This is a genomic window from Trichocoleus desertorum AS-A10 (assembly GCF_039962155.1).
Lineage (GTDB): Bacteria > Cyanobacteriota > Cyanobacteriia > FACHB-46 > FACHB-46 > Trichocoleus.
The window spans coordinates 7,501-122,843 of sequence record NZ_JAMPKN010000005.1; the positions used below are offsets into that span (position 1 = coordinate 7,501).

The 115,343-nt window shown below is 48.6% G+C and carries 103 protein-coding genes and 2 tRNA genes (1 of these 105 running past the window's edge); 56 read left to right on the plus strand and 49 right to left on the minus strand.

The genetic code is table 11. The features are described from left to right. Positions 1 to 220 precede the first annotated feature (220 nt). The gene (locus tag NDA01_RS09670) at positions 221 to 697 is read left to right on the plus strand and encodes a hypothetical protein (protein ID WP_348227789.1); all 477 of its coding nucleotides are present in this window, start codon (positions 221 to 223) and stop codon (positions 695 to 697) included. 40 nt (positions 698 to 737) lie between these two features. Here the strand turns inward: NDA01_RS09670 and NDA01_RS09675 are convergent, their stop codons facing one another. Continuing rightward, entirely contained in the window at positions 738 to 1,634 is an 897-nt protein-coding gene (locus NDA01_RS09675; protein ID WP_348227790.1) for an alpha/beta fold hydrolase, read from the minus strand. Positions 1,635 to 1,754: 120 nt separating this feature from the next. Here NDA01_RS09675 and NDA01_RS09680 point away from each other — a divergent pair, with 120 nt between their 5' ends. Both NDA01_RS09680 and NDA01_RS09685 read left to right on the plus strand, forming a co-directional pair. Next, entirely contained in the window at positions 1,755 to 1,955 is a 201-nt protein-coding gene (locus NDA01_RS09680; protein WP_348227791.1) for a hypothetical protein, read from the plus strand. Between the two features lie 247 nt (positions 1,956 to 2,202). After that, complete coding sequence (locus NDA01_RS09685; RefSeq protein WP_348227792.1) at positions 2,203 to 3,456, plus strand: MFS transporter; 1,254 nt, start codon at positions 2,203 to 2,205, stop codon at positions 3,454 to 3,456. Between the two features lie 29 nt (positions 3,457 to 3,485). Here the strand turns inward: NDA01_RS09685 and NDA01_RS09690 are convergent. Further along, a tRNA-Arg gene (locus tag NDA01_RS09690) sits at positions 3,486 to 3,559 on the minus strand. 34 nt (positions 3,560 to 3,593) lie between these two features. Here NDA01_RS09690 and moaC point away from each other — a divergent pair. Both moaC and NDA01_RS09700 read left to right on the plus strand, forming a co-directional pair. Continuing rightward, complete coding sequence (gene moaC / locus NDA01_RS09695) at positions 3,594 to 4,127, plus strand: cyclic pyranopterin monophosphate synthase MoaC (RefSeq protein ID WP_348227793.1); 534 nt, start codon at positions 3,594 to 3,596, stop codon at positions 4,125 to 4,127. A gap of 103 nt (positions 4,128 to 4,230) precedes the next feature. Then, positions 4,231 to 4,644: a response regulator gene (locus tag NDA01_RS09700; RefSeq protein ID WP_348227794.1), complete on the plus strand. Its 414-nt coding sequence runs from the start codon at positions 4,231 to 4,233 to the stop codon at positions 4,642 to 4,644. Positions 4,645 to 4,680: 36 nt separating this feature from the next. Here NDA01_RS09700 and NDA01_RS09705 read toward each other — a convergent pair whose 3' ends face one another. Next, positions 4,681 to 5,208 (minus strand): hypothetical protein, encoded by a 528-nt coding sequence (locus tag NDA01_RS09705; protein ID WP_348227795.1) that lies wholly within the window; start codon positions 5,206 to 5,208, stop codon positions 4,681 to 4,683. A gap of 159 nt (positions 5,209 to 5,367) precedes the next feature. Between NDA01_RS09705 and NDA01_RS09710 the strand changes: the two genes are divergently transcribed. From NDA01_RS09710 to NDA01_RS09740, 7 genes are all read left to right on the plus strand, one after another. Further along, complete coding sequence (locus NDA01_RS09710) at positions 5,368 to 5,754, plus strand: nuclear transport factor 2 family protein (RefSeq protein WP_348227796.1); 387 nt, start codon at positions 5,368 to 5,370, stop codon at positions 5,752 to 5,754. A 360-nt stretch (positions 5,755 to 6,114) separates the two neighbouring features. Beyond that, complete coding sequence (locus tag NDA01_RS09715; protein WP_190438564.1) at positions 6,115 to 6,888, plus strand: PspA/IM30 family protein; 774 nt, start codon at positions 6,115 to 6,117, stop codon at positions 6,886 to 6,888. A gap of 251 nt (positions 6,889 to 7,139) precedes the next feature. Continuing rightward, positions 7,140 to 7,475: a thioredoxin family protein gene (locus tag NDA01_RS09720; RefSeq protein ID WP_190438561.1), complete on the plus strand. Its 336-nt coding sequence runs from the start codon at positions 7,140 to 7,142 to the stop codon at positions 7,473 to 7,475. Positions 7,476 to 7,598: 123 nt separating this feature from the next. Then, on the plus strand, positions 7,599 to 8,771 hold the full coding sequence (locus tag NDA01_RS09725; protein ID WP_348227797.1) for an LL-diaminopimelate aminotransferase: 1,173 nt from the start codon (positions 7,599 to 7,601) through the stop codon (positions 8,769 to 8,771). Between the two features lie 265 nt (positions 8,772 to 9,036). Further along, entirely contained in the window at positions 9,037 to 11,103 is a 2,067-nt protein-coding gene (locus NDA01_RS09730) for an Ig-like domain-containing protein (RefSeq protein ID WP_348227798.1), read from the plus strand. 490 nt (positions 11,104 to 11,593) lie between these two features. Further along, entirely contained in the window at positions 11,594 to 12,565 is a 972-nt protein-coding gene (locus NDA01_RS09735) for an NF038130 family PEP-CTERM protein (protein ID WP_348227799.1), read from the plus strand. Between the two features lie 330 nt (positions 12,566 to 12,895). After that, complete coding sequence (locus NDA01_RS09740) at positions 12,896 to 13,303, plus strand: response regulator (RefSeq protein WP_348227800.1); 408 nt, start codon at positions 12,896 to 12,898, stop codon at positions 13,301 to 13,303. A 23-nt stretch (positions 13,304 to 13,326) separates the two neighbouring features. Here NDA01_RS09740 and NDA01_RS09745 read toward each other — a convergent pair whose 3' ends face one another. Beyond that, positions 13,327 to 13,506: a hypothetical protein gene (locus tag NDA01_RS09745; protein WP_190438544.1), complete on the minus strand. Its 180-nt coding sequence runs from the start codon at positions 13,504 to 13,506 to the stop codon at positions 13,327 to 13,329. Between the two features lie 199 nt (positions 13,507 to 13,705). Between NDA01_RS09745 and uvrC the strand changes: the two genes are divergently transcribed. Then, positions 13,706 to 15,589 carry an excinuclease ABC subunit UvrC gene (gene uvrC, locus NDA01_RS09750; protein ID WP_348227801.1) on the plus strand — a complete coding sequence of 628 codons (1,884 nt, stop codon included), beginning with the start codon at positions 13,706 to 13,708 and terminating at the stop codon, positions 15,587 to 15,589. 925 nt (positions 15,590 to 16,514) lie between these two features. Continuing rightward, complete coding sequence (locus tag NDA01_RS09755) at positions 16,515 to 16,703, plus strand: replication restart DNA helicase PriA (RefSeq protein ID WP_190438540.1); 189 nt, start codon at positions 16,515 to 16,517, stop codon at positions 16,701 to 16,703. Between the two features lie 53 nt (positions 16,704 to 16,756). Here the strand turns inward: NDA01_RS09755 and rlmN are convergent, their stop codons facing one another. Then, complete coding sequence (rlmN, locus tag NDA01_RS09760; protein WP_431193360.1) at positions 16,757 to 17,869, minus strand: dual-specificity RNA methyltransferase RlmN; 1,113 nt, start codon at positions 17,867 to 17,869, stop codon at positions 16,757 to 16,759. A gap of 307 nt (positions 17,870 to 18,176) precedes the next feature. On the opposite strand from rlmN, the gene lgt reads away from it, so the two are divergent. The 4 genes from lgt to NDA01_RS09780 all read left to right on the plus strand — a co-directional run bounded on the left by lgt (position 18,177) and on the right by NDA01_RS09780 (position 21,238). Then, positions 18,177 to 19,097: a prolipoprotein diacylglyceryl transferase gene (lgt, locus tag NDA01_RS09765; protein ID WP_348227802.1), complete on the plus strand. Its 921-nt coding sequence runs from the start codon at positions 18,177 to 18,179 to the stop codon at positions 19,095 to 19,097. A gap of 297 nt (positions 19,098 to 19,394) precedes the next feature. Next, on the plus strand, positions 19,395 to 20,210 hold the full coding sequence (cobM, locus tag NDA01_RS09770) for a precorrin-4 C(11)-methyltransferase (RefSeq protein WP_348227803.1): 816 nt from the start codon (positions 19,395 to 19,397) through the stop codon (positions 20,208 to 20,210). Positions 20,211 to 20,299: 89 nt separating this feature from the next. After that, positions 20,300 to 20,779 (plus strand): flavin reductase family protein, encoded by a 480-nt coding sequence (locus NDA01_RS09775; protein WP_190438536.1) that lies wholly within the window; start codon positions 20,300 to 20,302, stop codon positions 20,777 to 20,779. A 105-nt stretch (positions 20,780 to 20,884) separates the two neighbouring features. Then, entirely contained in the window at positions 20,885 to 21,238 is a 354-nt protein-coding gene (locus NDA01_RS09780) for a phenylpyruvate tautomerase MIF-related protein (protein WP_348227804.1), read from the plus strand. A 24-nt stretch (positions 21,239 to 21,262) separates the two neighbouring features. Here the strand turns inward: NDA01_RS09780 and NDA01_RS09785 are convergent, their stop codons facing one another. The 4 genes from NDA01_RS09785 to NDA01_RS09800 all read right to left on the minus strand — a co-directional run bounded on the left by NDA01_RS09785 (position 21,263) and on the right by NDA01_RS09800 (position 23,973). Next, positions 21,263 to 21,727: a hypothetical protein gene (locus NDA01_RS09785; RefSeq protein WP_348227805.1), complete on the minus strand. Its 465-nt coding sequence runs from the start codon at positions 21,725 to 21,727 to the stop codon at positions 21,263 to 21,265. Positions 21,728 to 21,824: 97 nt separating this feature from the next. Continuing rightward, the gene (locus NDA01_RS09790; RefSeq protein ID WP_348227806.1) at positions 21,825 to 22,193 is read right to left on the minus strand and encodes a hypothetical protein; all 369 of its coding nucleotides are present in this window, start codon (positions 22,191 to 22,193) and stop codon (positions 21,825 to 21,827) included. A gap of 153 nt (positions 22,194 to 22,346) precedes the next feature. Further along, the gene (locus NDA01_RS09795) at positions 22,347 to 23,306 is read right to left on the minus strand and encodes a type II secretion system F family protein (protein ID WP_348227930.1); all 960 of its coding nucleotides are present in this window, start codon (positions 23,304 to 23,306) and stop codon (positions 22,347 to 22,349) included. Between the two features lie 85 nt (positions 23,307 to 23,391). After that, a complete protein-coding gene (locus NDA01_RS09800) occupies positions 23,392 to 23,973 on the minus strand; it encodes a DUF2808 domain-containing protein (protein ID WP_348227807.1) in 582 nt (193 codons plus the stop codon). Between the two features lie 871 nt (positions 23,974 to 24,844). Between NDA01_RS09800 and NDA01_RS09805 the strand changes: the two genes are divergently transcribed. Continuing rightward, entirely contained in the window at positions 24,845 to 25,363 is a 519-nt protein-coding gene (locus tag NDA01_RS09805) for a DUF4149 domain-containing protein (protein ID WP_348227808.1), read from the plus strand. Positions 25,364 to 25,480: 117 nt separating this feature from the next. On the opposite strand, the gene NDA01_RS09810 is transcribed toward NDA01_RS09805, so the two are convergent. From NDA01_RS09810 to NDA01_RS09820, 3 genes are all read right to left on the minus strand, one after another. Further along, entirely contained in the window at positions 25,481 to 25,783 is a 303-nt protein-coding gene (locus tag NDA01_RS09810; protein WP_348227809.1) for a TMEM165/GDT1 family protein, read from the minus strand. A gap of 78 nt (positions 25,784 to 25,861) precedes the next feature. After that, a complete protein-coding gene (locus NDA01_RS09815) occupies positions 25,862 to 26,317 on the minus strand; it encodes a TMEM165/GDT1 family protein (protein ID WP_348227810.1) in 456 nt (151 codons plus the stop codon). Between the two features lie 56 nt (positions 26,318 to 26,373). Next, positions 26,374 to 26,730 (minus strand): YkgJ family cysteine cluster protein, encoded by a 357-nt coding sequence (locus NDA01_RS09820; protein ID WP_190438502.1) that lies wholly within the window; start codon positions 26,728 to 26,730, stop codon positions 26,374 to 26,376. 235 nt (positions 26,731 to 26,965) lie between these two features. Here NDA01_RS09820 and psb30 point away from each other — a divergent pair, with 235 nt between their 5' ends. Then, on the plus strand, positions 26,966 to 27,097 hold the full coding sequence (gene psb30 / locus NDA01_RS09825) for a photosystem II reaction center protein Ycf12/Psb30 (RefSeq protein WP_190438500.1): 132 nt from the start codon (positions 26,966 to 26,968) through the stop codon (positions 27,095 to 27,097). 137 nt (positions 27,098 to 27,234) lie between these two features. Here psb30 and recJ read toward each other — a convergent pair whose 3' ends face one another. The 3 genes from recJ to sbcD all read right to left on the minus strand — a co-directional run bounded on the left by recJ (position 27,235) and on the right by sbcD (position 31,296). After that, on the minus strand, positions 27,235 to 29,295 hold the full coding sequence (recJ, locus tag NDA01_RS09830) for a single-stranded-DNA-specific exonuclease RecJ (protein ID WP_348227811.1): 2,061 nt from the start codon (positions 29,293 to 29,295) through the stop codon (positions 27,235 to 27,237). A gap of 39 nt (positions 29,296 to 29,334) precedes the next feature. Next, entirely contained in the window at positions 29,335 to 29,787 is a 453-nt protein-coding gene (locus tag NDA01_RS09835) for a hypothetical protein (RefSeq protein WP_348227812.1), read from the minus strand. Between the two features lie 201 nt (positions 29,788 to 29,988). After that, positions 29,989 to 31,296 carry an exonuclease subunit SbcD gene (sbcD, locus tag NDA01_RS09840; RefSeq protein ID WP_348227813.1) on the minus strand — a complete coding sequence of 436 codons (1,308 nt, stop codon included), beginning with the start codon at positions 31,294 to 31,296 and terminating at the stop codon, positions 29,989 to 29,991. A gap of 345 nt (positions 31,297 to 31,641) precedes the next feature. On the opposite strand from sbcD, the gene NDA01_RS09845 reads away from it, so the two are divergent. From NDA01_RS09845 to NDA01_RS09855, 3 genes are all read left to right on the plus strand, one after another. Then, on the plus strand, positions 31,642 to 31,926 hold the full coding sequence (locus NDA01_RS09845; RefSeq protein ID WP_348227814.1) for a glutaredoxin family protein: 285 nt from the start codon (positions 31,642 to 31,644) through the stop codon (positions 31,924 to 31,926). 31 nt (positions 31,927 to 31,957) lie between these two features. Beyond that, positions 31,958 to 33,448: a UDP-N-acetylmuramoyl-L-alanyl-D-glutamate--2,6-diaminopimelate ligase gene (locus tag NDA01_RS09850; RefSeq protein ID WP_348227815.1), complete on the plus strand. Its 1,491-nt coding sequence runs from the start codon at positions 31,958 to 31,960 to the stop codon at positions 33,446 to 33,448. A 268-nt stretch (positions 33,449 to 33,716) separates the two neighbouring features. Beyond that, positions 33,717 to 35,339 (plus strand): DICT sensory domain-containing protein, encoded by a 1,623-nt coding sequence (locus tag NDA01_RS09855; RefSeq protein ID WP_348227816.1) that lies wholly within the window; start codon positions 33,717 to 33,719, stop codon positions 35,337 to 35,339. Between the two features lie 190 nt (positions 35,340 to 35,529). On the opposite strand, the gene NDA01_RS09860 is transcribed toward NDA01_RS09855, so the two are convergent. Beyond that, a complete protein-coding gene (locus NDA01_RS09860; RefSeq protein ID WP_348227817.1) occupies positions 35,530 to 37,200 on the minus strand; it encodes a sensor histidine kinase in 1,671 nt (556 codons plus the stop codon). 261 nt (positions 37,201 to 37,461) lie between these two features. Here NDA01_RS09860 and NDA01_RS09865 point away from each other — a divergent pair, with 261 nt between their 5' ends. Continuing rightward, positions 37,462 to 38,895 carry a TldD/PmbA family protein gene (locus tag NDA01_RS09865; RefSeq protein WP_431193361.1) on the plus strand — a complete coding sequence of 478 codons (1,434 nt, stop codon included), beginning with the start codon at positions 37,462 to 37,464 and terminating at the stop codon, positions 38,893 to 38,895. 70 nt (positions 38,896 to 38,965) lie between these two features. Here the strand turns inward: NDA01_RS09865 and coaE are convergent, their stop codons facing one another. From coaE to NDA01_RS09895, 6 genes are all read right to left on the minus strand, one after another. Next, on the minus strand, positions 38,966 to 39,751 hold the full coding sequence (gene coaE, locus NDA01_RS09870) for a dephospho-CoA kinase (protein ID WP_348227818.1): 786 nt from the start codon (positions 39,749 to 39,751) through the stop codon (positions 38,966 to 38,968). A gap of 119 nt (positions 39,752 to 39,870) precedes the next feature. Beyond that, entirely contained in the window at positions 39,871 to 40,965 is a 1,095-nt protein-coding gene (gene hrcA / locus NDA01_RS09875; protein ID WP_348227819.1) for a heat-inducible transcriptional repressor HrcA, read from the minus strand. A gap of 418 nt (positions 40,966 to 41,383) precedes the next feature. Further along, a complete protein-coding gene (locus NDA01_RS09880; RefSeq protein ID WP_348227820.1) occupies positions 41,384 to 41,740 on the minus strand; it encodes a rhodanese-like domain-containing protein in 357 nt (118 codons plus the stop codon). A gap of 111 nt (positions 41,741 to 41,851) precedes the next feature. Next, complete coding sequence (locus NDA01_RS09885; RefSeq protein ID WP_348227821.1) at positions 41,852 to 42,991, minus strand: hypothetical protein; 1,140 nt, start codon at positions 42,989 to 42,991, stop codon at positions 41,852 to 41,854. 204 nt (positions 42,992 to 43,195) lie between these two features. Further along, the gene (locus NDA01_RS09890; protein ID WP_348227822.1) at positions 43,196 to 44,878 is read right to left on the minus strand and encodes a GspE/PulE family protein; all 1,683 of its coding nucleotides are present in this window, start codon (positions 44,876 to 44,878) and stop codon (positions 43,196 to 43,198) included. A gap of 162 nt (positions 44,879 to 45,040) precedes the next feature. Then, a complete protein-coding gene (locus NDA01_RS09895; protein WP_348227823.1) occupies positions 45,041 to 45,340 on the minus strand; it encodes a hypothetical protein in 300 nt (99 codons plus the stop codon). Between the two features lie 222 nt (positions 45,341 to 45,562). Between NDA01_RS09895 and NDA01_RS09900 the strand changes: the two genes are divergently transcribed. Then, on the plus strand, positions 45,563 to 47,362 hold the full coding sequence (locus NDA01_RS09900; RefSeq protein ID WP_348227824.1) for a DUF3352 domain-containing protein: 1,800 nt from the start codon (positions 45,563 to 45,565) through the stop codon (positions 47,360 to 47,362). A gap of 114 nt (positions 47,363 to 47,476) precedes the next feature. Further along, complete coding sequence (locus NDA01_RS09905; RefSeq protein WP_348227825.1) at positions 47,477 to 48,208, plus strand: alternative oxidase; 732 nt, start codon at positions 47,477 to 47,479, stop codon at positions 48,206 to 48,208. 146 nt (positions 48,209 to 48,354) lie between these two features. On the opposite strand, the gene mrdA is transcribed toward NDA01_RS09905, so the two are convergent. Then, positions 48,355 to 50,148: a penicillin-binding protein 2 gene (mrdA, locus tag NDA01_RS09910; RefSeq protein WP_348227826.1), complete on the minus strand. Its 1,794-nt coding sequence runs from the start codon at positions 50,146 to 50,148 to the stop codon at positions 48,355 to 48,357. Positions 50,149 to 50,181: 33 nt separating this feature from the next. On the opposite strand from mrdA, the gene NDA01_RS09915 reads away from it, so the two are divergent. Together NDA01_RS09915 and NDA01_RS09920 are read left to right on the plus strand one after the other, a co-directional pair. Next, complete coding sequence (locus NDA01_RS09915) at positions 50,182 to 50,316, plus strand: hypothetical protein (RefSeq protein ID WP_277876153.1); 135 nt, start codon at positions 50,182 to 50,184, stop codon at positions 50,314 to 50,316. Positions 50,317 to 50,630: 314 nt separating this feature from the next. After that, positions 50,631 to 50,957 carry an STAS domain-containing protein gene (locus NDA01_RS09920; protein ID WP_190438459.1) on the plus strand — a complete coding sequence of 109 codons (327 nt, stop codon included), beginning with the start codon at positions 50,631 to 50,633 and terminating at the stop codon, positions 50,955 to 50,957. Between the two features lie 24 nt (positions 50,958 to 50,981). On the opposite strand, the gene NDA01_RS09925 is transcribed toward NDA01_RS09920, so the two are convergent. Continuing rightward, complete coding sequence (locus NDA01_RS09925) at positions 50,982 to 52,130, minus strand: SpoIIE family protein phosphatase (protein ID WP_348227827.1); 1,149 nt, start codon at positions 52,128 to 52,130, stop codon at positions 50,982 to 50,984. A gap of 208 nt (positions 52,131 to 52,338) precedes the next feature. Between NDA01_RS09925 and NDA01_RS09930 the strand changes: the two genes are divergently transcribed. Continuing rightward, a complete protein-coding gene (locus NDA01_RS09930) occupies positions 52,339 to 52,767 on the plus strand; it encodes an ATP-binding protein (RefSeq protein WP_348227828.1) in 429 nt (142 codons plus the stop codon). Between the two features lie 156 nt (positions 52,768 to 52,923). On the opposite strand, the gene NDA01_RS09935 is transcribed toward NDA01_RS09930, so the two are convergent. Further along, complete coding sequence (locus NDA01_RS09935) at positions 52,924 to 53,739, minus strand: response regulator (protein ID WP_348227829.1); 816 nt, start codon at positions 53,737 to 53,739, stop codon at positions 52,924 to 52,926. A gap of 537 nt (positions 53,740 to 54,276) precedes the next feature. Between NDA01_RS09935 and NDA01_RS09940 the strand changes: the two genes are divergently transcribed. Continuing rightward, entirely contained in the window at positions 54,277 to 54,759 is a 483-nt protein-coding gene (locus tag NDA01_RS09940; protein ID WP_348227830.1) for a hypothetical protein, read from the plus strand. Positions 54,760 to 54,876: 117 nt separating this feature from the next. Beyond that, complete coding sequence (gene cysE, locus NDA01_RS09945) at positions 54,877 to 55,704, plus strand: serine O-acetyltransferase (RefSeq protein ID WP_348227831.1); 828 nt, start codon at positions 54,877 to 54,879, stop codon at positions 55,702 to 55,704. 12 nt (positions 55,705 to 55,716) lie between these two features. Here the strand turns inward: cysE and NDA01_RS09950 are convergent, their stop codons facing one another. Then, positions 55,717 to 56,298 carry an Npun_F5749 family FMN-dependent PPOX-type flavoprotein gene (locus tag NDA01_RS09950; RefSeq protein WP_348227832.1) on the minus strand — a complete coding sequence of 194 codons (582 nt, stop codon included), beginning with the start codon at positions 56,296 to 56,298 and terminating at the stop codon, positions 55,717 to 55,719. Between the two features lie 380 nt (positions 56,299 to 56,678). On the opposite strand from NDA01_RS09950, the gene NDA01_RS09955 reads away from it, so the two are divergent. The 3 genes from NDA01_RS09955 (at position 56,679) to NDA01_RS09965 (ending at position 60,314) form a co-directional block, all read left to right on the plus strand. Beyond that, positions 56,679 to 57,593 (plus strand): hypothetical protein, encoded by a 915-nt coding sequence (locus NDA01_RS09955; RefSeq protein ID WP_348227833.1) that lies wholly within the window; start codon positions 56,679 to 56,681, stop codon positions 57,591 to 57,593. Positions 57,594 to 57,707: 114 nt separating this feature from the next. After that, positions 57,708 to 59,993, plus strand: coding sequence for a ribonucleoside-triphosphate reductase, adenosylcobalamin-dependent (nrdJ, locus tag NDA01_RS09960; protein ID WP_348227834.1), 2,286 nt, complete (start codon positions 57,708 to 57,710; stop codon positions 59,991 to 59,993). A 102-nt stretch (positions 59,994 to 60,095) separates the two neighbouring features. After that, positions 60,096 to 60,314, plus strand: a complete 219-nt coding sequence (locus NDA01_RS09965) for a ssl0294 family protein (RefSeq protein ID WP_190438435.1) — start codon at positions 60,096 to 60,098, stop codon at positions 60,312 to 60,314. Positions 60,315 to 60,392: 78 nt separating this feature from the next. On the opposite strand, the gene NDA01_RS09970 is transcribed toward NDA01_RS09965, so the two are convergent. From NDA01_RS09970 to argC, 3 genes are all read right to left on the minus strand, one after another. Continuing rightward, entirely contained in the window at positions 60,393 to 60,662 is a 270-nt protein-coding gene (locus NDA01_RS09970) for a GlsB/YeaQ/YmgE family stress response membrane protein (protein ID WP_348227835.1), read from the minus strand. 32 nt (positions 60,663 to 60,694) lie between these two features. After that, on the minus strand, positions 60,695 to 60,964 hold the full coding sequence (locus NDA01_RS09975) for a GlsB/YeaQ/YmgE family stress response membrane protein (RefSeq protein WP_190438433.1): 270 nt from the start codon (positions 60,962 to 60,964) through the stop codon (positions 60,695 to 60,697). A 193-nt stretch (positions 60,965 to 61,157) separates the two neighbouring features. Continuing rightward, entirely contained in the window at positions 61,158 to 62,216 is a 1,059-nt protein-coding gene (gene argC, locus NDA01_RS09980) for an N-acetyl-gamma-glutamyl-phosphate reductase (protein ID WP_348227836.1), read from the minus strand. 368 nt (positions 62,217 to 62,584) lie between these two features. On the opposite strand from argC, the gene ribBA reads away from it, so the two are divergent. The 3 genes from ribBA to NDA01_RS09995 all read left to right on the plus strand — a co-directional run bounded on the left by ribBA (position 62,585) and on the right by NDA01_RS09995 (position 67,136). Continuing rightward, positions 62,585 to 64,285 (plus strand): bifunctional 3,4-dihydroxy-2-butanone-4-phosphate synthase/GTP cyclohydrolase II, encoded by a 1,701-nt coding sequence (gene ribBA, locus NDA01_RS09985; protein WP_190562737.1) that lies wholly within the window; start codon positions 62,585 to 62,587, stop codon positions 64,283 to 64,285. A 35-nt stretch (positions 64,286 to 64,320) separates the two neighbouring features. Continuing rightward, positions 64,321 to 65,724 (plus strand): FADH(2)-oxidizing methylenetetrahydrofolate--tRNA-(uracil(54)-C(5))-methyltransferase TrmFO, encoded by a 1,404-nt coding sequence (trmFO, locus tag NDA01_RS09990; protein WP_313930220.1) that lies wholly within the window; start codon positions 64,321 to 64,323, stop codon positions 65,722 to 65,724. A 296-nt stretch (positions 65,725 to 66,020) separates the two neighbouring features. Next, positions 66,021 to 67,136 carry a murein hydrolase activator EnvC family protein gene (locus NDA01_RS09995; protein WP_348227837.1) on the plus strand — a complete coding sequence of 372 codons (1,116 nt, stop codon included), beginning with the start codon at positions 66,021 to 66,023 and terminating at the stop codon, positions 67,134 to 67,136. A gap of 84 nt (positions 67,137 to 67,220) precedes the next feature. Here the strand turns inward: NDA01_RS09995 and NDA01_RS10000 are convergent, their stop codons facing one another. Next, positions 67,221 to 68,840, minus strand: a complete 1,620-nt coding sequence (locus NDA01_RS10000) for a DEAD/DEAH box helicase (RefSeq protein WP_348227838.1) — start codon at positions 68,838 to 68,840, stop codon at positions 67,221 to 67,223. A gap of 392 nt (positions 68,841 to 69,232) precedes the next feature. Here NDA01_RS10000 and NDA01_RS10005 point away from each other — a divergent pair. Further along, positions 69,233 to 69,305, plus strand: a tRNA-Arg gene (locus NDA01_RS10005). A gap of 150 nt (positions 69,306 to 69,455) precedes the next feature. On the opposite strand, the gene kaiC is transcribed toward NDA01_RS10005, so the two are convergent. The 3 genes from kaiC to NDA01_RS10020 form a co-directional block, all read right to left on the minus strand. After that, the gene (gene kaiC, locus NDA01_RS10010; RefSeq protein ID WP_190438417.1) at positions 69,456 to 71,024 is read right to left on the minus strand and encodes a circadian clock protein KaiC; all 1,569 of its coding nucleotides are present in this window, start codon (positions 71,022 to 71,024) and stop codon (positions 69,456 to 69,458) included. Between the two features lie 88 nt (positions 71,025 to 71,112). Then, positions 71,113 to 71,430: a circadian clock protein KaiB gene (gene kaiB / locus NDA01_RS10015; RefSeq protein WP_190438414.1), complete on the minus strand. Its 318-nt coding sequence runs from the start codon at positions 71,428 to 71,430 to the stop codon at positions 71,113 to 71,115. Positions 71,431 to 71,499: 69 nt separating this feature from the next. After that, positions 71,500 to 72,435: a circadian clock protein KaiA gene (locus tag NDA01_RS10020; RefSeq protein ID WP_348227839.1), complete on the minus strand. Its 936-nt coding sequence runs from the start codon at positions 72,433 to 72,435 to the stop codon at positions 71,500 to 71,502. A gap of 593 nt (positions 72,436 to 73,028) precedes the next feature. On the opposite strand from NDA01_RS10020, the gene NDA01_RS10025 reads away from it, so the two are divergent. Beyond that, positions 73,029 to 76,637: an ATP-binding response regulator gene (locus tag NDA01_RS10025; RefSeq protein WP_348227840.1), complete on the plus strand. Its 3,609-nt coding sequence runs from the start codon at positions 73,029 to 73,031 to the stop codon at positions 76,635 to 76,637. Between the two features lie 3 nt (positions 76,638 to 76,640). Here the strand turns inward: NDA01_RS10025 and NDA01_RS10030 are convergent, their stop codons facing one another. The 4 genes from NDA01_RS10030 to NDA01_RS10045 form a co-directional block, all read right to left on the minus strand. Continuing rightward, positions 76,641 to 77,750, minus strand: a complete 1,110-nt coding sequence (locus NDA01_RS10030) for an LptF/LptG family permease (RefSeq protein ID WP_199300257.1) — start codon at positions 77,748 to 77,750, stop codon at positions 76,641 to 76,643. 81 nt (positions 77,751 to 77,831) lie between these two features. Next, positions 77,832 to 79,445 carry an ArnT family glycosyltransferase gene (locus tag NDA01_RS10035; RefSeq protein ID WP_242065623.1) on the minus strand — a complete coding sequence of 538 codons (1,614 nt, stop codon included), beginning with the start codon at positions 79,443 to 79,445 and terminating at the stop codon, positions 77,832 to 77,834. Continuing rightward, positions 79,442 to 81,304 carry an ArnT family glycosyltransferase gene (locus NDA01_RS10040; protein WP_348227841.1) on the minus strand — a complete coding sequence of 621 codons (1,863 nt, stop codon included), beginning with the start codon at positions 81,302 to 81,304 and terminating at the stop codon, positions 79,442 to 79,444. Before NDA01_RS10040 ends, NDA01_RS10035 begins: the two co-directional genes overlap by 4 nt. A gap of 142 nt (positions 81,305 to 81,446) precedes the next feature. Continuing rightward, positions 81,447 to 82,106 (minus strand): hypothetical protein, encoded by a 660-nt coding sequence (locus NDA01_RS10045; protein ID WP_348227842.1) that lies wholly within the window; start codon positions 82,104 to 82,106, stop codon positions 81,447 to 81,449. Positions 82,107 to 82,328: 222 nt separating this feature from the next. Here NDA01_RS10045 and NDA01_RS10050 point away from each other — a divergent pair, with 222 nt between their 5' ends. Both NDA01_RS10050 and NDA01_RS10055 read left to right on the plus strand, forming a co-directional pair. Then, on the plus strand, positions 82,329 to 82,661 hold the full coding sequence (locus NDA01_RS10050; protein ID WP_190555393.1) for a DUF565 domain-containing protein: 333 nt from the start codon (positions 82,329 to 82,331) through the stop codon (positions 82,659 to 82,661). Positions 82,662 to 82,685: 24 nt separating this feature from the next. Further along, positions 82,686 to 83,789 carry a glycerate kinase gene (locus tag NDA01_RS10055; RefSeq protein WP_348227843.1) on the plus strand — a complete coding sequence of 368 codons (1,104 nt, stop codon included), beginning with the start codon at positions 82,686 to 82,688 and terminating at the stop codon, positions 83,787 to 83,789. 579 nt (positions 83,790 to 84,368) lie between these two features. Here NDA01_RS10055 and NDA01_RS10065 read toward each other — a convergent pair. Continuing rightward, on the minus strand, positions 84,369 to 85,064 hold the full coding sequence (locus tag NDA01_RS10065; RefSeq protein ID WP_348227845.1) for a hypothetical protein: 696 nt from the start codon (positions 85,062 to 85,064) through the stop codon (positions 84,369 to 84,371). A 178-nt stretch (positions 85,065 to 85,242) separates the two neighbouring features. Between NDA01_RS10065 and ispG the strand changes: the two genes are divergently transcribed. Next, a complete protein-coding gene (gene ispG / locus NDA01_RS10070; RefSeq protein ID WP_190562722.1) occupies positions 85,243 to 86,469 on the plus strand; it encodes a (E)-4-hydroxy-3-methylbut-2-enyl-diphosphate synthase in 1,227 nt (408 codons plus the stop codon). A 219-nt stretch (positions 86,470 to 86,688) separates the two neighbouring features. Then, positions 86,689 to 87,975: a carboxyl-terminal processing protease CtpC gene (gene ctpC / locus NDA01_RS10075; protein WP_431193362.1), complete on the plus strand. Its 1,287-nt coding sequence runs from the start codon at positions 86,689 to 86,691 to the stop codon at positions 87,973 to 87,975. A 50-nt stretch (positions 87,976 to 88,025) separates the two neighbouring features. Here the strand turns inward: ctpC and NDA01_RS10080 are convergent, their stop codons facing one another. From NDA01_RS10080 to tig, 5 genes are all read right to left on the minus strand, one after another. Continuing rightward, positions 88,026 to 88,226 carry a hypothetical protein gene (locus NDA01_RS10080; protein ID WP_190555390.1) on the minus strand — a complete coding sequence of 67 codons (201 nt, stop codon included), beginning with the start codon at positions 88,224 to 88,226 and terminating at the stop codon, positions 88,026 to 88,028. Between the two features lie 55 nt (positions 88,227 to 88,281). Then, positions 88,282 to 89,235 (minus strand): alpha/beta fold hydrolase, encoded by a 954-nt coding sequence (locus tag NDA01_RS10085; protein WP_348227846.1) that lies wholly within the window; start codon positions 89,233 to 89,235, stop codon positions 88,282 to 88,284. Between the two features lie 91 nt (positions 89,236 to 89,326). Then, the gene (clpX, locus tag NDA01_RS10090; RefSeq protein ID WP_190562716.1) at positions 89,327 to 90,667 is read right to left on the minus strand and encodes an ATP-dependent protease ATP-binding subunit ClpX; all 1,341 of its coding nucleotides are present in this window, start codon (positions 90,665 to 90,667) and stop codon (positions 89,327 to 89,329) included. 7 nt (positions 90,668 to 90,674) lie between these two features. Continuing rightward, positions 90,675 to 91,370: an ATP-dependent Clp endopeptidase proteolytic subunit ClpP gene (gene clpP / locus NDA01_RS10095; protein WP_190438383.1), complete on the minus strand. Its 696-nt coding sequence runs from the start codon at positions 91,368 to 91,370 to the stop codon at positions 90,675 to 90,677. Between the two features lie 279 nt (positions 91,371 to 91,649). Beyond that, on the minus strand, positions 91,650 to 93,068 hold the full coding sequence (tig, locus tag NDA01_RS10100) for a trigger factor (protein ID WP_348227847.1): 1,419 nt from the start codon (positions 93,066 to 93,068) through the stop codon (positions 91,650 to 91,652). An 841-nt stretch (positions 93,069 to 93,909) separates the two neighbouring features. On the opposite strand from tig, the gene NDA01_RS10105 reads away from it, so the two are divergent. The 8 genes from NDA01_RS10105 to NDA01_RS10140 all read left to right on the plus strand — a co-directional run bounded on the left by NDA01_RS10105 (position 93,910) and on the right by NDA01_RS10140 (position 104,096). Continuing rightward, on the plus strand, positions 93,910 to 94,953 hold the full coding sequence (locus tag NDA01_RS10105; RefSeq protein WP_348227848.1) for an aspartate-semialdehyde dehydrogenase: 1,044 nt from the start codon (positions 93,910 to 93,912) through the stop codon (positions 94,951 to 94,953). A 68-nt stretch (positions 94,954 to 95,021) separates the two neighbouring features. Further along, complete coding sequence (gene dapA, locus NDA01_RS10110) at positions 95,022 to 95,906, plus strand: 4-hydroxy-tetrahydrodipicolinate synthase (RefSeq protein ID WP_348227849.1); 885 nt, start codon at positions 95,022 to 95,024, stop codon at positions 95,904 to 95,906. 290 nt (positions 95,907 to 96,196) lie between these two features. Beyond that, positions 96,197 to 97,954: a ribonuclease J gene (locus NDA01_RS10115; RefSeq protein WP_348227850.1), complete on the plus strand. Its 1,758-nt coding sequence runs from the start codon at positions 96,197 to 96,199 to the stop codon at positions 97,952 to 97,954. Positions 97,955 to 98,353: 399 nt separating this feature from the next. Next, positions 98,354 to 98,728 carry a Mo-dependent nitrogenase C-terminal domain-containing protein gene (locus NDA01_RS10120; protein WP_190438362.1) on the plus strand — a complete coding sequence of 125 codons (375 nt, stop codon included), beginning with the start codon at positions 98,354 to 98,356 and terminating at the stop codon, positions 98,726 to 98,728. Between the two features lie 894 nt (positions 98,729 to 99,622). Continuing rightward, positions 99,623 to 100,390 carry a hypothetical protein gene (locus NDA01_RS10125; protein WP_190555382.1) on the plus strand — a complete coding sequence of 256 codons (768 nt, stop codon included), beginning with the start codon at positions 99,623 to 99,625 and terminating at the stop codon, positions 100,388 to 100,390. A 95-nt stretch (positions 100,391 to 100,485) separates the two neighbouring features. Then, on the plus strand, positions 100,486 to 100,737 hold the full coding sequence (locus NDA01_RS10130) for a hypothetical protein (RefSeq protein WP_190438355.1): 252 nt from the start codon (positions 100,486 to 100,488) through the stop codon (positions 100,735 to 100,737). Positions 100,738 to 100,771: 34 nt separating this feature from the next. After that, the gene (mltA, locus tag NDA01_RS10135; RefSeq protein WP_348227851.1) at positions 100,772 to 101,959 is read left to right on the plus strand and encodes a murein transglycosylase A; all 1,188 of its coding nucleotides are present in this window, start codon (positions 100,772 to 100,774) and stop codon (positions 101,957 to 101,959) included. Positions 101,960 to 102,128: 169 nt separating this feature from the next. Then, positions 102,129 to 104,096, plus strand: a complete 1,968-nt coding sequence (locus tag NDA01_RS10140) for a cation:proton antiporter (protein ID WP_348227852.1) — start codon at positions 102,129 to 102,131, stop codon at positions 104,094 to 104,096. A gap of 26 nt (positions 104,097 to 104,122) precedes the next feature. Here the strand turns inward: NDA01_RS10140 and NDA01_RS10145 are convergent, their stop codons facing one another. After that, entirely contained in the window at positions 104,123 to 104,749 is a 627-nt protein-coding gene (locus NDA01_RS10145; protein WP_348227853.1) for a cytochrome b N-terminal domain-containing protein, read from the minus strand. A 204-nt stretch (positions 104,750 to 104,953) separates the two neighbouring features. On the opposite strand from NDA01_RS10145, the gene NDA01_RS10150 reads away from it, so the two are divergent. From NDA01_RS10150 to rfbB, 4 genes are all read left to right on the plus strand, one after another. Further along, positions 104,954 to 105,721 carry a precorrin-2 C(20)-methyltransferase gene (locus NDA01_RS10150; protein WP_348227854.1) on the plus strand — a complete coding sequence of 256 codons (768 nt, stop codon included), beginning with the start codon at positions 104,954 to 104,956 and terminating at the stop codon, positions 105,719 to 105,721. Positions 105,722 to 105,940: 219 nt separating this feature from the next. Then, a complete protein-coding gene (locus NDA01_RS10155; RefSeq protein WP_348227855.1) occupies positions 105,941 to 107,146 on the plus strand; it encodes an energy transducer TonB in 1,206 nt (401 codons plus the stop codon). 69 nt (positions 107,147 to 107,215) lie between these two features. Further along, positions 107,216 to 108,238: a D-glycero-beta-D-manno-heptose-7-phosphate kinase gene (gene rfaE1 / locus NDA01_RS10160; protein ID WP_348227856.1), complete on the plus strand. Its 1,023-nt coding sequence runs from the start codon at positions 107,216 to 107,218 to the stop codon at positions 108,236 to 108,238. Between the two features lie 23 nt (positions 108,239 to 108,261). Continuing rightward, positions 108,262 to 109,371: a dTDP-glucose 4,6-dehydratase gene (gene rfbB / locus NDA01_RS10165; protein WP_348227857.1), complete on the plus strand. Its 1,110-nt coding sequence runs from the start codon at positions 108,262 to 108,264 to the stop codon at positions 109,369 to 109,371. Between the two features lie 139 nt (positions 109,372 to 109,510). Here the strand turns inward: rfbB and NDA01_RS10170 are convergent, their stop codons facing one another. After that, positions 109,511 to 110,026, minus strand: a complete 516-nt coding sequence (locus NDA01_RS10170) for a DUF456 domain-containing protein (RefSeq protein WP_348227858.1) — start codon at positions 110,024 to 110,026, stop codon at positions 109,511 to 109,513. 26 nt (positions 110,027 to 110,052) lie between these two features. Beyond that, positions 110,053 to 110,709 carry a cofactor assembly of complex C subunit B gene (locus NDA01_RS10175; RefSeq protein ID WP_348227859.1) on the minus strand — a complete coding sequence of 219 codons (657 nt, stop codon included), beginning with the start codon at positions 110,707 to 110,709 and terminating at the stop codon, positions 110,053 to 110,055. Positions 110,710 to 110,801: 92 nt separating this feature from the next. Here NDA01_RS10175 and NDA01_RS10180 point away from each other — a divergent pair, with 92 nt between their 5' ends. Continuing rightward, on the plus strand, positions 110,802 to 112,229 hold the full coding sequence (locus NDA01_RS10180; RefSeq protein ID WP_348227860.1) for a D-alanyl-D-alanine carboxypeptidase: 1,428 nt from the start codon (positions 110,802 to 110,804) through the stop codon (positions 112,227 to 112,229). A gap of 9 nt (positions 112,230 to 112,238) precedes the next feature. Here the strand turns inward: NDA01_RS10180 and lptC are convergent, their stop codons facing one another. The 3 genes from lptC to metG form a co-directional block, all read right to left on the minus strand. After that, positions 112,239 to 113,408 (minus strand): LPS export ABC transporter periplasmic protein LptC, encoded by a 1,170-nt coding sequence (gene lptC, locus NDA01_RS10185; RefSeq protein WP_348227861.1) that lies wholly within the window; start codon positions 113,406 to 113,408, stop codon positions 112,239 to 112,241. A 171-nt stretch (positions 113,409 to 113,579) separates the two neighbouring features. Next, entirely contained in the window at positions 113,580 to 114,185 is a 606-nt protein-coding gene (locus tag NDA01_RS10190; protein ID WP_190438321.1) for a LabA-like NYN domain-containing protein, read from the minus strand. Between the two features lie 103 nt (positions 114,186 to 114,288). Next, a protein-coding gene (metG, locus tag NDA01_RS10195) for a methionine--tRNA ligase (RefSeq protein WP_348227862.1) crosses the window boundary here: on the minus strand, positions 114,289 to 115,343 show its 3' portion. 547 nt of this gene lie beyond the right edge of the window; 1,055 of the gene's 1,602 nt are visible here — the last part of the coding sequence; the start codon falls outside the window, past its right edge — the gene reads right to left on this strand; the stop codon is at positions 114,289 to 114,291.

Here is a 115,343-nt window from a genome sequence, read left to right on the forward strand (position 1 = left end):
TAATCATGGTGTAACTTGACACTGACAAAAATCTACGGTTGTCTTAAGACTACGGTGCACCATCTCAGGTAAGTTTCAATTGCCTGATTATTGATTGCTTGGGTTTGACAGACTAGCTCATCAGCTAATGCTTAAATCCTTCGGAGATTGAGCTAGATACCTGCAACTGAATCGGTTTTGAATGCAATGTTTTGTTCACCAGCTTGTGAGGAGAGTGTTGATGCGCCGTCTTTTTCGATTGGCAGTTATGGTTTTAAGCACTACTGCAATTGCCCTCTTGGCGACTAGTTGTGGAGAGAGCAAGATCGTTCAGTGCAACAAGTTAATTGACGTTATTAATAAAGGACAGGCACTTGCTAGTTCAGGCATAAATGGCAACGATCCGGCTGCAATGAATCAGTTAGCTACCAACTTAGATGGACTCAGCCAAGAGATTAAAGGGGTTAAGGTTCAAGACACAAAATTGCAAGTATTCCAAGCTAACTTCGCCAGAATTTATCAAACTTTAGCCCAATCGTCGCGCGAGATTGCCAACGCAGTTGCCAGCCTCCGGCAAACTCAACCAACAGGGACAGGTGGTACACAAGCCAAAGCAATGCAAGCAAAGGCCCAAGCTGCTACCCAAACGGCGCTAAAAGCAGCTCAGGAGGAAAGTAGATCTGTGAGTGACCTAAATGGTTACTGCAAAGCACAGTAGCGAAGCTGTCATGCAGATGCTAAAACCACATGGGCGAAAATTAACTGGAACTAGGGTGAGTTGATGAACGGCAAGAAATGGCATCAGGTTGGTTGGCGAAAAATTGCAGAATCAACTCTGCCATTTCATCCGCATATTTTTGGGGCAAAGCATGGTCAGCCTCAGGAATAATTGCTAACTCAGCGCCTGGAATTTGTTTGGCATAAGTTTGGCTATGCCATAAGGGAATGGTTTCGTCGCGATCGCCTGTGATTACTAGGGTTGGCACTCGCAACTGATGAATGTGCTGCTCTACTGTGTCAATCGCGTCTTCCGGTCGCAGTCGGTCTAACAGAAAGGCACGAGCCGCAGGTTGAGCTTTCAATTCCTGACGAAACCAGCTAAGTTGGGCAATCGCCGCCCGCTGACCCAATAACCCCGCTAACGGTTTAACCAAATGTAGGCCCCAATCAACCACTGGGACAGGCCATAATAACGGGCGCAAATGGTCATAGCGGCCACAAAAACTATCGTCTCGAATTCCGGCAGCGGCTGCTAAGACAAGACCATTCACCGCATCGGGATACTGCAAGGCATAAGCTGCCGCGACCCAACCACCGAACGAATGGCCTATGAAATAACAGGAACCTAGATTTAGGGCTTCTACCACCTGGCGCACAAAAGCTACTTCTGTTGCAATGTCGTAGCGAATAGCAGGCTTACCCGAATTCCCAAAGCCAAGCAAGTCTAGACTGATGCAGCGATAGTGCGATCGCAATTTCTGCATCAGAGGTAGCCAACAAGCTCCAGTGCCTAGAAACCCATGTAACAGCACCAGTGTCGGACCGCTCCCCATTTCCAAATAGGCTGCTGGCTGGGAACTAGTATCAGGTTGTCCAAACTGTAGGGGTATGGTTAGGATGCGTGGATCAGTCGAAGATTCCAATTCAGTCAACACAACTCAATAAACAATTGTGAAAAGCGTTACACTTCATTGCAGAGCTCAAAGATCAGCTTAACGGCATGATAACTTCTTTGATGGTCGATTGACGGCGCAGAGTAAGGGAAGGAGAACACTTTGGAGTCGCATTCACATCAGTCACTGAATTATTCCACTCGCGAAGACTTTAGCGAGTACGTCGCTCACCTCCAGCTTCACATGACGTTACAAGCTCGCAACTTGGTCCCACCGCTGATCCAAGCTTCCGATAGCCGAGAACAGTTGCTCCAGCAGACACAGGCTACTATCGAGAAGATCATTTCTCGCCAAGCTTCATAACTTTGCCATTCTCTAAAAACTCCATACATCTGGATTAATCAGGGCCGAAAGCTCTGATTTTTTCTTTTATTGGACCTCTAATTAGCCTTGCTTCTAAGCGATCGCCCATCGCGAAATTCCAGAAATCAATCTGTAGTGTAGATGACAAAATGTAACAAACTTCCACATCATAGGGGAAGAATTGTTGCTATGTGTCCAGCGTGGGCAACTACAGGTTGATAGAAGGATTGGTAGAAGGAACTATATTTTGAAAGCTTTTACAGATTTAGCGCCTGAGCCTCGTCGCAACTTATTAGTTTTGTTTGCCACCGGACTGCTATTTTGGTGCAGTTTGGCTTCTTTGCTGCCAACCTTACCCCTCTACGTACAAGAAATTGGTGGGAGTAGCCAACAAATTGGCATTGTGATGGGGGCCTTTGCAATTGGCTTGCTATTGTCGCGGGCTTGGTTAGGAAATTTAGCCGATAACCGCAGTCGCAAGATCGTTTTGCTGATTGGCATGACAGTTGTGGCGATCGCTCCCCTGGGCTATTTGTTTATCCATTCCATCCCATTGCTGATCGCAGTTCGAGCTTTCCACGGTGTCAGCATTGCCGCCTTTGGTACGGCTTACAGTGCCTTAACCGTTGATCTTTCACCAGAGAAAAATCGTGGTGAGTTAGTTGGGTATATGAGCTTGGTTAACCCAATTGGGGTCGCGATTGGACCTGCAATAGGTGGGTTACTCCAAGCAGCGGTAGGATATATTCCTTTATTTCTCTTATCCGCCTTGTTGGGTTTGATTGGGCTAGTGAGCGCAGTACAAGTTCGTGAACCCAATCGGCACTTAGAGAACGGAGATTCAAGCTCTAGTGGTCCATCCAATCAGTTTTGGCGTTTATTACTCAGTCCCCGAATTCGCATTCCTGCTCTGGTAATGCTATTAATCGGCTTAGCATTTGGGACTCTGAGTACCTTTGTGCCCTTGTACATTGCTGAAGCTAAAGTTGACCTGAACGCGGGATTCTTTTACACAGCTGCTGCGATCGCTAGCTTCGGCATTCGCCTCCTCACAGGTCGAGCTTCCGATCGCTATGGCCGAGGACTATTTATCAGCCTAAGCCTTACTTTTTATTCACTCGCAATGCTGCTGTTGTGGACTGCCCGCAATGCTGAAGCTTTCTTGATTGCAGGTTTGCTAGAAGGCGCTGGAGCAGGCACGCTAATTCCTATGATGGTGGCGTTGATGGCCGATCGCTCCCAACCACAAGAGCGAGCTAAAATTTTAGCGCTATGTGTGAGTGGTTTTGATGTGGGTATCGCGATCGCTGGTCCCATTTTTGGCTCTGTAGCGGAGCAAGTAGGGTACCGCAGCTTGTTTGGCTTCTGCGCTATTCTCGCATTTGTAGGTCTGCTAGTTTTCATCACTCAATCTAGCAAAGACCTAGCTTACTCACTCAAATTCGCTTCCGGGCGAGGTCGCGATCTGTATGCAGTTAATCAAACGCCTCAAAAAAGTTAAAGGGCAGGCACTAAGCCTACCCTTTTTGACGGGCTAGGAGGGATTCGAACCCCCGACACCGTGGTCCGTAGCCACGTGCTCTAGTCCACTGAGCTACAAGCCCCCGACAAGAATTCATATTAGCACACCTAAACCAAATGACACAACAAATTTTTCCTGAAAGCCCGAATTCAGCTAGTAGTCAGCCCTTGAGCCATTTAGACTCAGCAGGGCAAGCTCAGATGGTAGACGTTTCTGCTAAAGAGTCAACCATCCGTCAAGCGATCGCGGTGGGCCAAGTCCGCATGCGCCCAGAGACGCTGGGAGCGATCCAAGCGGGTAATGCACCTAAAGGGGATGTGGTTAGCACAGCTAGGTTGGCTGGAATCATGGCCGCCAAGCAAACCGCACAATTGATTCCTCTTTGTCACCCTTTACCACTGCATAAAGTAGAAGTTTGGCTCACTCCAGACCATCATTTACCGGGCTATCAAATTCGGGCAGAAGTGAAAACCAAAGCCGAAACAGGCGTAGAGATGGAAGCTTTGACAGCCGTCTCAATCACAGCTTTAACTCTCTATGACATGGCTAAAGCTCTAGAAAAGTCAATGCAAATTGAGTCAATTCGCTTGCTCAGTAAGACTGGTGGTAAGTCAGGCAACTACCAAGCCGAAGCAACAGACGCATCTTAACTAGAACCAAATCCTAAACAAAAACTACAGATTATTGACACTGCTTCACCTAGAGGATGATGCTAGAGAAAAAGCCTGATTAGTTTTTCAAAAAGTATTATAAATGAACAAAATTGCCATACTAGATGACGATGAGCACTGGTGTTTTTTAATTCAGCGCTTCTTTAGAGGTACTTTTGAAGTCTCTGTTTTTCACTCTTTCAGTGAGTTAATTCCTAAATCTTCTCAATATGACCTGATTATTGTGGATTTTTCCATTCCACCAACTCAATACCAAAAAAATATTGATGGTTGCAGTATTATTCAGCAGCTCAAGCAGGACTTAAGTCAGTCACCGATTCTGGTTCTTACTACTGCATTTATTAGCAAAAATAATTTGGCGTTAGGCAAGCAACTTTGCCCAGAAGCAGATTTCTTTATTGCTAAAGATGCTGGACTAGAATTTATTTTGAGTGCAGTTAAACAACTCCTTACAGATAAAAAGCTTCCTGTTCATCTAGCTTCAGGGCTTGAGTAGGCAAGTTGTGGGCAGCGTCCTAGATCTAGCCATTGATTAGGGCTTGGAAGTAGAGTAATAACTTAATACTTCTTGCCCCCGACGTACTAGCTTTTCGGGACCTTCCATCATTAAGAGATAGCGTCCTTGGCTTAGGTAGTGGCGGTAAATTCCAGAGGTACTGCCTTCTCCTAGGAACCCTAACAGCGCTCCCGCTACAGCTCCGCAAAAACCACTTACAACACCGCCCGCTACGATCATGAGTACTAGATTGGCATGCAGGGGAAAGCCCAAGCCAAAGTGAATAAATAGGGCTCCAATAAAACTAATTGCCGAGCCACCTGTTCCAGCAAAAACTGCCAAAGCTTGCGCTTTACGAGTAGCAATCTGCATGGGTTTTAGAAGCCCAACCCGATCAGGACTGCTATAGCCCTTACCAACGATCGCTAAATGCTCGGGAGAAATTCCATGCGATTGCAAAAGCCGATAAGCTTGAAAAGCAGCCGCTTCGTCTGAAAGGATAAAAACAGTTAAATGGGAGCGACGAGTTAGGGTCGCTTGGCGAAGAAATCGTTTAACAGTCACAAGCCTAAGCTGGGTTAAGAAATGGATAGCTTTGCTTGATTCTAATCTTAGTTTCTAGTTCGTTTGTTGGTTTGCGTTGCAACTTAACTAATTTTTTAATCTCGTTGTTAAGTAATCAGTTCATGACATTGCTATAAAACGACAAGGGTGACGTATTGTATGAGTGACGAGCAAGCAGTACTAGCAGCTAATCAAGCCTTCTACCGAGCTTTTGAAAGAAAAGATATGGAGGCAATGCAGGCAGTGTGGTCCAAAGGCACAGGTAGCCTCTGCATTCACCCGGGACGGCTAGCTCTACGAGGATGGGATGCGATTGGTAGCTCTTGGGAGAAAATCTTCAAGAACACTAGCTATCTCGAAATTGAGGTAGAGATCATTACTACTGAGGTAAATAGCGCGATCGCCTATGTCGTAGTGCTCGAAAAGCTATTTCAGGTAGTCGGTAACCAGAAAGTCCAGGCACAATCTATAGCGACTAATATTTTTGAGTGCATGGCCCAGAAATGGTATCTGGTCCATCATCACGGCAGCCCTCTAGCTCGCTAGCTTTAATGAACGCTTGTAACTAATGTTTGAGAACCGCGTGTCCCTTTTCCGAGCTGCTAGAGTTTATGCCAAAATGGGGCTGTCACGTACTTACTCAAGTACAAGATTGCGATCGCTCGAAAAGTAGAAGCAGATAGATTTTACTTTTTCAAGTGAATTCCTTTGCTGGTGTAGCCCCCATCATTCACACCAACACTAGGAAGCGTTCTAGCGCTGGCTGGAGGAAGGATTTAGCTAGTATATGTTAAGACTATTGACATAGCCTCAATTTAATTCACCCTAAAACTTTGAAATCCAGGCAGGCTTAGGTAAGCAGCCTGCGTTGCTCACCTCATACACCCCAAAAGGAAAGATAGAGTCATGGGATTATTCGACCGCATTAGCCGAGTAGTCAGATCCAACGTCAACGACATGGTCAGCAAGGCTGAAGATCCAGAGAAGATTCTGGAACAGTCTATTCTGGACATGCAAGAGGACTTGGTGCAGTTGCGTCAAGCCGTTGCCAGTGCGATCGCCAGCCAAAAGCGAACTCAACAACAACAAAACCAGGCTCAAACCGAATCTAATAACTGGCAGCAACGCGCTCAATTGGCGCTACAAAAGGGTGATGAGAACTTAGCCCGTGAAGCATTGCTACGCCGTAAAACCTACAATGAAACCGCTACGAGTCTGAAAACTCAACTCGACCAACAAAACGGTCAGGTTGATACTTTGAAGCGTAGTTTAATCGGCTTAGAGAGCAAGATTTCGGAAGCGAAGACTAAGAAAGACATGCTCAAGGCCCGCGCTGCTGCTGCGAAAGCTAATGAGCAACTGCAAAATGTGGTCGGCAATATGAGCACTGGTAGTGCTATGGGTGCTTTTGAGCGCATGGAAGAAAAGGTATTGCAAATGGAGGCTCGTTCTCAAGCAGTTGCTGAGTTGGCAGGCGCTAACTTAGAAAGCCAATTTGCCCAATTAGAGTCTGGTAGCGATGTAGATGATGAGCTGGCCGCTATGAAGGCTCAGTTGATTGGTGGTGCTTCACCTGAACAGAAAACGCTACCTGCATCTAGCCCATCAGCGAGCGCACCCAAAGATGCAGCCGTTGATGCTGAATTGGAAGACCTGAAAAAGCAGCTTGACAGTCTATAACAGTGTTTAGCACTTTTACTGTGTCTTCTCATGAGACCTAACCCCCAGCCCCTCTTCCCTTAAAGGGAAGGGGAGCTAGAGTAGGAGTTGCGGGAGATTGAGTCTGTGAGAGATTTAAAGCGCATCGGCGATAGGCAGAGGGTTTAGAGAGGCCTGCAAGAACTCTAACTTGCTCCCAAGAATTTATGAGTTGATTCTTAACCAGTCAGCATCGTTTTAAAGTATTAAGTAATTATTAGAATTCAAACGTCATGACTGGCAGTGTAATTACGATTTCAGACGCTGAGTTTGCGGCAACCGCTCTTGAGCCAACGAGTAAACTTGTGGTTATCTACTTTTGGGCTCCTTGGTGTGGCCCTTGCCGCCTTACGGCTCCCTTGATGGATTGGGCTGCGACTCACTACAGCGATCGCCTCAAAGTTGTCAAAATGGAGATAGACCCCAATCCTGAAACCGTGGCGAAGTACCAAGTGCAGGGAGTACCCGCTCTAATCTTCCTTAAAGATGGGGAAGTCGCGGCTTCAATTGAAGGAGCCATTGGTAAGCAAAAGCTGATTGATCTGCTCGAAACTCACTTACCAAAGTAGGCCAAAGTAGAGGCCAAAGTAGGGTTATTAGTAGCTCTCAGCCGCTCGCCTAGAGCCTTTAGCCATCATCCGTTAGATGGCCAGCCAACCGAATTGATCTCAATTGCTGAGAGCGAAGTTATTATGCAATTTGCCAAGCGTCTAGCCCCTCTTCAATCTAATGTGTTTGCTGATATGGACCAGGCAAAAGCTAGAGCCAGAGCAGCAGGCCGAGACTTGATTGATTTGTCGCTTGGCTCCTCCGATTTACCCGCAGCGGAGCATGTGATTGAGGCGATCGCGCAGTCTCTTTCAGACCAAAGCACCCACGGCTATTTGTTGTTTCATGGCACACAAGCCTTCCGCCAAGCCGCAGCCACTTGGTACGAAAAGAAGTTTGGTATTGCAGTCGATCCAGAAACCGAAGTCTTACCTTTAGTCGGTTCGCAAGAAGGCACAGCTCATTTACCTTTAGCAGTACTCAATCCCGGAGACTTTGCGCTGCTGCTAGATCCAGGCTATCCCTCTCACGCCGGGGGAGTTTATTTAGCTAGTGGGCAAATTTATCCCATGCCGCTGCTAGCTGAAAACAACTTCTTGCCGATTTTTGCAGACATTCCAGGCCCAGTTTTGGCGCAGTCTCGCATGATGGTGTTGAGCTATCCTCATAACCCCACCGCCGCGATCGCCCCGCTCTCGTTTTTCCAAGAAGCGGTTGCCTTCTGCCAACAGCACAATTTAGTTTTGGTGCACGATTTTCCTTACGCTGACCTCGTGTTTGATGGCACAGCTTTGCCCTCCGTCCTACAAGCTGACCCAGACAAGAGCGTATCTATTGAATTTTTTACCCTTTCCAAGTCCTACAACATGGGTGGATTTCGGATTGGATACGCGATCGGCAATGCTGAACTGATTCGAGCTTTGCGCCAAGTCAAAGCGGCTGTCGACTTCAACCAATATCGAGGGATTTTGAATGGGGCGATCGCTGCTCTCACAGGCCCTCAAGAAAGCATTCAAGTCACTGTAGAAACCTTTCAACAACGACGCGATGCATTTGTAACCGCTCTCAACCGCATTGGTTGGCAAGTACCGATGCCTACGGCCACTATGTATGTTTGGGCCAAACTACCTGAGCGCTGGAGCCAAAATTCAATGGAGTTTTGCACTCAAATGGTTGAGGCAACCGGAGTTGCTGCGTCTCCCGGTGCTGGTTTTGGTAAGTCGGGTGAAGGATATGTGAGATTCGCCTTAGTCCATGAGCCAGCCATTTTGAAAACTGCGGTTGATAGAATTGCTCAATTTCTCGAAGCTCATTGAAGATTTCCGGTTTTAACTCTGCACAACTATTTACGTTGATTTACTGAAAGCTAAGATTGAAGGTTTTTACTTAAGGCCCAACCTTCATAGCTTCTTCACAAAATCCTGTAAAAATCTATACTAATTTCACCAATCATCTCGTACGTAATACTTAGACTAAGGTGTTGTGAACGACCTAGAAGCTGAACAATGAAGTAGAGAAACTCAGAAGTTAGCTCTGCACTTGCATTCACGATATTGCATTACCAGTATTTCGCTAACGTTTATGAGCATTGATATTAGTACGTTATTCGACGAAAGGTTCTATCTATTCACTTATACAGATGTCGCCGCCGCTGTCGCTCAAGGATTTTTTGCCAGTGGCTTAGAGCATTTCAGGCAGTTCGGGCAACGGGAGCACCGCAATCCTAGCCCTCTGTTCGATAACCAATTTTATTTACAAAATCACCCTGATGTTGCTGCGGCAGTAGCCCAGGGAGCCTTTCCCAGCGGTTTAGACCACTTCTTACAATTTGGTCAGTCTGAGCAACGCAATCCTAGTTCCTTGTTTGATAACAACTTCTATTTAGCGACTTATACGGATGTTGCTGCGGCAGTAGCCCAAGGTGTTTTGAGCAGCGGATTTGAGCATTTTCTACGCTATGGGCGGTTTGAACAGCGCAATCCTAGTTCTCTGTTCAATGAAAGTTTTTACTTAGCTCACAACTCAGATGTTGCTGGGGCGGTTGCAGCGGGCGCTTTTATCAGTGGATTTGACCACTTCTCCCGACATGGCAGGCTAGAAGGGCGTGACAGCATCAATACGGCTCCTCTTGCCAATAGTGACGCTGTTGTGACTACTGCCAATACAGCCACCGCTATCAATGTGCTAGGAAACGATAGCGATAAAAATCAAGACGTGTTGGCTCTAACTGGGTTTAGTTCAGCCGCAAATGGCACCGTGACTAAAAACAGTGATGGCACGCTGACTTATGCGCCGAATGCCAATTTTAGTGGGGTAGACACCTTCACTTACACAATTGAGGATGGCTACGGTGGCACAGCAACAGGCACAGTTGCAATTACGGTTAACCCTGCGCCCTCGGTTACACCAACTAACGGCTACTACGGTTATACAACTGGAAAATTTCCTAATCTAAGCGAATCTTCCGGTTTAGTGCGAGGAGCGGGAGATTTTTGGTGGACTCACAACGATTCGGGCAATACTGCGGCTATCTATGCAATAGACAACAGAGGCAAAGCTATTGGCCAAGTCAACGTCACTGGGGCAACTAACGTTGATTGGGAAGAGATTACCACTGGGCCTGCTCCTGGTGGAGGCAGATACCTCTTTATTGGGGACATTGGCAACAACCAAAACCTTAGCGTTGGCTCACGCACGAATCAGAAAATTTATGTTGTGAATGAACCGAGTGCCGGTGCTCAATCTGTGAGCTTAGTGGCAACGCTGCCGATCAGGTATCCCAGTGGCTCTTTTGACAGCGAGGCCATGATTTTTGACTCAGACAGACAAGAACTGTTAATTATCACCAAGGATTTATTCCCCACCACTGGGCAAAGCAAGATTTTTAGTCGCAGTTTAAGTCCAAACAGCCCCACTCTCACCCTAGTTGGCACATTTGACGTTTCTCAGCGAACAACCTTAAGCGATCGCCTAGTCACAGGTGCAGCTTTGAGCAGCGATCGCACCACCTTTATCTTGCGTACATACAACACCGCTTTCCTGTGGCAGCGCACTCCTGGCGAATCATGGAGTAGCTTGTTTGGGCGGCAGCCAAATATGGAAATCCCTTTGCCCAACGAAACCCAAGGAGAAGCGATCGCCTTTGGCGAGAGTAATACAGAGTTCTACACCACGAGCGAACAAACGGGTCTGTTTAGCCGCTATGCCTATTTACCCATTTACACAGGCACAGCCAATAACGATGTGATTGTTGGAGATACAGCAGCCAACGTGCTTGCAGGCGAAGCAGGTGGCGATCGACTCACGGGTGGAGGGGGAACCGATATTTTCCTCTACAAAGCTCCAAACCACGGTAGAGATTCAATCACCGACTTTGCATCTGATGACACGTTCCATATTTCGGAAGCAAATTTTGGAGGTGGTTTGCGAGCAGGAATTCCCCTCAGCACGACTACTGCTTCCACAGGAGTCTTGGTAAGTAGTGCTGCGCCTACGTCACTTGGCACCAGCGCTAACTTCCTCTACAACACCAGCACTGGGGTTCTCAGCTTCGATGCTGATGGCACGGGTGCTGGCTCAGCCGTCGCGATCGCCACCTTAACTAACACGCCAATTCTCAACATTAATCAGTTTGTAATTACCTACTAATACCAATTCTCCAAATTCTATTTACAGATATTCGTAAGGGCGAACGGCCGTTCGCCCCTACAGCCAATTACTTGTAACCTGATTTCCAGGAATTGATATTACTCATTCCAGGCAGCCGAACGTTTAATGGATGCGTATTATTGAGTACTTGCGAGGATGCAATGGCCTTAATCTGACGCTGTGCTTCCGGAAAACTACTGGCTACCTGTATTTCTACGGGAATGAGCGATCGGTAGCTATCAAAAGAGCAAGCAATTCTTTATCTAAGCTTAGGCAAAATCTCAGCGAACTTTACCTATTTGAGTACTTAAACTTTCTAGACTAGGCGTTGATTCAATACCAAAAAATACTCAAGTAAAACTACGAAGTAGTAGATTGCCCCTCAGAGTTTTATCGATCTTGTTAACTCTGGATCGCACAAATCTACCTCCCCTGTAGTGGGTGTTCCAGGGCTCGAACGTTATCTAGAAATCTTGTGGAGACACACAACATGGTGAAGAGTATTAAACGCCTAATCGTTGGAGCCTCCGTGTTCGCAACTGTCAGTGCGATCGCTAACGCTCCTACATTTGCAGCATCTATCGTCAATGCAACAGTTGGAGGTAATGCATCTTTTCTGACTTACACAGTCATTGGCGGTCAAACCGTAGTAGACCCAACCAATAATGTGCAGGCAGCATTAGATGGTGATAGCAGCGCTCCAGGCGGCAATGTCGAACTATTTTCTAATAGTGAAGCAGGTTCTCTCTACTCCAGCGCCGGAGCAACCTCGGCCCAAAAGCTAACCGCTTTCAACAATTTTTTGGGTTACAACGAAGTTAAAACTTTGGATGGTCAGCTCAACGGTAAAAACATCAGCCTCAGCAGCTTAACCGCTGTAGATTGGCTAGGAGCTAGCAACGTTACTACTCTCCAGACAGCCCTCGGTTCTAATACAACTGCCATCCAAAAATCTGCAGCGATCGCCTCGCTCTACAATTCATCCAACTTAGCAACCACTTGGTTTAACACCACCCTAACTCAGTACGGGATGGCACCTAACCAAAACCTATTTAGCACCTTTTTGCTAGCAGGTGGGCTGCAAAGATTTAGTGACCCCAACATCTCCTATGTCAATCAAGACGATCAAACTGGGTTGATTAAGATTGGCTTAGCCGGACATTTCAATGCTGCCCCTCTCTTAGGATTACCGGGCACCATTCAGGCCAGTGAACTAGTCAAAGTTAGCTACAACGGACAAGCGAGCCGGTACTTACGTAGCTATCAGGCGACTAAGTCTGGGCTCATCTCCAAAGATGGTACAAATTCTCACACTGGCAACTATGAAGTCTCGTTGCAAGGTGAACTACCACCAAAGTCTACCCCTGAGTCAGTTCCTGAGCCTTCACTAGCACTGGGCTTATTTAGTCTGGGTGGACTGTTTGCGGCTAAGCGTAAGTTAACCAAACAAGCCTCAAACTAATTATTAATTCAGTCAACATCAGAACCAGGAGGCGATCGCTTCCTGGTTTAATTTTGTGGTGTAAGTCTAGAAAATTTTCGTTTATATCCACTTAATGTTCAGATAATTCTTATCGCTACTAAGTCTCACGTCACTTAAATACTTTAATCTTATTAGACCTTACCGCGCTCGGTTTCACGCTGCTGTTAGTCGAGCCTTGCGTTAATGGGTCAGGACAGATACTATAGGCTGCGAAATTGGATGTAACCAATTTAACTTAGAGGCTGATAGAGTCTCTAACTAAAATTTGGTCTCCAGATTGGGTAGCTTTGTGCAAAAGGAATTATAAGGATGAGCCAGGATGCAGATGAGTTAGGACAAGGCAGTGCTCGAATCTTGCTGATTGAGGACAATGACTCCAATCGGCAACTGCTGAGTGACTATCTCAATTACTGCGGTTATACCGTACTAACTTTGGCCGCAGGTGCTGGGTTTTTTACGGCGATCGCTCAATTTCAGCCGCATGTTGTGCTTTTAGATCTGAAATTACCAGATATCGATGGATACACTCTTTTAGAGCAACTGCAACAACGTGGGGAAGAGTTCCAAGTCCCTGTAATCGTCGTTTCAGCGTTTGCTTTTCAGTCTGACCAGCGGCGAGCGTTGAGTTTAGGGGCTCGTCGTTACCTAGTCAAACCAGTGAACCTGAACCTACTCAAACAAGCAATCCGAGAGGAACTGCCCTACTCGGTCTTATAGGAATTCCTCTGCTAAATCCAGATTTATTTGGCTCTTTGTTCTATGACAAAGGTTTCAACAAGCTGACTCAAGGTTTGTACTGAGGCACCTGCTTCAGAAATTTGAGATTCCAACTCTGCAATTAGCAGGGTTGCCGTTTGCAATTGATTTAGAATTTTATCAATAGCATTGCGAGTTTGTGACTCAAACTCTTCAATTTCCATACTTTTACTACTTAATTAATAGTCTTAATACATACATTCACAACCATAGCAATTACGGAGGGAAGAGAGAATCCGTTAATTCGCTTAAGATTTCTAGCTGTTCTAAAATAAAGGTATAGGGCCACACTTCTCGGACACCCTATGGGTTGAAGCTCAAGATTCTATAATTTTCAGTTCGTTTATTTTTCTAATTCGGCCTGTGACCCTATCTTCTCAAGTTTTGCCACTGCTGAAAGAGCCTGAGCGCCTCGAAACCCGATTGAAAGAGATTCCAGCGGAGCCTGGGGTTTACTACATGCGGGATGTGAGCGATCGCATTCTCTATATTGGTAAGTCGAAAAAGCTGCGATCGCGGGTGCGCTCCTATTTCCGTGATTTACAGTCACTCAGCCCTCGCATCGCGTTGATGGTGCGACAGGTCGCAGAAATCGAGTTTATTGTCACAGATACAGAAGCTGAAGCCCTAGCGCTAGAAGCGAACTTAATTAAGCAGCATCAACCACATTTCAATGTGCTGCTTAAAGATGACAAAAAATATCCTTATCTCTGCATTACCTGGTCAGAGGATTACCCCCGCATCTTTATTACTCGCAAGCGACGGTTGGGTAATGAAAGAGATCGGTTTTACGGTCCCTACGTCGATACTCATTTGCTCCGCAGCACCCTGCATATTGTGAAGCGGATCTTTCCCTTGCGGCAGCGTCCCCAACCTCTGTTTAAGGATCGTCCCTGCCTTAATTTCGATATTGGTCGTTGCCCAGGCGTTTGTCAGCAAATGATTTCGGGTGAAGACTATCGCAAAATTGTACAGAAAGTCGCGATGGTCTTTCAAGGGCGTACCGGGGAACTGGTTGATACCTTAATGGTGCAAATGGATCAAGCTGCCGAAGCTTTGAACTTCGAGCAGGCGGCTCGCCTCCGTGACCAGATTAATGGTTTGAAATCTCTAGGTGCAGAGCAAAAAGTAGCGCTCCCCGATGACACCATTTCTCGTGATGCGATCGCGTTGGCCGCAGATGAGCAGCATGCTTGCATTCAACTGTTTCAAATTCGCGCTGGTAGATTAGTAGGACGATTAGGCTTTGTCGCCGATGCTCAATCGGGAGAACCAGGTGCGATTCTAGAGCGAGTATTGGAGGAGCATTACCAAACGGTAGATGCAGTCGAGATTCCCGCAGAAATTCTAGTGCAGCACGAACTGCCGGAGAGCGACATGCTCGCCGAGTTTCTGAGCGATCGCAAAGGACGCAAGGTTACGATTGTCGCGCCGCAACGGCAAACTAAAGCTGAGCTAGTTGAAATGGTAGAGCGCAACGCGGAGTATGAGCTGGCTCGGACTCAACGCTTTGCCGATCGCAATGCTCAAGCGATGTTAGATCTAGCCGAAGTCTTAGATCTGCCTGACATGCCGCGACGGATTGAAGGTTATGACATTTCGCATATTCAAGGTTCCGACGCTGTCGCTTCTCAGGTCGTGTTTGTAGATGGTATACCTGCCAAACAGCACTATCGGCACTACAAAATCAAAAACCCTACTGTGACCACAGGGCACTCGGATGACTTTGCCAGCATGGCAGAAGTGATTCGGCGGCGGTTTCGTAAATATGCCGCTGATCCGCAGTTGCCAAGGGTAGGCAATTCAGATTGGCCCGATTTAGTCATGATTGATGGCGGCAAAGGCCAACTCTCGGCTGTAGTTAGCGTACTGCGGGAGCTGAATTTATTAGAAGAGTTGCGCGTGGTCAGTTTAGCGAAAAAGCGAGAAGAAATCTTTTTGCCAGGGGAGTCCCTGCCTTTAACCACAGAAGCAGAACAGCCGGGAGTGCAACTGTTGCGTCGTCTTCGGGATGAGGCTCACCGTTTTGCCGTTAGTTTCCATCGCCAGCAACGCAGCGATCGCATGCGCCGCTCTTGCTTAGAAGATATTCCTGGGCTAGGGCATCATCGCCAAAAAGAACTATTAGCTGCTTTTCGCTCAGTTGACTATATTCGGGAAGCGACCCCGGAACAACTCACAAATGTTTCTGGGATTGGCCCTCAGATAGCTCAGAAAATCTACGACTACTTTCATCCTCAGTCCTAGTTTTCTAGTAAGACGGGTTAAATAAACCTCACCGAACTAGAGTAAGGTCTAGCTCTGCTTAAGTTGTCACTACGTAGCCAAATTGCTGATCGTTGCCTAAATCCTTCTTAAGGAAGAACCATTTTCTTAATTTAGTTTTAATGATTGGTAGTAGCTTTATTTGACGCGATCGCTTTGAAGGGTTAGATAAAGTCAGGATCAATATATTCTTTTGAGTTTGCCTTCAAATTTTGCGATTTAGAGGTCAAACATTTGTGCTGACCCAGAAAACTTATGTTCGTTTTCTATAGCAGGAAATCATGACAAAATGCTTGGATCTTCCTGGTAATGCAGTTTGTGGTTTTACTGCCTTGGCAACATATTCGAGGCACAGCTTTGCCCTACGTAGACGACACCAAAAGACTTATAAAAGCTCAATGCATTATGCTGCTTGAATCGTGACGGAACGTGGAGGAGTTTAACTAGGAAATATTTTGTATTTTTAGTAACAATTGCTTCTATTTTTCTCCAATAAAATATTATCTAACGCTCAGTAAACTCATTAAGAAAGTTCATAAACATAAGTAAAATCTCATAAAAAATTTGCAGAATTGTTTAGAGAACTCTGTAATCATCGAAGAAGTTAGTATCGAGCAGTCCCAAATCAACAGCGCTTTTAGCTAATAGCAGTATTGCGGGGATCGCTCTCTCTGTAGGCGATCCCCAACCTCTGAAATCTAAAATCTAACTAAAGCTTGATTGCCGATCTGCATAAATGCCAACATAATAGAAGAGTCAGGAGACGATGACTTCTGCACTTTTAATCTCAGATTAATTTAGTAAGCTTCGATACATTTTGTTTCGAAAATCTTAGAATTACGAATTTAATTCGTGAACCTTGCCCTTAATCCCTCCTAATTGTTGAGCTAGCTGCGAGAGTATTAAAATGCGTGTTCTAGAAACCTTACAAGTTGTTCGTTGCCCTAATTGTGGTAGTCATGCCGAACGTCATCATCTTTCAGATGATCATTTGACTCGAACCCAATGCCAAACTTGTGATTATTTAATGATTACTTGCACAATCACAGGCAAAGTAATCGAAGCGTATGCTCCTGGCATCTACGCCCGTCATTAGATTTGCACTTGCGATTGCCGCACCACAATCGCAGCAGCACGGTAGGAGCGATCTTAAGCGATCGCTCCTACTTTTTTTGCCCGCAATTGACCGCAAGCGGCATCTGCTTCCAAACCCCGCGATCGCCGCACACTCGCAGCAATATGATGCTGCTTTAAACCATTTAGAAAAGCTTGAATCCGTTGTGGGCTAGGCCGTTGATAATCTACTTCACTAATTGGGTTGTAAGGAATCAAGTTAACGTGGCTCTGGAACCCCCGCAGATGTTCCGCCAGTTCTACTGCATGCTCTGGGCAGTCATTTAACCCGCCCAACAAAATGTATTCAAACGTGACCCGTCGCCCGGTTAGCTGCACATACTCGCGGCACTCGGCCAGCAAGTCTTGCAGCGGATACTGTCTCGCGCTTGGAATTAGCTGTTCTCTGACTGCTTGGTTAGAGGCATGCAAGCTCACGGCCAAAGTGGTTTGTAGCTGGTGTGTGGCTAAACGACGAATGCGGCCCGGAATGCCTACAGTCGAAATGGTCATGGCGCGTTTACCAATGCCCACATCCTCGTTCAGCGATCGCACCGCACCCAGGACATTGTCTACATTGAGCAAAGGTTCGCCCATGCCCATGAACACAATGTTGCTGACTCGCTGTTGAAAGTCTTCTTGAACTGTCAAAACTTGATCAACAATTTCATGTCGCTCCAGATTGCGGAGGAAGCCACCTTTACCTGTAGCGCAGAAGTCGCAACCCATCGGACAGCCAACCTGAGAAGACACACAAACAGTCAGGCGCTTTTCCGTGGGAATGCCTACGGTTTCAATAATTTGACCATCAGCCAGCCGCAGTAAAAACTTCACAGTGCCATCTGGTGCAGCTGCTCGGTAATGCAACGTTGAGCGCCCTATAGGCACATCAGCAACCGTGGAACGCCACTGCTTGGAGAAGACTGAAATTTCGTCCAGCGATCGCACGCCTTTTTGGTAAATCCACTGGTGTAACTGCTGCCCTCGATAAGCAGGCTGTTGCTGTTGTTTCACCCACTCCGTTAGCTCCGCCACGGAAGCACCTAGCAGGGGAGGTAAAACTACTACAGATGGCATCGGAGCCGCAGTTCCTGATTGACCAGCAGTGATAGCCTGTGCCACAGGTTGATCGGAGTAAATTCTATCCATGCGTTTTCTCAATTCCAGGAGCAGCTAGCGTTGTCAACAATTGCAGTTGCGATTCTGACAAACTTTTAATTGTAGAACTTTGGCCTCTCGGTGCTAACTCATGCACCTATATTCTTCCGCTGCCATGTAGGTAAGTTAGCTGGCCTAGGGATTTTCATTCTAGCTCAATTGGCCCGTGCAGCCTTGGACAGCGCTTTTAATTCAGGCTTCTTGGTAGTTAGAATTCCAAGCTGGAGAAATCGCAGTCTAGCTTGGATTCTGCACTCGGACGGATAAAATCAAGTTTGTAGCTGAATCCTAAAGTCTCATGCCGTTGGATCTGCCGATTTTGTCCCATCTCTGGAGTGGCTGCTATGGGCTTATGGCCTTTGAGTTCAAGTCTCCAGGCCCCATATTAGTTGAGTTGGGACCTCTCACTATTCGTTGGTATGGCCTCTTAATTGCCTCGGCTGTGCTGATTGGGGTCAGCTTGTCCCAAGCTTTGGCGACGCGTCGCCGAGTTGATCCCGATTTGATTGGTGACCTAATTATTTGGTTAGTTGTCGCTGCAATTCCCTCGGCTCGGCTGTATTACGTACTGTTTCAGTGGCAAGAATATGCTCAACGACCAGAAGATATCATTGCCATTTGGAAAGGAGGCATTGCGATTCATGGCGCTATTCTGGGCGGTTTGGTTGCCAGCCTAATTTTCGCCAAGATCAAACGAGTTTCGTTTTGGCAATTAGCAGATTTAGTCGCACCATCTTTGATTTTGGGACAGGCGATCGGGCGGTGGGGCAATTTCTTTAATTCAGAAGCGTTTGGACGACCGACTAATTTACCCTGGAAGCTGTTTATTCCTCCTGAGCAACGTCCCGTGGGATATGAGAATGTGGCGTACTTTCATCCCACGTTTCTCTATGAGTCTCTGTGGAATTTGATGGTGTTTGGGATTCTCATCACCTTGTTTTTCCGGGGACTGCGGGGAAAACCTGTTTTGAAGGTGGGAACGCTGTTTTTGGTTTATTTAGTCAGTTACAGCTTGGGGCGTTTCTGGATTGAGGGACTGCGGACAGATAGCTTAATGATTGGGCCGCTCCGCATTGCTCAAATTATTAGTTTGGTGGAAATCAGCATCGGTCTTGCTGGTTTATTTTGGCTCTACCAACTCCGTCGTCCTTTACCGGATGTGGTGGCTGCTCAGGAAACAGATCCGAAGTTGCGTCAAGAATCGGATCATCTTCCTTAAACTTGGAGATTTAAATAAGAAAAACCCCAGAAGCTGAATGGCTTCCAGGGTTAAATCAGGGTGCATCTACCATTCCATAATCCAACGGCACAGTAGCCAATCCGGATAGTTTGAATTCTGGAGCGATCGCTTTATCAAGTCTTTACGGTTACGCTTTTAGAACCAAGAGCTTGGGGGCACCTGCCCCCAAACCCCCGCTGAGGGACGGCTGCGTCCCCCAGACCCCCTCCAGAGGTAACTTCACGTACGGGGAGGCTCTAGACTGACTCCTCTACACTAAAGACTGAATCGAGATTTATGACTACGTTTGATATTAATTCTGTCGTCAGCCAACTCCCTGAAACCCAGGATAAATCTGGTCTAGCGCCTGCCGTTTACATTGTCGGAGCGGGTCCGGGTGATCCGGAGTTGCTGACGATTAAGGCGCAAAGGTTGCTGGCGCAGGCGGATGTGATTTTGTTTGCGGATTCTTTGGTGCCTCGACAAATTTTGCAGGGGGTGCGGGCAGATGCGGAGTTGATTCGCACGGCCAATAAGACGCTGGAGGAAATTTTGCCGCTGATGGTGGAGCGGGTGCGATCGCAAAAGTCGGTGGTGCGGTTGCATTCAGGGGACCCGAGTTTGTATGGAGCAGTGCATGAGCAGATGCAGGCTTTGGCGGAGGCGGAAGTGCCTTTTGAGGTGATTCCTGGAATTAGTGCGTTTCAGGCGGCGGCGGCGAAGCTGCAAGTGGAGCTAACGGTGCCAGGGTTGGTACAGACAATTATCTTGACTCGGATTAGTGGTCGTACCGAGGTGCCGGAGGCGGAGGAGTTAGCGGGTTTGGCGGCACACAAGGCTAGTCTTTGTCTCTACCTCAGCGCTCGTCATGTGGAAGCATCTCAGGCGAAGTTGATGGAACATTATGCCGCAGATACGCCTGTGGCGATTTGTTTTCGCGTTGGCTGGCCTGACGAAAAAATCCGGGTGGTGCCGCTGAGCGAAATGGCAACAGTGACTCAGCAGGAGAATTTGATCCGGACTACGCTCTATGTGATTAGTCCTGCTCTAACAGCAACTCAGGCGCGATCGCGGCTCTATCATCCAGAACACGATCATCTCTTCCGCCAGTAAGATTCTAGTCGGATTATGGCTGGGCTGTGGTTTTCCTCTCGTGAGTCTGTAATACACTGAGCGATGTAGTGCCAATCAGGTATAGACCCTTGCTAGACGAACAAGCGAAAAAGACAATCCTGCGTAAAATTCCCCACGGGCTCTACATTTGTGGAGTCAAAGAAGGGGAAGAAGTAAATGGCTTTACTGCCAGTTGGGTTATGCAGGCTTCCTTTAAGCCCCCTCTCGTCGTCAACTGTGTCAAACAGGACTCCCGCTCTCACGCCATGATCAAGAGCAGCGGTGTCTTTGTCCTAAGCTTTTTGGAAGCAGGACAGAAAGACCTGGCGCAAAAGTTTTTTCAACCGCAGCGTCGAGTCGGTAACAAGTTCGATGATGTCGAGTTTTACCTCGGAGAAACGGGTTGCCCCATCATCTCGGAAGCTTTGGGATACGTGGAATGCCGCGTAGTTGGTGCGGTCGAGCAAGGCGATCATACGGTTTACGTAGGTGAAGTGATTGCAGCAGGCACTCATCGTGAGGGCGAACCTCTCTTGCTAGAGAGCACAGGCTGGCAATACGGTGGCTAACACTTTAATTGCTAAGGATAAGAGGTTGTGAGGGCTGAGTCTTGGGCTTAGCCTAAACAATCAACTCATCAGCTAGTGAAGTTTTAGAATTTTTATATTGTCACTATGCCTTTGATCAAGGTTCAAACTTCTATTTCTGCTCCAGACAAGTCTCAAGTAGACAGCTTACTCAAGCAGTTGTCGGCTGGTCTAGCGAAACACACGGGCAAGCCTGAGTCTTACGTGATGACAGCTTTTGAGCCAGGAGTCGCCATGACTTTCGGAGGCACATCCGACCCCACTTGCTATGTAGAAATTAAGAGTGTGGGCACAATGGGGCCGACACAAAACAAAGCCATGAGTCAAGACTTTTCTGAGCAAATTGAGAAAGCTTTAGGGATTCCTGCCAATCGCACCTATATTGAGTTTTCAGATGCTAGAGGTTCGATGTGGGGTTGGAATGGCTCCACGTTTGGCTAAGGTGAGGCGATCGCTAATTGCACACTAATTGCGATCTAGTTCTGATTGGTTGAGTTCTCGACACTTTGCCTCTGCTGCCTGAAACGCCTCCAGATAGTCTTTGCCCCCTAACATCGCGTCCCCGTAATACTCATAGGGGGCAGGTCCATACACAGGCAGCGGATCGTCCTCTGGATAATCTTCTTTGGCTTCTTCGATCGCAGCTTTCAATTTCTTGACGCTCAAGCGCTGAGCTGGGAAATACCAAATCTCTTCGGGAGCGCGGTTTAGGTGGGGCAACGCGGGATCAACGATGGCATCCTCAACTTCCAGCCAGCAGTGCTCCATTGGCTTGTAGGGTATGCCTGGCAGCACCAGAAATCCTTGCACATAGGTAACTCCTGGAATCAGCAAGGCTGCTTCGTAAGCATTGTCGAAGGAGGTTTTGGCTTTGTGACTAAGTCGCTGAGCAATCTCTTCCGAGAGAGCAGCGTTTAACGGTTTACTCATTCAAACCCTCCTGAGTTTCTCAAACATGGCAGCCCTGCTGGTTGGCAGCTAACCCTTGAGAGTGGGTCTAGCTTGGTCCAACTCCATCAATCAAGTCTTAACTTTCAGTTGCAACTTCTGAATCTGCCTCAGCGGTAGCATTCTCCTCTACTTCTGGCTCTGGCTGCACCACAGGCGGCTTCGGCTGAGTAGGTTTTGGTCCCCGCATCAAAGCAGGATTGACCGGAGTTCTGGCGCGATCGTCTTCTTGATCTCTGCCTCTGCCTTTTCTTTTGTCTCTGTCGCCGCCTCTGTCACTGCCTTTATCGTTTCTATCGCTTTTATCGCGTGAAGGCCGACTTCTGCCTCGTTCTTCAGAGTTGCGAGTACCCGAATCGGAAGCTTCCGATCCTTGGAACCCTGCTGCATCACTACTGGGATTGTCTGCAACCTGACGTTCAGACTTCTTGATGGGACGTTCTACCATGATTGAGAAATTCTTTTGCTGATGTCGTCTCTTCCAACTGCTAATGTAGCGTACCGTCTACCCTGGCGGATGAATTTACAGTTTAGTTACCGTGGAAAGTTTTTCGCTCTGGCGTTAGATCTGACGGGCGAGAACTCATTGAAGCTACTCCAGTCAACCTGGTAAGGCATCAAGCAGCGATCGCACCATCTGCATGCCCAATACCAGCACGAACGCTCCCCCCGCTAGCAAGCTCAAGGGACGCAACACTCCCTGAAGCTGCCGAAGTTTTAGCTCTAATTCTCCTTCGTAATAAGCGGCGAGTTTTTGCAGCATGGCATCTAAATTGCCAGTTTCTTCGCCCGTCCGAATCATTTGCAGCGCGATCGCTGGAATCTTACCTTGTAGACTGCGGCTTATAGTTTGCCCCCGCGCTATTTGCTGACTGGCGATCGTTAAATTTTTAGCGAGTTCTGGATTGAGAATGCGATCGCGAATTAACTCCAAAGCGCTCAGCAATGGCACTCCACAGCTCAGGGGCAGTTCCAGCTCGGTAAAGTACAACATGCTTTGAGCTTCCAATAGCGGCTTCAGGACAGGTAGTTGAACTAGTAATCGATACAGGCCCGCATCAAGCGGTCGAGTCCCAACTACATAGGCACTTCCACCCAAAAGCGCTAATAGCAATCCTGCTGTGACCCAAAAGCCAGGCTGACCTAGAGAGTTACCACTGCCTTGCAGTACAACTACGAGCAGCAACAGCAAACTGATCACAGTCGCTAGACCGATGAAGGTCACCGAGCGATAAAGCCGCGTCCGTCGTTGCTGTTGCTCAGCCGCGATCGCTAGTTTGCGACAAGTTGCCGCCAAGCTACCGCTGTACTCAGCCATCTGAATCAAAGCCAAAGTCCACGGACTCCAAACCGCTGGCGTTAGAGTCATCGCAGTCGCCAAGTCCTGTCCCTGAGCAACATTGGTACTAGCTTGCTGTAGAGAGCGCTGAAAAGCCGCGCTACAATCTCTACCCGCCAAAGTCAAGCTTTGCTGCACAGGCAATCCTGCATCCAGCAAAGCCGAAAATTGGTGGAAGAAACTGGCAATTTCTTTGAGCCTGAATTTGGGAGAGAGCACCACTGGCAAGATTGAAGTTATAAGTGCCAGCTTGGTCTAATTCGCTTAGCTTAGCAAGCGAGTTTGTATTAACTCAGTGGAATGAAACCTAGCGAAACCAGCGATCGCGGAGAAACCAAGCATCACGAGAGTCATAAAAGTGCAGTCGGCCAAAGCCTAAAAATTGCCCATGCGCTTTTTCACCTGCTGGGAAGGCTGTAACCCCAAACAAATACACACCACCGATGTTGGGATTGCGTACCGGACGCAGCCCTACCGTCACAGTCTGACCAGGAGGAATCGGCGGATCGAATGCCACTGAGACCGTCCGAGTTTTGCGATCGCCGATTACTTCACTTAAGGCCACCGCTTGTCTCTTGCCTCTAGGTTCACCCACAAAAGCTTGGGTGTCTTTCAGGTCGTAGCGCAAAGCATCAATCCCCTCTCGCTGTGCGATCGTCACTTTCTGTAACGGTTCTCCTGCATTTTTCGGTACATCCAACGTGAAATAGTAAGTAGCTGACCAAGCATAGGTCGCGCTCTGCGTTGTAGTCGCCTTCACCAACCGAGGAGGTTGCACAAAGTAGACCGTGCCATCTGCTAGGGTCACCGCCTGCAATGGCAGATTCAGGCTCCAGGTAGCCGTAGCTGCCGTCAGTAAAATCCCTAAAATAGTCGCAATCCCTTTCATCGCCTATCTCCCACCTAGATCTACCAACTTCCAGGTAGCTTGTTTTGTCTCTACTTCAGTTGTAGATCAGGTGCTGCGATCGCTGCCGTTAACCACAAGCAAAGAGCAAGAACTTAAGTCTAGTATTTAGTTTCTTTGCGGGTTGTTTCTAAAGTTAATTAGGAGTGAACTTCTACAAAACAGCTCACGCTTTCAAAACCTCGGTGCTATTCTAAATTCAGGCACCAAATAGCTCCTCCTCATTCAATCCAATTGACAACTTCTAGGATCTGAAACGGTTAGCCTCCTGCGCTAGTCAGAATGTTTTCTCCAATGTTCGATCTGACTTTACAAAAGTAGCTGTATTCGCAAGCAATAAGCAGTTTACCAATTTTACAACTCATCAATCTCGTCATTGGTTTCTTGCTTCCCTTCCCTTACAATCAGCACAATTTTTGTAAAGCTCGTTGCAGAAAATTAAGTGCTTCGTCTGAAGTATCTTAAGCGGTGGTTAAGAGTCTACCTCATAGGCTGTGGTAGACGGATGATAGGTTATTTCAGTGATTAAGGAGGTGTTGTAACCTTTCGCAGATCTGACGAGCAGGCTTCTGTCCACCTTTGAAACAAACTTCCTGATTGACTACTCTTGAAGAGTCTGGCAGCCTTCTGTCAGACTCATTTAGTTTTGTATCACTTTTGCGGACAGGTAAATTCACCTCACGTATGATCTATTGACTTGCAAACTCAGCAGTTTTTGTTGTTCTGGTTCGTTTTTCTAAGCCAAGCTTTTCGGTTAAATGAATCGACTTTAGCCTGAGACAATTCCGATTTATTTCATAGTTGTCAGGAAATAGATTCGCTAAGCTAAAGGTAAGTACATCCAGGAATTTTTATGCATTCAAGCGTAGATAGTTTTAGCATTTCCAATGGCGTAATGCAGCGACCTCAATGGCAGACAGTTGTAATTTTTGCGTTGGCCTTTTGGCTCAGCAGCAGCCTGATTTTGGACCTGGTAATTATGCCAAGTCTCTACGCAGCAGGCATGATGAGCCAACCTGGATTTGCCGCAGCTGGATACGCCATTTTCTGGCTTTTCAACCGCATTGAATTGCTCTGCGCTGCCGTAGCCTTGACGGGAGTTTTAGCACTGCGCTACCTACAACCTGTCTACAACCGCAAGGGCCATGCTGGAGCGGTACTTGCCGCCATATTAGTGGCGATCGCTCTTCTTTACACCTACGCTCTCACGCCTCAAATGAGTGCTCTAGGCATGGAGCTAAATTTGTTTAATACGGCGATCGAAATTCCAGTCGGGATGAACCAGTTGCATGGTAGCTACTGGGCCTTGGAGCTGTTGAAGTTTGCCTCTGGCGGACTATTGCTAAATCTTTGCTACCGCGAGCGCGTTTAGTTGCGTTTTACCTGCTTCACCAGCAGAGGCACAACCTAATTTCTAGCCATGAAAAAAGCTCCTGAGCCGATCGGGAGCTTTTGCTTTAGGTGACTGTAAACCTTGAAAATAAATTAGCTAGGAAACTTCCTCTGCGTCTGGAGGTACATCAGCGCTGGGCCATAGCAACCGCACCGCCATCAAGGCAAATCCCAAAGCTGCGATCGCCTTAACTAAGCGAGTTGGCAAAAGATGAGCCGCTCCATGACCTAAAAGCACCCCTAACAAACTGGCGAACAATAAGGCCGCTGCCGTCCCAAAAAATACGGCCCGTGGAGATTTAGAACTGCCACTCAGGGCGATCGCTGCCACTTGACTCTTGTCGCCTAATTCCGACAAAAAGATGGTGATAAAACTCAATCCAAGCAGGTGCCAATCCATAGGGTTTTAAGAAATTGCAGGGCAGCGATCGCGAACCGTTGAAATGTTGATCGAATTAGTTGGTTGGAGCCAGCGGTACTAAAAATGCACGACATCCCACAGGAGGGAAACAGAAACTAGCAACAGAGCTGCTCCCGCAGCCGTCTCCAAGGATTTGGGCGACAGCCGATTAGCTAGCCAACGCCCGACCAGCACACCCAACAAGCTAGTCGTAATTAAAGCCAATCCTGCTCCTGCAAACACCATCCAAGGCGACTGGGATTCCGCACTCATTAATAGCGTCGTCACCTGGGTCTTATCGCCTAACTCCGCGAGAAAAATGGTGACAAAGGTAGAGCAAAACACTCCAAGCCCTTGCCAACGCTCTTGACGATCCTGAGACATATGCGGAGCACTAGCCTGCCGTGGCAGTTCCACTTCTTCAATCAAAGTTGCATGAATCTTAGACTCTGGCCCATTGAGTTGCTCCATCAATGACTGAGCAGCGGGCGAAGCTGGGGCAGACAGACTAGTAGGGCGGGAAGATAATTGCACAGGTAACGCGCCATTTCATATTCTTTTCATTATTATGCTCAGGGTTGCCTGAAAGATCAATGAATCACGCCAATCTCGCGCTCAAATTTCAGCATTTCTAAACTGCGATCGCCATATACCGCTTCGATTTGCTGCTCGCAGCAGTCGATCGCAAAATCGTTGAGTTCTTCTGGCTCAACATCATATAAATCTTGAAACACATCCGCCTGGACTCGACAGAAGCGAGGACGGTCATCATAAACGCTGCACTCACGACTGTCGTGGTCGAAGTGAACACACCAACCATCCTCGCCTACCATGCTGAGATAAAGTGCTAGCTCATCACCTGATAAATATTGGTCCAAATCAGGGCGATCGCTGGGGTCGAGATGACAACAAGCCCCACAATATTTGACACAACGCCAAGTTGGCATAATCTACAAAGTCTCTAGAAACTGGCCCACTGGGTGGCACTGACAATTCAGATATACCGCCCCCTGAATGAGCTTAGCGGTTTTTGAAGCGAATGGATGGTAGGCCAATTTTGCCTTACCTGGAAGTATTTAGAGTTTTGTAAACTTCCTTAAAGAAACCAGGTGTTGACAGGTAAAATAAGCCTCAGGCATTCTAACCCAAGGTACAATTCATTGGGTTAACTCGGGAGGAGAAATGGATTTTCTGTCTGGCCTCGCTGGCAACATTAACTTCGAAGCGATCGCGCAACTCACCTTCGTAGCGCTGATCATGCTTGCTGGTCCGGCTGTCATTTTCTTGTTAGCGGCCGGAAAGGGCGACCTCTAGATTTCTATTGTTTAAACCTGAGACCCAGATTTCAGCTTTAAAACAATCGGCAACAAAGTTTTACCTAAAGAGCTTCAAGTAAGAGAGAGTAATAAAGAGCCTGCTTCACAGTAGGCTCTTTTTCTTTGGTGAAGTTCTCAGCCCAAAGCAGACAGAGCCGTTTTAATCAGTTGATAAAAGAAAGGCTGAGAAACGTCTACTGGCTTGGCTTCTGCACCTGGTTTGAGTAGCCAACCTAATTTCTGCCCTTTCTGAATCACAAGCTGCTGCCCTTCCGAATTGGTGATTCTCAACTCTTTGCCTTTTTGCTGTTCGTAGAGACCACAGGTGTATTGACGATCGCTGTAATCAAACTCAGCCTGTTGAGTAGCAGCCGTTTCTGGCGATCGCAAGGCATTTTCAGAGCTAGGCAACCGGACACCAACTAATTCCAACTCTACAGTTTGATTGCCTTGCCACTCATTCACTCGCAGCTTGTAGGCAATATCCACTCGATTGGGCAACGGGTAATATTCCCCCCAACGCCATGCTAAAGCCTGGATTCGAGGTTGAGCGATCGCGGCCAGTGGCGTATCAACTTGGCTAACATCCTGGCTCAAAGTCACCTTAAGGTGAGCTTGGTCTTTTCCGATCAGGCGTTGCTCCACTACCCGCACATTTGGAGTCCAGAAAACTGGATCGGGGTTCTGGATGCCGCAGGGATGCAGCGCGTCAATTTGCTCGTAAAGCGAAAGGTCAATTTGCTCCAAGTGAGCCTGCACATCAATGGCGAGGAGAGGCTTGAGCTGATCCGGTTGCAGCGAGGCACGGGCAAAAGTCCGCAGGCGCGATCGCAGCTCTTCTAGATTTTCGGCTAAGAGGGTAAAACCACCTGCCGCTTGGTGACCTCCATGTTTTTCCAAAACTTCCTTGCAAAACTCCAATGCCTCAAACACATGGAAGTCAGGAATGCTCCGGGCTGAACCACGAATTTTTTGGTCGTCGTCCTCATAGGTGCCAATGAAGACAGGCACGCCGTAACGCTCAACCAGACGAGAAGCCACAATGCCAATCACCCCGTGATGCCAATTAGGTTGCACAATGACCAACACACGATCGTCCTGCAAGTCAATCTCACTGGCTTCATACCAGGCGATCGCTTCCCGCTCAATCTGAGTACAAAGTTGCTGGCGGTGCTGATTAATTTGTTCGCACTGCATCGCCCGCTCCAGAGCAATGCCCATGTCATCGGTCGTTAGCAGCTCAATCACCACTTGAGGATCGGCAATGCGTCCAACTGCATTAATTCGTGGTCCTAAACTAAACCCGATCGCCTCCGGTTTAAGAGCTTTGGAACTACCCAACCCAGCCACTTGAATTAAAGCTTGCACCCCTGGAATCTGCGACTTGGGTAATCGCTGCAACCCTCGCTTCACCCAGCGACGATTTACTCCGGTTAAAGGCGCTAAATCCGCGATCGTGCCTAAGGTGAATAACTCCAGTAGCAAGTTGCCTAAATCTTTCGCGTCCAGTTGCTGAGCGAGGGTTACAGCCAGAACATAAGCTACCCCAACCCCCGCTACACCTCGATAAGGCGAGTCCTCATGAATCAGTTTGGGGTTGAGGATGGCATTGGCAGGCGGGATTTCTGGTGGGACTTCGTGGTGGTCGGTGACGATGACGGATAAACCTAACTCACGGGCTCTAGCGATCGGCTTGACCGCAGCAATGCCGTTATCTACCGTCAGAATCAGCCTTACCCCTTCGCGATGGAAGTCCTCCACAATGCGCTCATTAATGCCATAGCCTTCACTCATGCGGCTAGGAATGGCGTAATCCACCTCAGCCCCTAAAGCCCGCAAAGCCCGCAGCAACAATGCTGTGCTAGTCATGCCATCAGCATCGTAGTCGCCACAGATAGCAATTTTATGCTGATTGGCGATCGCTTCTTGCAATAGCTCCACACTCCCCGCCAAATCGGGGAAGTCTTCTAGCGGCGAAGGTAAAACTTGTAAATCCGGATCAAGAAAAATTTCTGCCTGTCCCGGCGTGGCGATGCCTCGGTTGATCAGTACTTGAGCCAGCAGCGGTGAAAGCTGAGTCGCCTGCACAATCGCCTCTACCCGTTCCAAATTGCGCTCAGCGATCGCCCAGCGCTTATCGGGGAGGCGGTACTCACGATGGGACAGGTGAGGGGAGGAAGAAACGGGTACTAGCACAGATGTTTCAGTTCAAACACGCTCAGCCGATTGTACTGGCTAAAAGATGGCAACACGACCATCATTTAACAAATAAACAGAGCGATCGCCCGGAGGTCTTCCACCTGGCCGAATTTCAATCCGTAGGGTTTTAGGATTCGGCTGAGAGAGTTTAGCTTGTAGAGGCAGCGCCGTTTCGTCCCAGAAGTACACAGAAATATTGGGTTCTGTGCCACCGCCTTGCACAAACTTCAATTCCTGCCCAGGCCGCATGGGAACTGGATCAGTGCCAAAGACTTTTTGAACCTGCACTAAACTCGCAGTTTGATTCACCACTTCCACACTCACCCGCTGCCCTGGTGTGAACTGAAGCGGCTTAGGACCGCAGCGAGAAGCGCAAGTGCCCGCCCAAGCGGGACTAATAGCTTGAGTTTGGCTAAAGAGTAACGTTGTCGCCATTAAAGCGGGTGCCAGTAGAATCGTCGGTAAAAGTTTAGCCATAGGTTTAGCCATAGAAAGATTGCAGAAATGAGTGGATCTCTGTGGTTGCTCCCATTAGCAGGATGCCGCACTTTAAGACACATCATGCCCATTGGCTGCAAAATTATTGCCGCTTGGGTCTTAACGCTGCAATTATTCGAACTTTCATAGGCTGAAGCCTAGAGCCATTAGAACTGAGCCTGCGCAAGCTACAAGCATTTTATGAGGCTTGGCTTAGAGGAGGCGCAATTGGGTTTCTCCATCTAGTACTCGGCTGGAACCTAGATGGCTAGCGATCGCTGGCTGTTCATCTAGCCATTCTTCCTCATCAGTGTCTAGTAACCTTTGGGCCGCTTGTAGCAGATCGCCTTGAATATCTTGCAAATCTTCTCGATTCGCTAAATAAGTCTTTAAAGCAGCTAAAGGATCGATGCTACTACCAACTCCTAATTCTGGCAGACGGGGACGAGCCAACTGGCTAACTAGCTCTGGCTGAATCGTGTAGCTATGAGCCATGTGCAGAGCCGCGTGCAAAGGAGCATTATCAATCTCATCTAGTTGCTCGGAGCGAATTTGATAAATCAGCCGCACCACAGCATCTGCGACTAATTCTGGCTTCAGCGCTTTTAGGAGCTTGGCTTGTGGATCTTCCGCTTCCGAAACATTCACTTCAATCGTACGAAATGCTCGTACAGGTAAAGCACAAAACTCCAGCTTCGTAGCCCCTCGCTCTACGTCAACCAGCACAAAGCCCTTGTCCTCCTTTTCCTCACTGAAATCTACCCGCTCAATACTGCCTGGATAGACCACGGGCGGCTCATGGCACAGGACTTGATGCCGATGTACATGCCCTAAAGCCACATAGTCAAAGCAAGACCGAGCCAGCAACGCCAGCGGAATCGTAAACCCCTTGCCAACCGCTAGAAATCGCTCCGCTCCATAGAAAGCTGAATCTGCCATCAAATGCCCCAACAGCACCGTCGGCATCTCCGGGTCAAGCCGACGCACCTCCCCTTCTAGCGCCACTCGCAGGCGATCGATCAACAACTGATTCACCTCTGCCATTGACAACCCTTCCGTTTCGGGGCGCGTCAACAACGTCGAGCGTGTCAGCCAAGGCAAAGTAATGATCTGAATCGGGCCGTTGCGAGTAGAGATCAGGTGAGTTTCCAAGCGATCGCCCACCACAAAGCCTGGCACCCCCAGCGTCCGGTAAATGCACAGACTCGCGCCCCCCTGCCCCTGCGAATGCTGATCGTGATTCCCTACCAACAATACCGTTGGAATCTGGGCATCTACTAAACGCCGGAACTGAGTCGCAAACACCTCCTGTACAATCGGCGGCGGCGTCGCATCTGGAAACGCATCCCCACCAAACAGCACCAAATCCACAGGCTCAGCGATCGCCCGGTCAATACAACGCCCCAACGTCGCCACAAAATCTTCTAGGCGAGTATTCAATCCCGTTTCTGGGTTAACCCGCCCGTGGGAAAACCCACTACCCATGTGAATATCAGAGAGATGCAGAATTTTAATTGCCACTTCAGTTCATCCGGGCACAACGAATCGACTGGGTATACAACAACTTAGCACCGACTAGGGGGGAAGGAAGAAAGAGAGGAGTGAGGGGAGAGGAGTGAGGCGTGAAGAGGTAGCGATCGCAGGTATCGAAACACCCATAGTTAAACTCGTCTGGAGGAGGTCTGGAGGACGCAGCCGTCCTTCAGCGGGGGTTGGGGGCGAGTGTCCCCAAGGTTCGGGCTTCAACTGAAAAGCGCACACAAGAAATTGCCAAACCACTGGATATAACCAGACTTTCCTGAAAAAATAAGCTCCATAGCGGATAAACAAAATAGATTTTGCAGGGGCCAAGGTAGAAAACAAAGCATGCGATTAATTTTGTACAGTAAACCTGGTTGCCACCTATGCGAAGGACTACAGGAAAAACTCGCGCAGATTCAAAACTTAAAAATCGACCTAGAGATTCGCGACATTACCACCCGTGACGACTGGTTTCAGGCTTACCAGTACGAAATCCCCGTCCTTTCGAGAGTTAATCCCCAACCCACAGGGGCCATAGAAGAACTATTACCCCGTCCTTCACCCAGATCCAGCGTCACCCAGTTGGAGCAAATGCTACAGAAATATTGGCTAGCAGATCAGTCAGAATAGGCGCAGGATGTGCATGTGAGGAGTTGCTGACATGAAACTACGAGAATTATTAGCAGCAGTATCAGGCGTAACGCAACCGCCCAGTCATGCCGCTTTGGAATCCGAAGTGAAAGGGTTAACCACCAACTCTCTCGCTTGCCAACCCGGAGATTTATTTATCGGCATGCCCGGAACCCGCGTCGATGGTGGCGAATTCTGGCCCAGCGCGATCGCCTCTGGTGCCGTAGCAGCTTTGGTTTCATCCACTGCCGCCCAAAAACGACCCCACACTGAGGCAGAAGATGCTTGTGTGATTCCTGCTGCTGATATGGTGCAAGCTTGCGCCCAAGTAGCCGCCGCATTCTACAACTACCCCGCCCAAAAGCTTCAACTGGTCGGCGTTACAGGAACCAACGGCAAAACTACCACCACCCATCTAATCGAATTTCTACTTAACCAGGCAAATCCCTCTACTGCCCTATTCGGCACCCTCTATGCTCGCTGGCCTGGTTATCAAAAAACAGCAGCCCACACCACCCCTTTCGCGATCGATCTACAACAGAACCTAGCAGCAGCAGTGGCAACAGGCTGCGAATATGGCGTCATGGAAGTTAGCTCCCATGCGCTTGCTCAAGGTCGAGTTTTAGGCTGTGGCTTTGAAGTGGCCGTCTTCACCAATCTCACTCAAGACCACTTAGACTACCACCGCGACTTAGAAGATTACTTCGCCGCTAAAGCCCTTCTATTTAGCCCTGGCTACCTCAAGGGGCGAGCCATTATCAATCAAGATGATGCTTATGGACGGCGCTTAATCGATCAGCTACCAGCAGAGCAAGTGTGGAGTTACAGCACCCAAGACTCCAAGGCTGATCTCTGGACAAGTGACCTCACCTACGAATCGAACGGAGTCAGCGGTACACTGCACACTCCCAAAGGAGCGATCGCCTTCCGCTCGCCCTTAGTCGGTCAATTTAACTTGGCTAACTTACTCGCTGCGGTCGGCACCGCTCTCCACTTAGGTTTAGAGCTGGAAACCATTGTTGCTGCGTTGCCTCAGTTTGTGGGCGTACCCGGACGGATGGAGCGAGTCCAAAGCAACGCTGAGCAAGACATTAGCGTGATTGTGGATTATGCTCACACCCCAGATAGCCTGGAAAACTTGCTGAAAGCAGCGCGTCCCTTTATTAAAGAGCGCATGATTTGTGTGTTTGGTTGTGGCGGCGATCGCGATCGCACCAAGCGACCTCAAATGGGCAAAATTGCTGCTGACTTGGCAGATTTAGCCATCGTCACTTCCGACAACCCACGCACCGAAGATCCAGAGCGGATTTTGCAAGACGTTCTAGCTGGCATTCCCCCCACCGCGAAGCCTCTGGTAATTTGCGATCGCGCCGAAGCCATTCGTACCGCCATTCTGGAAGCAAAACCAGGAGACGGGGTGCTGATTGCAGGCAAAGGCCATGAAGATTACCAGATTCTCGGCACGGAGAAAATTCACTTTGACGATCGCGAACAAGCCAGAGCCGCTTTAGAACTGCGGTAAAAGCAGAAACTTTCAAGATTGAAATTAAGCGATCGCCTTACCTAACTTGAGTTATACCTTCTCCTAGGAGCGAATCGCCGTTCGTTCCGCTCCCTGTATAGTTGTGCTGAATCTGTAGCACAGTTTTCTGATCTACGCCCAGAAATGTTGCGAAAGAATGCGAGTAGGTGGCAATTTTTGCAAATAGTCAGTAGATCTGAAAGGAGACCTGGTTTCAGTTCAACCACATCGGTTGGGTGTCAAGCTGCTGTCACTTTCTTCATACCCCATGAGCTCATCTATTACTCAAGACGTTTCGCTCTACGAACTTGCCCTTCAGTCTGAAGAGTCTCCTGCCCCACTACAAGTGAGCCCTGCGACTCTCAAATCTATTGTGAGTTCTGCGATTGACGTTCTGATCGAGCAGAAATTGCCAGCCACCCTTTGGATCAAGCTACCGCGCGACGACGTTTGGCAAGCCGAAATTAAGCGCTACTGCGAGTCCGCCCAGGTCCCTCATACCCTGTATCTCTTTAGAACTTCTAAAGATGAGGTTTTGAGTGCGACCTCTGCGATCGCCAATGGGCAGGGAGAAGCCTATCCGAATCAAGATTTACTCAGAAACGCTGAGGAAGCCGTAGATTTTTCCGCTGTTTCTCACTCGTCCTCGGCTTTAGTCACCTTGCAGTTAGCCGCCGAAAGCCAACTAAAACGGGAATATTTTCTGTTCTTCCTGTCTCCTCAATTTTCTGGCTTAGTACTGGCTCATCGGCCTCGCTCCTTGCGGCCTACCAAATCAGAGACTGCTACACCAACCAATGCACCTAAAGGTGGAACTGCCGAAAAAGCCACTACAGAAGAAGAGGGTTTAGAGAAAAAACAACCCCTCCTCGCCTGCTGCTCCTTTAACCCAACCACCCTGCAACAAGTTTTTTCAGGCATTAAGCAAGCCGTTACCGTCACCCAAACCCTGCATTCTGAGTCTGCGATCGCCGCCTCTCATTTAGTTGGCAGTTGGGATCAACTCTTGCAGCAAGGACTCGCTCAACCAGTAGATTCCAACTTATTCAGCCGTTTTCTCACCAAACAAGTCCAACGCCAAGAAGAAGTTTGGCATCGCTCCACCATTTATCGGAAGCAGGCCGAATCCGCCGAAACATTGCAAGTCCAAAACGAAGAATTGCTTAATGCCTTGCGGCTCAAAGACGAATTTCTCAGCACCGTCGGTCAGGAACTGCGAACCCCGCTGACCAACATGAAAACCGCTCTCACCCTGCTCAACTCCCCCAGCCTCAAACCTGCTCAGCGACAACGCTACATGCAAGTCTTGAGCACAGAATGCGATCGCCAAGGCTCCCTGATTGCCAGCCTCCTCGACCTAGTACAACTCGATCGCGAAATCGAAAACTCCACCATGCAACCCGTTTCACTCGCCGAAATTGTGCCCGGAGTCGTCAGCACCTATCAGCCTCTAGCCCAAGAAAAAGGCATTATGCTGGCTTACACCGTGCCAGAAGAACTTCCCCTTGTCTCTTGCCTCAGCGCTTGGCTCAAGCAAATCGTGATTAACCTGCTGCACAACGGCATCAAATTCACCCCAAAATCAGGCCAAGTTTGGGTTCGAGCCAAACAACAGGGTGATTACGTCCAGCTAGAATTTCGCGACACAGGCATCGGCATCCCCACCAGCGAAATCCCCAAAATTTTCGATCGCTTCTACCGCGCCCGTCACGTTGCCGGAGAAGACCCCGGTGGCGCAGGCTTGGGCCTCACCATCGTCCAGCAAATCCTCCTCCGCTGTGGCGGCTCCGTCTCAGTCAAAAGCAAACTCAGCGAAGGCTCCACCTTCAACGTCCTCTTGCCCATCTATAGAGCACCTATGGAAGGAGGAAAGATGAGGGATGAAGGATAAAAAGGGAGAAGTTAGGAAGTGAGGAGAGAGGAGTGAGGGGTGAGGAGTTGTGAACCAAAAGCTACCAAAACCCAGACTCGAAACGCCCATACTAAATTTCGTTTGGAGGATGTCTGGAGGACGCAACCGTCCTTCAGCGGGGGTTTGGGGGCGAGTGCCCCCAAGGCTCGGGTTTGCACCCGAAACCAACTTACGAATGACTCACCTCCAAAGGCAAGAAAATCGTCATCACCTCCCCTTGTTGCGGCTTCTCCCGCACAATCAACTTGCCACCCAAAGCCTGAAACAAATTCTTCGTCACACCCAAACTCAAACTTAAGCTACCCGTCTCCGGCTGAAACATCAGTAACTGCCCAATCGACTTCAAAGCCGATCGCGCTGAATGGCTCGTATGAGTTGATGGGTCAGTCTCTGGTTGCAACTCAGACTGCAACTGAAGCTTCAACTGGCTCCCCGCCAACATCACCTGCACCTGAATATGGCTACCTCCAGGCAAATTGCGAGTAAATCGCTCAATTAAGCTAGTCAGAGCCTGATCTAGCATCGTTGGATCACTCACTACCATCGGCATCTTCTGGGGCAGCAACACCTTCAGCGTCAGATTCCGCAGACTCGCTTGCTTCTCCCAACGCGGAATACTCTGCTGCAACACCTGATCAATAGAAGTCGAAGCCAAAGCCACTGGAGGGCGCTTCACCGCCGACGTTTCTAACTCCACAGCTCGGAAAATCAGACCAAAGCGATCGATTTGTTCATTGCATTCGCGATCGATAATTTCCAACCGCTTCAGCACCTCAGGCGCTAAGTCTTTCCGCTTCAGCAATAACCGGGTCAACGTGCGAATTGTCGTGAGCGGAGTTCGTACCTCATGGGCGATCGCCTGCAACAACTCCACATCCAAATTACTTTTCGGCTCCGTTATCGCCTCAGCCGGAGCATGAACCTCCGAAGGCATTGGGGTTGTCGCCACACTAGCCATTGCCAACTCAGGAAATGGCTCCGCAACTAGATGAACCGTCTCAGAATTAAAAGTGTGAGTAGCTAGGCGAGAAGAATCTAATAGTTCTGCCTCTAAGTCAATTGGGTCTGGCAAATGTTGCAGCAACAGCTGACTAAACTGCATCACAGTTTGGTAATGCGGAGCTGTAGGTGCAAACTGAGCCACCAAAGCATCCAACCGCTCTACTTGATGAGGACTGGTAAGTAAAGCGCGGGGCCGTAGCGATCGCCAAGCACTTTGCACCACCTCTGGGTCAAAAGAAAAACTGAAAGCGGGTTCGCCGGTTGCCTTTTCTCCCAACACCATCACTAAGCTAAACGCTGAGGTTAAAACCAAACAAAATTGTTCTGCCGCCAAGGGATCACCAGGCAACACAGGCAGAGCAGGGGTAGTTTCCAGAACCTCGGATACCTCTTTACTTGATGAGGCGGGTGGCAGTTGAAATGGCATCCAAGCAAAAGCATCTAAAGCTTTAGGCGTGAACACCCAAGACGCTAAACGGGCATTGAGGCTGGGTTGGGTCAGGATACAGGATGGCCCTGCGAGAATTAACCCTTGCTTGGCTTTGAGAGCTGAATGCTGCTTGCGGGGAGACTGAACCGTTGCTACAGGTTCTGCCAATTCTGGCAAGGTCGCTTCTAATAAGACGTTAAGGGCCGCGATCGCCCCCCACCATTCTCGCTCGGCCCGCACTCGTTGCCGCGCGATCGACACATGGCTTCTGCTCGTTTCAGCAGATATGACTGAAACCTCATGTGTCTCACCATGTGTCTTACGGGCAGACGTGACACCGTTAGTTACCTCATTCGAGGCACTCTTGGCTAATACTTCACTTAAGCTTGGCAATAACCACTGATGCACAACTTTCTAGCCCCCCCAATGCAGTCACTCGTCATGGCACCGAGACTGCGAACACTGCTTAATTTCGCTCCATCTAGTACCAGGTTATCGGTATCAGCCGATCCGAGCTAGGCGTAGAACCGAACTCTTAGGTGTCAATCTCCGTTGCACTGAGGATCTAGGTGGAACCAATAGTTTTTGCTTCGCTGCTAAAATCACCTTGCTAGCTTACAGACACGCCTGGGTAGAGTGGCAGCATTGGTTCAAATAATTGCAAAATGGATGCAGTTTACTCATACCCCGCTCATCATGCCGACTTTGCTCACAGATGCCAAAAGCTTACTTTCTGACTTAGTTGCCCGCTACCGTTCCCAGGTAGATTATCTGGCCATCCGCTTAGAAGAGGCCGAAGGGACCGACATCCTGTTACGGGGAGACAAGATCGAAAGCTTAAGTGAAGGCATTTCGATTGGTGGGCAAGTTCGCGCCTGTCACAAAGGCGGCTGGGGCTTTGCCAGTTTCAATCGGCTTTCAGGGCTGGCAGAGCGGATTGAAGAAGCGATCGCTGCTGCTCGTTTGGTGGGAGACGAAGAAACTATTTTGGCTCCCGTTAACCCGATTCAAGATACTTGCATTCTGCCGCTTACAGGCCAAGATCCTCGCCACGTTTCACTGAATGAGAAGAAAACGCTGTGCGAGTACTATGCAGGCATTTTGCGCTCAGTCGATCCTCAAATTACTACGATTTCTGTGCGCTATGGCGATAGCGCTCAACGTATCCTCTTCGCCACCTCTGAAGGCACCTTGATCGAACAGTCTTGGGTGGATATGGAGATGCGCTTTGCGGCTACTGCCCGTAACGGCGAAACGGTGCAAACAGGCCGCGAGACGACTGGCTCGCGCCGGGGTTATGAAGACTTGTTAGGGCTAGATGCTCAAGTTCGTAGCGCCGCACAACGCGCAGTAGATGCTTTAGCGTTGCAACCTGTAAAAGGCGGCACCTACACCGTTGTGATCGACCCGATTCTGTCAGGATTGTTTGTCCATGAAGCATTTGGGCATCTTTCAGAAGCAGATATGGCCTACGAAAATCCTGACATTCTGGAAGTCATGACCTTAGGCCGACGGTTCGGATCACCAGAGCTGCAAATCTTTGACGGAGCCCAGCCCCCAGGACATCGAGGCAGCTACTTCTACGATGACGAAGGCACACCAGCAACCACTACGCAGTTGATTCAGGATGGCATCTTGGTAGGACGGTTACATTCGCGTGAGACTGCGGGCAAGCTGGGTGAAGCTCCCACCGGGAATGCCCGTTGCCTCAACTACCACTACCCCCCGATTGTCCGCATGACCAATACCTGGATTGAGCGCGGTAAAACTCCCGTTGCCGACCTCTTCCAAGGCATCAAAGAAGGTGTTTATGCCCGCAACTGGTTAGGTGGCATGACGAATGGAGAGATGTTTACGTTTACGGCAGGGGAAGCGTGGATGATTCGGGACGGCGAAATTGCCGAACCTGTCAGAGACGTCACACTCTCTGGCAATGTGTTCACGACACTAGCAGACATTGAAGCGATCGGAGACGACTTCTATTGGGATGAATCGGGTGGCTGCGGCAAAGGAGGCCAAGGCGGTCTGCCTGTAGGCTGTGGAGGCCCTAGCTTGCGCTTACGCAACGTGGTTGTAGGTGGCGAAGCAGTCGAAGAGGAATAACCTAGCATTAGCAGGACGTTTTCGCCCTTAAGCTTGCAGGTTTTCAGTTGAAGCGGATGCTCACAAAGGGTTATGGCTGCAACAGTCTAGATTTCCCTTGAGATGCTTGTCTAGATGCTGGTTCTGAGGCATCCGCTTGAGGAGCTTGCGGCGTTCCTGCGATCGCCCGATCTACCTGACTCAGTAAATCGTCCAAAGTCGAGGAGTTATCCAGCACGACATGAGCACAAGCTACCTTTTTCTCAATCGCCATCTGGCTATTGATTCTGGCTTGCACTTGCTCTAGGCTCAGGCGATCGCCTTCTGGGGAAGTTTTGGCATCTCGTTCTAGTAAACGCTCAACTTGCTGAACTGACGCACACTGAATCACCCACACCTCAGTGACCAGATCGGTCATGCGGGCTTCAAACAGCAAAGGCACTACCAGGACCACTGTGGGGTAAGCTTCTGCGGGTAAGGCTTGCAGTTGCGACTCCATGCGATCGCGCACGTACGGATGAATGCGCTGTTCCAACCACAATCGCTCGGCAGAGCTACTAAAGATAATCTTACCTAGGCGGCGGCGATCAAGGTCTCCATTGGCCAATAGGATACCAACGCCATAACGTTCAACAATTTCTTGAAACACATCTGAGTCTGGACCAACCGCTTCTCTAGCGTACAAATCGGCATCCAAAATGGGTAGCTGATAAGCAGAAGCTAGATAGTCAGAAACGGTTGTTTTGCCCATCCCAATTCCCCCAGTCAAACCAATTACCCGTTGGTCAGAGATTGGGGTCTGGGAAGCAGATGGCTGGGTCAGCTTTAGATCTGTAGAGCCGCGCTGTTCACGAAGGGTGTTTAAGCTTTGACTCATATCGTGAACCCGTACAGTTATGCAAAATGGTTGATTAAAGGCTTTTCGAGCCGTGGATCAGCACTCTAGGAAATTTTAACAAGTGAGATTACCTAGAAGAATAAAAGTTTGGCTTTCAATCAGCTTAAAGTTTCAGAGAGAAAATCAGCTGCCGCTTCTACCATCGCGATCGCATTTTCATACACCATGCGAGTCGGCCCCAAAACTCCCACACTACCAACGGGGACTGTGCCTCGTCGATAGGTGGCAGAAATCAGCGTACAAGTACGAATTGGTTCTAATCGATTTTCAGCTCCAATCCGCACCGTCGCTCTTTTACCTACTGAGTCAGAATCAGGGTATTCAAAAATTAAAGGCCACAGTTGGTCTTGTTCTTCCTCTAACAGGTGAATAATGGTTTGAATCTGTTGCAATTCCGAAAATTCTGGATGGCGTAACACCTCTGAAACGCCACTGACCAAAATTTGGGTTGTGCGGGGTGATTGAGTTCGCCGCATCAAATCAGCTAGTGAAGCTCGCAAACCATCTGCGTATTGTTCAAATTCTCGGCCCAGCTCGCTCCAGTCCAGCGAAGGCAATTCCGCCAGCGATCGCCCCCGCAGTTGATGATTCAAGAAATTGGATAAAATTTGCAACTCTCGCTCAACCAACTCCGGGTCTGCCAAGGCCTCCACTTGATTTTGAGCTGAGTCAGCTTGGGGCAGTTCCATCAAAACCGATTGGGTTTCATAAGCATCTGTCACCACAATCAGCATCACCTGCCTCGGCTCAATCTGCACGATTTGCAAATGGCGCAGTCGAGCCATGTTGGTCTGAGGCATCGTCACCAAAGTCACGTAACCACTCAGGGTTGCTAGAATTTGGGCCGCGCCTCGAAGCAAAGCTTCAAAACTCCAGCTATCCGAGTTCAGGCGATCGCTAAACAGTTGATCGACTTGGCGAGCCAAAGTCTCGGAAGGAGTAATTAACTGATCAACATAAATGCGATAACCAGAATCGGAAGGAATCCGCCCTGCTGAAGTATGTGGTTGATAAAGCAGCCCCGCCTTTTCTAAATACCCCATCGCGCTGCGAATCGTGGCTGGGCTGACACTCAGGTTATATTCTTCTACCAAAGCTTTTGAACCCACAGGTTCTGCGGTCGCAATGTAGTGACGGACGGTTGCCCAAAGAACCCGTTGCTGTCGATCGGTGAGATTCACTTGTACAGGCATGAGATCGGTAGCTGAATTTAACTGAGCTTCAAAAAATTGTCAAAAAATAAAGATTAAGTTAAGAAGGCCTACAAAAAGGGATTTACTGTTAGTCTTCCGTCTTTCCCGTCTTGGTTGAGAGCCTTAGAACCAGTGATTAAACTGACGATTCGAGTAGTGACTAGACTCTGATTGGTACTGGGATGCCACCAACATAGCAGATGCTTGGTTGTCTCTTTCGGACTGCTCCGTCAGCAGTAGCAAAAATAACCATCTTCCTGAGGCCTTGGAAGATCCTACTAGCTGCGATCGCTTCCAGCTTCTACTCAGTGACTATAGTCTATTAGTCCTCAATTCAGCAGCCCAAGTTCCTAAGCAGGTAGTTGTCGTGTTACAGCTAGCACTTGCAATGAAGAGCAACGACCCGTAACCCAGAACGCTAGTAACGAGGAATTGATGAATCAACTAAAACAGCGTATGCTTCGATGCCACCCTCAACATTCTTGATATTGGTGAACCCCTGGCTAGCTAACCATTGACACATCTGTGCTGATCGCATCCCGTGGTGGCAAAGCACAATCGTTTCTGCCTGGGGGTCGAAGCGGTTTTGTACTTGCTCTGACCAAGCTGCATATTCACTGAGCGGCAAATTAGTAAAGCCGGAGATGTTGGCGATCGCAACTTCTTGCGGTTCTCGTACATCAACCAACTGCAAGCCCTCAGGTGTTGCTAAACGTTTTGCCAGTTCCTCAACGCTCATTTGAGTAAAAGCTGGATTCGTAGATTGGTTGGTCATGAAATTGCCCGCTTGCTGGATCGCTCAGCCATAGACTCTAAACTGATTTTATCTGGGTTTAGAGCACTCTTGTCAGCTCAGTAGTGCCAAGTGCTAATGACGACTCAATACTTAACTTGTAGAGCAGAGGAATTCTAAGCGACAGAACGCTTGCCCAGCTTGTAGTGAACAAGGTTGCGTTCCTCGATTGGTGAGCTGCACCATGACTTCAGGAGTTTCTACGGCTCCAGCTTCATTGGTTTGTACTGTTGGTTCAAACCAAGCCACGGTTAGTTGATGTTGGCTGCGGAGCGCTTTGACTAGCTGGACTTGCACCGCAGAAGTCAAGCCCTTTAGTTGAAAGCCTAATTGACAAACGATGGTCTGTCCCGGTTCTAAAGTAATGCGATCGCAGCGTTTTGATATCCCCAAAGGCCCCTCTTGATAGGGTGCCTGCACCAAAAAATTCCGGGTTAGCCAGCAAGCAACAACTGTGGTTGCCAGATTCCCGGCAGTTTGGGGCGGGACCAAGGCAGGCGCAACCTTCACAACTGGAAAGCGCATTAAATGAGGTAGTTTTACTAAGTCAACTGCTGGCGTTCTACGAGTAGGCGTAGGGGATGCTGACCATACAGCCCTGCTTTGAATCGTGGTTTCTCTTGAAGTTTTAGTCAAAGCAGATGCAGAAGTTTGAGCCATGCCAGGTAAGGGGCCAGACAACGGAGAGATGGATGCCTCAGCTTCTATAACGCTGGGTTGATCAGCCAATGGAGAGTTCACTGACTCAGCTTCTTCAAACACGTCAATGATCACTAGATCGCTGAGAGTAGCGGATTCATCAACGGGTGGTTCTGCGAGTAAAGGACGAACTGAACGAGAGGTCACCTTGGGCAAATCTCGCTCTAAACTTTCAGAAAAAGCAGTAACTCTTTGCCCAGCTATTTCTGGAACAGGCTTCTCGGTAGCCCAACCAAAAGGAGAGCGTTTGCGGGTGCTGGCAGACTTATGTAGGGAGGGATGGTTGAGCTTGGGGTCTTGGCGGCGACGCTCTTTGATGTATTGCTGCACAATGGTTTGGCGGTTACGCATGTAGTCTGCCCAGAAGCCAGGCTGGATCTCATCCATCGTCTGAGCCAGGGACCAAATCTCCAACGTCATCATGTTATAAAACGTTTGGTCGGCCTTTTGGAGTTCCTGGACCCAACCTGCAACGTTGCGGCTCGAATTGAGCGGGCTGCTGTCCAGAGTACTAACAGAACTCAACCCCATCATTTGCGATCGCCTCTAATACTTGGGACTATCCTACCCAACTATCCCAGCATAAAAAGACACAGGCATATCTGTTTTATCAAGCCTTTACAGATTTTTTTTAGATTGTGTAACTAGTGCAAACCAAGCCAAAGTACCTAATTCCAGAAATCTAGCTCTAGAGGCAAGTCTTGACCGAAAACGGAGGCAAGCTGGGTAAGGCTCTGGTTAGGAAGTGGCATTAATCAACTTCATATGGCTCATTTGGGGTCGAGCTGTAGTCTTACGGTACAGAGCACTATGAGGTAGAACCCGCAGCACTTCGGTAATTGTTGTCACTCCTGTCGTCACTTTTTCGATCGCAGCAACGCGGAAGGAAGCAAAATTGATTTCGCTGAGGTGACGGTGCAGTTGGGTCATCGTTCCTTCATAGATGATTTGCCGCACCGTATCATCCACATCTAGCAATTCAATAATTGCCTCTCGGCCCAGAAAACCGGAGTTAAAGCATTTTGAGCAGCCTCGGCCCTTACGCCATAACTCTGGAGTGGCTTCTTCTAGGTTTAAGCCGAGCACTTTCAAGTCTGATTCTGTAGGGGTATAAGGTTCAGCACAGTGAGGGCAGACTCGGCGTACCAAGCGCTGAGCCACAATGCCGAGCAAAGCGTCACTAATCAGGCCTGGGTCCGGACCAATATCCTTTAAGCGGGGGATGGCACTGGCTGCATCATTGGTGTGTAACGTCGTGAGAACAAGGTGTCCGGTGAGAGCGGCACGAATTCCTGTTTCTGCTGTTTCACTGTCCCGGATTTCCCCCAACATGATGATGTCTGGGTCTTGCCGGAGAATTGCCCGTAGTCCGGCCGCGAAGGTCATGCCTGCGGGTTCATGCACTTGGGTTTGCGTGATGCGTGGCAACACATACTCAACTGGATCTTCAACCGTGATTACATTGACAAATTCTGTAGCTACGGCTTGCAGGCTGGTGTAGAGCGTACTGGTCTTTCCCGACCCCGTAGGACCCGTAAAAATCACCATGCCTTGAGGTTGTTGGAGCCAGTTCCTATAGATAGCCAAGGTTTTATCAGTAAAACCCAGTTCGTCAATGCTAGAGAAGGGATTTTGGCGCGGTAGCAGACGAATGACAGCTTTTTCGCCACCAATACAAGGCAGCGTGCTAACTCGCATGTCTAAGCCCAAGTCGGAGTCTTGGCCAGAGGCATATTTTTCGCCCATTCTGGCATCTTGAGGACGGCGGCTTTCTGCAATATCCATATCCGCCATTACTTTCAGCGCCACGATCGCCCGACGGCTGATTTCTAGAGGCAGCGTGGTAATGTCGCGCAAAATGCCATCAATGCGATAACGCACTCTCAACCCTTCTGGCGTGGGTTCTAGGTGAATATCACTGGCTCGGTTGCGTAAGGCTCCAGAAATGATGGTCCGAATGCGACTGATTTGGTCTACTGCTTTAGAAAGGTAGAGTTCGGTGACTTCCCCAATATTTTCTTGGTCTTGTTCCCCGGTGAGGGGATTCACCAGCGGTGTTGAGCTAATGCGGTTGTTATCTAGGTTTTGACTGTGGAACCAGTTGCGATAGCTTTTATCGGAAATCGGAATAATTTTGATTTCAGTAAAGGTGCGATCGCTGAGCTTTCTAATTTCCTCTAAAGGCAAAGCGATCGGACTGCCTAAGAAATAACAGTTACGCCACAAGAGCAGCGGAATCACGGGTGGTAAAGTACCGCGATCGGGAAACTCGCGCAAAAAGCGATAGCTCACTTCTCGATCGAGCAATTCCAGCCTAACGCCACCCTGAGCATCCACTAGTAGCTGTAGTGCTTCTTCGCAAGTAATTTCCCGGTTCTTTAGCTGATGCCAAGCGGATAGGGAAGCAAAAGGTGTCTGCATAATTTTTTATACGTTAAGCACTTATGAATGGATGCATTAGAGGAATCAGCGATCGCTCATTGAGATGGGCCTTACTTAGCAAACCAGGTTACCGTAGCTGAGCAGCGCCAAGCAGTCATCCCCATAACACCAGAATCAATTTACACAAGCCTTATACTTAGCTTAGGGTTCTGATGTGGGAGGCATAGAATCTGCATCTGGGTGAGCCTGTTTATGCCGAAGAAATTGTTTGAGTGCTGTTTGGCGGTGGCTCATGAAGCGAGTCCAAAATCCTGGCAGTAGCCCATCCATCGTTTTCGCAATCGACCACACCTCCATTGCCATCAGGTTGTAGAACGAGCGATCGGACTTTTGCAATACTTCTAGCCATTGCTCAAAATCCATTTGAGCCATCAATTCTGGGCTATCTTCCTTCTCTGGTTCGGGCGGTGGGTCAAACTGCTGAAAATCAGGCTCTGACATGGCGATCGCCTCTGAATCACGCTCAAGTTTGGCAAAAACTTTGACACTTAGGTGCCCTAGACTGATTCCTACCCTAGCAAGCATTTTCAGGAAAACAGCCGTCGCGAGATTAGTCTTTGGTCTCAGAATGCCCAGATTTATGGCTTGATGGATAATGATCCTGGAATAATGATCCTGGATTGTTTTTCGCTCAATAGCCCTCAAGCAGCGTCTAAATTCACCATGAAGCTCCGCTCATTTTTCTCGGTTCTGGTCGCCAGTGTTCTGGTGCTGCTCTTGGTCGGTGCCAGCGGCTTTTACTGGCTTACAGCTCGCAGTCCCCTTGCACTCTTGCGAGGCGGATCTACAGACGGTCCCGCAGCAGCCATGTTTGTCCCCAAACAAGCCCCAGCCGTGGTGTCTTTGTTGGTGAATCCAGAGCGCTTGGAGGCGTTTCGCCAAGTCATTGCAGCTCCGGGTGCCCGCCGTCAGTCTAGAGCTGAAATCGAGCAACTAAAGCAAAGTTTGCTTGCGAATACAGGTCTCGATTACAAACAAGATGTAGAGCCTTGGCTGGGAGATGAAATCACTCTTGCCTTAACCTCGCCTGATGTCGATCGCGATGCTCAAACTGGGCAACAACCCGGCTACTTACTAGCGATCGCTACTCAAAATCCAGAACGTAGCCGTGAGTTCTTGCAGTTGTTTTGGCAGAAACGGGTAGCGGCTGGCACCAGGTTGATGTTCGAGCAGTACAAAGGCGTCAAGCTGATTTACAGCCAACCCGAACCCCCAGTAGAGCCACAAAAGCCAGAAACTAAGCGTAAAAAAAATAAGCAACAAGAACCTGATACAGTGCTCACGGTTCAACCTGCAACCACTCTGTCAACCGCTGTGGTAAGCGATCGCTTTGTGTTGTTTGCCAATCAACCGAAGGTGTTGCGAGATGCAATCAACAACGTGCAAGCGGCGGAGCTAGGTTTAGGAAGTTCTCCTGCCTATCAGCAAGCATTGCAGAGCTTCAAGCAGCGACAAATTGGCTTAGTGTTTCTCAACTTGCCTCAGTTGGCGGCTTGGTCGAGCCAGGGAACTGCAGATGCTACGACTGAAGCGAGCAATTTGTACGAAAGTGTCGCGATCGGTCTAGGGTTGAGCCGCAAAGGGCTCTTGGCTGAAACGGCTTTCTTGGCCGCACCAGGGCAAACATTACCAGCCGCTACTCCTGCGCTATCTAAACCAACTGGAGCTTTGGCGTATATTCCTGCCAGTAGTCCCGTGGCAGCAGCAGGCACAGACTTAGAACAGTTTTGGACGCAAGTTTCTAGCGGAGTATCAAGCTACGAGACGCTGGCTCAATTGATTAATCAGCCGCTCAACAACCTACGAAACGCTTGGCAGCTTGACCTTCCCCAAGACATTTTTAGTTGGGTAAAAGGGGAATATGCTGTGGCCTTGCTGCCACGTCCAGAACAGCAGCCCGACTGGGTTTTTGTCGCTGAAAGAACCGAAGCAGCCACGACCGCGATCGCTAACCTAGATACGCTTGCCAAGGACAAAGGCTTCAGCGTCGGACCGCTAACTTTAGCCGATCGCCCTGTTTCTGCTTGGACTAAATTAGGTTCAACTCCTCTCAAAGCTGCAAGCAAAACTACTACTGAAGGCAACTCCGCTCTGCTTGCCAATGTGATTGCCGCTGAAGTCGAGGGGGTTCATGCCACAGTGGGCAACTACGAAATCTTTGCTACTTCTGTAGCAGCGATGGAGCAAGCCCTACAAGCTACCAAAGATTCTTTAGTAGATAGCCCTGGCTTCAAGGCGGCGATCGCCGCTCTCCCTAAAGACAACGATGGATACCTATATCTAGATTGGGCGAACAGCCGCTCGATTCTAGAACAACAGCTTCCGTTCTTGCGTCTCGTGGAGCTAGCCAGCCAGCCCTTCTGGAACCAGTTGCGATCGCTCACCGTTACCAGCCTGGGAGGAGAATCTGGAGTGCGACGGAGTGAAGTCTTCCTCAACTTGAGCCCAACTGACAAAGCTTAAGTAAAAGCTTAGATACTGAGGATGCTATCAAGCTTGAGAATCGCTAGGATCAAAGCAGGAGATTACTCTCCCCGCTACTGAAGAAAGCGGACTTTACTCCTTCGGGAGGTTTGCATGGTCAAGTTTGTATTGCGATCGCTGGTAGGCATCCTCGTACTTGTGATTGATACGTTCTACCGCGATCGCCCTTACCAGCGCTTCTACGTCCTAGAAACCGTCGCGCGCGTCCCCTACTTTTCCTATCTCTCGGTCCTACACCTTTACGAAACGCTGGGTTGGTGGCGCAAAGCCGATTGGCTCAAGGTGCATTTCGCTGAAGCCTGGAATGAACTCCACCACTTGCTGATTATGGAATCCTTGGGTGGCAACCGTTGGTGGATTGATCGGTTCTTTGCCCAGCACACCGCTCTAATGTACTACTGGGTGATGGTGGGCCTGTATATGATCTCGCCGCGCTCAGCCTACTATATGATGGAGCAGATTGAAGGGCACGCCTTCCACACCTATGACCAGTTTGTCGCTACCAATCAAGCCGAGCTACAAGCTCAACCTGCTCCTGCCATTGCGATCGCCTACTACCGCGATGGCGACCTCTACATGTTTGACGAGTTCCAAACTTGTACTAAGCCAGAGTCTCGACGGCCCTCTGTGGATAACCTCTACGATGTCTTCGTCAATATTCGCGACGACGAAGCGGAGCACGTCAAAACAATGGTGGCTTGCCAGCAACCGGATGCTCAAACGGCTTTGAAGAGCCCACACAATCTAGAAGTGATTCAGTTGCCTCTAGAAGTGGAATTGGTGTTACCTACTACTCCTGCACCTGTCACTACCGTTGAGGGCTAACCCCCTCGCCCTAACCCTCTCCCTGGGGGAGAGGGAACTAGATTTTTGCTATCTCTAAACAGGAAGTGAGGTCAGATTTTGAGGCTGCGTAGGCAGCCTTTGTTTTTGTAGCCGCGACTTTAGTCGTCTTTAGTCGCCAGGCTTAGTTATTTTGGTTTCACCTTGGTCTTAGCTGGGCTTGATGGCTTGAAATAGGTTTTATACATTTCATGAGCGATCGGCACGGCTGAGACAGCACCAAATCCGCCATTCTCTACCACCACCGCGATCGCAATTTGCGGATCTTTCACTGGGCCATAACCTACATACACCGCGTTATCTTCCTGCCCTGGCACTTCTGCTGTCCCCGTCTTGCCCGCAGTTAGCGGAATGGAGCCATCGTTGAGTTGCTTCGCTGTTCCTTGTTGTACCACCGCAATTAAGCCATTGCGCACTGTGGCGATGGTACTGGGAGACAAGCCCACTTTCGCTGGCTGAGTCGCTGGGGTATTCGTTTGGGAGGCTAGCAAGTGGGGCTTGACTCGCGATCCCCCATTGGCGATCGCTGAATACATCACCGCCATTTCCACAGGTGTTGCCTGGACCAAACCTTGCCCAATTGACATACTCACCGTATCGCCAGCATACCAAGGCTCGCCATAGAGCTTTTCTTTTTGGGCTGGCGTAGGAGCCGCACCATAGCCTGCCTTCTCAAAACCCAACACCTCAGTCTCACCAACTCCTAAGCGGTGCGCCCATTTAGAAATCTGCTCTGGCCCTGCGGATAAACCCATTTGGTAGAAAAAGGTATTACTGCTAACCGCAAAGGCTTCTCGAAAACCAATTACACCGTAGCCGCTACCATGCTCATGAAACTGGAAACCGCCCACTGTGATGTAGGAGGAAGTAGCCAAAGTTGAATCTGGCGAGAACTTACCCGATTCCAAACCCGCCACTGCCGTCACTAACTTAAACGTGCTACCGGGTGGATATCCCTGAAAAGCGCGATTGAGAAACGGTTTGTCTTCCCCTTGCAATCGGTTCCACTCCTTCGAGGCGACTCTACGGGTAAAAATATTGGGGTCGAAGGTAGGACCACTCGCCATCGCCAACACTGCCCCTGTTTTCACATCCAGCGCTACTACAGCCCCCCGTCGCTTGTTCAGCGCTTTCTCTGCCGCTTTTTGCAACTCTAAGTCCAGGGTCAGCTTTACAGATGAACCTGCTTTGGTCGGAGAATTGCCTAACAAACGCAGTTCCTTCCCGCCTGCGTCAACCTCAATCAAGCGGCCTCCCCAGACACCCTGCAACTGAGATTGCAATAAACGCTCCAAACCCATTTGGCCCACAATCATGCCCATCGGATACTCAGGGTGAGCCTTCAGGTCATCTGCGGTCGCCTCACCGATATATCCCAACGCGTGAGCACCCAGATCACCATTGGGGTAGTTACGCGCTGATTCAGGTCGAATTTCTAGACCTGGCAACTCTCCAATTTGCTCTGCGAGTCGGGTAAAGGCATTAGGGCTAAGGTTTTGGCTGATCCGGACAGGCATGGCTGAGTGGTAGCCCACATCTTGGAGTTTTTTCAAGATCTCAGCAGCCGGAACATTCAAAATGGGTCCTAGCTGAGTTGCCCATTGTTGCCACTGAGCCTGGGTTTGGTATCTGGGCCAAAGGTAAACAGCCCGCGAAACTCGGTTAGCCGCCAGCAATTTTCCCTTACGGTCTAGCAGATTGCCTCGATCGGCGGGGATCGGAATCAAACGAATGCGGTTTTGGTCAGCTAATTGGCGATTTTGCTGCCCTTGAATCAACTGGAGTTGAACCAATCGCAACATACAGGCTGACAGTAAAGATGTCATCACCAGAGTCAACAAAATTCCACGACTGGTGCGCTCTTGAATATTGTTGACGAAGCGAGTTGCAGAGGATGAAGAAAAGGAGAGTCCGGTAGCCATCTTGCCTGAACTAAATCGGTTGTTGGGGAATCGATGCGAAAATTAAAACAACGTTGGAACTGCCACAGAGCTACACAGGCCACCTTGGAAGGCGATCGCTCATCTTGGACTGATCCTGCTCCCTGTCAACTTCCAGAATCCGAAGTGGCTCATCCGGAATTTTGCTAATAAATCGTGCTTGAGAGTTAGCGCAAAACTAAGGTTGTTAGTAGCGCCTAAGCTGCTACTTTAGAAAACCCAAAATTTACTCTTACCCATCAGCTGGAGCCAGCGTCAAATCATTGTGCCTCAGTGCATCTGTCAGCGGGTCGAAAGGATGGAGTCGGGAATAGTTCGCACTTCAGATGTAGGGATGCCGAAAGGATTTTGACTATTTTGAGAGCTATGTGGGAAAACTAAACACAGAGAATCCAGCTAACTTGGTAGACTCCTCTTAGTTGTCCGAAAGTCACTAACCTCTAGTTCCATATTGGGATTTAATTATGAGTCCTGTGCTTAAAGTAATTCAGCCTGTCGGTATTCTTGATGGTACGCAAGTCAATCATCTCCGTCAGGAAATTAATAATGCTGTAACAGCAAGTACAGATATTGTCTTAATTGATTTAGAAAATGTTACGTTTATGGACAGCTCTGGCTTAGGAGCTTTAGTCATTGCGCTGAAGAGTGTCCGTTCGGCTGGGGGTAAGCTCTTTCTTTGCTCGATCAATGACCAAGTCAAGATGCTGTTTCAATTAACGAGTATGGATCGAGTCTTTGAGATTTTTCCGAATCGAGCTGAGTTTAATCAGGCAGTTTTATTGCCTAATTAAATAATCAATCCGGCAGCATAATCTTTAGGGAGAGCCTTGAGCGAAACTAACTTGAAGCAACGATAAGTCGTCATCAAATGTTTCTTTCGCACCCATCGCTCGAACCGAGCCTAAGACTGTATCTAAACTGATATTGTTGGCCTGACTTAAGTCGCTTAGTAAGCCAACGAAACCATCTAAGGTCCAAGTTTCGCCATCAGGCTGATTGATTTCATAAATGCCATCGCTAAAAATGTAAAGGCTACTTCCAGCCTCGACTTCACAGCGATCGCTCACATATTGAGCATCAGAAAACATACCAATTGGTAAACCTGCTGTTTTCAAGCGTTTAGCTGTGGTTGTAGCGTCAGCTTCGCCTGAAATTAAGATAGCTGGAGGATGGCCTGCACTTGCGTAAACCAATTGCCGCTTCGTTTTGTTGTAAACACCGTACCAAATGGTGAAGTACCGTTCGTTGTGCCCACTCATTTGGAAGGTTTCATTTAACCCAGTCAGGACTCGATCGGGTAAGTAGAAGTTGACACCAGGCAAGGATTGCGATCGCAGTAAATTTAGCACCGAGATTGAGGGTAGAGCCGATCCTAAACCATGACCCGATACATCTAATAAATAAATTGCTAAATAATCGGGGTCTAACCAAAAATAGTCGAAACAGTCACCGCCTAATTGTCTAGAAGGAATAAAACAGGTATTGATCGCAGGAGATCCGAGTAAAGGAGGGGGCAATAGCGATCGCACATAATCAGCTGCTTCTGCTAGTTCAGCTTCCAGAAGTTGCTTCTGGGTCTGGAGATCTTGAGTGAGCTGATGCAAGCGTAATCCAGCTCTTACTCTTGCCTTCAACTCATTCATTTCAATCGGTTTGGAGAGAAAGTCATCGGCACCGGAATCTAACCCTCTCACCCGATCCTCGACTTCCCCGCGAGAAGTCAACAAAATAAAAAAGGTTGTAGACAAATCTGGGTTCGCCTTCACCTGGCGACAGACTTCTAACCCGTCTCGTCCTGGCATCATCCAATCACAAATAATGAGAGCCGGACGGAGTTGCGAAGCTAGCTCACTTCCTTCTTCACCATTGCGTGCCAGAGCTACCTCATAACCTTGTTTTTGCAAATTTCTCATTAAAACCAATCGAATTACGGGATCGTCATCTATGACTAAAATTCGAGGCATGGGTTATAGAAGTTATTGATATTTCTAGAATGTAATTAAGGGAGTTAAGGTGCAATGACTAGAAACACGACTAGAAACAATAAGTTACTAACGCCAAGGGAGTAAATCACAGCTCCATAACAAACTTTTCAATATTATGACAACATTCTTATGCCATCACAAATTTACAGCTACTTACTACTAGGCTATCGGTTCTAAGAGGTCTAAAGTGCACCAGAAACATCACTTACGCGTTAATACAGATCTCAACGAACTAGTTCAAGTTCTCTCTTGGTTCGAGACATTCAATCAACCCCATATTCCTAAATTAGTTTGGCTACAGTGCCAAACTGCTCTAGCAGAAGGGCTCACGAATGCCATTCGACATGCTCACAAACATCAACCTTTAGAAACTCCTATTGATATTGAAGTCAGTTCGTCTGCTAATACTTTAGAGATTCGAATTTGGGATTGCGGTCCACCTTTTGACTTCAATGCCAAGCTGGAACAGGTTGATGACAAAGTTGACTTTGATTCTTCTAGTGGTCGTGGATTACAAATTTTAAAGTCAGTTGCGGATAAGCTCAGCTACAGCTCTACGGAGGACAAGCGCAACTGCCTCCTAATTGTAAAACACTATGCAGCCAACGAAATTTGAAGCTTTTCTAAAAGTACTAGAAATTTAAACTTACTAAGTTTAAATTTAGTAAGTCAGGAAGGAGTTCGAAGGCAGTTTCTACTTCACTTACTAAAAATTGTCAACATTAAACGAATACAGTTTACAGAAATAACAAAATCTATCGCTCTCTCCTCACTAACTATTCTTTTGGACAAATTTTTCTATTGAGGTCAAAGCCTGCTCAATTTCAGTTAGAAGTTGGGCAGTTCCCTCTAGCTTTTGGCGACGTGCTTGCTGTTCTATCTCCGCTGCTGCTGCTTGCATTGTTTTGGCTCCTACATTGGCACTAGCACCTTTGATATGGTGAGCGGCCTGCTCAACTTCCCAATAATTGCTTTCCGCGATCGCTGTTGTAACTGCCTTTAAATGCACTTGAGCATCTTCAACAAAGACAGTTAACAACTCTAGTTCAAATTCGTAACTATCATCAGACATTTGATGAAGATGTTCCCAATCCAACGGTGGGTTTGAGCCATCCTGATCAGGTGAAACTGCTGGGGCTGGGTGCTCTAGCGGCACCTCTGAGGTTAGCCCTTGACTCCGCGCCGTGAAAATCTTTTGGCTCCATTGCTCTAGCTTGAGCGCCAATTCATCTTTACGAACAGGCTTGCTCAAAACATCATTCATCCCCACCGCCAAGCATCTAGATTGCTCCTGTGGTGTGTTGTCCGCGTTCATTCCTAGCACTACTACGGGCAAGGGGCGATCGCCTACAGCATCTACTTCTAAGCGACGAATTGCTTCAGTCAAAGCATAGCCATCCATACCTGGCATTTCACAGTTAGTCAGTATGAGGTCGTAGTCAGACTCAGCCATGCGCGCTAGCGCCTCTTGGCCACTAGCGCTCACATGAGCTAGGTAGCCCAAGCTTTTGAGCTGGTACAAAGTGACTTTTTGATTAACTGGATTATCTTCAACCAGTAAAACTTTTAAGCTGGAGTCATTATTCATATTAATTTTTGAGCGAGATATCTAGAAACTTTTCAGTATACCTAAAGCTTTTTTGAATGTTTCTAGGATAGGCCATGAATGCATAGACCTTGGTTTGCTAGCCGTCTTTCTTGAGAGTGCCTGACTCGCAGCTAGAAACATATCAGCAGAACCGTAGTTTAGAGCCTGCACCCTAGGTCATTATAGTTAAAATTGATACATAAACTGATAAATTAATTACTGAGGAGCAAATTCCGTTACAGTGAGTTTGTAGGCCTTTTGACTCAATCTCCTAGAAACCAAGCGGCTAAGGCTACAAAGAATATCAAGCCAAGCCAGTGAGGAACTTGTATTAGGCTCAAGGTTCCTAGAGGCAGCAACACCAATGCATTTGCCAGTAGCAAACCAGCAAATACCAGGGTCACGATAATAATTGCGAGCATAGTCTATCTGATGGCATGAGCAGGGCACTTGAGTGATCAATGCTTCGTCACTATTTAAGTAGCTTCGGTAATCTGCACACTTAAATTTATGAGGGTTATATGAGAGGACGTTGCTATGTCAATTTCAACTGCATTTAAATTCACAACCTTAGGCTGCTTTATCTTACTAAGTGCTGCAAAAGTAGTGCCTGTTTTAGCGGAATCAGCTAACTTTCGCACCTTAAATCTTTCTCCTGGCTTCTCGCGTGCCGCTGGTACTGCACGAGGCTTCACAGGGGGCTCTTATTCTTTACCCTCCATTGCTAATAGCGATCGCGAGGGAAAGCGTTGCTTGGGATTTGGCGATACCCAGCCTGATCACATTATGGTGTTGCAAAAGGATTTTTCGCGGCTACAGCTCCAAGTAGATACTCAAGGCAAAGACACCACCTTAGTTGTGAAAGGGCCGAATAACACTGTTTTGTGTGGAGATGATACAGGCTCCAATAAGGATGCTAGCGTCAGTCAGCCAAAGTGGTCTGCTGGTACCTATGAGATTTGGGTAGGTACTTTTGAGGCAGGCGCAAGGTGGAAATATACACTCACAGCGCAACAATAAGTTGGGACTAGCTTCAAAGCGGCATCAGGGACACTAAGGTTATGGGAACCACGCAGCGAAGAACCCTAGGAACGCTAAGATAGTGAGTGGCCTGTCTTGCCAATGAGGGTGACACTCGTGCTAGCAACCCTAATCACTGACTTCCGCATTATTTTTGAGCGTGACCCAGCGGCTCGTAACTGGTTGGAAGTTTTATTTTGCTATCCAGGTCTGCAAGCATTACTTTTTCATCGACCAGCTCATTGGCTATATAAGCTTGGAATTCCGTTCTTTCCCCGGTTAATCTCCCACCTGGCGCGTTTTCTGACGGGAATTGAGATTCATCCAGGCGCGACGATTGGTAAGGGCGTTTTTATTGACCACGGTATGGGAGTAGTGGTCGGTGAAACGGCGATCGTAGGGGATTACGCCTTAATCTACCAAGGCGTAACCCTAGGGGGTACAGGGAAGGAAAGTGGCAAACGTCACCCAACTCTGGGCGAAAACGTAGTCGTAGGAGCAGGCGCTAAAGTTTTAGGCAACATCCAAGTCGGTAGCAATGTCCGAATTGGGGCGGGTTCTGTAGTATTGCGGGATGTGCCTTCAGATTGCACTGTCGTTGGCGTTCCAGGTCGAGTTGTCTACCGGGCTGGTGAGCGTGTTGGGCCACTAGAGCATGGCCGCTTGCCAGACTCTGAAGCCGAAGTTATTCGAGCTTTGGTCGATCGCATTGAACTCATGGAGCAACAGTTGCAACTGCTGCAAGGTCGGCAAGCTTTGACAAATAGCTATTACCGCGAAGCAAGTGAGCCAAATTACGCGATCGCTGTCCCTGTTGGTTGCTCCAATGCTGCTGAGCCAGAGCAGTCTAATCAAGAGACGGAACCTGAAGTCAGTCAAACTTCACCTAGCTGCCGATTACGCGACAAGGTAATTGAGCAATTTTTGGATGGCGGCGGTATCTAACAAAGGAGTTGCTTAGGGGTTGATCGCCTGAGCAGACCAGACTTGATTTTGGTCGCGCTGGTAAAGACAACGGTTTTGGGGTTCGCCGCGCAGTTCTAGATGATCTACTCGCTCTGGTTCTAGGAGCAGTAAGCAAAAGTATGGCAATGGCTCTGTATTGTCGGGGGGCTGAGGTGCAAATGCAGCAGCATCTGCTCTTGGTTCTCCCGGTGTAGGCCAAGCGAATTGTAGACGCGCTGCATCAGAAAGCTCTTGCCACGCGGTTTTTCGTGCTTGTTGTAGTGCTGAGTCTGGATGAGTAGCGCGGATTAAGGTGAGAGTCCCCGCAATCCGAAACTGCTCCCTGGTTTTGATGAAATACCAGCAGGCTTCTGCTTTGGGATTCTGCTCAATTTGCTCTGTCTTCTCGCTCCGAGTATCAGTCACAAACTTCAATTGGTCCGTGTCATCCAAAAAGCCCCGAAACACTACGGTACGGTTGGCAGGTTGACCGTTGAGTTGAATGGTGGCCAATTGTAAGAAACGAGCCTCGGGCTGACTACGGTTGCGATGTAAGGCACGAGAGAGGGGCGATCGCCAAGGCGCAAGAGACATTGCAAGCTTTCTAACGCAACTTCAGGATCTCAAGTATTGCAGAGATTCAAGACCTGTCTTGTGGTTCTGGTGTAATGCAACTCTCAACTAGCTTTCTAAAGCACAACTGCTAATGCCAATCGGATTATTGCACTTGGAAGATTGCAGTAAATCCAAGCATGGCAGAGTTAGCGATCGCTCAGCTAAACGCAGTTGTCCAACAGCTTTCAAGCGGCACCTGAGCGATTTTACTTTGACAAACCTGAGTGCAAGTATTTTATCCTTTAATTGATTTGAGCATAAATAGTGGCTAGAGTCAGTTTTTTAGCCCTTTAGACACTACATATAGACTATTAGATCAACTATATTCAGACTGAGGCCCAATAGTGAGATCTAAATCTATGGCTCAAGGTGTTGAACAGGTGAACAGTCAACCTGCTGAAGCTATACCTGCTGCTAATCCTGTATTTTTCAGGTCTTACAGTCGTCGAGACAGCAAAACCGACAATGAATTAGTGCATAGGCTGAATACTAAAGTTCGCCAAATTATGAAACACGCTCGGAGGCTCGCAGAAATAGATCCTCAAACTGAGGAAATCACAAAGCCACTAGACCATTACTCTAATGGGGTCATTTTTGAGCCTTTAGAGGACGACAGCCACCTGCCTAACGACTCCAATCGAACTATCATCCTCAATTCAAAGGCCATTATTCAGTTAACCAAGGAAGTCCCTAAACAGTGGTTACATATATCTCTCTTAGTTTTCTTATGCCACGAGGCGTCACACATCTCTCAAAGAGTTAAATATCGAGAAGATGTCCAACGTATGAAAGGAGTTGGCAAAGATATTGGGGAGAAGCGAATGGGCGAGCTGGATTTGAGGAGTGATTTTCTAGCAGCCCATACGCTGAGTCTATTCTTTATGTTGCACGATAGAAAAACTTATAACCGTAGAGAGTATGTTAGATGGTTTTATGAGGTGTGGCACAAAGTATGCAAAGCCATGCTTGATGCTTTTCCTGCTAGTCAACGCGAAGACAAACAGCAGCGAGTCTTTGGATACTTACTCATGTCAAACCTTATTAGCGATGCTCACATTGGCAACTACCCATTAGAATTTGAGGCTGAGTTATGGCCTGTCTGGGGCGATTCTTTAGGCTGGCTATCGATATACAGTAACGGCAATCCTTTACTCTCAGGCAGTCCAGTCAATTCAAATCTAATGGAGCAAATACTAAACAATATCTCTATAGGAGAATATGACTTTGCTGCTGCGGGCATTAGAGAGCTGTGGCGGCAACTACCAAGACGTTAATCTCAATCGTCCTGGCTTTCCTTTACAGATTTAGTGATCTATAGTGTTTGTTTCAGTAGTTGAAGCACTATATATAGCCATTTTCTCTCCTACGTCAGCGAGACTTCATTATCTATGGTTCAAGATCTAGAGCGGGTACGCCCAACTAGCCAATTCCCTGAAACAGCACCCACGGCTAACGCAGTTTTCTTCAGGACTTATAGCCGTAGAACCGACGGTCGGCGGGAAACCTGGGAGCAGGTCTGCGATCGCACCATTCAAGGCATCGCCAAACTGGGTAAGCTCACCGACGCCGAAGTCGATCTGCTGCGACGGATGCAGTACCAAATTAAAAGTTTGCCATCCGGTCGTTGGCTGTGGATTGGGGGCACCGACTGGATCGAAAAACCAGAAAACTTTTCCGGCGCTTATAACTGCACCAGCACCAACGTCATTGATTGGCGAGCCTTTGGCTTGATGATGGATCTTGCCATGCAAGGCTGCGGCACAGGTGCCATTTTAGAACCCAAGTATATCAACCGCTTACCTGCCCTCCGCAACCGCTTAAATGTCACGGTTGCAGGTGAAATTGGCACCACTCCCGCCGAGCAGCGCCGTGCCACTACGGAAGTCAAGATTGAAGGCAACCAAGTTCAGATCAATGTCGGTGATAGTCGACAAGGTTGGGTTAAGTCCTATCAGTCCTTGCTCGAACTCTCCAGCAGCGATCGCTTCTCTGGTGAAGTCCAAGTCACAGTTGATCTCAGCGATGTCCGTCCTGCTGGCGAAACCCTAAAAGGTTTTGGTGGCGTTGCTAACCCGATCAAGCTCCCCGAACTCTACGATCGCTGTGCCACAATCTTGAACCGCGCCGTAGGTCGCCAGTTAAACTCGGTCGAATGCTGCCTGCTGATTGATGCTGCCGCTGTGACGATTGTCGCCGGAAACATTCGGCGCAGCGCAGGTATGCGTCAAGGGGATAGCGATGATGCAGAATTTGCAACTGCCAAGGACAATCTCTGGCAGCAAGATGCGGAAGGTAACTGGCGCATTGACCCAGAACGGGATGCTCTGCGAATGGCAAACCATACCAGAGTATTTCACCGCCAACCCTCTGAGCAAGAGTGTATTGAGGCAGTTCGCAAGCAGTTTTACTCTGGGGAAGGCGCGATTCAGTATGCACCAGAAGCGATCGCCCGATCTAACTCTGACTTGTTGCCTACACCAGAACTAAAAGCAGAATTCTTGCAAGTATATGAGCGGGGTGAGATTCAGCAATGGCTACAAAATCGCTACCCTCAAATATCAACCGAGGAGATTGAGCACCGTCTAGGACGCTATGGTTTAAACCCATGTGGTGAGATCACTGGGGCCGACTTCCACTGCAACTTGGCGGAGGTACATCTTAACCAGCTGGATCCCCACAATCCAAAGGAACAAGAAGAAGCTTTTACCGCTGGAGCGCTCTCTGTGGCGGCGCTGTTGAATCATCAATTTGTGGAAGAGCGCTATCAATGGTCACGGGAAGTTGACCCGATTGTTGGGGTTTCTTTCACTGGGCTGTTTGACTTTTTTGTCAGAGGTTTTGGTGTGGACTGGTTGCACTGGTGGGAAGCAGGCAGACCCGATACAGTGGCTGGCTTAGAGTTTAAGCAGAAGGAGCAAGCCTATCTGTCGCGCTGGAAAGAAGTTGTGCATCAGGTGGTGTGGGAATACTGCGATCGCCACGACATCAAGCGTCCTAACCGTTGCACCACTGTGCAGCCTTCCGGTACTAAATCATTACTGACTGGCGCATCTCCCGGTTGGCACCCACCCAAAGCTCAACGCTACATTCGCCGGATTACGTTCCGCAAAAATGATCCTGTGGCACTGGCTTGTATTGAATACGGTTACAGCGTGGTGCCGTCTCAGTCTGATAAAGACGAAAATGGCAACCTGCTGAATGATCCTTTTGACCCACGAGTGACCGAGTGGTTAGTCGAAATTCCAGTGGAAGTGCCTTGGGCTAACTTGCCAGGTGCTGATCAAATCGCGATCGAGAAGTTCTCTGCGGAAGCACAGTTTGACTTCTACATGCAGGTGCAGAAGCACTATACCGCCCACAACACCAGTGCCACGGTGGAGCTGCGAGAAGATGAAGTAGAGCCTTTGGCAAAACGGATTTACGAGGCGATCGCTAATCAAGAAGGCTACATTAGTGCTGCTCTCCTGGCCCGATTTGATGCACCTTTCCCCCGGTTACCCTTCGAGAAAATTGATCAAGAGACTTATGAACAGTTGCAGCAAGGAGTGCAAGCACGACGTAGAACCGACAACTTCTATACGGCCCTAAGCCGCTACGACTCTGGAGAAGCCACAGTTGAAGGACCAGCAGGTTGTGATAGCGACAAATGCATGATGCCTGAGACAAAAAACTAGGGGAGCGTTACGCTAAGAGTGTTGTTGCTGCTGTTAATTTCGACAGGGCAAAATCACTTTTTAATCTAGTTCTGCAAAAGGTTTCTTGTCAGGAGTACTTCCATGTTTGTTGATGAACTTACACCCATTTTCAAAGAATTAACTCGACAGCCAATGGCTTTTCTAGGAGGACTAGTTTCTGGTGTTTTTCGGCTAAACCTAGCTGATGACCCAGTCAAAAGCTGGCTAGATCAACAAGCGGGTACTTCAACTCACACCACATTCAATCACGAGACCCCGAACGGTCGGAATAATGGTCCCCAGTCGATTTCGATCGATTAAAGTCCATTTAGAGCCCATAAAAAAAGAGTCAGCTTTGAGTCTGGCTCTTTTTTTATTTGTAGTCTGAAGCATGCTTACCTAAGCAGCGCGTCGAGTCAATAAGCTCCAGAGGAAAAGGGCAATCACTGCACCTAGAACTGCCAGAAATATACCCCCTAATGTCAGCCCAGTAGCAGCAAGCTGGAAGGTTCCGGTTTGCAGAAAGACGCCCAAGCTACCACCAACTAAAGCCCCAGTAATTCCTAACAGCATAGTGCCAAGAATACCGCCACCTTGATGGCCTGGATAGATAGCTTTAGCGATCGCGCCAGCAATCAGTCCTAAAACGATCCAAGCAATAATGTTCATAGTTTTTTCCTAAAAGTATTAGGAATTTGCCGCTAAACTGCACGTCTAGTAAACAAGTTCCAGAGCCAAATCGCGACAATTGCACCTAAAACTGCGACAAAAAGTCCTGGCAGGCTAAAGCTAGTTGCAGTTAGTTGTAGGCTTCCGGTTTGTAATAGAGTGACTAACGTTCCGCCAACGAAAGCCCCTATAATGCCAATCAAAATGGTGCCTAGGATTCCACCCGCTTGATAACCCGGATAAATTGCTTTAGCGATCGCACCTGCAAGCAATCCTAAAATAACCCAAGCAATAATATTCATAAGACAATGATTTCCTAAAAAATATTATTCTTACCGAATTAACTAATAGATTAGCCACTTTAAAATTAAGTAGCATCTGTCAGCAGATGTAACCTTAAAAGCCTAAAAACAGTCACTAAAAAGGAGTAGACATTAACACCTACTCCCTAAAAGCTTTGAGTTTTAATTTATTTTCAGTCGCAGTAATTTGGCTTTAAGGATAGAAACTTAACTGAGGTAACCCTAAGGTTTCATTCCAGCCCATCATCAAGTTCAAACACTGAACAGCTTGACCTGCTTGACCTTTCATCAGGTTGTCAATCGCAGACATCACAATAATGCGATCGGTGCGTGGGTCTACTTCAACACCGATGTAGCAGAGATTGGTGCCAGTGGCCCACTTAGTTTGCGGGTATACACCACTTGGCAATATTTTCACCCAAGGCGAGGAGCGGTAAAAAGCCATGTAAATTGTGAGCAAATCCTCACGGACCAGACCTGGGTCTCGCAGCGTTGCATAAACGGTAGACAAGATCCCGCGAACCATGGGGATGAGGTGGGGCGTAAACTGCACCAACACCTCATGACCCGCCAAATCACTACAAACCTGCTCAATCTCTGGAGTGTGGCGGTGGCGAGCCACTCCATAAGCAGCGAACGAGTTATCTGCTTCTGCCAAAAGGAGATTTGTTTTAGCTTGCCGTCCACCGCCAGAAGTGCCTGACTTAGCATCAATCACAGCCGTTTCAGGCACAATTAACCCTTGCTTCAACAAAGGAGAGAGCGCCAATAAGCTAGCTGTGGGGTAACAGCCTGGACAACCTACTAGCTGAGCCTCGGCAATGCGATCGCGATACAGCTCAGGCAAACCATATACCGCCGTTTCTGCGATCGCCTGATCGCTGCGCGTCTTACCGTACCAATTCTCGTAGGTTTCTAAATTGGAAAATCGGTAATCGGCGGATAGATCTAAGACTTTGCAACCTTTTTCCAATAAAGCGGGTGCCATTTGGCAAGCTAATCCATTGGGCAAAGATAAAAAGACAACCTGACAGCGTGCTGCAATCTGATCGAGATCAATCGGCTCGATGATCAAGTCAACTCGATGATTGAGATGAGGGTAAAGCTCACCAAAGGCCTTTCCCGCACTACTCTCTCCACCCAAGTAAACAAGTTCAACTCCTGGATGATCAATCAGAAGTCGTACTAGCTGTACGCCGCCATAACCCGACGCGCCAATAATCCCAACGGGCACGCGTCCTACATCACCCATGATATTTGGCCTTATTTGAGGTTCAACAGTAAACGCTTAACTTTTGCTGCATTGTAGTACCTAAAGCAGCAAGTTGGTCTACACAATCACCATGATTTTTTCAAGTTATTAGCGCCTCTGATTAGCCCTATCACCTTCGGCTAATATTGAATCTCTAGTATCAGAAGCTACCCCTCTAAATTGCCTTCTAGTAGGGCATAATCTTCCAGGTTAGTCGCCTGAGTTAAGGTGCTAGTTTCACCCGCGCGACTTGGCAGAAAACCGAGGTTACCAGGGCTTTTGCAGCACTCTACCTCGCTAAACAGACTACAATCGAAGCATAGGTAAGCTTTAAAAAACTTTACGGTGTCGTTACTTTGAGTTTCTCCGTGGAATCGCCTCAAACCGCCTCAACCCAACCTTTCAAGTTTGATGCTATTGATGCTGCTTTGGCTGACCTCAAGGCAGGGCGTGCCATTGTCGTAGTTGATGACGAAAACCGGGAAAATGAGGGCGACGTCATTTGTGCCGCTCAATTTGCGACACCTGACATGATCAACTTTATGGCAGTGAAAGCGCGAGGGCTGATTTGCTTAGCGATGACGGGCGATCGCCTCGACGAACTTGACTTGCCCTTGATGGTCACGAACAACACAGATAGCAATCAGACTGCCTTTACCGTCAGCATTGATGCGTCGCCCCAGTTAGGAGTCAGTACTGGAATTTCTGCCGAAGACCGGGCTCGGACCATCCAAGTTACGATCAACCCCTCTACTCGCCCCGACGATTTGCGTCGTCCCGGACATATCTTTCCAATTCGGGCGCGCGAAGGTGGTGTGCTGAAGCGGGCAGGTCATACTGAGGCAGCGGTTGATTTGGCTCGCTTAGCAGGGCTGTACCCATCGGGTGTGATCTGTGAAATCCAAAATCCCGATGGCTCAATGGCTCGTTTACCAGAGCTGATCGAATATGCTCGCACTCATCAACTCAGAATTGTTAGCATTGCCGACTTAATTAGTTATCGCTTGCAGCATGAGCGGTTTGTCGGTCGAGAAACCATTGCCGAACTGCCAACAGAATTTGGTAACTTCCAGATTTACGCTTACCGCAATGCCCTCGATAACTCTGAGCATGTGGCGATCGTCAAAGGCGACCCCAGCCAGTTTGGTGACAAAACGGTAATGGTGCGGATGCACTCGGAATGCCTGACGGGCGATGCACTGGGTTCTCTGCGTTGTGACTGCCGTATGCAACTCCAAGCCGCCCTGAAAATGATTGAGAACGTGGGCCAAGGTGTTGTAGTTTATCTGCGCCAGGAAGGTCGCGGCATTGGCTTAATTAATAAGCTCAAGGCCTACTCATTGCAGGATTTAGGGCTAGATACCGTCGAGGCGAACGAGCGTTTGGGATTTCCCGCTGATCTGCGGAATTATGGCGTCGGAGCTCAAATTCTCAATGACTTAGGCGTGAAGAAAATCTGTCTCGTCACCAACAACCCCCGCAAAATCGCTGGGTTAAAGGGTTACGGTTTAGAAGTCGTCGATCGCGTCCCTCTACTCATTGAAGCGACTCCCTACAATTCCACCTACCTAGAAACCAAGGCCACCAAGCTAGGTCACATGCTGTTGCAGACCTACTTGATGACGGTGGCGATTCATTGGCAAGATCAGCCCAAGTCTGCCACTGAGCGTTACGATCGCCTAGAAAAGTTGCGGCACTTAGTAGAAGCTCACGATTTGCTACTGCAAGAAGAAGCTCGTCCTGTCGCGATCGCCCTCTTTGGCAAGCCTTCGCTCACAGTGCATGTAGGCTTTGACCAAGCCAATGTTGCTGCTGCCGATTGGTATCAGCAACCCACTCATCCTTATGTCCAAGCGATCGCCAGAATCTTGGATAATCTAGCCAATTGGCCGCAAATTCAAAAAGTGGAGTTTCTCATTTCTCCCGGTTCTGACCCGCTCAAGAGTTTGCAAGTGCAGCTCGATCGTCACGCCTTTGCCTTAAGCCAATTGCCTTCTGCTGTCTGTGACCAACTAGAAACGCAAGTGATTTATAGCTTTTCCACAGACGCTACTTCATCCGCTGCCTAAAGATTTTGCTGCTTAAAGATTAGGAGAGTAATTCAGTGCATAGTTCGCTCAGCACCACTGGCACCCCACCGATCCATGTCATTGGGGGAGGCTTAGCCGGGACAGAAGCGGCTTGGCAAATTGCTCAAGCTGGGATTCCCGTCGTTTTGCATGAGATGCGACCGGAGCGCTTAAGCCCAGCCCACCACAGCGAACACTTGGCCGAGCTAGTCTGTAGCAACTCTTTCGGTGCCCAATCCAGCGATCGCGCTGCAGGTCTCCTCCACGAAGAATTGCGTCGCCTGGGTTCCATCATCATTGGCAAAGCCGATGAGCATGCCGTTCCTGCGGGGGGAGCTTTGGCGGTCGATCGCGGTCAATTCAGCCAAAACCTGACAGAAACGCTCGCCAATCACCCACTGATCGAGTTACGCCGAGGAGAAATCCAGGATATTCCCAGCGAAGGGATTGCCGTCCTCACCACTGGCCCGTTAACCAGCCCCGATTTGGCAGAAGCGTTGCGGCACTTCACGGGGCTGGAGTACATGAACTTTTTTGATGCGGCCAGTCCCATTGTGGTGGGGGAGTCGATCAACTTCGACATCGCCTTTCGCGCCTCTCGCTACGATCGTGGGGAAGCTGCTTATCTGAACTGCCCGATGAACCGGGAGCAGTATCTCCACTTCTGGCAAGAACTATGCCAAGCTGAGCAAGCGGAACTCAAAGACTTCGATCGCGAAACTGCCAAGTTCTTTGAAGGTTGTTTGCCGATTGAAGAAATGGGCAAACGAGGCGAAGATACCATGCGCTATGGCCCGCTCAAACCTGTAGGCTTATTTGACTCCCGCAGAGGCGACTTCCGCGCCCCGGAGAACCAAGTGCATCGACCTTACGCGGTCGTGCAACTGCGCCAAGAGGACAAAGCAGGGCAGCTTTGGAATATGGTCGGTTTCCAAACCAATCTGCGTTGGGGTGAGCAGAAGCGAGTCTTTCGCCTGATTCCAGGGCTAGAAAATGCCGAATTTGTCCGTATGGGAGTCATGCACCGCAACACCTTCATCAACGCACCAGAACTGCTAACACCCACTTTGCAATTCAAGCAACGGCAAACTCTACTCGCCGCTGGCCAACTCGTCGGGACGGAAGGCTATACTGCGGCGGCGGCTGGTGGTTGGTTAGCGGGAACCAACGCGGCTCGTTTAGCTCATGGTCTAGATCCGATCGCCCTACCGGGGACTACGATGATGGGCGCATTGTTCGAGTTTATTAGCTCTGCTTCGCCCAAGCATTTCCAACCCATGCCGCCCAACTTTGGCATTCTGCCTGAGCTAGAAAAGCGCATCCGCAATAAGCAGGAGCGTTATGGTTGCTATCGCGATCGCGCCCTAGCCGATCTATTCAGTTGGAGCACGCAACATCAAATTTCGCTAGGCCAGTCAGAATGTTTGGCTAGCGTCTAACGCTGGCGCTCGGTCATTAGAGGATGAAAGGCGATCGCCAGATTGACCAGGAAGCCAACTAAAAAGTGACACGACTAACCTGAAAATCTGCTACTAGTAGTAGGTCAGTTTTCCTGCTCTATCTCGGCCCGCTTGCCCTAATTTATGTGACGTTGATTCAGCTCCTCAACCTTAATAGTCTTCGAGCTTGGCTCAGTTTGGCCAAGTGGTTTAAATGCGCTCTGGTTTTCAGTTTAATTTGCAGCTTTTGGCTGAGCGGTTTAGCGGCTCCAACCTACGCGACTCCCACAGCGTTCATGCAAGTTCCTCAGTCGGTGGCTCAAACCGATGGGGCGATAGAAACATTACAAGAGCAGCAAAAAGCAGTCGAAAAGCAACGCTCAGAGATTCAAAAAGAGCGCGATCGCGTTCAGAAACAGGAAAAAGCGGCCAAGAGTCGGATTGGCACGCTTCGCCAAAACCTGCAAGTGACAGATGTGCAAATCAAAGACAATCAATATCGGTTGCAGTTAGCCAAGAAGCAACTCAAAGAATTGCAAGCAGATTTAGCGATCGCCGAACGCACTTATCAGAAACGCCAGTCTGCGGCAGTAGCTCGCTTACGATTTCTCCAGCGTCAGCAAGGAGGCCAAGGTTGGGCAGTGCTACTACAAAGCCAAAACCTGAATGATTTTTTAGATCGTCGCTACCGTTTGAGAAAGGTGTACCAAGCCGATCGCAACGCTTTAGCTCAACTTACTGCTGAGTCTCGCGATCTTGTAGCCCAAAAGCAGCAAGTGGAACAGCAAAAAAATCAAATCGCCCTCCTCGCTCAGCAATTGTTAGCCCAACAATCAGAGTTGCAAGCTCAAACCCAGTCAGAACAAGAATTAGTGGAGCGGCTCCGCTCCGACCAATCGGCTTTAGAGGCGGCAGAAGCCCAACTAGCTCAAGATTCCGAGGATTTAACTCAACTGATCTTGCAGCGGGTGGCTGAACAAAGAGCCAAAGATGCCGCAGCAGGGCGAGGCAGCATCGTGATTCGGGGGACAGGTCTGATGAGCGTTCCCTGTGATGGCCCGATCACCAGTAGCTTTGGCTGGCGGACGCATCCGATTTTAGGCTATGAGCGGTTTCACTCTGGCATTGACTTTGGTGCGGACTATGGCAGTACGATTCGGGCTGCTAATGCTGGAATTGTGATTTACGCAGGTTGGTATGGCGGCTACGGCAACGCTGTAGTCATCGACCACGGCAATGACATCACCACCCTTTATGGGCACGCTAGCGAACTGTATGTAGCTGAGGGACAGGTGCTGCAACGGGGTCAAGCGATCGCATCCGTTGGTTCTACAGGACTTTCCACTGGTCCCCACCTACACTTTGAAGTCCGGCAAGCTGGAGAACCTGTAGAACCGATGGATTACTTTTGATGCCTGAATAAACGCGACCTAACCCCCAGCCCCTTCCCTTCAGGGAAGGGGAGCCAGATTCGCTGAATCGCACGAGTAGAATAGCTATCCAGCAACTGGCTCCAGTTCAGCTTCGCTACTTTGTTCGTCATTGACTCGTCTCAGCGATGCTTTGTTAAACGCTGGAAACCTGAGCTGAGGGTATTGAGCTTTGGCTTGGCGTAGCTCCCCAAAAATGGGGTCATCCAATCCCGTGACTACGCACCAAACCCGCGATCGCGTTAAAGCGACAAACGCTTCATTGCGCTTATGTAGTTCGCTTTCTTGTTTCCAAGCTAGAGGCCGAGTGGCACAGTGAAAGCGGCAGGCATAGACTTTCCAAGCTTCGTTGCCTTTGGCGCGATGGATATTGGCTAAAGTCACCTGTCCAGGTCGCACAAATTCATTACGATTTGGCTCTCCACCCGCTACGAAACCTTTGACACCATAGGCGGTCAGTTTGGCTTGAAAGCTTTGCCAATACTGTTTCTCATTCTCCCCAACCAAAGCTGTAATTAAAATATCGCTGGGTTGAAGGCCGTGGCGTAGGTCATTCACAATTTGCTGCGCGATCCATTCTTGTTCTTCGGCTTCTGCGGCAAAGGTTTGCAGACTTAGCAACTCCGCGATCGCTTCCCGCGCTTCAAAATTTTCTTGGTCAATCGGATGCAGGTTTTTATCCGCAGGTCGGGCAATCGTCACTTGTTGCCCTGCCTTAACACTAGCCTCGGTAAAGTCACCCTCGAGCACCTCATAACCTAGCTTTCGCCACTCCGCTTGATTACTCACTCCTTGCAGCGGTCCCTCAGCTCTTAGTAACCCCATGTTGACGGCTTGTGCCACCATCAGTAGCAGTTGGGGCGTGCGATAACAGCGATTGAGATTTTCAGACTTACGAATTGTTGTTCCTTCATAGAAAAAGGAGTGATTGCGTCCCAAACCTAAATCTACAACTGGAGACCCATCCGCCTCACGGCCAAAAACTTGAGCAGGTTCTGGCACCGTTAAGGAACCCATTCCCTGCGCCTCGTCATAAGCCCAATACAGGCGCTTCGGTGCCGTTAGGGTGTTGCGAGCTAGCCGATAAAAAGCAAACGGCAGGTCTTGGCCTTCGTCAATAAAAACTGCATCATACAAATAAGGCACCGGAACTAATTGCCGCTCCAAACCATTACAGACATACTCAAACGCTTGAGCAGGTGAAACCTTACCAATTTCTTGTTCTACATCTTTTACATTTTTGGGCTTGATGCCAGCAGCGATCGCCAAAGTACGATAAAAACCGGGTTGATCTTTAGCGCCCCAAGCATGCAAAACCTTGAGCTTATCCCAGTTTGGCGCTCTGCCCGTCAGCTCTTGGTAATAGCGCCCGATCCGTTCTTCAATAATTTGTTGGTAAAGCGATCGCGTAAAAAAGATAAAAGCAACATTCCAATCCGGATGCTCGGCGTGGATTTTGGCTGCTCGTTTAGCGAACAAAACTGTTTTTCCTGTCCCTGCTAATCCTCGAAGCCGCTGAGGGCCATCTGGATATTCAAAAGCAATTTTCTGTTGTTCTTCATCTAAAACTTTGACTCGCGATTCTAAGTTCTGGATTACCCGAATTGGGCTATTAGCCGCAGTTCCTTCGGGAATTTCTCGTGGCAATGTGACTGGCAAGATTTCGACAGTAGTTTGGTGAGTCATAATTTACGTTCATCAGGGTAGATGCAAAACCCAGCGAAACTTAGCAGAAAAAGTTCAGAAGCCTTCTTCACATCAAGCTTGCTTAGTTATTTTTCGAAATAATTTCAGTAGTTTTAGCGTTACTTTTAGTTGAAAAAGCTGCTTTAACACAGACAATATTGAAACCTTTAATCAGCAGAAAACTACACGGCAGCTTTGCTTAACATGCCCCGCCGCAATAGCAAATAACGGAGAAATTTTTAAGTTTTCAAAAATTCTGCAGATCACTCAGATCAGCCTTGCTGTCAAATTTGGGCTAGAGGTTGAGTGAGCTATTGGCCGCTGTTAGTCCACAGATTTCAGATTTTTCTGATTTGCGATCGCTTTACGTGATACAATTACAAAGGAAATTAGGGCATGTAGCTCAGTGGATAGAGCATCAGGTTCCGGTCCTGAGGGTCGGGGGTTCGAATCCCTCCATGCTCGCTTTATTTGAAGCGACAAACTAAACGATCTTGGCGAAATGCTTCTCTAGTTCTGCAAAGAGAAGCATTTCGCCAAGATATGTTTTTTGGAAATTTGAGGCCAAAACCTAGGTTGTGGAGATGTTACAGTCTATGCTTCACAACCTAAATTTTACAGTTCTAAATCACTCTCAGTTTTATCCTGCACGCCTTTGACAATCCGAGATAACTCTGTTTTCTCGTCGAAGGCTACGCGAGTAGGCGAACCACTGATAATGCCTTCATAGTTGCGGAAAGAATCTCGAATCTCTGGTCCCTGTTCGCTGATGGTATATTCTCGAATCCCTTTCTCATGCCAGGAGCCACGCATCTTAAAGACGTTAATCGCTCGCGCCATCTCACCCCGAATTTCTACATACTGCAACATCAAGATCGTGTCAGTAATCGTAGAAATGTGAGAATCAGTAATTGAATGCGACCCCATAAAGTGATCAGTGGTGTTTGTAAAAAAGCCAGTAATTTCTTCCTGCTTGGCAAAACCTGTCACCCCAATGACAAACTGACGAAACGCATTATTGCTGACGCCACGGGCTAAAGCTGAGAGAGAATCAATAGCAATCCGCGTGGGTTTAAAGTCAGCAATTTCTGACTTAATAATTTGAAGATGATCTTCTAGCCCGGCTGATTCCGGATAAGCACATCGGATTTTCAATAAGCCTTTTTGCTCTAGATCCTCAAAATCAGTTCCCCAAGAATAAGCATTACGAGAAAGTTGAGCCCGCGACTCCTCGTAAGCAAACAGCATGGCCCGCTCGTTTCGCATGCAACCTTCTTGCAAAAACTTGCTCACTAACAAAGTTTTGCCTGTACCTGTCGCTCCAGTCGCCAAAATAATCGAATCCTTGAAGAAGCCACCTCCACACATTCTGTCTAGTGTCTTGACCCCCGAGGAGACTCGTACGTTAGAAGAGCGTTGGGTAAGCCGCATAGCACCTAGCGGGAAGATATTGATACCCTGATTTGTAATGGTAAATGGGTACTCCCCTTTCATGTGGGTCGTGCCACGCAGTTTCAGAATCTCAATAGTGCGCCGCCGCCGTTCACCTTCTAAAACGTTGCGGACGATCGCGACGTTATCGGACACAAATTCTTCCACCCCAAAGCGTGCGACGGGGCCGTACTCTTCGATTCGCTCAGTTGTCATAATGCTGGTTGCGCCTAACTGTTTTAGGCGGGCCACTAAGCGAAAAATTTCTCGCCGTACCACCGAGGCTGCATCATACTGCTGAAATACAGCGGTAACAGAATCAATCGAAACCCGCCGAGCTTTGTATTTACGAATTGCGTATTGAATACGTTCAATTAAAGCAGAAAGATCAAAATTGCCAACCACATCCTGACCTTCTGGATCAGGTGAGGCATCTAAAATGAAAAGCTTGCCGTCATCAATTAGTTCTTGGAGATCCCACCCAAAACTGAAAGCGTTTTTAATAATATCCGCAGGAGATTCTTCAAAAGTAACGAAGACACCCGGCTCATCAAATAAAGTAATTCCGTTATATAAAAACTGCACTGCCAGCAAGGTTTTACCGGTTCCAGATGTACCACTAACTAATGTAGTCCTGCCTACCGGAAGACCTCCATGACTGATGTCATCGAAGCCTTCTATCATAGTGCGAATTTTTTTGACCCCTACTGATAATAGATCTTCTTTCTTTCGAGTTTGATTATCTGGATTCATAGCCTTTTAAGTTTAGCTTTTGAAGTCTGCTCTAAAAGTTCAGCTTTTCTGGGAGAGAAGATAGATCAGTAAAACTCAATTCTAGGGATTACTCAAAGTTAGAATCATCCTCGTGCAACTCATCGTATAGGAGATCTAGGCCAATCAATACTCTCTCACGATCAGACAAATCCCCCACAATTTTGCGGACAGGCGGTGGCAAAATTTTAGCTAGGGTTGGAGTAGCCAAAATTTTATCTTCTTCGGCTAGTTGGGGATTTTTTAGCACATCAATCACTTTCAGAGCATAGACTCCTTGAAATTCTGTCTCCAGGATATTATTGAGAGTCTTTAAAGCTCGAATCGAATTGGGGGTATTGCCAGCAACATACAATTTGAGAATGTAAGTTTTTTTCAGGGAACTCATGAATTTGGTCTACTCACTTCTAGCAGGCTTAAGCAATGGTTTCTAAAAACAGAGATAGACAAAAAATCATTAGAAATCTCTGGGGATGGAGCGGCGGTACATCTCACATAGGTGAGCAATTGTATCAATTAAGGTGAGACGATAGTCGAGCAAGATGTCATCACTTCGGCCTTCTAGTTTTAACTGCTTCGAGAATTCATCGATTAACTCCATATGAACTTCCACGATTTGCGAGACTGAAACATCTGCAAAGAAAGCCATGTTAACGAAGTCATCAATTTTTTGGTTGAGTTGCTCTTCCCCAGAGAAGTAGATTAAAACAATATTGCTATAGTTTGACTTCAACTTTTTCAAAAATTTTTGTTTTTCGTCGGGGGGCAAGTATCGCAGAAAGTTTTTGGGTTCTCTTTTGTAGTAAACACTTAAATACCCCAACCGCTCTTTCAATTTTTCAGTTAAACGCCGCTGTTGCAGCATTAGAGAGTTTTGGCTAGTTAGCTCAACCACAACGTCGGAAGCAGGTTGGAGGCTGGGAGTGTGGTGCGTCGGCGACAACTTTAAGAACTGAACGATCGCTTGGTGGATCAACTGAACCATGCGATCGAGCTGAGTAATCGATACTTCTACGGTTGCGACGTGATATGTGCAGCTTAAACTGGTTTGATGCGTTTGGGCAGTATTGGGCGCAGGCGGAATTGATTCAGTATGATTTAGAGTTCCCAACTGTTCAGATTCGTGACTTGGTGTCGCTGTCTCAGATTTCAGTACGACAGCAGGCAATAGGATCGCTCGTCTTTGAAGCTGTTCAACGAGAGAATTGAGGTTCGAGCTTGCTTGCAAAATTAAGCAGTCAATCTGTTGTTTTTCTAGCTCAATAAAATCAAACAACTCTTTTTCAGAGCTGAATTGGGTAACTCTGTAGCGATCGCCACTTAAGAGTGCAGTTAGAGATTGAGCGAGGTCACCAGAATTCAGCAGAGTTGAAATTGACAGTTGAGGATACACAACCGCGCCAGCTTGAAAAAACTAAGTGGATACAAATTACTACTAAGTCTTATTAGCAATACCAAAAATAATAATTAACAAAAGCAATGAGTTAAGGAAAGTTAGAGAATTTTTCGTCAAAGCAGGGAGCAATCTTAACCAATCTTAACTCCAAATGCAGCAACAACCGTAATCAATTGTAATTAGTTATTCCGTTGGGCTTTCTTGAGGAGCGCCATAATGAAGCAATACTGTCAGAATTGGAATTTTCGAAGCTCATAGCCTGGTCAGGTCCAAACCAATCACTGATCTCAAATATTTATTAGGTGATAGCTTTGATCTACAGACAGTAGATTACCAATTTTGCATTGTTGTATCCCACCATTGCTCTTTGCTTCCATCAAACAGAACTAGTCATTCAATAGGGACTCATTTATCGCTTCAGCTTACTGCCCTTGCTACCGAGCCAACCCATTGGAGCTAGTCTCCATTAATTAATGCACACGACTCCTCTCAGTTCGTTCATTGAATCAGTTCCAACCTGTTCCCAGTCTGCTACTGTGTCAGCGGTTTTGCGCCTTCTGAATCAAGCGAGCTGCGAGCGATTAGTCGTCGTGGATGAAAGAAAACAACCGATTGGCTTGCTCAATTGGCCTGTTCTAGTTTCCTACTTGGGACGGGAGCAGCCGATGGACGGAGTAGAACCGAGTGCGATCGCAACACTCAATCTGCATCAACCTATATCAGCAGTTGATCTACCGATTATTACGCCATTATCAACCTTACCTGCTGCTTGGAGCTTGAGTCAATTCTGGTCTCATCTAAAGGCAGCAGAGCGACCTGCTGAGGCTTGGGCTCTAGTAGATTTAGCCGGAGAGTTTCTAGGACTACTGAATTATTCACGGCTTTTGCAGTTATTGGCTCCCCTACTTACCCCTGGCGCTGAGGTCATACCCAACAGCCCTACAGCAACCCACGTCACCGCCACAACTGCAAGAGAATTGGCCGAGCCACCTGTAACTCCATCGGCTACCTCGGCACCCATACAGCCTCTGGCTCTCTTAATCCGACTTCTAGAGCAGATCCCTTTGCCTTTGATGGTGCAAACTAGCACAGGGCGAGTTTTACATCACAATCAATGTTGGCAACAGCAGATTGGGGAGCTTTCGGAGCTAACAAGACTTAGACAAGCGGCTGGAACGATTCTTAACACTACAGTAGATTCTCCGCTTTCTGAGTTTGGCGGTTCGCCCAACCAGCACTCTCAACCGAATATTCCAGAAGTTGATCCTGAGGCATGGCCACAGTCCGCTACTGGGACTAACCAACCGAACCATTCTCCCACTTGGCAGCGATCGCCTACGGTTCGGCCCCAAGATGTTGCAGGCATAACCAACAAGGCCAAGGGTTGGAGTGAAGCAGAGCGATCGCTTTCCACACAACTCAACCAACAGATTGGTCGCATGCGCTCGGGCAGTGCCAAGTTCCGCCAAACGCATCCTGGCGTCACTTTGCTCAATCAACAACTGTTGTCTTCTAGAGCCCAACCGGGAACTCCCCTGAAGCTACAGCAAGCATCTTTCGCCAAATGGTCCTCCAAGTCTCCCCTTAGCACTTCCTCATCTGAGCAGCAAGCTGGACTGCTGTCATTCTTTGCCTCTTCAATCGCGCAATATCACTGTCAAGTAGGAGCAGCAGAGGATAGTTGTATTTGCACCTGCCCGACTGACAACGGTCAAGAGCGGATTTGGCAATTTAGTAGAAGTCTGCTTGATTTATCGACTTGGATTGGGGATCAGCCAAACGAGCAGCAATCACAGCCCGTTCCAATAGCCACCACCTCGACTTCACCGTTTCAACTTGCAGACCTAGGCACAAGCCCTGTTGGTACTTTGGGCCAGTCGCCCCCTGCGCTACCAAGCTTCTCACCTCAGGAAGCTTTATGGTTGGTGCTAGCTCAAGACCATACAGACCAACAGGTCAACCGCACTTTAGCCGCGAAGAATGCTGATTTAGTCCAGCTCAACCTCTTAAAAGACGAATTTTTGGCCTGTATTAGCCACGAGCTAAAAACTCCGCTAACTGCGGTTTTAGGTTTATCTAATCTCTTGAAAGATCAGGTGCTAGGCCCTCTAAATGAGCGTCAGGCTCGTTATGCCAGCCTCATCTATCAAAGCGGGCGGCACTTGATGACGGTGGTCAATAACATCTTAGATTTGACTCGGATGGAAACGGGTCAGCTAGAGCTAGCGATCGCTCCTGTCAGCCTTAAGTCAACCTGCGATCGCGCTCTTGAACAAGCGTATCAACTGCAATTTCCTGAAGAAAAAGCCTTAGTTGAGCATATGGTCGAAGCACCTTCAATGGTGCCCTGCACTCTGGAAATTGAGTCTGATCTGGAGAGCATTGTGGCCGATGAAGTGCGTTTGCGACAGATGCTGGTTAATTTGCTATCCAATGCCATCAAGTTCACCGAGGTTAGTGGCAAAATCAGCTTGAAAGTCAGCCGTTGGGAAGGCTGGGTTGTCTTCACCATTTCTGATACAGGCATTGGAATTGCGGCAGACAAGCAGCATCTAATTTTTCAAAAATTCCAGCAGCTGGAAAATCCCTTAACTCGTCGTTTTGAAGGGACAGGATTGGGGTTAGCCATCACCCAGCGATTGGCCCGATTGCATGGAGGGGATGTCACGTTTATTTCCAAAGAGGGGGAAGGGAGCCAGTTTACCTTGCTCCTACCCCCAAGCCCTCCCCAACCAACCCTAGGTGTGCCATCGCGCGATAACTCCAGCCACAATCGCTTGGTGTTGATTGTAGAATCGGTGGCTCAATTCATTGAAGGATTAGCGGATGAGCTTATTAGTCTAGGCTACCGAGTGGCGATCGCCCGCTCTGGAACCGAAGCTCTAGAAAAAGCTAGACGCCTGCAACCCTGTATTGTTTTTCTCAATCCCTTACTGCCCCTTCTTTCGGGTTGGGATGTGCTGACTCTATTGAAGTCGGATGCAGAAACTTACCATATTCCAGTCGTGATCACTGCGACCAAGGCTGAACAAGCTCAAGCAGCCCGTTATCAGGCCGATGGTTTTCTTTGCTTACCCATTCAGAGCCAAGCCCTACAAGATCATCTGGCTCACTTGACTACCTCAGTTGCCAACTTAGACTCAGCCACGCATCCAACTCGTAGATTAACAGTGCTTTATTTGAGTAGTGTTGAAGCTTCTATGCCATCAGACTCAATGCAGCATGGCTTAGGGCAATCAACTTCATCGCCCTCGATCTCAACGCCCGAAGCATCTAACCCTTTAAATCCAGCTTCCAGAGTCATCAGCAGGCTCAGTAGCTTACTCCAGCAACATCATCACCGCATTTTAGAAGCTGATGATCTAGAGCAAGCTGAATTGTTAGCGCGAGTTTGGCGGCCTGACGTGCTCTTAATCGACCAGGCGATCGCTGAGTTGCCTAGCTATTTCCAAACGCTAGCTCAACAGACTGCTTTAGCCTCCCTACCGTTAGTGACACTCACCAAAGCCGCTACCCAAGCCGCAAACCAAGTACCAGGTCTATCCGTTTTTCCTTGTTTAGCCGCTCCCAATTTTGACTTGACCACAAATTCGGACCCAACTAATTCAGAAGCAGCCGCTTTAATGCAGGCAATTCAAGTGGCCGTTGGACTCAACTGGCAACCCAGCGTTTTAGTGGTGGACTTGTTACACTTACCTGATTTAGTCACCGATACTGCCAGCTCAGCCCCTGAACTAGCAGCCAATCTTTCAACCACGCTCAAGGATGCAGATTGGTTACAAGCTTTAGTGCAATATCTGCAAACAGCAGGCTTACGAGGTCTCCATAGTCACTCATGGGCGGAAGCGCTACGACAGTTACAGCATCAAAGCGCTGATTTATTACTGATTTGCCTACGAGGTCATCGCACTTCTCCAGTGGTGCTTCAGGCCCTAGAAACTCTCAACCAACTACAGTTACCAATTCCCATCTTGGTCCTTGATCAACGGCAGCTTGCGAACCAAACACCACCCTGTGCTGAACCCAGTTTGTTAGAAGCCGCAGCAATGACAAACATGGTGGACATGACGGATATGGTGGAGCTGACCACAGTTTTAGGGGCGATCGCAACTCAGATTCTCCCCTCGACCCTACCTGTAGAAGAGCTGTTAGAGCAAATTTATCAAGCCCTGTCCCAAGCTCACCAAGTTGCTGATTAACTGCTATCGAGCAGCGCGAATCAGTAGCCCCCCACCTGCGGTCAGGCCCACGAGGATCGGTAACCAGCCGGCTAAAAAGGGAGAAAATGCTCCTGTTTCACCTAAGGCATTACTCACAAAAGCAATTAAATAGTAGCCAAAGATAATCAAGATGCTAATGCCAAAGCCAGTAGACGTATTAGTACGACGACTGGTAGTGCCTAGAGCCGCCCCGACCAGACCCAACGCTACGCAGATGAAGGGAAGGGCTAGTTTCTCTTGAATTCGTACCCTATACTTACGAATCTCTTTTTTCTCATCCCCTTTCTGCTCTAAAAGCGCCAAGCGTTCTTGCACCTGAGCAATATTCATTTGATCTGACTTGCGCTTTTTATTCGCCAAATCTAGAGGTGCACGGGGTAAGCGGAGTTGGTGGCGCTCAAATTTGAGCAAATTTTGCGACGAACCATCCGGTGCCACAATGTAAATGGTGCCATTGGCAAAATCCCAGGTGCTCTGCTGCGCATTCCACACTGCCGATTCGGCTTCTACAATTTGATTCAACTCTTCTTTTGAGAAGTCAAGAATAGTCAAATTTTGCATGCGCTGACCATCGAAGTCATGGGCATAAAAAATGCGGGCCAGTTTTTTCCCCGAAAACTCTTGATAAAAAATATTCTTCTCTTGAAATGCCAGCTTATCTTGGCTTAAGGCCTTTTCTAATAAAATTTCTCCCTGATAGTTACTGCTGGGAACTACCAACTCGTTGAGGAAAAAAGTCATGCCAGTCGCAATCAAGCTGACCAGCAAAGCAGGCACCATTAGCCGATAAACGCTGACTCCGCAACCCCGCAGCGCCACAATTTCGCTATCCCCCGATAGACGACTGTAAACCATTAAGGTGGCCAGCAAAATTGACATGGGAAACGAGAGGGTGACAAAGTTTGGCACCTGGAGCAAAAAGATCTGTATAGCCGTCGCGAAGGGAATCCCAGCATCTGTAATCTTCTGCACCAAGTCAAAGAAGACCCCTACTGCTAAACCGATCGCCGAGAAAGCGGCTACCCCAAATAAGAAAGGTGGCAGCAATTCTGCAATGAGATAGCGGTCCATGATGGAAGGCTTTAAACCCATCCCAATGACTCCTTGCCCTTAACTTTCAGGTGAGATGTAAGTAAGAATTTTAAGTAATGTGGCAAAACAAATTGAGGGCGATCAATTTCCATAGGGTCGGGGGTAAGGCTGAAGTAGGTTTTTCGCTCGGTAAATGTAAAAGACTTGGACGATCGCACCCCCCCGCCGAATCGGGACATCGGCAATTTTTTCGATGCTGCTGAAGTAGCCTTGGTATTTCGCCAACCCAGTTTTGCCCTGGAACCGCTCAGAGGTAATGTAGAGCGCGTCTCTACCAACCCACTCATTTGGCTTGGACCAAAAAGCAAAGCCGCGCAGATCTTCACATAAACAACCAATGGGTTTAGGTTCCAGAGGCTCTAAAGCCATCGCAATCTGTCCACCTAAGAAATAGCGATTGGTAAAGATAAAATCAGTCTCTTGCAAAGCCGCTCGTAGCGTGGGGTTGTCGGCGAAACCTCGACGTAACTGCTGCACATCTACTAGTTGTGTAGAGGAATCTTCCTTAGGAGACCACATTCCCCCCAAAAAAGCATAATTGCTGGTGGTTTGAGCAATGCCAAACGCCACATGCAGCAGCGCAATCAACATCAAAGTAATGATGGTAGTCCCAGACCCAACTAGCCAACGTTGAACGGCGCGCGGAGCTTGCTTCTGCCATAGAGCCGCTTGATAACCCAACAGTAAAGTGGCACCCCAAAATCCTGGCATCGGCCAAGTTGGCAAAATCTGCTGATAACCGCCAATCAAGGTAAACACCAAGATAACGGGCAAAGACATCCAAAGAATAAACCGCTGTTTGCTATGCAAATTGAGATCAATCCCAGATTTGCGTCGCCAAGGCTGCATAATTTGTTTGCCCGCCTGACGCAGCGTTACCCACCACAGAGGAAAGCCAAAGGTGGGAAATAGGTAAGCAACTCCGAGCAAAAAGGTACCGAGGAGAGCCAGTAGATCGTACTGATCCCTGGGAACTGCTCGCCCAGATTGGAACCGAAATGAAACCCAATCTCGCTGCCAATTCCACACAAGCATGGGGGAGAGAGTGACAGCAAACAACGCTAAACCAAGACCCATCCAAGGGGAAAAGAGGGCTGAGCGATGGCGATCGCTGGTTAAGCAAAACCCAACTAACCCGAACCCCAGTAGAAATCCGTGATACTTGCCTAAGCAGGCCAAACCGACCAAAACACTAATCAACGCCAATCGCCAACTGGGCCGATAGCTTTCCGGAACCCGAAAAAATTCCCCAGCAGCGACATAGAGGGTGGCTGCCCAGAAAAACATCAGCGGCGTGTCGGGCACAGTCAAAGTGCCAAAGCCTACCTGAAAGATCGGAATGGCAGTGGCGATCGCCAGGGTTAGGGTGGCCACTTGTGCAGAGAACAGCGTGGCACTAGTTAAGTACAAAAATATTAAGGCTCCGGTGTAAAGGAGCAACGTCCCAATCCGGATCGTGAACTGGGAAACTATCCCTGTAAGCCAAGGCCCAAACCCAGTGCTAAGAGCCACCAGCAGCGGATGGTCAAAATAGCTCCAGTCTGGGTGGAGCACATAAAGGTAGTAGTAAGCCTCATCAAAACCAGGATAGAGCCAAGCTGCAATCGTGGCTCGTACCAGCAATCCCCCAACTAGCAAAAAAACTACCCACTGATTCAACCGGGAAGTTAGCCACTTTTGTGCTGCCTGCATCATGGCTGACCTGTTTTGGAAACCCGAATCAGTTGATAAATTCCAGATTGAGCGATCGCCTGATATTGCGTAGGCTGCAAACCCGATCTGGTTAAAGCTCTTTGCGAAGTAATCACTAAGGCAGAAGCTGGAACAGTGGGTTGAGCGATCGCTTGCTGAATTTCGGGTGCGGCTGTTTCCGGGTTCATCAAGAAATTGACGGGTCGCTCTGTATAAAACACCAAACTAGGCTTGTGAAACCCGCGCACGATCATTAGTAGCGGTTCCTGGGGCTTTTCCGCCTGGACGGCAGCCGCCGCCATTTCTCTTAGGGGTAACTGCCGTTCCGCGTCCACAAGGAAGGACATAGGAGTCACGAACCAGAGCAGAAATGCCGCAAACCCAATCAAACTAACGCCCCAAAACCATTGTGCTTGCCGTTTTAGTAACAGGATAAGCCCAGCGATCGCGCTAATCCCCCAAATAATTGCGCCCCAACTTGCCAAGCCTGCCTGTTCCATGCGCGCGCCCAAATTAGGCATTGTAGGATCATCGCTCAACCAGTTAGGGCTATAGAAACAAGCGGCTGCTAGCAAAGCAAATAAACCGATCCCCGCGATTGTGCTGAGCTTTAAGCTGCGTGATTGTTGCTGCCCAATTTCCGCTTGGGCAATTTGCTCACTCCACCACAGCGCCACCAAAATCGCAGCAGCAGGCATGGAAGGCAGCACATAGCTGAAGTATTTCGTAGCAGCGATCGTAAAGAACCCTAAGACGACTGCAAACCAAACGCCAGCAAACAATCCTAAATGAGTTGAGCGGGGTTGCTGTTGCCAAGCTCGACGTTGCCAAAATTGCAGACGGGCGATCGCGGCTGGCAGAAACACGGACCAAGGCAAAAAGCCAACCAGCACAATCAAAAAGTGAAAATACCAGGGGCCGCTGTGCTCATTCACCACGCTGGTAAACCGTTCTACGTTGTGGTAGCCAAAAAACGAGTCAATGTAGGCTTGCCCGTTAGCCAAAATCACCAACACAAACCAAGGCACACTTAACCCTAAAACAATCAAAGCCCCCCAACCGAGTTTTACTTCTCGTAAAACTGCTTTGAAGTGACCGACGTAGAGCAGGAAAGCAGTGATGATCATCCCAGGCAATACTGCTCCCACAGGCCCTTTCGTCAGTACCGCCAGCCCAATCAGGACATAGAAAGTCAAATACCAGCGAGTTTGAATGTTGCGGTCCTCGGTATGGGCATATCCGAGAAAAAAAGCTAACAATGAGCCACTCATACAGAGGCTGAGCAACATATCCGAGTAGCCCGTCCGTCCAAAAAAGAACGTGTAGGGATGCAGCGCCACCATTGTGCCCCCTAGCCCAGCCGTCAGCCACAGTTGCCAATCTCGTCCAACGTCACTAGTCTGCTTCGGTGCTGTTGAAAACTCTAATGAGTGATCTGGTAGCTCTTGAGCCCTAGCTTTTGAGCATCTGTGAGGCCAGCCAAACTGACGCAGCGTATAAAAGCAAAAACAGCTCAAGGCAAATCCTGCCAAGGCTGAGGGAAGCCGAGCCGCCCATTCATTCACCCCGAAGGCTTTAAAGGCGATCGCCATCAGCCAATAAATCAGAGGCGGCTTATCAAAGCGAGGCACCTCATTAAAAAAGGGCGTAATCCAATCACCTGTCACCGTCATCTGGCGTGCAGCTTCCACAAACAGCGGCTCAGTTTCATCAATTAAGCCAATGCTGCCCAAGTGCCCAAAAAACGCAATCCAGCCAATCAACAGTAACCAAGCGATCGCTAAAGCACAAATGAGCGCTGAACGCTGCTTCTCGTCACGCTTCAACAAATCTGCAATACGGCGGCCCACACTCAATTTCATCCAAAATGTCAACAAGGCAATACTAGGGACGATAGAACTGGTTTTTAAGTTCTCCAGTATTATCATCCCATCCGTCAACCTAAGACTTCAGCTTCTCAAGCGATCGCAGACCGTAGCTGCCTGAGATTCACTCAAGATTGGCTCAACGTTGCAAGCTTAATTGCCACTCGGAGTTTTGGTCATTCCATAGGGGTTGGTCAGTTTCGCCGATGACATAAGGTCCCCAGTAACGGCGCGATCCATCTTGGGCGAACGCCACCAAAACATCTCCCTTTTTCAGTTGTAAACTTCCTTCTGGCAGGGACAAAGCTAAACCCTGAGCGCTGCCCTCGCCGGGAGCAAAATCCCAATGAGCCGGTTGGCCGTAGACGGGTGCCTTACCAGTAGGCGCTAAAGAAGCTTGAGCAGAGTTGGTTAGAGGTTGTTGCGCTAGCAGAGCGACCCGAACTGGATGATCGGTGGTGTTACTCACTCGCAAGCCGCCAGGATTAGGAGTCGCATTCAAGCGAGCCGGGCTACTGTTAGCAGCAACTTGGGTTGGAGCTGTACCCTGCTGAACGCGGGGATCAGCCTCCGGAGAGGACACAATAGGATTACCTGTAGTCGATCGCATGGCGACTTCAGTAGCTGACTTCTGAGTGAGTGGAACGGCTCCTAAGATCACAGAGGCATCTGGTCCTACAGGACTAATCGAAATCCCTACTTCCAGCCAACCCAAAGCTAAAGCCGCTGCGCCCAAAACTAACCCTGTCCCCGCGATCGCAGCTATCGGATAGGCGATCGATTTCATCTGCTTGTTCACTTGCCCCCGCTCCATGGTGTGCCCCCTACCCCAGTCATCGAAAACTCTTACGTTGGAATTTATTACGCCACTAAACGCTGCAACACGCATGCCGCAAATTCATACCATCCACCTCACTCCCCTGTTTCAGGCAATCTGCACCTGCACAGGAGTTATATACTTTGTCACTAAGATATTTTTTTGAGATTCTGCCGCATCACCCTTTTGGAGCCTGCGTCATTTATGCAAAACACCCGCCTAAACAACCTCGTAGATGGAGTGCTAGGTCAGTTGGGACGGTGGTTGCGTAACCCTTGGCGACGGCTATCGCTGCTGGTAATCAGCGTTCTCTTCGGTATCTTCCTCGGCACCGCCATTCCAACTACAACTGGACAAGCAGCCACATGGGACATTGTCGCAGCCGCAATCTTGATGGCGTTGACAGAAGCAATTAGCCGAATTGTTTACAGCAATCGTCGGGGGGCAACGCAATCACTGCTGCTAGAAGCCTTGAACGCCACTAAGCTTGGCTTAATTTATGGCATGTTCATTGAGGCTTTCAAGATTGGCAGTTAAATCGAATTAGTCATGCTTAAAGGTATGCAGCCATCAGATTCATCCTTGAACCTCATTCTGCAAAACTGGGCGATGGGACAAGCACCAACCCCGGTCCTTCAGCAGCAACTAGAGACTTGGCTTTTAGCAGACTCATTGAGAGCGAAAGCCTTTGGCATCAACTCTACCAATGTCAGCCAGACTGTCAAGGTGCGATCGCACCTGTTTCAAGGTGTTTATCCAGCGATCCAACAGTTTTGTCAGCACACCTTTTGCCTGGAATCTGAGTTTCTAGTTCCTTTATGGAATTTATGGCTGCCCTTAGCTTTAGAGTTGGCAGTAAGCCATCAAGCGTTAGGCCGCCCCTTCATCCAGGGAATTTTGGGTGGACAGGGAACAGGCAAGACTACTCTAGCTACGATCTTGACCTTGCTACTTAGCCACTTAGGGTATCGCACCCTTAGTTTTTCGCTCGACGATCTGTACAAAACTTATCCAGATCGGCTACGCCTAAGAGCTGAAGACCCTCGCCTCACTTGGCGTGGCCCACCGGGAACTCACGATGTGGATTTAGGTTGCATGGTTTTAGACCAGCTATGCCATACTGACCCGTCCGCTTCGATTCAAGTTCCTCGGTTTGATAAATCTGCGTTTAATGGAGCAGGGGACAGAACCGTACCAGAGGTAGTCAAGGATGTGGCAATTGTGCTGTTTGAAGGTTGGTTTGTCGGGGTTCGCCCGATTGACCCAGCAGCATTTGCTACCGCACCATCTCCGATTGTAACCGAAGCAGATCGTGAGTTTGCGCGAGATATGAACGCAAAACTGCAAAATTATTTACCGCTCTGGTCAAGACTCGATCGCTTGATGGTGCTGCATCCTACTGATTACCACTTAAGTCAACAATGGCGACGGCAAGCCGAACACCAAATGATTACGGCTGGCAAAAGCGGCATGAGCGATCGCGAAATTGATCAGTTTGTCGAATATTTCTGGAAGGCGCTGCATCCTGAGCTATTTATCCAACCCCTAACGCGCGATCGCCGTTACGTTGATTTAGTAGTTGAAGTTAACCCCGATCATTCACCTGGAACTATTTATCGACCTCAAGACCTCGCTCCTGAAAGTCAAAGTGTTACTGAGGCTTAACCCCGTTCACACCTACCTCGGCAAGTAACAATCTGTGAAGCGATCGCCAAAATGATCTTCAGGGAAGATTGCTTTCTTTTCCCTGGCTTCTAAGCTGCCACTCAAACCGAGCCATTAGACAGCAGCAGTCACAGAGCTTAATTTGAGCCTTGATCCCCGCCATCGCAAAAGGTCTCAAGTTTCGGGTGGAGAGCGCGATCTCTGGAGGTAAAATCTGAAAGAGCGATCGCCTTTGCTGACAAATCTAAAAAGCTGCTTTAACTCACTATCATTTTGAGATTAGGAGAAGAGAAGTGACGTCTGAATCTATAAACTGTGCCGAAGCTTGTAAGAACGGTTGTGTCCTTGGGGATCGATGCCCAAACTTGGAGTACAAGGAGGCAGCAACAAAGTTTATAGCCAATAACTCACTCGATAAAATGCTAGAAATTGCCGAGGAACGTGCCCGCAGGAGAGTGAGTGAGCCACCTCAATGGGTTTTCCCAGATTTCCCAACAGAATAATTTCTGATTTTGAGAGTTCAAAAAGGCGATCGCTTTGAGTGTAGAGGAGCGATCGCCTTTCTTACTTAATCGCTTTTTAAGGAGTTGGCTCTACTGCCTGGTAAACCGTTTTCCAGGATTGAACAGTGCCCTTACCAATTTTATTTTTGACCGTCGAGCCGTTACCCGCCAAAGTAACTCTGATTACAACTTCCTCGTCAGGGGCGCTTCGTAAGGCTTTTGCCAACTCAGGGGTCACTGTAAATGTACTATCTTCGCCCTCTAGCTTGAAGACCTGACTCCCTAACTTAATTTCTAGCGCTTTGCCAACTAGAGACGAGTCCATCACATTGTTACAAGTTAAAAACCCACAAGAGCTAGTCTTCTTGTAAGGGAATACAGCAATTTTTGTTGGGGTCCATTGGGTGACGACACCCGACTCTCGCCCAGTCCAAAAAGCGCTGCCAGAGTGGCTCTTGTCAAATACAGCTAAATACTCACCATCAAACTGATCGCGTACTATCACAGGTTCTGACCAAGGAATTTCTGCTTTCGGCGATCGCCAGTCTTGATCAACGTTGACCACTTGCAGATTTGCCTTATTAGTCGCTGCATAACTGTTAGTGCTTTGTGAAGGCGTTCCTTGACCTACGCACTGAGAATTTTGTGGAGATTTGCGGCACAAGACATCTGTTGCGGTCCCAGCCATCGCTCCTTGTGGCCCTGTAGTGAGTAATAAAGCACCCACACTAGCACCCAACAAAATCAAGCTTGATGCCTTTAAAACATCCATGTTGCTCACTGTAGTTTCCCTGATTGCAAATTTGTGAATTCGTGATCAGTACCTACTAGCTCTGCTAAGAGAATTACGCAAATTTCAATTCCCTCGGCTAAAAGGAGCCTAACTGTGGCAATCTGAGAGGTAGAGAGAAACACTTATTTGTCTTGGTCTAGAAGCCAGCCATCAGCGTATGCAAACCCTGCCCACGCCACCTACCACCTCCGATCCCTCCAGCCAAACCTTTGTTGACACCACCATCCAGCGGCGCAAAACTCGCCCTGTCCAGGTTGGGAATGTCACGATCGGTGGAGGTGCCCCAGTCGTCGTGCAATCGATGATTAACGAGGACACCCTGGATATTGAGGGTTCAGTTGCCGCGATTCGCCGCCTCCACGAAATCGGCTGCGAAATTGTGCGGGTAACGGTGCCTAGTTTGGCCCATGCTTACGCGCTCAAAGACATTAAACAGAAATTAGCAGAAACTTATCAAGCTGTGCCTCTGGTGGCTGATGTGCACCACAACGGCATGAAGATTGCCCTGGAAGTGGCCAAGCACGTCGATAAAGTCCGAATTAACCCAGGGCTGTACGTGTTTGAGAAGCCGAAGAGCGATCGCACCGAATACTCCCAAGCAGAATTTGATGAAATCGGAGCCAAAATTCGCGAAACCCTAGAGCCGCTCGTAATTTCTTTACGAGATCAAGGCAAAGCCATGCGGATTGGAGTCAATCATGGCTCTTTGGCTGAGCGTATGCTATTTACCTATGGCGATACCCCCGAAGGCATGGTGGAATCCGCGATCGAGTTTCTTCAGATCTGTGAGTCGCTAAACTTCCATAACCTGGTCATTTCTCTCAAGGCTTCACGGGTTCCGGTCATGGTGGCCGCCTACCGCCTCATGGTGAAGCGGATGGATGAGTTGGGCATGAACTATCCCCTTCACCTGGGAGTGACTGAAGCGGGGGATGGCGAATATGGTCGGATCAAGTCCACCGCTGGCTTAGCGCCACTTCTGGCAGACGGCATCGGCGATACCATTCGCGTCTCGATCACAGAAGCCCCCGAAAAAGAGATTCCAGTTTGTTACAGCATTCTGCAAGCTTTGGGTTTGCGGAAGACGATGGTGGAGTATGTCGCCTGTCCTTCCTGCGGTCGTACCCTGTTTAATCTTGAAGAAGTTCTCCACAAAGTTCGCGAAGCAACCAAGCACCTCACAGGACTAGATATTGCCGTGATGGGCTGCATTGTCAACGGGCCTGGCGAAATGGCAGACGCTGACTATGGCTATGTCGGCAAGCAACCTGGCTATATTTCTCTGTACCGAGGTCGGGAAGAAATCAAGAAAGTTCCGGAAGATCAAGGGGTGACAGAGTTAATTAATTTGATCAAAGCGGATGGTCGGTGGGTTGATCCTTAAATCAGGCATGGATTTTCTTCTTGGGTTGAGGCTTGCGAAATAAAGTTGTTATAGTCTTTCTATTGGCAAGGCTTTAGATTGAAAACCAATGAGATTCAGTCTGAGTCCTGAGGGTGTGAGGTTCTAACCAAAGCTGCTCGGTTAGACAGATTTCTTCAGCACAAATGCACGCTGTACCTTTTCCAGACCAATCCCTTCCAGCTCAGTAGGCGTATGGACATGACAAAACGCGGGCTTGTTTTAGGTGCAACAGCAGTTGCACTCACTGCTGTCAGCATCACTGGAGCTGGCATTCATCTATCTAAAAGTCAAGCCTTTTTTCGCGAAAGTCCTAAAGAAATAGTTGACGAAGTCTGGCAGATCATCGATCGCACCTATGTAGACGGTACGTTCAATCGGGTTGACTGGAAGGCAGTTCGCAGCCAGTACCTAAACCGCTCCTACAGCAATAAAGAGGAAGCCTACAAGTCCATCCGGGAAATGCTCAAGCAGCTGAACGATCCCTACACCCGGTTCATGGACCCGACTGAGTTCCGGAACATGCAGATTGATACGTCTGGTGAACTGACTGGCGTGGGTATTCAGTTGTCTCAGGATGAGAAAACCAAGAAGCTGGTGGTTGTGGCTCCGATTGAAGATACACCTGCGGCTAAAGCTGGAGTGCTTGCCAAGGACACAATTCTCAGAATTGATGGAAAGAGCACCGAAGGGATGGATGTTGATAAGGCTGTGACCTTGATTCGCGGTCCTGTTGGTTCTCAAGTCACCCTGACCGTTTTGAGGGGAAAAGAGGAATTAGAGTTTCGGCTGAAGCGCGATCGCATTGAAATCCACCCAGTCAAATACACCACTCAACAAGCGCCCAATGCCAATGTTGGCTATATTCGTTTGTCCCAATTTAGCCAAAATGCTTCCTTGGAGATGCGAAAAGCCATTCAAGATCTAGAGCAAAAGCAGGTGGATGGCTACATTCTGGATCTGCGCTCTAATCCCGGTGGTCTGCTCTACTCCAGTATTGAAATTGCCCGCATGTGGTTAGACGACGGCGCGATCGTCTCTACGGTCAATCGACAAGGCGAAACAGACCGGGAAAAAGCCAATCGTCGCGCTCTGACAGATAAACCCCTAGTTGTTTTGGTAGATGGGGGTTCCGCTAGCGCTAGCGAAATCCTGTCCGGCGCTTTGCAAGACAATGACCGAGCCGTTTTGGTGGGGACGCAAACCTTTGGTAAGGGCTTAGTTCAGTCAGTGCGAGGTCTGGGCGATGGTTCGGGTTTAGCGGTGACAATTGCCAAATACCTCACGCCTGACGGTGTTGATATTAACAAGCATGGTATTGCTCCTGATGTGGTCATCGAACTCAGCGATACTCAGCGAGAAGAACTGAGTCGCGATCGCGATAAGGTAGGCACTGAAGCCGATCCGCAATACGCCAAAGCCTTAACAGTTCTGACCCAAAAAGTTGCAGCTCAAAAAGGTACCCGTGCAGAATCTAGCACGCGGTAAGCAATAGGGTGAGTCACGGCTCACCCTAAATCAGCTTCTAGTTCTTGGCTTTAGACGGGTTGACACTTGCCCGCACGAATTAGACCCACTCGGCGGGCGATCGCTTCAGTCTGCGATTTGAATGGTCCCCATTGTGGCGCTAAATCTGTAGACTGTGCTTGAGATTGCTTGGCTTCAATCTGAGCCGCAGACCAAACCTCACAAGACCCATTAGATTGCTTGACGACAAACCAAGCTTCTTCGTCACTCATCCAGACCCTCCCAGTTAGCTCCAGTGGACCGTCATCAAAACATGCATGCCATCCACTATAGGCTAGGCTGTTTGACATGCGTGAAGTCCCGTACACGCTGTAGATAAGTTTCTGGGTCTTCCATCATCGGAAAATGAGCAGTGCTAGGAATGAGCGAATATTCTACTTTCTCATTCAAGTCGGCTGCCTGCTGCCCCATTGACGCCGGAATGATGATGTCATGCTCCCCTGCAATCAATAAAGTAGGGACCGTTAACTTAGTAAACTCCCGCGGCATCACTTCTGTTGCTTTTTTGCTCACTGAAGTAAAAATGGTTCCAAGCGCAGCTTTGTAGTCAGCTAAGAGAAAATCCTCTAAAAAAGCTTGGCTAATGGCATCTGGTAAAGGTTTGTGTAAGAACCGCGCCATAAACATGCGGTTGGCAAAAGGAATTTTAGCCAACCAACGGGGGCGGAACTTAACGACATAGCCGCCGAAGCGATAAAAAGCACTAAACGCTTTTTCATCGTATTCAAAGATGCCACTACAGGTCAGAATTGCCCGCTCTACAAACTGTGGGTAAAGATTCAAGAAAAAGACCGCGATCGAAGCTCCCATCGAGTGAGCATTCAGATAAACTCGCTCTAATCCCAGCGCTCGCAGTAAAGCAGCTAGGTCATCCGCATAGCTTTCCAGTTCATAGATTAAGTCTTCAGTGCTCTCAGCTGCTTGCAGCAGTTCTGTTTCAGCTGTCACTGTCTTGTCTACACTTTGCTGTAAAGTTGCTTGTTGATTTTCTGCGCCTGGTTGCTGATCAGCAGGTAAACAGGAACGACCAAACCCTCGGAGATCGTAGAGGAGACAATCGAACGTATCTGAGAGCGCTTGAGCTGTACTTTCCCAATACCGCGCCGAACCACCCCAACCATGCACAAAAACCATAATTGGCTTTCCAGAGGTCTTAGAGTGGTCCGACGTACCAATCCACTCATAGTAGTGATTAACACCACGAATTGGAATATAAGGCATTGCTAAGCAGGTTTTAAACTCCAGATTGAGATTACAGGTTTTTGGCTAAAAAACCTACTACTCAAGCTGCCACATCGCTTGGCTGCACTAACTACGCAGATTCAGGCTTAGGCAAGGACGAGGGATGTAGCAATAGCTCGGCGGTTGAGCGCTTCTCCACCATCTCTTTGGTAATCGTGCAGCGTGTCACATCCTTGCGGGAGGGTAGCTCGTACATCACATCTAGCATCAGTTCTTCCACAATACCCCGCAGCGCCCGTGCCCCAGTCTTGCGACGATAGGCTTCTTGAGCGATCGCCCGCACAGCTTCTTGCTTAAACTCCAACTGGACATTGTCCATCTTCAGCAACTTCTGGTACTGCTTCACCAGAGCATTGCGAGGCTCAGTCAGAATCTCAGATAGGGCATCTTCATCCAGCGGATCGACCACTGCCACCATGGGTAAGCGGCCAATAAATTCTGGAATCATGCCGAACTTGACTAAGTCATCTGGCTCCAAGTGGCGCAGGATATCTGCGGTTCGCTTATCTTTCGATTGACCGTCGCCTGCTTGAATAAAGCCAATCGATTTCTTGCCAATCCGCTGCTCCACGGTTTTGTCAAGACCAACGAAAGCTCCACCACAAATAAACAGGATGTTGCTAGTGTCAATCTGGATGCAATCTTGATAGGGATGCTTACGGCCTCCTTGAGGAGGTACATTCGCAACTGTTCCCTCTAGCATCTTCAGCAACGCCTGTTGCACCCCTTCACCGGAAACATCACGGGTGATCGAGGGGTTCTCGCTTTTACGGGCGATTTTATCAATTTCATCAATGTAGATAATGCCTCGCTGGGCTTCTTCTACATCCAGATCTGCCACTTGTAGCAAGCGCAGTAGAATATTTTCGACATCCTCACCGACGTACCCTGCTTCGGTTAGCGTTGTGGCATCAGCGACCGCAAAAGGCACATCCAGAATCTCTGCCAACGTTTGAGCCAGCAGAGTCTTGCCACACCCAGTAGGACCAATCAGCAGAATGTTAGATTTTTGCAATTCTACAGGGTCGTCAGTCGGCTTAGCACTTCCCTTAGCTTGAATGAAGCTGAGGCGTTTGTAGTGGTTATACACTGCGACAGATAGCACTTTCTTGGCTTCATCTTGACCGATGACGTGCTCATCTAGGTGTTTTTTAATTTCCCGAGGCTTAGGAATCTGAGTCAGCGAGAGACTAGAAGCACGAGTGCGTCGCTTCTCTGCCGGTTGCTCACGCCGAGGAGTTGGCTGAGGAGCTGCTGCACTAGAGTCAAACAGTTCCTCATCCAGAATTTCGTTACACAAGTCGACACACTCATCGCAAATGTAGACTCCTGGTCCGGCAATCAATTTGCGAACCTGCTCTTGAGACTTGCCACAGAAGGAACATTTCAGATGGGAGTCGTACTTAGACATAACTGCCTCATGATTTCAGTGCGGTGACAGCCTCTCCCGGAAGGGGAATGTTCTGCCTAGAAATAACTTGATCAATTAAACCGTAGTCTTTTGCTTCAACTGCCGACATAAAGAAGTCGCGCTCAGTATCCGCTTCAATCCTCTCTAAAGGCTGATTTGTATGACCAGCCAATAGCTCATTCAGCTTGCGCTTGTGATACAGAATTTCTTTGGCTTGAATTTCAATGTCAACAGCTTGACCTTGCGCTCCACCTAGCGGTTGGTGGATCATAATCCGGGAACTAGGCAGTGACATGCGCTTGCCTGGGGCTCCGCCTGAGAGTAAAAAGGCTCCCATGCTAGCAGCCAATCCAAAACACATAGTCACAACATCTGGGCCAATATGCTGCATGGTGTCATAGATTGCCATACCAGCCGTGACGGAACCACCTGGCGAGTTGATGTAAAGCTGAATATCTTTCTCTGGATCTTCTGCTTCTAGAAACAGGAGTTGAGCCACGATGGAATCAGCGACCGCGTCATCAACTGGCGTTCCTAGGAATACAATGCGCTCCCGCAAGAGCCGTGAGTAGATGTCAAACGCCCGCTCACCCCGACCAGATTGTTCCACTACCATCGGGATGACGTTGCTGGGGCCAGTAGAAGCAACGTCTAGCAAGTTCAGGCTGCTGATAGGGGAGTAAAGGGACTGAGATACCAACATAGGGGCTAAGAACTGAAGTTCAGGACTGTGACATCAACCAAACAGTTCGAGCGTTTATTTACGGACCTTTAGGAGCACACACTCTTGAGGAAAGTCGTAACGCTTGTATCTGTTATATGCGATCATTATGCCTCAACTCATCTAAGACTGGCTGTAGGTGAGGGAGAAATGCACGAGAAACCCGCTTAATTACGGCTAGGTAGCTAACCAGTCATTCTATCGGCTAGAGCCGTAGAGTGAGTTTAAAGTGATCGCTCCCTCAAGAAAATTTACGTAAGACTACTCACTAGCCTCTGTTTCTGCTGGAGCAGCAGTTTCCGGTTCATCTGTAACCTCTGCTGAAGCTAGCTCCTCGCTTTCTTCACTCTGAGTGAGAGAACCTTCGGGTACAAGTTCAATCGTGGAGCGCTCTTCTAGCCACTTGAGGATTTTTTCTTTCAACAAATCTTCTTCAACCACGGTTCGCAAACGATCGTGGTCGATGTCTCGATCGCTATACTGCTCCATGACTTCTTTGATACGAGTCTCGATCGCCTCAGGTTCGACCTGAATGGACTCCCGCTTCGCTACTTCGCCTAGAGCCAGTGTGCGCTTGATCCGAGTAACGGCTTCGGGCTGCGATCGCTCTCGCAATTGAGGAATCATGTCTTGGGTGAACAGCCGCTTGATATCCAGCCCTTGGTTTTGTAACTCGATCGCGGTTTGGGTCAACATGTAGTCAACTTCGCGATCGATCAAGGTCATGGGCAAATCAACCTCAATTTGCTTCAGCAACTCACTGATGATCGCTTGTTCCTTATTCGCGTCGGTTTTGCTGTCAGCCTTCTTTTGGAAATTGGATTCGATCGAAGCACGTAACTCTGCCAAAGTTTGGAACTCACTCACTTCTTGAGCAAAGTCATCATCCAAGGCTGGCAGTTCCTTTTCCTTCAGCTCTTTTACTGTGATGGTAAAGACAGCTGGTTTATCCGCCAAATCAGCTTGCGGATAATCCTCTGGGAACTTGACTGAGACTTCTCTGGTTTCCCCTGGATTCATGCCGACCATGCCGTCGATAAAACCAGGAATGAATCGGCCTTCCGACAACTCGACCTGGAAGTCTTCAGCTTGTCCGCCAGGGATTTCAGCGGCTTCTTCTTCAGCGCCTTCTTCAGCTACTATGCGACCAGAAAAGTCTACTACAGCTGTATCACCCAGCTGGGCAGCGCGGCCTTCAACTGGAATCAGAGTTGCTAATTCAGCCCGACGCTCTTCTAAAACTTTATCGACTTGCTGAGGGTCGTACTCTGCTTTTTCTGCCTGAACGTTAAAGCCAGTGTATTGGTCTAGCTTCACTTCTGGTTGAACATCTACAGCAGCAGAGAAAGTGAGGACAGAACCAGGTTCATACTGTTGCACCAAGTCTTCAAATGAAGAGCGCAACTGGAAGTTACCGATCGCATCGATTTTTTCTTGTTCAACGGCTTGACGGACACCGTTTTGAACCAACTCTTCTAGTGCCGCAGCCTTCATGCGACTAGAACCAAAGCGCTGAATCAATACTTGACGAGGAACTTTGCCTTTCCGAAACCCAGGGATATTAGCCGAGCGAGTAAACTCTTGCAGGACCTGCTCGTAGGCTTTCTTGGACATGTCTGGTGGAATTTCGATTTCCAAACCAATCTGACTGGCGGGAAGTTTTTCCTGGGTAACTTTCATTGGCTCTGCAGTTTTTAGACAACTAAACTTTCTGGTTCAACAGGGATTGAGGTTTGTGATACAGTGCCCTAAAGCACAGGTCTCCTTGAGCAATCCCTGACATTAAAGGTCAGCCCCTGGCCCAGCAACAACTTGATTACTGTAGGCATTAAGTACTCCGGGCATACTCAGGGCGATCGGTATGACTTAGCTTTCACAGGACTAATCACCTGCTCTGTCACTTAACCAAAGGTCAGAGCGAAAGAGCTCAGTTCAGCAATTCGGGGAAATTTCGCTTAACTGCAATTAGCTATCCTAACCGATCCTAACCAGCCATGAACGAGATGAATTAAATTTGATCTAAAGTTCATCTGGGCTGTTCTTTGGCAGAGTAGCACTCAAAGGCACCCAATGACTTTAGTGCTCTTGCCCCTCAATCTAGTGCCCGTATTGTTACAGCTAGCTTTGCTCAGCAGCGATCGCCCCCCAGAGCACAAAGTTAAGCGGATAAAACCCAGTCTTATGCGAAGATCTTAGTTGAGGAGTGCTGAAACTCCTGCTTAGACAAGGTGAGCTATTTTTCAGTACGAACAAAATCCGTTAAGATGTTGAAACCTCAATTTTTGAGGCTTATCACTAAGAAAACCTCTAAATTCATGATTTAACCTCATCTGATAAATCTTAAACAAAAGAAAATCTTATAAAAAGCCTTGTGAACTAGCAGATCCAATAGCTAAAAATCCAGCAAAGTTAGCCAACCGACTCTTAGATTTACCTGTAAAGACTTAGCTCTAACCTTATATTTCTTCAAATATTTTTTATTCAATCGCAAAAATTATCGGTATCACAGGAGGCAATTAATTTGGGTCAGTCTTATAAAGTCGCTATTTTGGGAGCAACGGGTGCAGTTGGGACAGAACTCATTGAGTTGTTGCAAAGTCGCCAATTTCCAGTTTCCGAGCTGAAGCTACTGGCTTCTCCCCGGTCGGCTGGGCGCACCCTTACCTTTCAAGGCGAAGAATTACCCATCGAAGCCGTCGGCGAAAATTCGTTTGCCAATGTAGATTTAGTTCTGGCTTCCGCTGGAGGTTCGATCTCTAAAGCTTGGGCACCCAAGGCAGTGGCAGCAGGAGCAGTCGTGATTGACAACTCCAGTGCTTTTCGTATGGACCCCCAAGTGCCATTGGTCGTTCCAGAGGTTAATCCGGACGCTGCTGCTAGGCACCAAGGCATCATTGCCAATCCCAACTGCACTACTATCTTGATGTCAGTTGCCATTTGGCCATTGCACCAAATTCAACCCATTAGACGGGTTGTGGCAGCTACTTACCAATCTGCCAGTGGCGCGGGTGCCCGGGCAATGGAAGAAGTTAAAGCTCAAGCCCAAGCAATCTTGCAAGGTGAAACTCCTACTAGTGACGTTTTTCCTTACCCGCTAGCTTTTAACTTATTCCCGCACAACTCTAAGCTGACTGATCAGGGTTACTGCGAAGAAGAGTTAAAGATGGTGCATGAAACTCGCAAAATCTTTGGTGCTCCTGAGCTAAGAATCACGGCAACTTGCATACGGGTTCCCGTACTCCGGGCTCACTCAGAAGCGATTAACCTAGAGTTTGACGCACCTTTTGATGTGGCTCAGGCTAGAGAATTGTTGAGTCAAGCGCCTGGGGTCAAATTAGTTGAAGATTGGCAAGCTAATTATTTCCCGATGCCTATTGAAGCGAGTGGCCGTGACGAAGTTTTGGTGGGTCGAATTCGTCAAGACTTGTCTCATCCCTGTGGGTTAGAACTTTGGTTGAGCGGAGACCAGATTCGCAAAGGAGCGGCTCTCAATGCAGTGCAAATTGCTGAATTACTGGTTGCAAGAAATCTGCTTCAGCCTGCGGCTCCTGTCTTAGCGACTTGATGAGGACAACTGCTGACTCACAGCTAAAAATTCCTGACCTATTCATCATGAGGAGAAGTTGAAAGAGCGTGGTAGATTTTGGACGCGTTCTCACTGCGATGCTCACGCCATTTAAAGCAGATGGCACTGTTAATTATTCTGTTGCAGAGCAACTAGCAGCTTATCTAGCCGATAATGGAACAGATACGCTGGTTGTGTGTGGCACTACAGGCGAATCTCCGACTCTCAGTTGGGATGAGGAGTACGAGCTGTTTCAGGTAGTGCAAAAAGCTGTTTCAGGCAAAGCTAAGGTAATGGCAGGCACTGGCTCGAATTCTTCCCAGGAAGCGATCGCTGCCACCCAAAAAGCCGAGAAGCTAGGCTTAGACGGGTCTTTACAGGTTGTGCCTTACTACAATAAGCCACCCCAGGAAGGGCTCTACCAACACTTTAAGGCGATCGCACAAGCAAGTCCTGATCTACCTTTAATGCTCTATAACGTGCCAGGTCGGACGGGCCAGAACCTACAACCCGAAACCGTGGCCCGCTTAGCTGACATTCCTAATATTGTGGCAATCAAGGAAGCCAGTGGTAACGTAGATCAAGCCAGTCAAATTCGACGATTGACCCCTCCAGAATTTACAATGTATGCAGGGGATGACTCCTTGACCTTACCTTTGCTCGCTGTAGGAGCTAAAGGTGTTGTTAGTGTGGCCAGCCACATCGTTGGCCCAGAACTGCAACAAATGATCCAAGCGTTTGAACAAGGACAAGTTCAGGCAGCCACACAAATTCACCTGCGCCTCATTCCTTTATTTAAGGCTTTGTTTTTGACGACAAATCCAATTCCTGTCAAGGCAGCTATGAAACTTCGAGGTTGGGAGGTAGGCCCTTCCCGGCTACCGCTCTGTGATCCACCCACCGATGTTGTCGCAGCCTTGAAGACTGTTCTCGCTGAGTTGGCTCTGCTCTAGCATCCTGGCTGAGTTGAGTAGGGCAATCGCCCTGAAGTTTCTAGACAACTAAATATTCTAACCACACCCTCTCTGAATCACTGTAGTTCTAGCAAATGTCTTGATATTCCATTACTCCCTTTGAGCAAGGCTATTTCTTGACAAACATTTGATTCTAGAAAAGTTTTTGACCCGCCATGAGCCTCCAGTGCAGTTAGCCATTTTTTCGACTTTGCACCGCTTTACTGGCCTATTCATCAACTCTTTTGCCTTAACTACACATTCGTAAAAAACTCGTACTAAGGATACACATGACTCAAACTCAATCAGCTCCTGCTCTCAAAGTTATTCCTTTAGGTGGCCTCCATGAAATTGGCAAAAACACCTGCGTTTTTGAAATCAATGATGAGATTCTGCTGCTAGACGCTGGATTGGCTTTCCCGACCGATGGCATGCATGGTGTCAATATCGTCTTGCCCGACACCACTTACCTGCGGGAAAATCGCCACAAAATTAAAGGCATGATCGTGACTCACGGTCACGAAGACCACATTGGCGGTATTGCTTTTCACCTCAAGCAGTTTGACATCCCTGTCATTTATGGCCCTCGCCTAGCCATGGCTTTGCTAGAAGGCAAGTTAGAAGAAGCAGGTGTTGCCGACAGAACTGAATTGCGTACCGTTCGTCCTAGAGATATGGTGCGGATCGGTTCGTCCTTCTTTGTAGAATTTATTCGCAACACCCACTCGATCGCCGACAGCTATACCGTAGCCCTACACACCCCTGTAGGTGTAGTGATACACACAGGTGACTTCAAATTTGACCACACACCCGTAGACGGCGAGCATTTTGATATCCAAAAGCTAGCTGAGCATGGTGAGAAAGGCGTTCTTTGTCTGATCAGCGACTCTACCAACTCTGAGGTGCCTGGATTCACCGCTTCTGAGCGCTCTGTCTTCCCGAACTTAGATCGCGTTTTCAGCCAAGCAGAAGGTCGGTTACTCGTTACTACCTTTGCTTCATCTGTGCATCGCATCAACATGATTTTGGAGTTGGCCAAGAAACGTAACCGCTTTGTTTCGGTGATTGGCCGTTCCATGCTGAACGTGATTGCTCATGCGCGAAATTTGGGTTACATCAAGTGTGAAGATAGTTTATTCAAGCCGCTTCAAGAAATCCGACATTTACCTCCCGAGCAGGTACTGATCTTGACAACCGGGTCTCAAGGCGAACCTATGTCTGCCATGACTCGAATTGCTAACGGCGAACATAACCAAATCAAGGTGCGCCCCGGCGATACGATTGTGTTCTCTGCCAACCCCATCCCTGGTAACACGATCGCTGTGGTTAACACGATTGATAAGTTGATGATCCAGGGGGCCAAGGTGATCTATGGTCGCGAGCAGGGGATTCACGTCTCTGGTCATGGTTGCCAAGAAGACCAGAAACTAATGATCGCCCTAACTCGGCCTAAGTTCTTCTTGCCCGTACATGGCGAGCACCGAATGCTAGTTAAGCATTCTCAAACGGCTCAAAGCATGGGCATTCCCGCCGAAAATATGGTCATCATCAATAACGGTGATGTGGTTGAAGTGGCTCCGGATAGCATTCAAGTTGCGGGCAAGGTACCTTCTGGGATTGAGCTAGTGGATCGGGCTGGAGTCGTCAATGCAAACGTCCTCCAAGAGCGTCAGCACCTAGCTGAAGATGGTGTTGTCACCGTGGCTGCTACGGTTGGTTGGGATGGCAAATTGTTAACTCAGCCGGAAGTACATCTGCGTGGCGTGGTTACCACCCTGGAGCGATCGCTGCTGCAAAAGCTGATTAACCGAGCCATTGAGAGCGTGTTGAGCGATCGCTGGCGGGAATTTGTACAGTCTCTAGAAGACGATCAAATTGAAGTGGATTGGGTAGGATTACAAGCGCAGATTGAGTCAGCCGTACAGCGGTTGCTACGACGTGAGTTGCAAAGCAAGCCACTTTTGGTCTTCCTGATGCAAAATCCTGAGAAGCCACCCGCAAAAATCACCACAAATCGTCGGCGCTCCACTGCCAAAGTAGCTTCCTAGAAGCTGGCCGTTATTTTGCGAGCGGGCGGCTGAGTCGTAGCACTGCATAAAACTACAATTGCAAACCTAAGTAGAGATAGGCGAGGAACGTGCTTCCCCTATCTCTTTTTTTATAGCAGTCCATTTTGGTGATGACCGTCATAGACGTATCCTTACGGAAGTCACTGAACTAGAGAGAGGACATTCACAAAACTTCCGTGAAATCGCTCACTCAGGATTGTCCGGATCTTAGACACAATAGCAGTGTTGGAATAGATGAAAGCCCAACTTCAGTTAAGCGCTCCTTCAGTTTTCTCAAAGTCTACTCAACCATTTCCCAGCCGATCCGATATTTCCCGTTGAGGGGCTGTAGCTGCAAGCAGGGTTCCATACCATCTACTAATTCACAGGAAAGGCAGTATGAATACTTCTGAATGCACATCCGAAAATTTGGCCCTGGTTAGCTGGACTTGGCTCTCTTCCAGTCAAGACTCTGAAACGACAGCAAGCCCTCTACGCCCCCCTGCAAAAGCTAAATTTGATTTTTGGCAACCTATGCGTCAATGGCTAGAGCAAGTCGAAGTTGCGACTCCAGCCCTAGCTCATCGGCTTTGCCAACTCATCCCTTCTCAGTGCCCCTTTGAGCGTGACGTTAAACTGTTTGGTCGCACTTTGTTTCATATTCCTCCCATGTGCAAACTCAATCCTTTATATGAGGAAGTGGTAGGTCTACGGTTCCGAGCGCTTTGCTACTTGGCAGACAAATGTGGTGAAGATGTAACGCGCTACTGTTAGTCATCCAGTAGGCAGTCGAGCGATCGCAGGCCTTCGGCAAAGAATTAGAGCTGCTGCATCCACTCAACGCTAACTGTTTATATAGGATTGTTATCCAATTAAAACCTTGGCTGCAAGAAGAGCCGAAATGATTTTGAGACAGAGATACCCAAGTCTCATTTAACCCATAGATTTAACTAGTTGATTCTTTAGACCGCTACAAAAGATCAACACCGAAATCTGTAAATCCATTAGACTTTTCGTCATCACACAATAGTCTGCAATAAGCTATTGAATTAGCGAGGCAAAACCTTATGTTTTTGCTTATTTAAATCTTTCCTAAACCTAAATGTTTTAGTTCTCATTACTTTTACTCTAATAGCTGAAAATCTCAATTCCTAAAGCTAGCTCAACTATTTTCAGTTAACCTCGCTCATTTCATGCAGCCTGAATTGAAGTCAGGCTCAATAGCTGAAGCTGTCACAAGCCTTGCAGAGTAAGTATTTAAAGCTTCGTAACGCTCAAAACTGTTAGGTACTCTCACAGCAGTAAATTTTAGTTTCACCGTCTTGCTTCTAGAATCGGGGACGCTATATTGATAAGTGAAGCAATTAAGCTTCCCTGGCAGATTTAACAGCCAAGTGTCCATTCAGCAAGAGGTAAAAAGCGCTGTTTTTACAAAATCTGTCTCGCATCGTCGCAACAGCACTCAAGTGTGATACTGATACTTCCTCATCAATTGGCTAATTGGGAGCTCTGGCGTTGATTGTGAATTAATTCAATCAAAGCAACTCTGCCCATAATCGATGAACCAGAGGAAGTTACTCAGTGAAGGCTTGGGTGTTGTTGTCGTTTAAACTTTCTGTTATTGTCGTTATCTTTATAGAAATTCCAGCCAATAGGTAAACGCGTATCATGGCCATTATTGCCCTGAAAGCCTGGTACCTCCAGCAGTATGAGCCGATTCGAGAACTGGAGAAACGTCCCCATGATTTACGCCTAAGTAAAAATAGCCTACTGAAATCTGGTTTGCGAGCTGACTTCTTAGAAGACTCTGAAGAAGTCAAACGCTCTGCTTGGTTTCAGCGCTACCTAGAAGGGGAAACTATCGAGTTTTACATCGAAGGGAGTGGTGGCTACGCGATCTCGAATATTGATCTAATTAGTCACGAAATTTACTTCACCAAGCAAGAAGTGATGGCTCATCTGGAGCCAACCATTTTTCTCTGCTACCAAACCGAGTACAACCAATCCAGTGATGTCTTGCGAGACGCACTCCAAGACCTAATTGAAAAACTAAATCGGCGATCGCGCTTACCCCTGAGCTTAGAAGAGTCCCATCGCCTGACAGAAGGACCAGTGCGGCTCAGCAGTACCTTGATGCGAAAAATTCGCCAGAGCTTGCTTTTTGTCGCTGACAGCACCCCCATCACTAAAATTAGCGCTGAACCACCGCAGTTGATTCCGAGCCCTAAGGTTTGTGTTGAAGTTGGTTATGCCCTGCAAAGCAAGCGCACCGAACAGATCCTTTTGGCTCAAATGGACCGCTCCGATTTGCCAGGGCAGTTTCCCTTCGATTTACCCAGCCAGAATCGCTTAGTGTTTAAGGACGCTAAAGACTTAAGCAAAGCTTTACCCAGCTTGGTAGAAACTCAGTTACAGCGATTCAGCTTGCTCTCGTAAATCTAGCTTTCTAACAAGTCTTCGCAAGGAATTGTCGATTTTCGCCGATTCAGAGCCCATAATAATGTCGGTGTATTCAGGATAGTTTCGACAGTATGCCTAGAACCCCGAATGAGTTCATTGTTCACCTCCTATTTGATGGAGGCCATCGGGAAGAAGTCCGTTTCCCTACCATTCAAGAATTCCAAAAGTGGTACAGCGGCGAGCTAGTGCCCAAATCCTCGTCTGATGACTTCATCAGTGTCCCGATCAAAAATATTCAGGGCGAGTACATGGTGGCTCGACCCTCGCGGATTATAGCGATTCGAGTGGAACCGGTGTTCAATTCTAGCGTCGAGCGATACTAGCTCGTTAGATTCTTTATTCCACTCAACCTAAAGTATGTCTGGCTTTGCTAAGGCTCAAAGATGGCTTGCTGCCGTTGCTCTCAGTTTTGGAGTTACGCTCACAGCAACTCATCAGCCTATTTTTGCAGTTCAACCCCTGCAACCTGTTACTTCATCTGTTTCGCTACCGACCTCCCTCGGGCTTGACGACAAAATCTGGCCTCAAGCAGGCCAGCCGGGGGATCGGGCAGCTTTATTAGCGGCGATCGACCATAGTTTGGCCTATCTCCAAACTCCTAAAGCAGCGGCAGATTATCAGAAGCATTCGGTGCCCGGAATTAGCCGCGATCGCGTGCGTCGCAGTCTAGTTAGATTTCGCCAGTTGGTGATAAAGTCCCGCTCTGCAGCAGAGCTAAAGGCAGCCGTGCAGCGGGAGTTTGTTTTGTATCGAGCCGTGGGCAAAGACAACCAAGGCACTGTTGCCTATACAGGTTACTTTGAGCCTACTTATACTGCTAGCCGTGTCCGTACAGATGAATATCGCTATCCTCTATTTCGGGTACCGCCCGGTTTAGCTGAGTGGTCTAAACCTCAGCCAACCAGGGCTCGATTGGAAGGAAAGGATGGGCTGCAATTTGCCAAGGGGCCGCTGAAGAATCTGGAGTTGGTTTGGTTGCGCGATCGCCTAGAAGCATTTCTGATTCAAGTGCAAGGTTCGGCTCGCCTGCAAATGACGGACGGCAGCACAATGACCGTTGGCTTTGCGGGCAAGACCAATCATCCTTACACCGGAGTTGGCCGCGAGTTAGTCAAAGATGGCAAGATGCGTCTGGAAGACCTAACACTGCCTAATTTGCTGGAATACTTTCATCAGCATCCTGAAGACCTCGACGTTTATTTGCCACGCAACCGCAGTTTCGTGTTCTTTCGAGAAACCTATGGTGCAGCGGCAACTGGTAGTTTAGGCGTGCCCGTAACGGCTGAGCGATCGATCGCAACCGACAAATCTCTCATGCCACCCGGTGCTCTAGCTTTGATTGACACCCCGCTGCCCCAGCCAAGTGCGGCTGGCAAATTAGAACAACGCCCCGTGAGCCGCTACGTCTTGGATCAAGATACGGGAAGCGCCATTAAAGGCCCAGGACGAGTTGATATTTTCATGGGTACAGGGGTGAAGGCAGGCGATCGCGCGGGCCTGACAAATTCAACGGGTCAACTCTACTATCTATTACTGAAGCAGTAACCCTATTTCTACCTACTGCTGTTGAGGTTGTACCCTGTCTATAGAAGCGTCTCACTTTCAAAGATAGGCAAACGAGCTACCCATCTCTACATTGCCATTGCTATAAGACACTGCCCTTAAATCAGTAAGGCGTCTAGACAGAGACCCAAAGCCTGCAACAGTAGCGCCTATGGAAGCATCCTTTGAAATTACACTGCTGATGATCATTACAGTCATCGCAGGCATCAGTGCTCAGGTGATTGCCGAATTTTGCAAAGTGCCGAGCATCGTTTTCTTGCTCCTTTTTGGCATTCTGCTGGGCTCTGATGGTTTAGATATCTTGCACCCAAATTTGCTCGGCACTGGGTTAGAAGTGATTGTCTCACTCTTCGTAGCGCTGATTTTGTTTGAAGGGGGACTCAATCTAGAGCTCGGAGAGCTGGGTCGAGTTTCCGGGAGCCTCCGCAACTTAGTGACAATCGGCACTCTGATTACCTTAGTCGGTGGTGGTATTGCGGCTTATTGGCTAAGTGAATTTCCTTGGCCGATCGCGTTTCTTTATGCCTCTCTCGTGGTCGTCACTGGACCTACCGTCATTAGCCCCCTGCTGAAGCAAGTACAGGTTGATCGTCAGGTGGCAGCGTTGCTGGAAGGCGAAGGCGTCCTGATCGATCCGGTGGGAGCTATTTTGGCTGTGGTAGTGCTCAACATCATTCTCAACGGTGATGCCGACCCAGTTTTAGTATTTAGTGGCTTAATGCTCCGACTGGGCATTGGCGGTGGTATCGGTTTGGTGGGGGGTCTTTCACTAGGCTTTGTGATTAAACGAGCCCGCTTCTTATCAGATGATCTCAAAAACTTAATCGTTTTAGCGGGGCTCTGGGGCTTGTTTGGCTTGGCGCAAATGCTCCGAAGTGAGTCAGGCTTGATGGCAACAGTGGCCGCTGGAATGATGTTACGAGCATCCTCACTGCCGGAAGAACGCTTGATCCGACGCTTCAAAGGACAGTTGACCACGTTGGCAGTTTCGGTTTTATTTATTCTGCTCTCAGCCGATCTTTCGATCGCTAGTATTTTCGCTTTAGGCCCAGGTGGGGTACTCACAGTCTTAGTCTTGATGTTCGTTGTCCGCCCGCTCAACATCTGGCTCTGTACCTCCTGGAGCAGCAACCTGAACTGGCGACAAAAACTGTTTCTATGTTGGGTAGCTCCTAGAGGCATTGTGTCCGCTTCGGTTGCTTCCTTATTTTCCATTTTGCTGACCGAACGCGGGATTAACGGGGGAGATGCGATTAAGGCCTTAGTTTTTTTGACAATCCTTATGACCGTCTTTGTTCAAGGTCTGTCTGCGGGTTGGGTCGCTCGCTGGCTGGGCATCACCTCCACTCAAGCGACAGGTGCGGTCATTATTGGCTGTAGTCCTCTCAGTCGTCTTCTGGCGCGCTTATTTGATGAACGCGGTGAAGCTGTAGTCTTGATTGACACAGATGCTGAAGCCTGTCGTTTAGCAGCAGAGGAGAATGTGCGGGTTTTTGTTAGCAGTGGTCTAGATGCTGGAGTGCTAGAAGAAGCAGGACTAGGCTCAGTTGGCACCTTTCTGGCTATGACCAACAACGGTGAAGTGAATGTGGTGCTCGCACAACGAGCCGCCGAAGAATTTCATCCGCCTCGCGTTCTCGCTGTTTTCCCACGCGATCCTCAAGCGAGTGCTGTTAATAAGAGCCATAAAGTGCATCAAGCTTTTGTTCCAGAGCTCCCCATCAAAGCTTGGAACGACTATTTGAGCAGCGGTGCAGTCAAGCTGGGCGAGACGATGCTACGGGATGAGGGTTTTGCTTTTCAGCAGGCTCATCTGCAAGCTTTGATTCGCTCCGGTGAGCTGATTCCAATACTCCTAGAGCGCGATGACCATTTGCAAATTATGCCTGCCCAGGAAGAGTGGGAAGCGGGCGATCGCATCATTTATCTATTACATGACCCTCGGCCTACCTTGCTAAAGTTGCTATCTGGCACAACCCAGCCTCGCCTCACCTTAGAGAAATTAGCCGCAGTAGAAGAAATTCCGGCTCCCGAACCTGCCTTAGAAACTCCTGTCTTGGTAGAAGCCCAAGTAACGCCTAGGGAGACAGAAGTTGTACCACCTTCTATCTCAAGTTAAGTGAGATTAGATAAGAGGTTTAACTTTTAAGACAATTCCGCATCTAGATTGGTATTTCCAACATCAGCCTGCTTAGCTTCTTTTTCTTGAAACAACAAGCTGACTAGGTGAATGACCGCGAGCAAAACGGCTCCAATAGCTAGCAAGTAGCTGTGCAAAGTGTAAAGATGCTCCACCGTAACTGTGCTGACTGAACCACCTGTCAAAATTTCGCGTAAGGCAGGTCCAATCAAGGGGATGGCTTGGATGGTTTCTAATTCAATCTTGAAGCGCCAATAACCAAGTTGGCTCCAGCTCAAGATCATAGCGGTCCAGCCTAAGGCGATCGCCGTCAAAGTCAGCAAAATACCGCTAATCCAAGCTGTTAACCAACTGGAGCGAAAACGCTCTCCGAGAAACATCACCACAATTTGGATGAGGGAAATAGCAATGAGGCCATTGCCAGCTACGCTGTGCAGGTTTTGAATCAACCAACCATTCGTGACTTCAGTGTTAATCAATCGCAAGGACTCGTAAGCACCGCCCGCCGTAGGTTCGTAATAGAACGCGAGCAAAATTCCTGTGATCGCTGCTATGAGACTCAAAGTCAAAACAGCTACAGCCAAAACCGTAGCGAGTCGCCGCCAAACTACCGCGTACTGCACGTTTTTCATGGCTCGTTAATGTGTAGTTTTGTTAACTCTTAAATTAACAAAGGATGCCAGAATCAGCCACTCTATCGCAGGTCGCAGAACTGGAAAATTATTTAGATCTCAGGACTTATCGCCAACGTTCAACCTAGCTCGTCATCGACTAAGCGTAAGTAACGAGCAGCGAATATGTCAGACTCAGAAGAGACTATTGCAAAGGATGAATTGGTGACTGCTGCATTCGCAAACTCAACTGAACCTGCGATCGCCGAAATTGGAACCTTGTATGGCATTGGCGCGGGTACAGGCGATCCAGAACTTCTCACGCTCAAAGGGCTACGCCTACTAAAGCAAGCATCAGTCGTTGCTTTTCCAGCAGGAGTAAAAGGCAAACTCGGCATGGCTGAGCAGATTGTGGCTGAGTGGTTACAGCCCCATCAAGTGCGCTTAGCCCTAAATTTCCCCTATGTTCAAGATACAGATACGCTGACTCAAGCATGGCAGCAAGCCGCCAAGTCGGTTTGGCCCTATTTACAGCAAGGCCAAGATGTAGCCTTTGTTTCTGAGGGGGATGTCAGCTTTTTCAGCACTTTCACATATCTAGCTCAAAGTTTGCAACACCTCTACCCAGAAGCTAAGGTGCAGACCATTCCAGGGATTTGTTCTCCCTTAGCTGCGGCGGCGACTTTAGGTATTCCTTTGACCATGCAAGCGCAGCGGCTCGTGGTGCTACCAGCGCTGTACCATGTATCAGAATTAGAAACCGCGCTGCAATGGGCAGATGTGGTGGTTTTAATGAAAGTTAGTTCTGTGTACGAACAGGTATGGGCCATTTTGCAGCAGCAGCAACTTTTAAATCGTAGTTATGTGGTTGAGCGAGCCACGTTGCCAGAGCAGGTAATTTATGCGAATCTGAGCGATCGCCCTAACCTCCAACTGTCTTACTTCTCACTGCTGATTGTGCAAGTTACAGCCCCTAGTCTTGTTGGTAGTTAATTCAGGTGGTGTAGGCAACTTTTAGCGCCACTATAATGTCTTCCCATACAGCCCATCGTGGGCCCATCGTGGTATTACGTGCAGTTTTAAGCCGCTCATCCTTACAATCATGAGCCAGTTAAAGTTTAAGGTCCTGAGGCTAAGATTTGAGTGCGTGCTTTTTTAGTACCAAACGAGATGTCGGTTGTTGATGCTTGAGCGGAGCGGATTGTCACGGTTATGTCTTACTGGTCCTTGATTAAGTCTCTGCCCGAAGTATTGCGCCAACCCAGCGGGATTGCAGCTATTGCTTCCGTCGGGGTTCACGGGCTGCTCTGGGTTGTTCTACCTGTTTTACCTCTATCCTCAAAAACCACCGAATCTGAGGCGCAAAGACCTGTAAAACTGGTGGAGCTGACGCCAGCAGAACAAGGCCGTTTACCCAGCTTTGCTACCCCCCAACTTTCCTTGCCTCCTCTGCCCAAGACCACAAACCTATTTCCATCCCTGCCGTCCCTACAGTCGTCCAACTCACTGCCTAGCTCTAGTTCGTCCCCCTATAATCTTCCCCTCTTCGCACCGCCCCCTTCAGGCTTTTCTTTTTCTCCGTCCGTGCCCCTACCCGCTCCTTTAGGGCTTCCCACGACTCAAATTCCCATTCCCGATACGCCAGCCCCTAGAATCTCGGAACCCGCTCAATCTTCCAGACCTACGATCGCCTTTCAAGATCAACCGGGTCTAGACGCGATTCAGCAGAATTCTCAGGCCTTGCAATCCCAAAATCTACCTCAACTGCCACAGCTAGAAGCCAGCGCTCCTGAGACAATCAATTTCCCACCCACAGACCTTAGCCCCTCTGAGCCAGTAACTCCACAGCCCCAGCCTCCTAGCAACTCACCAGAACAAAACACTCCTCCAGCTACAACTCAGGCTCCGCCTCCAGAGACGGAGCAGGCTGCTGCCCCAAACACACCTCCCCCCGCCCCTGGCCCCCGACCAGATAAAATTCCTGCTGAGGCGATCGCGAGACTGCGAGAAGCCCAACAAAGGCAGCAAGAACTTTATGCTTACGACGCAACAGGTACCAGCAACGAGGAAGCCTCCGGTACTTTATCGGATTGGACTGAGGAAACCTCACAATCAACAGGGAAAGACTTTAAGCGTTTAGAGTTAAAACCGAGCTACCCAACAGCAGCCTGTCCCCGGAAGTTAAACGGGCAAGCGACGTTTGGCGTTGTCGTCGATGCTGATGGCAAAATTGTGGGTGAACTTGCTCAGATTCAAAGTGCTGGCTACCGACTGCTCAACCAAAAGGCCGAAGAAGCAGTCAGAGCCTACGAGTTTGAGGGAACAGGTGAGTCTCAGCCGTATTTAGTCAGCCTACCGTTTAACTACAGCAGTGATACTTGTGCTGATATCCCTTCAGAGGAAGCACCCCCTAGCTAAGTTTTTGTTTGAACTTGTGTAACAAATTTTGTAAGTTTGTTCCAGGTAGCTTAGGCTGCTTCAGCAGATATGGCTTTAGACCGTTCGTTTACAAAGCAATTAACCGCTGCGGCTGACCAACTGTTTCACTACTTGGAGCAGTTTAGTCAGGCGAAGGTTCTTGTGGTGGGAGATTTAACCCTAGACGAATTTCTCACAGGTCAAGTAGAGCGGATTTCTCGTGAAGCTCCGGTGCTGATTATTCGGCATGAAAATACCAGGCAAGTTCCGGGAGGCGGCGCGAACGCGGTCTATAACTTTGCTCAGTTGGGAGCCCAGGTCAAGGCGGTAGGGCTGATTGGCAAGGATGAGCAAGGACAGGTGATTCGCGAGATTTTCGCCAGTGCTGGGATTGATACTCAAGGAGTCTTAGTCGATGCCCAGCGTCCCACTGTGACTAAAACTCGCATTTCTGGGCATGCTCGTCAGTCAGTAACGCAGCAGATTGTGCGGGTCGATCGCAAATCGGATGAGCCACCAGACCTAGAGTTACAGCTCCAATTAGCGCAGTATATTCAGCAACATCAAGACACCGTAGATGCGGTTGTTTGTTCAGACTATGGGGATGGCACTCTCACCCAATTAGTAGCTGCCGCCGCTTTGCAGCATCCTTGCACGATTGTGGACGCTCAGAAAGAACTGAACCGCTATCGAGGTGCCCTGTTGTTTACGCCCAACCTGCCAGAGGCAGAGCAAGCCGTTGGTTATGCGATCGCGACTCCCCAGGATTTGAGTCGAGCGGGACGTGATCTTTTAGACTTAACTGAGGCCCAAAATATTCTAATCACCCGTGGGGAAGCAGGTATGACCCTGTTTGAGCAATCAGGGGGGGAATCTCATATTCCTGCTTTTAACCGCACTGACGTATTTGATGTCACTGGGGCAGGCGATACTGTCGTAGCAGCTTTAACCCTGGGGTTAACTGCAGGAGCATCGGTATGGGAAGCCGCTGTTCTAGGTAACTTAGCAGCCAGCATTGTGGTACGGCAGTTTGGAACTGCTACAACCACTACCTCTGAAATTAAACTAGCCTTACAAAATTTACTGAACTAAGTAACCTGGAGACAACAAGCGACATGACAGAGACAGGCAAAGGCACAGCAGACCAAAACTCTCAGCGCCGTCATCCCCGCCGCATTATTATCACGGGAGGGGCTGGGTTTATTGGCTCCAATTTTGTCCATTACTGGTGCGATCGCTATCCAGAAGATCGCGTGATTGTGCTGGATGCGCTGACCTATGCTGGCAATCTGCGGAACCTGGAAAGTTTAGAGGAGCGGCCTAATTTTCGCTTTGTTCAAGGAGACATCTGCGATCGCATGTTGCTAGATGCCTTACTGAAGCAAGAAAAAGTTGATGCGATCGCTCACCTTGCTGCCGAATCCCATGTCGATCGCTCGATTCTATCGCCTGGTGCTTTTGTCCGCACCAATGTTGTGGGCACTTTCACGCTTCTAGAGGCGTTTCGTCATCATTGGGAAGCCCACCAAAAACCGAGTCACTATCGCTTCCTGCACGTCTCTACCGATGAAGTTTATGGCAGCTTAGGCTCTGACGATCCAGCTTTTAGCGAAACCACTCCTTATGCTCCAAACAGCCCTTACTCAGCCTCCAAAGCAGGCAGTGATCATTTCGCCCGCGCCTACTACCACACCTACAACCTGCCCACCCTCATTACTAACTGCTCCAACAATTACGGTCCTTACCACTTCCCAGAAAAGTTGATTCCCTTAATGTGTATCAACATTTTGCTGGGCAAGTCGTTACCTGTGTACGGTGATGGTCAAAACGTGCGTGACTGGCTTTACGTAGAAGACCATTGCCGCGCCTTAGACACCGTGATTCACCAAGGGCAGCCAGGAGAAACTTACAATATTGGCGGCAATAACGAAGTCAAAAATATTGACCTAGTTCACATGCTGTGCGACTTGATGGACGAGCTGGCCCCCGACTTGCCTGTGCGTCCTTGCCATCAGCTGATTACGTATGTCAAAGACCGCCCAGGGCACGATCGCCGTTACGCCATTGATGCCAGCAAGATTAAAACCGAGCTGGGTTGGACTCCCCAAGAAACTGTTGAAAGAGGCTTACGCAAAACTGTGCAGTGGTATCTAGACCACCCCAGTTGGTGGCGACCTCTGCTCTCTGAGGAATATCAAGCCTATTACCGCAAAGTCTACGCCTAAACCTACTTGATAGCTGCGTAGACACAAAATTTTTGATCTATTGTAGGGGCACCCACAAGAGATGCCCTCAATGGTGAAAAGGCACCCACAACATCCGCAACGGGTGCCCCTACCAGGCGTTGACATGTAGGCGTTGAGGTTAAGTAACTGCTCCCAGGGGCCAAGTGGTCACAAGGAAGACAATCACAGCTCCCAAGGCTAGCAAACCTTGAATTAAATTACCGATTAACGAACCGACGACAATCCCAATGCCAGCTTTGACAGCTATGACAAAATCTCGTCGATAAATCAACTCACCCACGATCGCGCCTAGCAAGGGACCAATTAAAATTCCCAACAATGGCCCACCAAAGGGCAACGCAGGTAGCAAGCCAAAAAAGCCGAGCAGCAATCCTACTACTGCACCAATTTGGCCCCACTTACTGGCTCCAAAGCGCTGGGCTCCCCAGAAGCTCGCCAGAAAATCTACACCCATGCTGACCACCAGCACCCCGATCGCCACCACTAAGGGAACGGTCACTGTGCTAAATCCGTGGATAACACCCCAGATCACGATGGCAGCCACAATCAAGCTGGTGCCTGGGATAGCTGGGACCACGGCCCCAATCACTCCAAGCACCATTACAGCCACAAGCAGCCAATAGAGTACGGTCATAGTTTAAGCGTGAGGTTGAGCAACTTCTAAATAGTGACGGATAAATGATGAGCGAGAGTATTGTCTAGCTTGTCGGCGATCGCCTCCACCCAGTTTTCGTCCTGCTTGGTATAGCTGCGCGGAGCATTGGCGGCCAGGATCAAAGCTCCTTGATTGCCAATGGGTTGGCAAATAATACCTTGGGTATTTTCTGGCAAATAGTCAAACTCAATGCGTCCAGGATAAGCTTTTACATCGACTAAATAAACGGGTTTTTGCTTCTCTAAGACCCGTTGCAGAATCGGGCCTGGCGTCACTTCCGCGTTGGTCGCCAAAATTCCTCGCCGCAGTAAGACGCGCCCCTGATACAACACCACCAGCGATCGCGTCACGGTATTAGTGAGCAAAATCTGAGAGGCCCAAGCCAGTTCCAGCCGCACCGATTCTGGCAGGCTTGAAGCTAGTTCCAGTCCTTCTTCACCAACTAACTTCACGGCATCGGGCGATCGCGGTTGAATGCGCTGCCACAGCAACCCAGTTAGAATCAATAAGGCACTGAGAATGACGCCTAAAGCGTCAGAACGAGCTTGAGCATCCGTTAAATTGGGCGTAAGCAGGCGATTCACCAGCAGTAACGTCCCTGCCAAAGCGCCCACAACAATGGGTAAACGACGTAAAACTTGATTTTGGTCGGGTTTTGCCATGCCTTGGGGCCTGATTCTATCTATTCACCATCGTAATAGATAGAATGTTTCCGTCTTGGTTTTAGCTTCAGCCGTGTGGAGGCAAATCAGTAGTGCTGGAATTAGTCAGCTCTGGGTTGGTTTCGCTTTGGTTCAAAATGGCCCAAGTGCCACAACCCATCAATCCCGACAGCTTGCTTGCGTCTTGGAATACACCTGGCCTAGTTTTTTCTGCTCAACCTGACCCAGCAGGCGAAGCCACTGTGAAACAGTATCTGCAAGGTCTGAGCGCCACAGGGCTGACTGAGACGACCCAAGGGGTTTGGGTGCAAGTGGGCTACAACCTGCTGGCCAATCACCAAGGAACGCAACCCTTACCTGCGGCTTCTTTAACTAAGGTCGCGACTTCTTTGGCCGCACTAGAAACTTGGGGGCCTGCTCACCAATTTGACACGTTGATCGGGGCCACGGGACCGATTCAGAACGGAGTGTTACAGGGAGATTTGGTAATTCAGGGCAATAACGACCCTTTCTTTGTCTGGGAGGAAGCGATCGCCCTCGGCAATACCCTGAACCGCATGGGCATTCGTCAAGTCACAGGCAGCCTAGTAATCACTGGCAACTTTGCCATGAACTATGAAACTGATCCTTTGCTAGCAGGAACGTTGCTAAAGCAAGGGTTAAATGCCCAACTGTGGTCCGAGGAAGCCAAGGCACAGCACCTTAACTTACCCAAAGGCACCCCTCAGCCTCAAGTCGCGATCGCGGGCGATGTGAAAGTCGCTACCTTGCCGATCCCTAAGCAAATTGCTTTGCTACGGCACCAATCCCTGCCGTTGGCACAAATCCTCAAACAGATGAACATCTACAGCAACAATCCGATGGCTGAGATGTTAGCTGCTTCCGTGGGAGGAGCACCTGTCGTTGCCGCTCAGGCTGCTAAAGCTGCGGGGGTGCCACAAGCAGAAATTCAACTGATTAATGGCTCTGGTTTGGGGCCAGAAAATCAAATTTCCCCACGGGCTGTTTGCGCCATGTTTATGGCGATTGAAAATTACTTGAAGCCTCAGCAGATGAGTGTAGCTGACTTGTTTCCCGTCTCTGGTCGCGACGGTGGTACGCTCGAAGACCGCAATATTCCTGTCGCCTCAGTCGTTAAAACTGGGACGCTTTGGGATGTGAGTACTCTGGCAGGAGCCTTACCTACTCGCGATCGCGGCTTAATTTGGTTTGCGATTTTGAACCGAGGCGAAGACCTAGACGGGTTGCGGAATCGCCAAGACCAACTGCTGCAAAATTTACTAGAGCAGTGGGGAGCTGATCAATCGGTCGTGGCTAAGATTGCTCCCAACAGCGCACCAGGCTCTAATACACCGCTCAATTTCTCAGCTCCAGCCTCCAGTAGTGAACCTGCGGCTACTCAGCTAATGAGAACTGCAACTGCTCCTAGCAATCCCAAGGCAGCATCACCGACCCTGCACCAAAAGTTTCAACTAGGCGATGATAGGCGCAATCAAATTTTGTTTAAGGTCCAGGTTTGAGGTTCGAGCTTAGGGAATAATTTCCGTCACTACTCGTCCACCACTCACCACAATATTTTGGTCTTGCAAAGTTCCTGAAGCTTTGGGGCCTTTGAGGTTAAAGGGTGGATTCGCTTGGCTATAAACCACATTCCCTGTGGCTTCAATTTGCTGCGTCGGGATATACCAAGTGAGGTTGTCTGCTGCTAGTTGGGATTGGTTGCGCTGTCCGTTTCCTTGCACATTTCCCGTTAGGTAAAAAATTCGCGGCTCCAGATTACCACGTCCTTGATTGGCCGTGATAGCGACCAGTTGCTCCCGGTGCAACACATCAACTCGTTGGTCGGAAACTACTGTTTGGTCGTTGAGGTTCCAAACTAGCGAATTGCTGGCAATTTCTAGTGGTGGGTCAGCCACAGACAGTTTAGCGTTCTGTTTCAGCGTCGCGACCTTGTTTTTTAGCTGCACTTCGGCTTGGTCGGCTACAGCGCGATCGCTCACGACAGTCCCCACATAGCGATCGATTTGGACTGGCTTATCAACCACTACTAACTGCTTAGCAATTTCCCAAATCAAATGCTCGCTCTTAAAGCCCATAGCAGGATCTTTAGACATAGCTGCTACCTGACCAAAAAACTCCATCCGCCGCGCCCGACTGTATACTTTGGCTTCTTTGGCCGTAGCTTGGAATTGGGGATGAGTACCCGTGATGTTATTACGAACTAGCAAAAGATCGATTTTGGGCTGCCATTCCAGCTCATTACCCTTAACGATCGCCCCACTTTGGATGTCAGTAGCGACAATTTGCCCTTTCAGCAGGATGGTCTGGCCATCTTTTCGGACTTCACCACTCTGAGCCTGAATTTTGTAGACCGCTTTGCCATCCTGAAACAATTCCCCCGCAGGGCTTTGAACGTTAGCAATTTTTTGGTCTTTACTGTAGCGTGCTTGCTTGGCTTTGACTTTCCATAGCAACTGACCTTTTTCGTCTACCTGCTCTAGGGTGACATCATTAAACGTCAAGTTGTTATCAAAATTCTGCACCGCAGAACTATCTTGAGCCAGCTTATCAACCGTTTGGCTTTTCTTGGGTCCCCCACAAGCACTGAGACTCACCAGCAAGATCAACCACACAAGCTGCGAGGAGTAAATTGGGTGTCGGCGCAAGCTAGAGGGTCTCAAGCGAGGCAGCAGTGACATCAGCATTCTCAAAGTGTTCAATACCAGAATTGACTATACAGTAGGCTTCTGGTTCCACTCTAGACGCTGATGCACTTTTCTCGCGATCGCCTTTTAACAGCAGTAAAACGATGGCCTCATCCAAGATGGCCGTTTCTCAGCCATTAACGCCGCGCCGAGTTGGCAGTTACTCTACCGCTCCTCTGGCTCTTCAACGATGCTAATACCGGAGAGGGGCCGATAGGTATAGCTTTGTCGCGGTGTTTTTTGAATATCTTCTTTAATGTTGTCCAGATCAATATAGCGATCCGACACGTTGATCAAGCTATCACTGGTCATGGAGCGGAGGCTGACCACTTCAACCCGCACACCTCGGTAACTAACGGCATTAACCGCGTAGGCTAAGTCACCATCGCCACTCACCAAAACCGCCGTATCGTAGGAATCGACCAAGGCCATCATATCTACAGCAATTTCTACATCCAAATTGGCTTTTTTAGAACCATCTGGCAGCTGCACCAAATCCTTAGAGATCACTCGGTAGCCATTGCGACGCATCCACAACAAAAAGCCTTGCTGTTTTTCGTTGGTGCGATCGACTCCTGTATAGAAAAATGACCGTAATAAGCGAGAACCCGCCGTCAGACGACAAAGCAGTTTGGTGTAATCAATTTCAATCCCTAACTGCAACGCGGCATAAAACAGGTTAGAGCCATCAATAAAAATGGCCACTCGACCCCGATTCTCTAGAACTTGTTCTGGGGTGAATACAGTATTGCTTTCTAAATTGTTCAACATTGTTGTTATACCTCTTTTTTATTATGAAAAAAATTGATGTTTCATTAGTTCACCTATTGATGACCGTAGCACTGTTTGCTAACACTGTCTGCTTAGACTGACCTTAGATCACTGCTTCCGGAGCCTCTAAGCGTTGAAACACAGGTTTAGCGTCACCTAAGGATTGGTTACCAGGTAGTATTCCCCAGGTAGCATGGGTCACAAACGGCAGCGAAACATCAATTAAACTTCGATCATTAAAATCTACAGCAAACCCGAGCTGCTGGTAGATGGCACCACTGACATTCGGAATGATTGGCGACAAGAGATAAGCGGCAAGCCTGACCGATTCTAGAACTGAATAGAGTACTTGCTCGACTGCTTGTTGCTCTCCTCGCTTATAGAGACTCCAGGGAGCCTGATCATCAATAAATTTGTTGCCCATTCTCACCAGAGCCAGAATGGCTTCACAGGCTTCACTGAAGGCTAAGGCTTGGTAGGCTTGGGACGCGCGATCGCCTAGAGTTACGCCAATTGCCTTCAACGGATGATCAGCAGCAACCTCTGCGCCCACGACAGCGGGAACCTTGCCACCGCAGTACTTATAGACCATCTTCAAGGTCCGATTTAGCAAGTTGCCTAAGTCGTTGGCTAAGTCAGCATTCAAAATATTGATGAAACGAGTTTCATTGAAGTCGCCATCTCGGCCAAACTCGATTTCCTTGAGGAAATAGTAACGCACTGCGTCTGAGCCATACCGATTAACCAACGCCACCGGGTCGATCGTGTTGCCCAAGCTTTTGCCCATTTTTTGACCGTCTTTAGTCAAAAAGCCATGACCAAACAAGCGCCCTGGTAAGGGCACCTCGGCTGACATCAGCATGGCAGGCCAATAAACCGCATGAAAGCGTAAGATATCCTTGCCAATCAAATGCAAATTGATCGGCCACCAATGGGCTAAGGCATTTTCTAGGGTGGGTTCGCTGTCCGGGTCCAGCAAAGCCGTTACATAACCTAATAAGGCATCAAACCACACATACAGGGTATGACCAGGATCGTTGGGTACCGGAAATCCCCAGTCTAAATTGACGCGAGAAATCGAAAAATCCTTTAGCCCTTGGCTCACGAAACTGAGCACTTCGTTACGGCGAATTTCTGGCTGAATAAAATCTGGTTGCT

Bases quoted from the DNA above. Each gene is read 5' to 3' on its own strand.
- NDA01_RS09670 (WP_348227789.1), top strand. From the start codon at position 221: ATGCGCCGTCTTTTTCGATTGGCAGTTATGGTTTTAAGCACTACTGCA.
- moaC (WP_348227793.1), top strand. From the start codon at position 3,594: ATGACACAACAAATTTTTCCTGAAAGCCCGAATTCAGCTAGTAGTCAG.
- NDA01_RS09700 (WP_348227794.1), top strand. From the start codon at position 4,231: ATGAACAAAATTGCCATACTAGATGACGATGAGCACTGGTGTTTTTTA.
- NDA01_RS09710 (WP_348227796.1), top strand. From the start codon at position 5,368: ATGAGTGACGAGCAAGCAGTACTAGCAGCTAATCAAGCCTTCTACCGA.
- NDA01_RS09715 (WP_190438564.1), top strand. From the start codon at position 6,115: ATGGGATTATTCGACCGCATTAGCCGAGTAGTCAGATCCAACGTCAAC.
- NDA01_RS09720 (WP_190438561.1), top strand. From the start codon at position 7,140: ATGACTGGCAGTGTAATTACGATTTCAGACGCTGAGTTTGCGGCAACC.
- NDA01_RS09725 (WP_348227797.1), top strand. From the start codon at position 7,599: ATGCAATTTGCCAAGCGTCTAGCCCCTCTTCAATCTAATGTGTTTGCT.
- NDA01_RS09730 (WP_348227798.1), top strand. From the start codon at position 9,037: ATGAGCATTGATATTAGTACGTTATTCGACGAAAGGTTCTATCTATTC.
- NDA01_RS09735 (WP_348227799.1), top strand. From the start codon at position 11,594: ATGGTGAAGAGTATTAAACGCCTAATCGTTGGAGCCTCCGTGTTCGCA.
- NDA01_RS09740 (WP_348227800.1), top strand. From the start codon at position 12,896: ATGAGCCAGGATGCAGATGAGTTAGGACAAGGCAGTGCTCGAATCTTG.
- NDA01_RS09745 (WP_190438544.1), bottom strand. From the start codon at position 13,506: ATGGAAATTGAAGAGTTTGAGTCACAAACTCGCAATGCTATTGATAAA.
- NDA01_RS09755 (WP_190438540.1), top strand. From the start codon at position 16,515: ATGCGTGTTCTAGAAACCTTACAAGTTGTTCGTTGCCCTAATTGTGGT.
- rlmN (WP_431193360.1), bottom strand. From the start codon at position 17,869: ATGGATAGAATTTACTCCGATCAACCTGTGGCACAGGCTATCACTGCT.
- lgt (WP_348227802.1), top strand. From the start codon at position 18,177: ATGCCGTTGGATCTGCCGATTTTGTCCCATCTCTGGAGTGGCTGCTAT.
- cobM (WP_348227803.1), top strand. From the start codon at position 19,395: ATGACTACGTTTGATATTAATTCTGTCGTCAGCCAACTCCCTGAAACC.
- NDA01_RS09780 (WP_348227804.1), top strand. From the start codon at position 20,885: ATGCCTTTGATCAAGGTTCAAACTTCTATTTCTGCTCCAGACAAGTCT.
- NDA01_RS09785 (WP_348227805.1), bottom strand. From the start codon at position 21,727: ATGAGTAAACCGTTAAACGCTGCTCTCTCGGAAGAGATTGCTCAGCGA.
- NDA01_RS09790 (WP_348227806.1), bottom strand. From the start codon at position 22,193: ATGGTAGAACGTCCCATCAAGAAGTCTGAACGTCAGGTTGCAGACAAT.
- NDA01_RS09800 (WP_348227807.1), bottom strand. From the start codon at position 23,973: ATGAAAGGGATTGCGACTATTTTAGGGATTTTACTGACGGCAGCTACG.
- NDA01_RS09805 (WP_348227808.1), top strand. From the start codon at position 24,845: ATGCATTCAAGCGTAGATAGTTTTAGCATTTCCAATGGCGTAATGCAG.
- NDA01_RS09810 (WP_348227809.1), bottom strand. From the start codon at position 25,783: ATGGATTGGCACCTGCTTGGATTGAGTTTTATCACCATCTTTTTGTCG.
- NDA01_RS09820 (WP_190438502.1), bottom strand. From the start codon at position 26,730: ATGCCAACTTGGCGTTGTGTCAAATATTGTGGGGCTTGTTGTCATCTC.
- psb30 (WP_190438500.1), top strand. From the start codon at position 26,966: ATGGATTTTCTGTCTGGCCTCGCTGGCAACATTAACTTCGAAGCGATC.
- NDA01_RS09835 (WP_348227812.1), bottom strand. From the start codon at position 29,787: ATGGCTAAACCTATGGCTAAACTTTTACCGACGATTCTACTGGCACCC.
- NDA01_RS09845 (WP_348227814.1), top strand. From the start codon at position 31,642: ATGCGATTAATTTTGTACAGTAAACCTGGTTGCCACCTATGCGAAGGA.
- NDA01_RS09850 (WP_348227815.1), top strand. From the start codon at position 31,958: ATGAAACTACGAGAATTATTAGCAGCAGTATCAGGCGTAACGCAACCG.
- NDA01_RS09855 (WP_348227816.1), top strand. From the start codon at position 33,717: ATGAGCTCATCTATTACTCAAGACGTTTCGCTCTACGAACTTGCCCTT.
- NDA01_RS09865 (WP_431193361.1), top strand. From the start codon at position 37,462: ATGCAGTTTACTCATACCCCGCTCATCATGCCGACTTTGCTCACAGAT.
- coaE (WP_348227818.1), bottom strand. From the start codon at position 39,751: ATGAGTCAAAGCTTAAACACCCTTCGTGAACAGCGCGGCTCTACAGAT.
- hrcA (WP_348227819.1), bottom strand. From the start codon at position 40,965: ATGCCTGTACAAGTGAATCTCACCGATCGACAGCAACGGGTTCTTTGG.
- NDA01_RS09880 (WP_348227820.1), bottom strand. From the start codon at position 41,740: ATGACCAACCAATCTACGAATCCAGCTTTTACTCAAATGAGCGTTGAG.
- NDA01_RS09885 (WP_348227821.1), bottom strand. From the start codon at position 42,991: ATGATGGGGTTGAGTTCTGTTAGTACTCTGGACAGCAGCCCGCTCAAT.
- NDA01_RS09890 (WP_348227822.1), bottom strand. From the start codon at position 44,878: ATGCAGACACCTTTTGCTTCCCTATCCGCTTGGCATCAGCTAAAGAAC.
- NDA01_RS09895 (WP_348227823.1), bottom strand. From the start codon at position 45,340: ATGTCAGAGCCTGATTTTCAGCAGTTTGACCCACCGCCCGAACCAGAG.
- NDA01_RS09900 (WP_348227824.1), top strand. From the start codon at position 45,563: ATGAAGCTCCGCTCATTTTTCTCGGTTCTGGTCGCCAGTGTTCTGGTG.
- NDA01_RS09905 (WP_348227825.1), top strand. From the start codon at position 47,477: ATGGTCAAGTTTGTATTGCGATCGCTGGTAGGCATCCTCGTACTTGTG.
- mrdA (WP_348227826.1), bottom strand. From the start codon at position 50,148: ATGGCTACCGGACTCTCCTTTTCTTCATCCTCTGCAACTCGCTTCGTC.
- NDA01_RS09915 (WP_277876153.1), top strand. From the start codon at position 50,182: ATGCGAAAATTAAAACAACGTTGGAACTGCCACAGAGCTACACAGGCC.
- NDA01_RS09920 (WP_190438459.1), top strand. From the start codon at position 50,631: ATGAGTCCTGTGCTTAAAGTAATTCAGCCTGTCGGTATTCTTGATGGT.
- NDA01_RS09925 (WP_348227827.1), bottom strand. From the start codon at position 52,130: ATGCCTCGAATTTTAGTCATAGATGACGATCCCGTAATTCGATTGGTT.
- NDA01_RS09935 (WP_348227829.1), bottom strand. From the start codon at position 53,739: ATGAATAATGACTCCAGCTTAAAAGTTTTACTGGTTGAAGATAATCCA.
- NDA01_RS09940 (WP_348227830.1), top strand. From the start codon at position 54,277: ATGTCAATTTCAACTGCATTTAAATTCACAACCTTAGGCTGCTTTATC.
- NDA01_RS09950 (WP_348227832.1), bottom strand. From the start codon at position 56,298: ATGTCTCTTGCGCCTTGGCGATCGCCCCTCTCTCGTGCCTTACATCGC.
- NDA01_RS09955 (WP_348227833.1), top strand. From the start codon at position 56,679: ATGGCTCAAGGTGTTGAACAGGTGAACAGTCAACCTGCTGAAGCTATA.
- nrdJ (WP_348227834.1), top strand. From the start codon at position 57,708: ATGGTTCAAGATCTAGAGCGGGTACGCCCAACTAGCCAATTCCCTGAA.
- NDA01_RS09965 (WP_190438435.1), top strand. From the start codon at position 60,096: ATGTTTGTTGATGAACTTACACCCATTTTCAAAGAATTAACTCGACAG.
- NDA01_RS09970 (WP_348227835.1), bottom strand. From the start codon at position 60,662: ATGAACATTATTGCTTGGATCGTTTTAGGACTGATTGCTGGCGCGATC.
- NDA01_RS09975 (WP_190438433.1), bottom strand. From the start codon at position 60,964: ATGAATATTATTGCTTGGGTTATTTTAGGATTGCTTGCAGGTGCGATC.
- argC (WP_348227836.1), bottom strand. From the start codon at position 62,216: ATGGGTGATGTAGGACGCGTGCCCGTTGGGATTATTGGCGCGTCGGGT.
- NDA01_RS09995 (WP_348227837.1), top strand. From the start codon at position 66,021: ATGCAAGTTCCTCAGTCGGTGGCTCAAACCGATGGGGCGATAGAAACA.
- NDA01_RS10000 (WP_348227838.1), bottom strand. From the start codon at position 68,840: ATGACTCACCAAACTACTGTCGAAATCTTGCCAGTCACATTGCCACGA.
- kaiC (WP_190438417.1), bottom strand. From the start codon at position 71,024: ATGAATCCAGATAATCAAACTCGAAAGAAAGAAGATCTATTATCAGTA.
- kaiB (WP_190438414.1), bottom strand. From the start codon at position 71,430: ATGAGTTCCCTGAAAAAAACTTACATTCTCAAATTGTATGTTGCTGGC.
- NDA01_RS10030 (WP_199300257.1), bottom strand. From the start codon at position 77,750: ATGGGTTTAAAGCCTTCCATCATGGACCGCTATCTCATTGCAGAATTG.
- NDA01_RS10035 (WP_242065623.1), bottom strand. From the start codon at position 79,445: ATGATGCAGGCAGCACAAAAGTGGCTAACTTCCCGGTTGAATCAGTGG.
- NDA01_RS10040 (WP_348227841.1), bottom strand. From the start codon at position 81,304: ATGAAATTGAGTGTGGGCCGCCGTATTGCAGATTTGTTGAAGCGTGAC.
- NDA01_RS10050 (WP_190555393.1), top strand. From the start codon at position 82,329: ATGCAAAACACCCGCCTAAACAACCTCGTAGATGGAGTGCTAGGTCAG.
- NDA01_RS10055 (WP_348227843.1), top strand. From the start codon at position 82,686: ATGCAGCCATCAGATTCATCCTTGAACCTCATTCTGCAAAACTGGGCG.
- NDA01_RS10065 (WP_348227845.1), bottom strand. From the start codon at position 85,064: ATGGATGTTTTAAAGGCATCAAGCTTGATTTTGTTGGGTGCTAGTGTG.
- ispG (WP_190562722.1), top strand. From the start codon at position 85,243: ATGCAAACCCTGCCCACGCCACCTACCACCTCCGATCCCTCCAGCCAA.
- ctpC (WP_431193362.1), top strand. From the start codon at position 86,689: ATGACAAAACGCGGGCTTGTTTTAGGTGCAACAGCAGTTGCACTCACT.
- NDA01_RS10080 (WP_190555390.1), bottom strand. From the start codon at position 88,226: ATGAGTGACGAAGAAGCTTGGTTTGTCGTCAAGCAATCTAATGGGTCT.
- NDA01_RS10085 (WP_348227846.1), bottom strand. From the start codon at position 89,235: ATGCCTTATATTCCAATTCGTGGTGTTAATCACTACTATGAGTGGATT.
- clpX (WP_190562716.1), bottom strand. From the start codon at position 90,667: ATGTCTAAGTACGACTCCCATCTGAAATGTTCCTTCTGTGGCAAGTCT.
- clpP (WP_190438383.1), bottom strand. From the start codon at position 91,370: ATGTTGGTATCTCAGTCCCTTTACTCCCCTATCAGCAGCCTGAACTTG.
- tig (WP_348227847.1), bottom strand. From the start codon at position 93,068: ATGAAAGTTACCCAGGAAAAACTTCCCGCCAGTCAGATTGGTTTGGAA.
- NDA01_RS10115 (WP_348227850.1), top strand. From the start codon at position 96,197: ATGACTCAAACTCAATCAGCTCCTGCTCTCAAAGTTATTCCTTTAGGT.
- NDA01_RS10120 (WP_190438362.1), top strand. From the start codon at position 98,354: ATGAATACTTCTGAATGCACATCCGAAAATTTGGCCCTGGTTAGCTGG.
- NDA01_RS10125 (WP_190555382.1), top strand. From the start codon at position 99,623: ATGGCCATTATTGCCCTGAAAGCCTGGTACCTCCAGCAGTATGAGCCG.
- NDA01_RS10130 (WP_190438355.1), top strand. From the start codon at position 100,486: ATGCCTAGAACCCCGAATGAGTTCATTGTTCACCTCCTATTTGATGGA.
- mltA (WP_348227851.1), top strand. From the start codon at position 100,772: ATGTCTGGCTTTGCTAAGGCTCAAAGATGGCTTGCTGCCGTTGCTCTC.
- NDA01_RS10140 (WP_348227852.1), top strand. From the start codon at position 102,129: ATGGAAGCATCCTTTGAAATTACACTGCTGATGATCATTACAGTCATC.
- NDA01_RS10145 (WP_348227853.1), bottom strand. From the start codon at position 104,749: ATGAAAAACGTGCAGTACGCGGTAGTTTGGCGGCGACTCGCTACGGTT.
- NDA01_RS10155 (WP_348227855.1), top strand. From the start codon at position 105,941: ATGTCTTACTGGTCCTTGATTAAGTCTCTGCCCGAAGTATTGCGCCAA.
- rfaE1 (WP_348227856.1), top strand. From the start codon at position 107,216: ATGGCTTTAGACCGTTCGTTTACAAAGCAATTAACCGCTGCGGCTGAC.
- rfbB (WP_348227857.1), top strand. From the start codon at position 108,262: ATGACAGAGACAGGCAAAGGCACAGCAGACCAAAACTCTCAGCGCCGT.
- NDA01_RS10170 (WP_348227858.1), bottom strand. From the start codon at position 110,026: ATGACCGTACTCTATTGGCTGCTTGTGGCTGTAATGGTGCTTGGAGTG.
- NDA01_RS10175 (WP_348227859.1), bottom strand. From the start codon at position 110,709: ATGGCAAAACCCGACCAAAATCAAGTTTTACGTCGTTTACCCATTGTT.
- lptC (WP_348227861.1), bottom strand. From the start codon at position 113,408: ATGTCACTGCTGCCTCGCTTGAGACCCTCTAGCTTGCGCCGACACCCA.
- NDA01_RS10190 (WP_190438321.1), bottom strand. From the start codon at position 114,185: ATGTTGAACAATTTAGAAAGCAATACTGTATTCACCCCAGAACAAGTT.